Source organism: Pseudomonas sp. NBRC 100443 (assembly GCF_030268185.1).
In the GTDB taxonomy this organism is placed as follows: Bacteria; Pseudomonadota; Gammaproteobacteria; order Pseudomonadales; family Pseudomonadaceae; genus Pseudomonas; species Pseudomonas citronellolis.
This window is the reverse complement of the sequence record NZ_BSQE01000026.1, coordinates 1-107,788: the sequence shown is the minus strand read 5'-3', so window position 1 is coordinate 107,788 and position 107,788 is coordinate 1. Positions and strand designations below refer to the sequence as shown.

The following is a 107,788-nucleotide window of genomic DNA, read 5'->3' as shown; positions in this document are numbered from 1 at the left end:
CCCTCGCGAACTCCCCCGCCACGGAGGCCCGCCCCGAGGGTACGTCCCTGTAGCCCATCGGGGCTCTCGCGACATCCATGTCGCATGACCTCCTGAGCGCCGGTTTCGCTCGGCCTTCTGAAGGGGCATTCCGGTGCGCTTGGATGTTTCTCTGGAAATCCGTAGGGCGAATAACGCTCCGCGTTATCCGCCGTTTGGCCTTGGCGCCCGGCGGCTCCGGGGCTGACCTGGGCGTTGGCTGGGGGCTTGGGTGTGTCGGCGGATAACCGCGAACGGTTATACGCCCTACGGTGGGCTTGGCGTACGGCGTTATCCGCCGAATCGCGGACGGAGTCCGCTCCTACGGTTACAGGGAAGCACGGGCGTAGGAGCGGACCTTGTCCGCGATCGGGTTCACCGGCCACGCCGGACGCCCCGGCCACACCTGCGCCCCGCCCCCGCTATTTCTTCAGGCACCCACTCATGAACGTCTTGCGCTCATCGCCCTTCAGCGCCTTGGCCGCGGCGTCCTTGTTGCACTGGGCCATCTTCTCCTGCTGCGGCGTCAGCTTCTTGCCGGTATCGCCGCCGCCGGCTTTCAGGCAGCTGCTCATGAAGGTCTTGCGCTCATCACCTTTCAGCGACTTGGCGGTGGCGTCGGCGTTGCAGGTCTTCATCTTTTCCTGCTGGGCGGTGTTGGCGGCGAAACCCTGCACCGAGAACAACAGCGCGCACAGCAGCAGGGGAAGGCGGAGCTTGATCATGGAGCGGTCTCCTAGAATGTTGATCGCTTCCTGAGCGTAGCCTGCTGTTACATTTGTGCGAGCTCACCCGCGTGCCCCGGTCACGGCTGACAGCGCCCCGCCAGCGGTTATAATCGCGCCTGCTATGCTTTCCCCGCATATCCCCCCATCAGCCACACGCCATCAGGAACACAGGTGACGAAAGACGAACTGCGCGCCGAACTGGAGCGCCAGGAACAGCGTTACAAGGATGTCTATGGCGGCGAGGTCACCCTCTACGCCGCCCAGCCCGACCCCGACAAGAAGCCCTGGCGCAAGCGCCCGACCGTGCAGGACAAGGCCTTCGACCGGGAACTGGAGAAGATGCAGACCGACCTGCAGAAGGCCCAGCAACGCCAGGCCGAACAGGACGCGAACTGAGCCGCGACGGCCCCCCGAAAACGTTGCAGCGCATTGCCCGCAGCGCTGCAAGCCCCGTGCGACCGGGTGTCGCTGGATTCCGAGAATCGCTTCAGGTTTCAGACGACATCCTATCGCTTCTGGCATAATCGCCGCCCCGTCACCGACCGGTCACAGAAACTTCATGTTCGATCTCTTCAGCGGACTCGACCTCTGGGTAGGCATCAGCCTGGTGCTGGCGCTGGGCTTCGTCCTGGCCTTCGAGTTCATCAACGGCTTCCATGACACCGCCAACGCGGTGGCCACGGTGATCTACACCAAGGCCATGTCGCCCTACCGCGCGGTCATCCTCTCCGGCATCTTCAACTTCCTCGGCGTGCTGCTCGGTGGCGTCGGCGTGGCCTATGCCATCGTGCACCTGCTACCGGTGGAGCTGCTGATCAACGTCAACAGCGGCCACGGCCTGGCCATGGTGTTCTCGCTGCTGGCCGCGGCCATCGCCTGGAACCTGGGCACCTGGTACTTCGGCATCCCCGCCTCCAGTTCGCACACCCTGATCGGCTCGATCCTCGGCGTGGGCCTGGCCAACGCCGTCATCACCGGCGTGCCGCTGGCCGACGGGGTGAACTGGCAGAAGGCGATCGACATCGCCATGTCGCTGATCTTCTCGCCGCTGGCCGGCTTCATCGTCGCGGCCCTGGTGCTGATCGGCCTGAAGTGGATGTACCCGCTGTCGAAGATGCACAAGACCCCGGAAACCCGCCGCGAAGTCGACGAGAAGAAGCACCCGCCGTTCTGGAACCGCCTGGTGCTGGTGCTCTCGGCCATGACCGTGAGCTTCGTCCACGGCTCCAACGACGGCCAGAAGGGCATCGGCCTGATCATGCTGGTGCTGATCGGCATCGTCCCCGCCAAGTTCGTCCTCGACCTCAACAGCACCACCTACCAGATCGAACGCACCCGCGACGCCGCCATCCACCTCAGCCAGTTCTACCAGCGCCACACCGACGTGCTCGGCGACATGCTCGCCCTGGGCAAGGGCGCCGACGGCGAGATGCCCGAGCTGTACCGCTGCGAAGCGAAGCAGACCGAATCCACCCTCAAGGGCCTGCTGAGCGACATCAAGGGCATCTCCAGCTACAACGAGCTGTCCGCCGACAGCCGCGTGCAGGTGCGCCGCTACCTGCTGTGCCTGGACGACACCGCGAAGAAGGTCGGCAAGCTCGACAGCCTGCCGGCGCGCGAGAAGGCCGACCTGGAGAAGCTGCGCAAGGACCTGACCAGCACCACCGAATACGCGCCCTTCTGGGTGATCATCGCGGTGGCCCTGGCCCTGGGCGTGGGCACCATGGTCGGCTGGAAACGCGTGGTGCTCACCGTCGGCGAGAAGATCGGCAAGCAGGGCATGACCTACGCCCAGGGCATCAGCGCCCAGCTCACCGCCACCGCGGCGATCGGCATGGCCAACCTCTACAGCCTGCCGGTGTCCACCACCCACGTGCTGTCCTCGGGCGTGGCCGGCACCATGGTCGCCAACCGCAGCGGCCTGCAGGGCGGCACCGTGCGCAACATCCTGATGGCCTGGATCCTCACCCTGCCCACCTCCATGGCCCTGGCCGCCGGCCTGTTCTGGCTGGCCTCGCGCTTCTACTGACGGCCCCGCCGACGCCTGCCCCATTCACGACGCCTGCCCAGTGCAGGCGTCGTGCTTTTCAGACCTTACGCGCCTAAGGCAGGCGGCGATAAAGCAGGCTCAATCGGTAATGCCCTCCCCTGCGTTGCCTGGGCGCAGGCGGAACCAGAAAATGGCCGTCAAGATCGCAAGCCATACGAGCCCTGCCCATAAGGCCATTTGCGTTTTGGAAAAGGCTCCCAGCACGACGAAGATGAACAGCATGAAAGCGATTGCGGCAGCTGGGGCATACGGCCATAAAGGCACGCGGTATTTCAGTGCCTTGGCTTCTTGAGCACTCATGCTCCTGCGCATCGCCACCTGCGACAGCAGGATCATCAGCCACACCCAGACAGTGGCGAATGTGGCGGTGGAGGCGATCAGCAGGAAAACATTCTCCGGGATCAGGTAATTCAGTACCGCGCCAAGCAGCAGCGCAATCGCCATCACGACAACGGTCATCCAGGGCACACCTTTTTGGGACACCCGCGCAAATACCGCGGGCGCTTGCCCTTGCTTGGCCATCCCATAAAGCATGCGCCCCGCCCCGAAAACATCGCTATTGATCGCCGACACCGCCGCGGATATCACCACAACGTTGAGTATCGCCGCTGCAGAGTTGATGCCCAGCCCGCTGAAAATCTGTACGAAGGGGCTCCCCTGCGTGCCAATCTGCGGCCAGGGGAAAATCGACATCAGCACGAAGAGCGTCAGGACGTAGAAAAGCAGGATTCGCACCGGCACGGCGTTGATGGCTCGTGGCAAAACGCGCTGCGGGTCGCGGGCCTCTCCCGCCGTTACGCCAATGATCTCGATTCCGCCAAAGGCGAACACCACAACGGCGAAGGAAGCTATCAATCCCTCGATCCCATGGGGCATGAAGCCGCCATGGACCCAAAGATTCTGGACGCCGGTGGCCGCTGCCGACTCCGCCAGGCCGTAACCAAAGAGCATGATGCCGAGGCCGGCGAGGATCATCATTACGATGGCCCCCACCTTCACGAGCGATAGCCAGAACTCGAGTTCGCCAAATACCTTCACGGTGCAAAGGTTCAACGCCCCGATGAAGAAGATGATCGACAGCACCCAGATCCATCGAGGCACTTCTGGAAACCAGAAGCCCATGTAGATCCCAAATGCCGTCACGTCGGCCAGGCAAACGATGACCATCTCGAAAGCGTAGGTCCACCCCGTGATGAAACCCGCCAGTGGCCCCAAGTAGGTGCTGGCGTACTCGCCAAATGAGCCCGGTGCGGGATTGCGAACCGCCATCTCCCCCAGTGCGCGCATCACCATGTATACCGCGATGCCCGCTATGACATAGGCAGCCAATACGGCGGGGCCGGCCATCTGAATGGCCGAGGCGGAACCATAGAAAAGGCCAGTACCGATCGCCGACCCCAAGGCGATGAAGCGAATGTGGCGGGCGCTCAGACCACGTTGAAGTTCAGTTTTTGCTGTCATTCCCTTGCTCTCCTGATTGTTCTTATGGGACAGGGTTGCAAGGCGCCCTCGCGGGCGCCAGTCAGCCCTAGAGGCTGGGCAGAAGCTTTGCCGGCATCAGCGCGTTGAGGCAGCCGCTGGCAAGCAAGCTGCTTGCAGCCTCGATGTCAGGAGCAAAGAAGCGGTCCTCCTGGTAATACGGAACCTCGTGCCGCAGAAGCCTGCGGGCTTCCTCGAGCGGCAGGGATGACTTCAGACCCTCCCTGAAGTCCAGCCCCTGGCAGGCGCCAAGCCATTCGACGGCAATAATTCCGCGGACGTTCTCCGCCATGCTCCAGAGCCGCTTGCCGGCGTTCGGAGCCATCGACACGTGGTCCTCTTGGTTGGCGGAAGTGGGCAGGCTGTCGACACTGGCGGGGTGAGCGAGTGCTTTGTTGTCGCTGGCAAGCGCTGCCGCGGTGACCTGGGCAATCATGAACCCGGAATTGACCCCACCGTTCTCGACGAGGAACGGCGGCAACTGGGACATGTGGCGGTCCATCATCAAGGAGATACGCCGCTCGGACAGTGCGCCGATCTCGGCAAGCGCCAAGGCTATATTGTCGGCGGCCATCGCCACCGGCTCGGCGTGGAAATTACCGCCGGAAACTACCTCGGCTTGCTCGGCAAACACCAAAGGGTTGTCTGAAACCGCGTTGGCCTCGATCTGCAGGACCGTGGCGGCATTGCGCAGCTGGGTCAGGCATGCCCCCATGACTTGCGGTTGGCAACGTAGGGAGTACGGGTCTTGAACCTTTTCGCACTGCGCGTGAGAGCTGCCGATCTCGCTGCTCTCGGTCAGCAGGCTTCTATATGCCGCGGCGGCATCAATCTGGCCTGGCTGGCCTCGAGCATCGTGTATACGGGCGTCGAATGGCGCTCGCGAGCCGAGCATGGACTCCACGCTCAGCGCCCCACAGACGGTAGCGGCCGCATACAGATCTTCGGCCTCGAACAAGCCTCGAAGGGCGTATGCCGTCGAAACCTGCGTTCCGTTAAGCAGCGCGAGCCCCTCCTTGGCAGCGAGTGTCATGGGTTCCAGGCCCACAATGGCGAGTGCCTCGCACGCTGGCAACCATTGTCCCCGATAACGCGCCTTGCCTTCTCCAAGCAGCACCAGGGACATGTGTGCCAAAGGCGCGAGGTCGCCCGATGCTCCAACAGACCCTTTCAAGGGAATATGCGGGTACACCTCGGCATTGATGAGCGCGACCAAGGCATCGATCACCTTGCGACGGATGCCGGAGAGGCCCCGGGCAAGGCTATTCACCTTCAGCAACATGATCAGCCGAACCATGGCATCATCCAGTGCCTCGCCCACGCCGGCGGCGTGCGAGAGCACCAATGAGCGTTGCAGCTTTTCAAGCTCGTCGGAGGCGATACGCGTCGAGGCTAGAAGGCCAAACCCGGTGTTGATTCCATAGGCCGTCCGGCCTTGGGCGATGATGTCTTCCACACATGCAACGCTGGCATTGATGGCGTTATTGCAGGAGGCGTTCAGTACAACCCGTAGAGGCTGGCGATAGGCTTTGCGCAGATCACTTAGCTGAAGGTTGCCGGCAGTCAGGTGAAGTTCCAAATCAGGGGTCTCCTTTATAGGCCGCCAAGGGGCGGGGTCCTTGTGATGCACATCGGCAGGAGGACTCCATGCGGTAAGCGGCATGAACCTGGCTCCCAAAGGGGCCGTTCCCCCTGCATCTCAAATTTATACATGTACATACAAGTATGTGCAAATAAAGGGCCAGCCGGTATTCATACCATCAATAAATATTAAGCCATTGAAAAATATAGTATTTTTAAATGCTCGAAGAAAATCAGAGGAGCGCCTTTTCGGCACTGGGGTGTTCGGTAACGAGAAATAGCGGTGTGTGGGGTGTTCTCACACTGTCGCGTCCTTCTTCGGAACGGGTGAATCTGCTCTTCGTTCTCGCGAACGCTTTTCTCTGCACTTCAGCTCTGCCCGCTACCGTTCGTCCACCTACCCAAAGCTTCTGACAGAAAATGCCGACTTCTAATCTGGAGGCCGCGAATAGCCGGCCCCCCAGCCCTGGACAAGGGCTTCGCGGCCAGGAGCGCCAACCCGGCCGGCCGCCACCCGCGTGACCGGCCACCTCCGCCGCCCACCCCGCGCGGACCCATAACACGGAACTCGGGCTCACCGTCGAGCCCGTCAACCACTGGCCCCTCCTGGACGACTCGATGATGAAGAACCTGACGTTCAGCCACAAAATACTGCTGGCCGCTTCCCTGGTGGTTTTTGCCGCCTTTGCCCTCTTCACGCTGTACAACGACTCCCTGCAGCGCAATGCCATCCGCGCGGACCTGAAGTCCTACCTGCAGGAAATGGGCGAGGTCACCGCGAGCAACACCCAGAACTGGCTGAGCGGGCGCATACACCAGTCGACTCGCGAAATCGCCGGTACCGCGCGCCAACTGCATGACGTATCGCAACTGGTGGTCAACGCCTCCGATGCCTCGCACCACGCCAGCGACGCCTGCCCCGCGCAGGCGTCGCCTGGCCATCCGGGCCTGACCTGAGCAGGACACGAGCGAATGCTGGCGACATGGATGCTGCTCGGTTGGCTGGCCGCCTGTGCCTACCAGGACCTGCGCCGCCGCAAGGTGGACAACCTGCTGACCCTCGGCGGCCTGGCCGCGGCCGCCGCCTACCTGTACCTGCACGGCCACAGCCTGACCCAGCATTCCGTGGCGGCCGCCCTTGCCGCGGCGGCCCTGGGCCTCGCGCTGAGCCTGCCCGGCTACTGGCTCGGCAAGCTGGGCGCGGCGGACGTCAAGCTGCTGGCCGCGCTGGGCCTGGCCAGCGACCCCGACACCCTGCTCTACAGCCTGGGCCTGGCCTGCCTGGCGACGCTGCTGCTGATGCTGGGCAGCAGGCTTTCGATCGACTCGAACAGGCTTCCGCAGCCCGTCGTGGCGCGGCTGAAATCCTTCGATGTCAGCCGTTCCAAGTCATTTCCCTTCGTTTTCTCGATCTTTGCCGGCTATCTGCTGCAACTGGCATTCACCTGAACGATGCCCGCGGGATCCGTCATTCTTTTCTGACGTCATTTTCCCATCACAAAGCTAAAGTCCTACAGAAGACGGCCGATACAACCTGCCCACACCGTCGTTCCCGCAGGATGCTCTACCCATGCTTCGCTCGCTGTCCTTCGCCAAGAAGATCCTTCTGGCGGCCTCCCTCGTGGTGATCTTCGCCTTCGCCTGCTTCATCTTCTTCAACGACTTCCGCCAGAGCCGCGCCATCCAGGAGGACACCGACTCCTACCTGCGCGAGATCGGCAGCCTCACCGCCAGCAATATCCAGAGCTGGCTGGAAGGCCGCATCCACCTGGTGGAGATGGAAGCCGCGCAACTGGCCGATGGCGAGCCCACCGCCGAGCGCATCCAGCACGTGCTGGAGCAGCAGGTGCTGCAGCGGAACTTCGAATCGGTGTACCTGGGCGAGGCCGCCAGCGGCGTCTTCACCATGCGCCCCTACTCGCCCATGCCCGACGGCTACGACCCGCGCCAGCGCGGCTGGTACAAGGACGCCGCGGCCGCCGGCCGGCTGATCGTCACCGAGCCCTTCCTCGACGCCGGCACCAAGGAGCAGATCCTCGCCATGTCCATGCCGGTCATGCGCAACGGCCAACTGGTCGGCGTGGCCGCCGGCGACATGAAGCTGCAGACCATCACCGCCATCCTCAACTCGCTGAAGTTCGACGGCGACGGCTATGCCTTCCTGGTCAGCGACGCCGGCAAGATCCTCCTGCACCCGGACGACGCGAAGGTGTTCAAGAACCTCACCGAGGTCTACCCGCATGGCGCGCCGCAGGTTCGCCCCGGGGTGCAGGAAGTGCAGGTCGACGGCCATACGCAACTGGTCTCCATGACCCGCGTCGAGGGCCTGCCGGGGGTGTCCTGGTACGTCGCCCTGGTGCTGGACAAGAGCGCCGCCTACGCCATGCTCAGCGACTTCCGCACCTCGGCGGTGATCGCCACCCTGGTCGCCATCGTCGCGATCATCTTCCTGCTGGGCATGCTGATCCGCGTGCTGATGCAGCCACTCACCGACATGGGCCGCGCCATGCAGGACATCGCCCAGGGCGAGGGCGACCTGACCAAGCGCCTGAAGGTCGACAGCCGCGACGAGTTCGGCCTGCTGGCCGAGGCCTTCAACCGCTTCGTCGCGCGCATCCACGAATCCATCCGCGAAGTGGCCGGCACCGCGCGCCAGCTGCATGACGTGTCGCAGCTGGTGGTCAACGCCTCCAACTCGTCCATGGCCAACTCCGACGAGCAGGCCACCCGCACCAACAGCGTGGCCGCGGCGATCAACGAACTGGGCGCCGCCGCCCAGGAAATCGCCCGCAACGCCGCCGACGCCTCGCACCACGCCAGCGACGCCAGCCACCAGGCCGGCGACGGCCGTCAAGTAGTGGAGCAGACCATCGCCGCGATGAACCAGCTGTCGGAGAAGATCAGCTACGCCAGCACCCACATCGAGGCGCTGAACAGCCGCACGGTGAACATCGGGCAGATCCTCGAAGTGATCAAGGGCATCTCCGAGCAGACCAACCTGCTGGCGCTCAACGCCGCCATCGAAGCCGCCCGCGCCGGCGAGGCAGGCCGCGGCTTCGCCGTGGTGGCCGACGAGGTGCGCAATCTGGCGCACCGCGCCCAGGAATCGGCGCAGCAGATTCAGGGCATGATCGAGGAACTGCAGGTGGGCGCCCGCGAGGCGGTCACCACCATGGGCGAAAGCCAGCGCTACAGCCTGGAAAGCGTGGAGATCGCCAACCGCGCCGGCCAGCGCCTGGCCAGCGTGACCGGGCGGATCAGCGAAATCGACGCGATGAACCAGTCGGTGGCCACCGCCACCGAGGAGCAGACCGCGGTGGTCGATTCGCTGAACATGGACATCACCGAGATCAACACCCTCAACCAGGAAGGCGTGGAAAACCTCCAGGCCACCCTGCGCGCCTGCGCCGACCTGGAGGCCCAGGCCGGGCGGCTGCGGCACCTGGTGGACAGTTTCCGCATCTGATCCGCCATCCATGAACAAGGCGCCTGCGGGCGCCTTTTTCATGTTCGCAAGATGCCATCTGTAGGAGCGGGCCCTGCCCGCGAATCGCGCGCAGGGCGCGCTCCTACAAGGGTGCGAGGCATGGGCACCCGTAGGGCGTATAACCGTTCGCGGTTATACGCCGATACACCTCATCCACAGGCCAACCTCCTGGCCGAGCCCGGAATGCGCGGAAACAGAGGTTCGGGCTCGACCATGCAAGGGCCTGGAACCAAGGCCAAGCGGCGTATAACGCGGAGCGTTATACGCCCTACACACTTCTCTGCCTTTCACCCTCCGGCCGCTACCGTTCGTCCGCCTCGCTAAAGCTTCCTACGGAAAATGCCGACTTCTTGTCTGAAGGCCGCATCAGCCGGCGCTTCAGCCCCGGGCAAGGGCTTCCCGGCACAGGAGTGCCACCGGCCGCACGTCACCCGCGGGCGGCTCCACCGCCGACCCACCCGGCGCGCGGTCTGTAGTCCGGGGGCTCGGAACCATCGCCGAGGCCCCCAAATCACTGGCCCCATCCCTGGATGCAAAAACAAGATGATGAAGAACCTGAAGTTCAGCCACAAAATACTGCTGGCCGCTTCTCTGGTGGTTTTCGCCGCATTCGCGCTCTTCACCCTGTACAACGACTCCCTGCAGCGCAACGCCATCCGCGCGGACCTGGAGTCCTACCTGCAGGAAATGGGTGAAGTCACCGCCAGCAACATCCAGAACTGGCTCAGCGGGCGCATCCTGCTGGTGGAGCACACCGCCCAGAGCATCGGCCGCGACAGCGCGCCGGCCAGCCTCGGCGGCCTGCTGGAGCAGAAGGCGCTGACCTCGACCTTCAGCTTCACCTACCTCGGCCAGGCCGACGGCACCTTCACCATGCGCCCGGACGACAAGATGCCCGACGGCTACGACCCGCGCACCCGCCCCTGGTACAAGGACGCCCTGGCCGCCGGCGGCACCACCCTGACCGAACCCTACGTCGATGCCGCCACCGGCCAGCTGATCATCACCATCGCCACGCCGGCCCAGGCCGCCGGCAAGACGGTGGGCGTGGTCGGCGGCGACCTCAACCTGCAGGCCATCGTGCAGATCATCAACTCGCTGGACTTCAGCGGCATGGGCTACGCCTTCCTGGTCAGCGGCGACGGCAAGGTGCTGGTCGCCCCGGACAAGCAGCAGGTGATGAAGAACCTCAGCGAAATCTACCCGCAGAACACCCCGCGGATCGGCAACGGCTTCAGCGAGAGCGAACTCAACGGCGCCACCCGCATCCTCGCCTTCGCCCCGGTCAAGGGCCTGCCTTCGGTGAACTGGTACATCGGCCTGTCCATCGACAAGGACAAGGCCTACGCCATGCTCAGCACCTTCCGCACCTCAGCGGTGATAGCCGCGCTGGTCGCCATAGTCACGATCCTCCTGCTGCTGGGCATGCTGATCCGCGTGCTGATGCAGCCGCTCACCGCCATGGGCCGCGCCATGCAGGACATCGCCCAGGGCGAAGGCGACCTGACCAAGCGCCTGGCCGTACACAGCCGCGACGAGTTCGGCGCCCTGGCCGAAGCCTTCAACCGCTTCGTCGAGCGCATCCACGAGTCCATTCGTGAAGTAGCCGGCACCGCGCGCCAACTGCATGACGTGTCGCAACTGGTGGTCAACGCCTCCAACTCGTCCATGGCCAACTCCGACGAGCAGGCCAACCGCACCAACAGCGTGGCCGCGGCGATCAACGAGCTGGGCGCCGCCGCCCAGGAGATCGCCCGCAACGCCGCCGATGCCTCGCACCACGCCAGCGACGCCAGCCACCAGGCCGGCGACGGCCGTCAGGTAGTGGAGCAGACCATCAGCGCGATGAACCAGCTGTCGGAGAAGATCAGCTACGCCAGCACCCACATCGAGTCGCTGAACAGCCGCACGGTGAACATCGGGCAGATTCTCGAAGTGATCAAGGGCATCTCCGAGCAGACCAACCTGCTGGCGCTCAACGCCGCCATCGAAGCCGCCCGCGCCGGCGAGGCGGGCCGCGGCTTCGCCGTGGTGGCCGACGAGGTGCGCAACCTAGCGCACCGCGCCCAGGAGGCCGCGCAGCAGATCCAGGGCATGATCGAGGAACTGCAGGTGGGCGCCCGCGAGGCGGTCACCACCATGGGCGAGAGCCAGCGCTACAGCCTGGAGAGCGTGGAGATCGCCAACCGCGCCGGCCAGCGCCTGGCCAGCGTGACCGGGCGCATCAGCGAGATCGATGCGATGAACCAGTCGGTAGCCACCGCCACCGAGGAACAGACCGCGGTGGTCGACTCGCTGAACATGGACATCACCGAGATCAACACCCTCAACCAGGAGGGCGTGGAGAACCTCAAGGCCACCCTGCGCGCCTGCGCCGACCTGGAGACCCAGGCCGGGCGGCTGCGGCAGTTGGTGGACAGCTTCCGTATCTGAACCGCCATCCATGAACAAGGCGCCTGGGGGCGCCTTTTTCATGTTCGCAAGAGGCCACCTGCAGGAGCGGGCCTTGCCCGCGAATCGCGCGCAGGGCGCGCTCCTACAGGGGTGCGGGGCATGGGCACCCGTAGGGCGAATAACCGTTCGCGGTTATACGCCGATACACCGATCTCATGCCCGGCCCATCGCGGACGGAGTCCGCTCCTACGGTTCCAGGAAGCACGGCTTTTCGTAGGATGGCGTTGAGCGAAGCGATACCCATCAGCGCAACCGCATGGGTTTCGCAAGCTCAACCCATCCTACGAAGAGCACCTCGGCGCAAGACAGTTGCTCCTACGTTGCAGGCGAGCACGGCTGTAAGCGATATGCCCACCTACCGCCGCTTGCCCCCCAGCAGCGAGCCCATCAGCCCGCGCACCAGTTCGCGGCCGATCTGGTTAGCGGCCTGGCGCACCACGGTCTTCATGGTCTGGCTGGCCAGGTTGCCGAGGATTTCCCCGGCCATGCTGCCCAGGCTGCTGCCAACGTCGGCCTTGGTTTCGCTGGGCGCCATCTTCTCGTCGGTGCGCCCGGTCAGGCGTTCGTAGGCCGATTCGCGGTCGATCGGCTTGTCGTAGCGCCCGGCCAGCGGCGAGGTGCGGATGATCTGCGCGCGCTCGGCGTCGGTCAGCGGGCCGATGCGCGACTGCGGCGGGGCGATGGCCACGCGCTGGACCATGGCCGGGGTGCCCTTCTCTTCCAGGGTGCCCACCAGCGCTTCGCCGATGCCCAGTTCGGTGAGCACCTTCAGGGTGTCGAACGCCGGGTTCGGGCGGAAGCCGTCGGCCACCGCGCGCAGGGATTTCTGCTCCTTCGCGGTGAAGGCGCGCAGGCCGTGCTGAATGCGCAGGCCGAGCTGGGCCAGGACGTCGTCCGGCAGGTCGCTGGGCGACTGAGTGACGAAGTACACACCCACGCCCTTGGAACGGATCAGCCGCACCACCTGCTCCAGGCGGTCGTGCAGGGCTTTGGGCGTGCCGTTGAACAGCAGGTGCGCCTCGTCGAAGAACAGCGCCAGCACCGGCTTGTCGGCATCGCCGCGCTCGGGCAGTTGCTCGAACAGTTCCGACAGCAGCCAGAGCAGGAAGGTGGCGTAGACCTTGGGCGCCTCGTGCACCAGCTTGCTGGCGTCGAGCAGGTGGATGCGCCCGCGGCCGTCGGAATCCGGGCGCAGGATGTCTTCCAGTTGCAACGCCGGCTCGCCGAAGAAGGCCTCGGCGCCCTGCTGCTCGAGGGTCGCCAGGCGCCGCAGCAGCGCCTGGGACGAGGCGCCGGTGAACAGCGCGCGGTCGTCGCCGAGCACTTCCGGGTGGTCCTTGAGGTAATTGAGCAGCGCCTTGAGGTCCTTCAGGTCGAGCAGCAGCAGGCCCTGCTGGTCGGCCACCTTGAAGGCGGCGAAGAGCGCGGCCTGCTGGCTGTCGGTCAGCTCCAGCAGGTTGCCCAGCAGCAGCGGGCCCATCTCGCTGAGGGTGGTGCGCAGCGGGTGGCCGCTGTGGCCGGCGACGTCCCACAGGCTCACCGGGTAGGCCTTGGCCTGGTAGCCCAGCCAGGGCATCGAGGCGATGCGCTCGGCCACCTTGCCCTGGGGGTTGCCCGCCGCGCCCAGGCCGCAGAGGTCGCCCTTGATGTCGGCGGCGAACACCGCGATGCCGGCATCGCTGAAGCTCTCGGCCAGGTGCTGCAGGGTCACCGTCTTGCCGGTGCCGGTGGCGCCGGCGATCAGGCCGTGGCGGTTGGCCAGCTTCCACGGCTGGCTGACGGGCTGGCCATCGGGACCGGCGCCGATGATGAGTTGGTTGCTTGCTGACATCCTTGCTCCCCTGGTGAACGGAAGGTCACCCGGCAAGACTGGCGCTTCGCGCGCCCGAGCGCAACGGCGCCGCAGCGCTTTTCAGCCGCGGGCCTCGTCGACGCGGAAGACGTGCTTGAGGTAGCGGCCGAAATTCTCGTCGTTGCATTGCATCTTGCCCGGAGTATCGGAGATTTTCGCCACCGGCTGGCCGTTGCAGGCGGTCATCTTCAGCACGATGTTCATCGGCTCGACGCCGGGGATGTCGCAGGTGAAATGGGTGCCGATGCCGAAGCTGACGTCGATGCGCCCGCGCAGCGAGCGGTAGATGTGCAGCGCGCGCGGCAGGTCGAGGCCGTCGGAGAACACCAGGGTCTTGCTGCGCGGGTCGATGCCGAGGCTCTCGTAGTGGGCAATGGCCTTCTCCGCCCAAAGCAGCGGGTCGCCGGAATCGTGGCGCAGGCCGTCGAAGAGCTTGGCGAAGTACAGGTCGAAGTCGCGCAGGAAGGCGTCCATGGTGATCACGTCGGTCAGGGCGATGCCCAGTTGGCCGCGGTACTCGCGGACCCAGGCGTCCAGCGCGGCGGCCTGGCTGTCGATCAGCCGCGGGCCGAGCTGCTGATGGGCCATCAGCCATTCGTGGGCCATGGTGCCCAGCGGCTTGAGGTCGAGCTTGCGCGCCAGGTGCACGTTGCTGGTGCCGACGAAACGCCCGGGGAAACTCGCCTTCAGCTCGCGCACCACGCATTCCTGCACGGCATAGGAGAAGCGCCGGCGGGTGCCGAAGTCGGCCATCTTGAAGCCGGCCAGCTCCTCGGCGCTGGCCTCGCGGCGCAGCCAGTCGAGCTTGTCGCTCAGGCGCTCGCGCACCAGGTCGAGGGTCACCTGTGGATAACGCTGCAGGTTGCGCGCCTCGCTGATGCTGGCCAGCACCGGCACCTCGAAGAGGATCACGTGCAGCCAGGGGCCTTTCAGGCGCAGGAAGAACTCGTCGTTCTCGATGCCGGTCTGCACGTAGCGCATGTTGAAGCGGAACAGGCCGAGGAAGCGGATGAAGTCCGGCTTGAAGAAGGGAATGCGTTCGAGGAAGGCCAGTTGCTCGCTGCTGAAGCTCAGCCCGGCCAGCGCCTCGATGCGCTCGCGGATGCGCGCCAGGTAGGGGCGCAGGTCTTCGCGGTTGCGGCAACGGAACTCCCACTCCACCTCGACGTTGGGGTAGTTGTGCAGCACCGCCTGCATCATGCTCAACTTGTAGAAGTCGGTATCCAGCAGGTTCTGCACGCCGAAGGGGGTGAATGCGGACTCAGCCATGCTCGCCTCTCGCTTGTCGTCAGCTTGCAGTCTAACGGGATGTGTTCGGCAGACGCAGAAAATCCGTAGCCCTCCGGCAAACACAAGACCCGTAGGATGGCGTTGAGCGGAGCGATACCCATCCGTTGAGGCGCGCCTTGGCGAAGCCGGCAAGACAGTTGCTCCTACGAGTTCAGGGAGGCACGGGCAGACTTTGTCCGCGATTGGATTCACCGGCCACGCCGGGCCCCGGCGCATCATGAAAAATGCCGTTTCCCCCATAGGGAGAAACGGCATTCTTTTCTTCACCGCCGAGGCGGACCCTGCTCAACGTGGCGCGCTGACACCACCCTGCGACATGCCGAAGAGGAACAGCAGCAGATCGTGGTCCGGCCGCGCCGCCTGTTTGGCCTGCACGTTCGCCGGCACACGGCAGCTGGCCTGCTCGCCATGGGAGCCGATCACCTCGGGACCCGGCTCATGCCAGGCAGCCGCCGCCAGCGTTGCCACGCCCAGGGCGCCAACGAGGAGCAAACTTCGTGTGATTTCTAGTTTCATGCCTGCAACCCTTTGATGGCGCTGCCAAACGCCGCCTCGTAACCATAGACAAAGGCTTGCCATTGCGCTTCCGTCCACGACGAACGGCGCTTCACCTGGCGCAGGTCGTGGCGGGCCGCGCGGCGGGCGCTGAAGCGCTGGCGGGCTTTTTCCAGGTCGATCAGGGCGACGTCGATCTGCTCGCCCTCGACCTTGACGAAGACATGCTTGAGGTACAGGCAACCATGCTGCCAGCGGCCCAGGTTAAGCCTGGCGAGGGTCTTGCCGTACTGCTGCAGGATGCGCTGGTGCACGGCCTCGCCCCAGCGCTCGTGGTCACCGCGGGCGTAGCAGTCTTCCAGGCTCGAGTAGCCGTCCAGCGACTCGGTGACCAGCAGCGCCTGCCATTCGCCGTCCACTTTGCGGCAGCCGGCGTAGACCAGGGTCGGCACCTTGACGCCCAGGCTCGCGGCGGCCTGCAGCGCATCGCGCTCGCGGATGGCGGTCGGGTAGCCGAAGGGGTGCAGCAGGTCGCGGTAGATATGCCCGACCTGCTGCTTGCGGTAGAGCAGGCGGCCATCGTCGGTCAGCACGCGCTGGACCCCGCTTTCGCCGCCCCGCCGCCGATTCGGCTCCTCTACCCATTTGCCGGGAATCTGCAACCAGCGATCGATGGCATCTTCACCGGAAATTCGCTGCAGAGCTGCCAAATCAGCGCCCATCATTACTCCTTACGCAGAATGTAGACCCGCCACATGTGCACCAGCGGGACGAAATCGATATGGTCCTGCACCGAGAAACCGGCCTGGCGGAACTCCTCCTCGATGCTGCGGGCAGGAATCACGAAGCGGTTCTGGTACGCGTGCTTCTTGCGCCCTTCCTCGGCGCGACGGCGTTTCCAGGCCTTGAAGTTGCCGTCGACCCACAGCGAGAGGATCACGCTGTCGCGGGTCACGCGGTGGAACTCGCGCAGCATGGTCATGCGGTCGCTCGGTTCACCGATGTGGTGCATCAGGCGCATGCTGAAAATGCTGTCGACGGCGTTGTCCGGCAAATCGATGGCGAACGCCGAAGTCTGCAAAGGCCGCACGCGTTTGACAACCTCCTCCGGCTGGCCGGCGCAGGCCACGGCGATCATGTCGGCGGAATTGTCCGCGCCGATGATCACCCGGTTGTCCTTCTCGGCCAGCATCGGCCAGAAGCGACCGGCGCCGCACGGCAGGTCCAGCACCAGGTTCGGCTGGCCGGCCAGCTTGAGTGCCTGGCGGGCGATCTGGACATCGCGCCAATGGGAAAGTTTCCGGGACAGCCCACTGCGATGCTTGCGCAGGTAGCGCTCGGCATGCTGACGGTCGTACTTCTGGGAAAACTCAAGCTCGACGGGCTTGTCGCTCATGATGGGGTTCCTGCTCATTTTTTATACGAAACTAAGGGTGATTCTGTATCCATGCGGTCATGCGCATGTGAAAAATTCGTCAAGGCTCGCCCACCAGGCGAACCTCGAAACGGCATCCGTGCGGTTGCGCCGGCGTGAGGCCGACTTCCCAGCCTTCCGCCGCGCAGATCCGCTTCACCAGCGAAAGGCCCAGGCCAAGGCCCTCGCCGCGCTGTTGCGGGCCGCGGACGAAGGGCTGGAACATGCGCTCGCGCTGCTCCTCGGGGATGCCCTGGCCACTGTCCTCGACGACGAAACCGCTGTCGGTCAATTGCAAGCGGATATGTCCGGCGTCCGTATAGTGCATGGCGTTGCGCAACAGATTGCTCATCACCGAGCGCAGGAAAGCCGCGTTGTATTCCTCCGGCGGCACTCCCTGCACCTCGTAGATCAGCTGCAGCCCCTTGGCCTCGATGGGCCCGCGCCATTGCCCGGCCAGGTCGTCGGCGATGCGCTGCAGGCCGGCCCGCGGGGCGATGTCCAGTTCCTTGGTGCGCGAGCGCGCCAGCATCAGGAAGGTCTGCACCAGGTCGCGCATTTCCTCGCTGGCGCTGGCGATCCGCGCCAGTTGGGTGCGCGCCTTCGGGCTCAGGCCCGGTTCCTCGGCGAGCAGCTCGCTGCTGGTGGCGATCACCATCAGCGGCGTGCGCAGTTCGTGGCTGACGTCGCTGGTGAACAGCTTCTCGCGGGTCAGCACCTGGTGCAGTTGGCCGATCGCATAGTCGAAGGCCTCGGCCAGTTCGCCGACCTCGTCGTGGGCGTAGTCCGGCGCCAGCGGCGGCGCCAGGTCCAGCAACTGGTCGCGGTGGCGCACCTGGCGCGCCAGGCGCACCACCGGCTCCATCACCTTGCGCGAGAGCAGCCAGCCGAGCAGGCCGGCCAGCGCCAGGCTGAGCACGTAGCCGGTCACCACGGCGGCGTACAGCACCTGCTCACGCGCCTCGAAATCGCTCTGGTCCTGCAGCAGCACGTAGCGGCGGCCGTCGGTGTCGCGCACCAGCGCGTGGAACGACAGCTCACCGTCGAACACTTCGTGGAAGCCCGACTCCAGGCGCCGCAGCGCCGGCGGCATGGCATAGATGCCGACGCCATCGCTGACGAAGAAGCGCATGCCCGGGTCCAGCCGCGGGCCCCTGCCGCTGTGCAGGTCCTCGTTGATGATGCGGTCCAGTTCGCCGCCCAGGTCACGGGAGATCAGGCGTTCCTCGACCACGTGCACCACGCCGACGATGCTCAGGGAAAACAGGCCGCCGACCAGCGCGGTCATGAACACGAAGGCAAAGACGATCCGGCGGGAAAGGCTCTGCCTATACTCCATTCGTTTCCTCCGCCAGGCGGTAGCCGACACCGTGGACGGTGTGCAGCAACGGCAGGGCGAAAGGCTTGTCGATCACCTGGCGCAGTTGATGCACGTGGCTGCGCAGGCTGTCGCTGTCCGGGCAGTCGTCGCCCCAGACGGCTTCCTCGAGCACGTCGCGGCGCACCACGTGGGGGCTCTTCTGCATCAGCACGGCCAGCAGCTTGAGGCCGATGGGGTTGAGCTTGAGCGCCTTGCCGGCGCGGTTCACTTCCAGGGTGTCGAGGTTGTAGCTCAGGTCCGCCACCTGCAGCTCGCGGCGGCCGCCGCCCTGGGTCCGGCGCAGCACCGCCTCGATGCGCGCGGCCAGCTCCGACAGGGCGAAGGGCTTGAGCAGGTAGTCGTCGGCGCCGGAGCGGAAGCCTTGCAGGCGGTCATCCAGTTGGTCGCGGGCGGTCAGCATGATCACCGGGGTGTCGCGCCGCGCGTCTTCGCGCAGGCGCCGGCACAGGGTGAAACCGTCCAGGCCGGGCAGCATCACGTCCAGGACGATCAGGTCGTAGTGCGCGGTGGCCGCCAGGTGCAGGCCGGACAGGCCGTCCTGCGCGCAATCCACCGTGTAACCCTTGAGCCCCAGGTAATCCGCCATATTGGCCAGGATGTCCCGGTTGTCTTCCACCAACAGAATCCGCATGTTCCTCTCCGCTTTGCAGGGCACCCTAGACTAGCTCGCTTAATTGGAACTTAAGCGTCTTTGACGTTTTTTTCACAAAGCGCCAGGCCGCGCCAGCCGGGGCGTGAAGGGGATCGCGGGAGAGGTGTCGCGAAGAGTCGCGGGGGCGAACTCGCAGCGCCCCCGCGGCGGTTCATCTGCCCATCAGCCAGTTGCCGGTGAACAAGCCGAGCAGGGTCATCGCCAGGGAGCCGCAGACATGCACGGCGACCGCGCCCATGGCCCAGGCCAGGCGGCCTTCCTGCAGCAGGGTGACGACCTCGGCGGAGAAGGTCGAGAAGGTGGTCAGGCCGCCGCAGAAGCCGGTGATGATCAGCAGCCGCCACTCCGGCGCTATGCCCTGGGCGCTGGCGAAGTAGGCGACGGCGACGCCGATGATGTAGCCGCCGATCAGGTTGGCGGCCAGGGTGCCGGGAGGGAGGTTGGGCATCAGGCTGTTCAGCTTGAGGCCGAGGTACCAGCGCAGCAACGCGCCGATGGCGGCGCCGAGGGCGATGGCGAGAACGGGTTTCCACATGATCCTGTCCTTGAGGGGCTTTCGGACAGGCCGCAGGCGAACGCCTACGCGCCTGGTCCAGGTGAATGCGTAGGCATCATCAGCCACGGGGGCGGTTGAAGGAGGAATGCCATCTCCTGCGCGGCACATCTTGGCACAAAGGGCCGGAAACGAAAAAGCCCCGCCGAAGCGGGGCTATTTCTCGGCCTGGGGCCGGGTGACTAAGAACCTATCTACGATCTGCTGCGCGTCGGCATAACTGCGTTAAAAACAGACGAGTGATGCTCATTTAGCGGACTAAACTCGAACGCGAGCCCGGTGCTTCCCTCGCCTGTTTTGACTCGCTGCGCTCGCCCTTCGGGCCAGCCTTCGGCTGTTACTCCCGTTGGTCGTTGCGCCTTGCTCTGCTCTAGCTCGCGAGATCGTAAACAGGCTCTTACATCATGCCGCCCATGCCACCCATGCCGCCCATGTCCGGCATGGCCGGAGCGGCCTTGTCGTCCACCACTTCGGCAACCATGGCCTCGGTGGTGATCATCAGGCCGCCGATGGAGGCAGCGGCCTGCAGGGCCGAACGGGTGACCTTGGCCGGGTCCAGGATGCCCATCTCGATCATGTCGCCGTAGACACCGGTAGCGGCGTTGAAGCCGAAGTTGCCGGAACCTTGCTTGACCTTGTCGACCACCACGCTCGGCTCGTCGCCAGCGTTGGCGACGATCTGGCGCAGCGGGGATTCGACGGCGCGGCGCAGCAGGGCGATGCCGACGTTCTGGTCTTCGTTGTCGCCCTTCAGGCCTTCGATGGCCTGCAGTGCGCGCACCAGGGCCACGCCACCGCCGGGGACCACGCCCTCTTCCACCGCAGCGCGGGTAGCGTGCAGGGCGTCTTCGACGCGGGCTTTCTTCTCTTTCATCTCGACTTCGGTGGCAGCGCCGACCTTGATCACGGCAACACCGCCGGCCAGCTTGGCCAGGCGCTCTTGCAGCTTCTCGCGGTCGTAGTCCGAGGAGGTCTCTTCGACCTGCTTGCGGATCTGGGCGACGCGGGCCTCGATGTCGGCCTGGGCGCCGGCGCCGTCGATGATGGTGGTGTTTTCCTTGTTGATGGTCACGCGCTTGGCGTTACCCAGGTGCTCCAGGGTAGCGCCTTCCAGGCTCAGACCGACCTCTTCGGAGATGACGGTACCGCCGGTCAGGACGGCGATGTCCTGCAGCATGGCCTTGCGGCGATCGCCGAAGCCCGGGGCCTTGACGGCGGCGACCTTGACGATGCCGCGCATGTTGTTGACCACCAGGGTGGCCAGGGCTTCGCCCTCGACGTCCTCGGCGACGATCAGCAGCGGACGGCCGGCCTTGGCGACAGCTTCCAGCACCGGCAGCATTTCGCGGATGTTGGAGATCTTCTTGTCGACCAGCAGCAGCAGCGGGTTTTCCAGCTCGGCCACCATGGTGTCCGGCTTGTTGATGAAGTAGGGCGACAGGTAGCCGCGGTCGAACTGCATGCCTTCGACGACGGACAGTTCGTTTTCCAGGCCCGAGCCTTCTTCGACGGTGATGACGCCTTCTTTACCGACCTTGTCCATGGCTTCGGCGATGATCTGGCCGATGGATTCGTCGGAGTTGGCGGAGATGGTGCCGACCTGGGCGATGGCCTTGGAGTCGGCGCACGGCTTGGCCAGGTCCTTCAGCTGGGCGACGATGGCGATGGTGGCCTTGTCGATGCCGCGCTTCAGGTCCATCGGGTTCATGCCGGCGGCAACGGCCTTCAGGCCTTCGTTGACGATGGCCTGGGCCAGGACGGTGGCGGTGGTGGTGCCGTCACCGGCGGCGTCGTTGGCCTTGGAGGCAACGTCTTTCACCAGTTGGGCGCCCATGTTCTCGAACTTGTCCTTCAGTTCGATTTCCTTGGCGACGGACACGCCATCCTTGGTGATGGTCGGTGCGCCGAAGGACTTGTCCAGCACGACGTTGCGGCCTTTCGGGCCGAGGGTGGCCTTGACGGCATCGGCCAGGACGTTCACGCCGACCAGCATTTTCTTGCGAGCGGAATCGCCGAATTTGACTTCTTTAGCAGCCATGTTCTGTTTCCTCTAAATCGAATTCAGTGGGGTTGGGGCGGACTGATCAGTCTTCCAGGACGGCGAGGATCTCGGACTCGCCCATCACCAGCAGTTCTTCGCCGTCGACCTTGATGGCGTTGCTGCCCGAGTAGGGGCCGAACACCACCTTGTCACCCACTTTCACTGCCAGAGCGCGAACTTCGCCGTTGTCCAGCACGCGGCCGGCACCGACGGCGACGACTTCGCCACGGTTCGGCTTCTCGGCGGCGGAACCCGGCAGCACGATGCCGCCTGCGGTCTTGGTTTCTTCCTCGCTGCGACGGATGACGACGCGATCATGCAGAGGACGAAGCTTCATAGTCGTAACTCTCCCAAACAGTGGTTTACAACGGCCGGATCAGTGTCCGGCAGGTTTTGTTGAAGCCGGCTTCGCCGGTTTGCGGCCCGACGGGCGAGCCGCGTAAGACAGCCTGTCCGAATGACAGGGACCTTGCGGTGCCTGCTACATGAGGTCGTCGTGGGGCATTTCAAGGCCGTGAAGAAAAAATTTTCAGCGCAGGCGATCGTTGTCGCGGCGTTCGAACTCGCCCTCGATCACGTTCGGCCCATGCGGGCCGCGGGATTGCGCCGACGGGTCGCCGGCGAAGGCGCGGCGCCGCTCTTCCTGCTCGCGCATGCGCCGGCGCAGGCCGCCCAGCAGCAGGCTGCGGGTGAACGGCAGCAGGCAGAGCAGGCCGAAGACGTCGCTGATGAAGCCCGGCAGCATCAGCAGGGCGCCGCCGACGGCGATCAACAGACCCTCGAGCATTTCCTGCTCGGGCATCTCGCCGCGGGCCAGGCGCTCGCGGGCGCGCCACAGGGTGGCCAGGCCGGCCACGCGCAGCAGCGCCGCGCCGAGGAAGGCGCCGGCGACCAGCAGCAGGAGGGTCCAGCCCACGCCGATGACGCTGCCGACCTTGATCAGCACGGCCAGTTCGATCAGCGGGAAGAGCAGCAGGAAGAACAGGGTAACTCGCATTTCAGGGGTCCTTGGCGGGGCGTCGGCCCGGATATTCAGTAGTTGGCGCCGACACCCGCCTATTTCAAGCCTGGATCACCTCGGTACCCGGCCAGGCCTGCGCCCGCGCCAGTTGCACCAGCGCCTGGCGAACCTCGCCGGGGTTGGCGCAGGGCGCCGGGAACGGCAGCCAGTGGAGGATGGAGCCGACGCGCAGATGGAAACCTTCCGTATCGATTCCCGCCAGCTCCGGGGCCTCGCCCACCGGCAGGCCGGCCAGCTCCAGGTAATGCACGATGGCGTTGGCGTGGTCCTGGTTCATGTGCCCGACCATGCTCCGCTCCACCTCGCCGACGAAGGGGTTGGCCAGCGGCACGCTGTCGGCGCCCAGCCAGTGGATGTCGCCGAAGCCGCCGATGAAGCGCCACTGCACCGGCTGCAGCACCCAGAAGTCGAAGTCGTGGGCCGTGTGGTAGTCGCGCGAGCCGGGGAAGAAGCGGTAGTAGCGCTCCGCCGCGGCCTCGATCTCCTCGACGTCTTCCAGCGGCCGGGCCTCGGCCAGCAGGGTCAGGCGGCCGGCGGCCTGGATGTCGTCGGCGCCGCGCTCGCCGACCAGCAGCGAGCACTTGGCATCGGCCTGCAGGTTGTGGGTGTGCTGGGCGATCCGGCTGATCAGGATCAGCGGCCGGCCGGCGCCGTCCAGGCAGTATGGAACCACCGAGCCGAAGGGGTAGCCCGGCCACTTCTTCGACTGGGTGGAAAGCACTGCCCGGTATTCCTTGAGCAGCAATTCTCGGGCATTCTTGGCAGCTTTCACGCTCACCTTATGACTCCTCGCTAAGAATCCGTCGCAAACGGACGGGCACAGAAAATTCGTTCACCGTTGCCGGCGAGGCCAATCACTCGACATTGCCGTGGGGATTCCAACCATGCAATTGCAAGACAAGGTCATCATCATCACCGGCGGCGGCCAGGGCCTGGGCCGCGCCATGGGCGAGTTCCTCGCCGCCAAGGGAGCGAAACTGGCGCTGGTCGACCTGAACCAGGAGAAACTGGACGAGGCCGTCGCCGCCTGCAAGGCCGCCGGCGGCGACGCCCGCGCCTACCTGTGCAACGTGGCCAACGAGGAACAGGTTAGCCACATGGTGGCCCAGGTGGCCAGCGACTTCGGCGCCATCAACGGCCTGGTGAACAACGCCGGCATCCTGCGCGACGGCCTGACCATCAAGGTCAAGGACGGCCAGTTGAGCAAGATGAGCCTGGCCCAGTGGCAGGCGGTGATCGACGTCAACCTGACCGGCGTGTTCCTCTGCACCCGCGAAGTGGCGGCGAAGATGATCGAGCTGGACAACCAGGGCGCGATCGTCAACATCTCCAGCATCTCCCGCGCCGGCAACATGGGCCAGGCCAACTACTCCGCGGCCAAGGCCGGCGTCGCCGCCGACACCGTGGTCTGGGCCAAGGAACTGGCGCGCTACGGCATCCGCGTGGCCGGCGTGGCGCCGGGCTTCATCGAGACCGACATGGTCGCCAGCATGAAGCCCGAGGCCCTGGAGAAGATGACCAGCGGCATCCCGCTCAAGCGCCTGGGCCGCCCGGACGAGATCGCCCACTCGGTGGCCTACATCCTCGAGAACGACTACTACACCGGCCGCGTGCTGGAGCTGGATGGCGGGTTGAGATTGTAAAGCCCTAAGCCCTAAGCCCGAAGCTGGAAGCTGGAAGCTGGAAGCTGGAAGCTGGAAGCGCCCTCCCGCCTCCAGCTTCTAGCTTCTAGCCTCCAGCTAATTTACTTACCACCCCACCCCGATCCCCAGCGTATAGCGCCGCTGGTTCACCCCGCCGTCCTCGGCGCTCAGGCGGTCCCATTCGCCTTTCAGGCTCAGCGCCGCCCAGGAGGTCAGCTTGTAGCGGACGCCCGCCTCGCTCTCCACCTCGTAGTCCACCTTCGACGACAGCGGCTTGCCCACCTCGCCGTTGGTGAATATCTCGAACTGCTTGGCGAACAGGTAGCGGTTGTAGTCCCACTTCACGCTCGCCGAGTAGAAATGGTCCTTCTCGCCATCGACAAAGTCGTAGTCGTTGCGGTTGACCAGGGTGGCCAAGGAGAAGGCGCCCAGCTCGTTGTCCCAGAACTGGTAGCCGGGGCCGGTACCGACGGTGCGCTTCTTCTCCAGGTCCTCGACCCAGTCGCGCTTGTATTCCACCTTGCCCTGCCAGAACCAGTGCTCGTCCAGGAAGCGGTCCAGGGCGTATTCGGCGGAATAGTTGTTGACGCTGACCGAGTCGTCCTTCTTCTCGCGGTTGTACTCGCCCTGCAGGTTGTGCCGCCACATGCCGTGGCGGGCGTTGGTCTTGAAGTCGACGTCGTAGTCCTCGACGTCGTTCTCGGCCATGGTGTGGTCGACGGAGAAGTCCACCTGGCCCTTCCATACCCAGTCCTGCAGCAGCGGGCGCGGCGGCACTATCTGCTCGATGCTGGCCAGCGGTATCGTCTCCTCGGCGCCGTTGACCAGGGTGACCTTGCCCGGCTCGGCGGCCTTCAGGCCCTTGGAGTGCTCGCCGGTGGCGTCCTCGTCGTGCTTGACCAGCAGGTTCTGCTCGGTCTGCAGGGTGGCGATCTTGTCGCCGGTCAGGGTGACCTCGCCGGCATAGTCGGTGGCCAGCACCAGGCGACCCCCATCGTAGAGCTTGATCTTGCCGGTCAGCCGGTCACCGTTCTTCAACCAGACGGTATCGGCCAGGGAAGTCAGGGGAGCGGCGGCGACGGCAAGGCACAGCAGGGTTCTCGACAGCATGAGCGGCATTCAATTCGGATGGCTGGAAAAAAAGCCGGGCATTATCCGCATACCCGACACCAGAGCAACGACTGACCGGGCCCCATGCAGGGAGTTCAACTGGATGGATGAAGGGTACCTCCTGCATCATTGCCCCGACGCCACCCGGCGCTATGCTGTCGACCCGGCCCGCTGCCATCGGAAAGCCGCCCCATGCCTGCAAGAAAACCGCCCGCCCCCGCCCCTGAAAATGTCGCCGACCTCGGCCTGGAAAGCCTGCAGGTGCGCCGCGAGGCCATCTACCTGGCCTTGTCCCAGGTACCCGAGGGCTACGTGGTGAGCTACGGCGAACTGGCCCGCATGGCCGGCCTGGGCCGCGCCGCGCGCCTGGTGGGCCGCGTGCTCAGCCAGTTGCCGGAAGGCTCGCGCCTGCCCTGGCACCGGGTGATCGCCGCCGGCGGGCGCATCAGCCTGCCGCTCGGCAGCCCGGGCGGCGACGAACAACGGGCACGATTGCGCGCCGAGGGAGTCCGAATCCACAACGATCGGGTGGACATACGTCGGCATGGCTGGCTTCACGCCGGGCTCTGCTAGTAGAGTTCGCGATAATTTTTTGCGTGCTGGAAACCTTTCATGAAGAAGCACTCCTGGCGAGAGGCACTGGTTGCCTACAAGTCTCCCGCCAGTCTCGCGCTGTTGCTGCTCGGCTTCGCCGCCGGGCTGCCGACGATGCTGGTCTTCACCACCCTCTCGGTATGGCTGCGGGAAGCCGGCGTGGCGCGGGAAACCATCGGCTTCGCCAGTTGGCTGGGGCTGGTCTACGCGTTCAAGTGGGTGTGGTCGCCGATGCTCGACCAGTGGCGCCTGCCCGTCGTCGGCCGGCTCGGCCGGCGCCGCTCGTGGCTGGTGTTCTCCCAGGCGCTGATCGCCATCGGCCTGCTCGGCATGGCCCTGTGCAACCCGCAGAGCCACCTGCCGTGGTTGATCGGCCTGGCCCTGGTGGTAGCCTTCGCCTCGGCCACCCAGGACATCGCCATCGACGCCTACCGCCTGGAGATCGCCGAGAACACCCGCCAGGCCGCCCTGGCCGCCTGCTACATGACCGGCTACCGCGGCGCCGTGCTGCTGGCCAGCGCCGGCGCGCTGTTCCTCGCCGAATGGCTGGGCTCCAGCAGCCTGCACTACAGCCAGGCGGCCTGGGGCCTGACCTATGCGCTGTTCGCCCTGCTGATCCTCCCCGGGCTGGTCACCAGTCTGCTGATCCGCGAGCCCGAGGTGAACGTCCAGCCGCAGGCGGTGGGCAACTCCGCCTACGCCTTCAACCACCAGTTGCTCTCGGTGCTGCAGCTGCTGGTGCTGCTGATCTCGGTGCCGGCCATGCTCACCGCGCTGACCAACCAGGCCTGGCCGCGGGCGGCGCTCTACGCCCTGTTCATCGTCCTCTGCCTGAGCCCGCGCGGGCGCAAGCAGATCCGCCCGGTGCGCGAACTGCTCTCGCGGGTGCGCCGGCCGCTGCTGATCGCCGCCCACGGCAAGGGCGTGCCGCAGTTCGACTTCGTCCACCAGGCGGTGTCGGTGATAGTGCTGATCATCCTGCTGGTGACCGGCACCGCCATGACCAACTCCGCGGGCGCCGGCAAATGGTGGCTGGCCAGCCTCTACCTGCTGATCGCCCTGAGCTGCCTGTCGGCCCCCGGCCGCCTGCTGATGGCGCCGGTGCTCACGCCCATCACCGAGTTCATCCGCCGCTACCGCTGGCAGGCGCTGCTGCTGCTCGGGCTGATCTCCACCTACCGGCTCTCCGACACCGTGATGGGAGTGATGGCCGGGGTGTTCTACATCGACATGGGCTTCTCCAAGGAAGTGATCGCCACCGTCAGCAAGCTGTTCGGGGTGATCATGACCCTGGTAGGCGCGGCGGCCGGCGGCCTGCTCATCGCCCGCTTCAGCATCCTGCCGATCCTGCTCCTCGCCGGCGCCGCCTCGGCCGGCACCAACCTGCTGTTCGCCATGCTGGCGCACATGGGGCCGATCACCGACCCGAGCGTGATCAGCGAAGACGTCTTCACCCTGCTGCGCGAATTCGAGCCCCACGTCAGCATGTTCGTGCTGACCATCATGCTCGACAACTTCAGCGGCGGCCTGGCCGCCTCGGCCTTCGTCGCCTACCTGTCGAGCCTGACCAACCTGAAGTTCTCCGCCACCCAGTACGCCATGCTCAGCTCCACCATGCTGCTGCTGCCGCGCTTCATCGGCGGCTACTCGGGCAAGATGGTCGAATACATGGGCTACGAGCACTTCTTCTTCGTCACCGCCGTGCTCGGCATCCCCACCCTGCTGCTGATCGGCTGGCTGTGGATGCGCCGCGACAAGGGCATGCCCGACGGCGTGCCGAGCGAGCCGGAAGAGCCGGCAGCCCCCCCGCGCAGCGCAGGTTCGTAGGGCGCATGAGCGAGCATGGCTTTTCGTAGGATGGTGTTGAGCGAAGCGATACCCATCAGCGCCACTGAGCGGCCTTGGGCGGGCCCTGCCCGCGATTCGCGCGCAGGGCGCGCTCCTACAGGGGAATCTGCACCGAGGCGCCTTCGTAGGATGGGTTGAGCCTGCGAAACCCATGCGGTCGTGGCGATGGGTATCGCTTCGCTCCACCCATCCTACGCCAGAATTCTCCCTCGACCTGTAGGAGCGGGCCCTGCCCGCGATTGCGCCGGCAAGGCCGGCGCAGAAACGAAAAGGCCGGCATATCAGGCTGTGTGAAAACCCGAGCGGCTCTTCGAAGAGTGCGTTCCTACGTGAAATCTGAAAAGGCTTGGCTATTCAGCCAACCCAGAATCCGCGTAGAAACGCGAAATCCAGGTTGTTTTTTAACCAGCTGGACCGATCCGGAGGTTTTCACACGGCCTGATATCGCCGGCCTTATTCCATGGGCTCGCCCTCACTCGGCGAAGGCTTCTTCCTCGGAGCCCCTGACCACCCGCACCACCCGGCTCGGCAGGGCCAGGTCGATGCCGCGGTCGCGCAGGCACAGGCGCACCTGTTCGTTGAGCATGAAGGTCACCGCGCCGAAATCGGCGTTGGCGGTCCACAGGCGCAGCGACAGGGTCACCGAGTTCTCGCCCAGGGCCGAGACCACCACCACCGGCGCCGGGTTCTTGAGCACGCGCGGGTCCTGGGCCAGTTCCAGGAGGATGCCGCGGGCCGCGTCCAGGTCGGCGTCGAAGGCCAGCTTGATGTCGAAGATCACCTGGCGCGTGGCCTGGCTCGAGACGTTGGTGATGATGCCGTTGGACAGCGCGCCGTTGGGCATGATGACCGTGCGGTTATCGCCGGTGCGCAGCACGGTGTGGAAGATCTGGATGCTGTCCACGGTGCCGGAGACGCCCTGCGCCTCGATGGCATCGCCGACCTTGAACGGACGGAACAGCAGGATCAGCACGCCGCCGGCGAAGTTCGACAGGCTGCCCTGCAGGGCCAGGCCAATGGCCAGGCCGGCGGCGCCGATGGCGGCGACGAAGCTGGTGGTCTGGATGCCGATCATCGAGGCCACGCTGACCACCAGGAGGATCTTCAGCGCCACGTTCACCAGGCTGCCGATGAAGCCCTGGAGAGTCTTGTCCACCCGCTGGCTGGCCATCAGCCCGCCCACCCGGCGGGTCAGCAGGTTGATCAGCCACCAGCCGATCAGCAGGGTGATCAGCGCCAGCACGGCGTTGCCCAGGTAAGTCAGCACCACCGGCATCCAGGCCTCTGCGCTCCGTACTAGCTGGTCGTAATTCATGTCCATGGAATGGGGCCCCTTGGTTTTCGATTATTAGAAATACGAACGCCATGGCGAACCATGGCGATCGGTATTCGCCGAGCGGCGCTCTATTTGCGACGCCGCCCGGACAACGAGGTTCCGCTCAATCGCGGAAGTTGTTGAACTGCACCGGCATGCCCAGGGACTCGCCGCGCAGCATGGCGATCACTTCCTGCAGGTCGTCGCGCTTCTTGCCGGTGACGCGCACCTGCTCGCCCTGGATGGCGGCCTGGACCTTCATCTTGCGGTCCTTGATCAGGCCGACGATCTTCTTCGCCAGGTCCTTGTCGATGCCCTCGCGGAAGTTCACTTCCTGCTTGACCACCTTGCCAGAGGGGTAGGCATCCTTGAGCTCCATGCACTGGATGTCGATCTTGCGCTTGATCAGGTTGCTGCGCAGGATGTCGAGCATCTGCTCCAGCATGAAATCGGCCTCGGCGGTCAAGGTAACCGACTTGTCCTTGGGCTCGAAGCTGCACTTGCCCTTGAGGTCGAAGCGGCGCTCGAGCTCCTTGCCGGCGTTGTCCAGGGCGTTGGTCAGTTCGTGCTTGTCCAGTTCGGACACCACGTCGAACGAAGGCATGTCATCTCTCCAGATGGACGGCGCGATCCGGTTCACACTCGGGCACGCGCCTGGCTTGACGGTAAAAATGCGCGCTCATTATAACTGAGCCACAAGCACGCGCCCGGCCCAGAACCGGCGAATCCCCGCCTCCTCCGAGTCCCCTGCCCCATGCCAACCAACCATCTGAGCATCCTGGTGGTCGACGACGCGAAATTCTCCAGCGCCATGATCGGCCGGGCGCTGAGCCAGGCCGGCTACCAGAACGTGCGCTTCGCCAGCAGCGCCAGCGAGGCCCTGCAACTGCTGGAACGGGAACCGGTGAGCGTGCTCCTGGCCGACTGGCTGATGCCGGAGATGGACGGCCTGGAGCTCACCGCGCGGGTACGCCAGCTGGACGAAAGCGGCGACCACTACACCTACATCATGCTGCTCACCGGCAAGGAGGGCGACAACGCCCTGGCCGAGGCCTTCGACCGCGGCGTGGACGACTTCGTCAGCAAGACGGCGATGAGCGAGCAACTGGTGCCGCGGGTGCTGGCCGCCGACCGCCTGTGCAACACCCTGCAGCGCCTGCTGGTGGAGAACCGCCTGCTCACCGAGAACATCAACCGCCTGGAAGAGCGCAACCTGGTGGACGCCGCCACCGGCCTGGGCAACCTGCGCTACCTGCGGCAGAAGCTCGCCGACAGCATCCGCCAGGTGGAATCCCGCGGCGGCGCGGTGTGCTACCTGCTGATCGGCATTCCCGTCCTGCTGGAGCAGGACGGCCAGCACTTCCCCGGCTTCCACCAGGAGCTGCTGCACGGCATCGGCCGGCGCCTGCAGCAACTGGTGCGGCCGCTGGACGTGCTGGCGCGCATCGACGAACAGCACTTCGGCCTCATCACCCTGATCGACGACCTCCAGGAATGCTCGCCGAGCAGCTTCCGTCGCCTGCACGAAGGGCTCAACCTCAAGGCCTTCAAGACCAGCCGCGGCTTCGTCAGCCTGAAGGCCGGCATCGGCCTGGTGGGGCTGGACGCCAAGTCCCTGCCGCTGCAGGCCGAAGAGGTGATGGAACAGGCCCGCCAGTTGCTGCCCGATGCCTATGCCAGCGGGCGAATCAACGCCAGCCGGCTGCCCGGGGTGCGCTAGACTTCGCAGTACGCCCATCGACACGCGAAGCCCACCATGAACTGGACCATCCTCGGCGCCGGCAGTCTCGGCAGCCTCTGGGCCGCCCGCCTGGCCCGCGCCGGCCTGCCCGTGCAGCTGCTGCTGCGTGACCGCCAGCGCCTGGCGGCGTACCGCGCCTGCGGCGGCATCACCCTCTGCGAGGACGGCCGCGAGAGCCTCTACCCGATCCCGGCGGAAACCGCCGGGCACCTGAACGCGCCCATCCAGCGCCTGCTCCTGGCCAGCAAGGCCTACGACGCCGAGGAAGCCGCCGCCAGCGTGGCCGCGCACCTGGCGCCCGGCGCCGAGATCATCCTCCTGCAGAACGGCCTGGGCAGCCAGCAGGCGGTGGCCGCGCACCTGCCGCGGGCGCGCTGCCTGTACGCCTCCAGCACCGAAGGGGCGTTCCGCGACGGCGATTTCCGCGTGGTCTTCGCCGGCCGCGGGCAGACCTGGCTCGGCGACGAGCGCGGTGGCCCTGCGCCGGCCTGGCTGGACGAGCTGGCCCGCGCCGAAATCCCCGTGCAGTGGAGCGGCGACATCCTCGAACGGCTGTGGCGCAAGCTGGCGCTGAACTGCGCGATCAACCCGCTGAGCGTACTGCACCACTGCCGCAACGGCGAACTGGCCAGCCATGCCGAGGAAGTCGCCGGCCTGTGCGACGAACTCGGCCAACTGCTCCACGCCTGCGGCTACGACACGGCGGCGCGGGAGCTGCAGGGCGAAGTGGAACGGGTGATCGCCGCCACCGCGGCCAACTATTCCTCCATGTACCAGGACGTGGCCAACGGTCGGCGCACCGAAATCGCCTACCTGCTCGGCCATGCCTGCGCCGAGGGCCAGCGCCGCCACCTGGCGCTGCCCGGGCTGAACGCCCTGCACCGGCGCCTGCGCGACGCGCTGCGCCAACGCGGATTGCCCGAGGCCTGAGCGGCGGGCTAACCTGCCCGCCACGCTTTCGATCGCCGAGCCCCTATGCTGTCCTTCATCAACCTGCGCCAGCGCCTGGAAAACCTGCCGGTCGGCCAGAAGATTCTCGCCGCCCTGCTGGTGCTGCTGGCCACTGTTTTGCTGGCGGCCAACCTGGCGTTCATCAGCGCGGCCTACTGGATCTCCCAGGACAGCGTGGCGCCCCAGGCCCTGCAGACCATCGGCCGGCTGATCGCCAACCCGGCGCTCAGCTACCCGGCGCTGAGTTCCCCGGAGCAGGCCGACACCCTGCTGCACCAGCTCGACGACTACCAGCCGTTGCGCGCCGCCGCGCTCTACGACGCCAACGGCACGCGCATCGCCCAGTCGCCCCGGGAAGGCTCGCTGCCCAGGCACCTGGAGGACCTGGAACGCTGGCGCGCCCACGAATACCGCCTCAACGCCCTGTTCGAACTGCCGCAGCCCGGCGGGCGCAACGGCTACCTGCTGCTGGTGGCCAGCAGCGAGCTGCCCGGCGCCTTCTACACCGGCACGCTGACCGCCAGCCTGGCGATCCTGGCCGTGAGCGTGCTGCTGTGGATGCTGATCGCCCGGCAGATCCGCCGCCTGATCACCCGGCCGATCCGCAGCCTGGAAGAGCTGTCGCGCCAGGTCACCCGCGAGGAGAACTACTCGCTGCGCGCCGAACGCGGCAATGCCGACGAGATCGGCCGCCTGTCCGACGCCTTCAACACCATGCTCACCCGCATCGAGGCCCGCGAGCAGCAGCTCAAGCGCGCCCGCGACGACGCCCAGGACGCCATGGCCCAGGCCCAGGACCTGGCCGAGGAAACCCGCCGCTCCAACCGCAAGCTGGAGCTGGAAGTGCAGGTGCGCAGCAAGATCGAGAAGAAGCTCACCGGCTTCCAGCACTACCTCAACAGCATCATCGACTCCATGCCCTCGGCGCTGATCGCGGTGGACGAGCAGCTCTACGTCACCCAATGGAACCAGGAGGCCAGCCGGCTTTCCGGCACCAGCCTGGACGACGCGGTGAACCAGCCGGTGTTCCTCGCCTTCCCCTCGCTCAAGCCCTTCCTGCTGCAACTGACCCGCGCCGCCGAGCAGCACAAGGTGGAGCGCGTGGAGCGCGTCACCTGGGCATTGATCGACTCGCCACGGCACTACGCCCTGACCTTCTATCCGCTGATGGGCGGCACCGGCCGTGGCGCGGTGATCCGCATCGACGACATCACCGAGCGCCTGGGCATGGAAGAACTGATGGTGCAGTCGGAGAAGATGCTCTCGGTGGGCGGCCTGGCCGCCGGCATGGCGCATGAGATCAACAACCCGCTGGGGGCCATCCTGCACAACGTGCAGAACATCCGCCGGCGGCTGTCGCCGGAACTGCCGAAGAACCTGGAAGTGGCGGCCGAGGTGGGCGTCGCCCTGGACGACCTCAACCACTACCTGGAGGCGCGGGAGATTCCCAAGCTGATGGACGGCATCCAGTACGCCGGTTCGCGCGCCGCCAAGATCGTCACCCACATGCTCGCCTTCAGCCGCCGCAGCCACCGGCAGATGGCGCCCTGCGAACTGCCCTCGCTGATCGAGCAGGCGGTGGAGATCGCCGGCAACGACTTCGACCTGGCCGGCGGCTTCGACTTCAAGTCGCTGGAGATCGTCCACGAGTTCGACCCGCGCCTGGGCCCGGTGCCGGTCATCGCCAACGAATTCGAGCAGGTGCTGCTCAACCTGCTGAAGAACGCCGCCCAGGCCATCCACCTGCGTGACGACGAAGAGGAAGGCGAGCACGGCCGCATCGTCCTGCGCACCCGGCTCAACCCGCCGTGGGCGGAAGTGCAGGTGGAAGACAACGGCTGCGGCATGCCGGAAACGGTGCGCAAGCGCATCTTCGAGCCCTTCTTCACCACTAAGGAAGTGGGCCAGGGCACCGGCCTGGGCCTGTCGGTGTCGTATTTCATCATCACCAACAACCACAAGGGGCAGATGGAAGTGCAATCGGAACTCGGCCAGGGCACCTGCTTCACCCTGCGCCTGCCGCTGGGCGACGAGCCCGTGGCGCCGGTGGCGCTGCCGCCCCCGCAGAACAAGGAGCTCTGAGGCATGGGCTATCGCCTGTCGAAGATCTACACCCGCACGGGCGACGCCGGCGAGACCGGCCTGGCCGACGGCAGCCGGGTGCCGAAACACCACCCGCGGATCGAAGCCATCGGCTGCGTGGACGAGCTGAACAGCCAGCTGGGGCTGCTGCTGGCCGACCTGCAGGAAGCCCGCAGCGCCGCGCTGGACCAGTTGCTGACGGTGCTGGCGCCGGTGCAGCACCGCCTGTTCGACCTCGGCGGCGAACTGGCGATGCCGGAATACCGCGCCCTGGACGACCACGAGGTGGCGCGCCTGGAACAGGCCATCGACGCCTGGAACGAGGAGCTGGAACCGCTGAAGGACTTCATCCTCCCCGGCGGCTCCCGGCTGGTGGCGCAGATCCACGTATGCCGCACCCTGGCGCGCAAGGCCGAGCGCCGCTGCCAGCAGCTCAACGCCGAGGAGCCCCTGGAAGGCGCCGGGCTGCGCTATCTGAACCGGCTGTCGGACCTGCTGTTCGTGGCAGCCCGCATAGCCGCCAAGCGCCAGGGCGTCGCCGAAGTGCTGTGGAAGGCGGCGGAAAAGCCCGCGTAGATGTGTAAGCGGGCCCTGCCCGCGATTCGCGCGCAGGGCGCGCTCCTACAATGGGAATGGCATGGGTGGGGCAGCGTAGGAGCGAATCTCATCCGCGAATCGCGCCGATACGTCCGGCTATCGCGGACAAGGTCCGCTCCTACGAACGTGTCTCCCTGAAGCCCCGTAGGATGGGTTGAGCGAAGCGATACCCATCGGCCATGGTGATGGGTATCGCTTCGCTCAACCCATCCTACGAAGAGCACCCCGGTGCAGCCGGAAAGAAAGCGGCACCTACGACGGCCTATGCCCCGGCCTTCGGCCAGAGCGCGCGGATGCCGGCCACGCCCTGGGCGCCTATCTGCCAGGCGCGTTCCAGGTCCTGCGGGCCCAGGCCGCCGAGCAGGAATACCGGCTGGTTGAAGCCTTCCACCAATTTCTGCGCCACGTCCCAACCCATTGCCGGTTCGCCCGGATGGCTCTCGGTCGGCTGCACCGGCGACAGGGTGACGAAGTCCACGCCCATCGCACTGGCCAGCGCCAGCTCCTCGGCGCCGTGGCAGGACGCCGCCAGCAGGCGCTCCTGGGGGAACGGGCGACCGTTGGGGGCGTACTTGCGCAGTTGCTCGGCGGTCAGGTGCCAGCCGGCGGCGGGAAAGTCGCCCAGCCATTCCAATGGGCCCTTGAGCATCAGTTGCGCCTTGCCGGCGCACAGCCCGACGGCATCCACCGCCATGTCGCGGTACTCCGGGCTGTACATGTTCGGCGCGCGCAGCTGGATCAGGCGGATACCGCCCGCCACGGCGGCGCGGATGCCCTGCAGGACTTCCTGCGGCTCCAGCCCGTCGGGGGTGATCAGGTAGCGTTCGGGCAGCCGCGCGGCCTGCACGATGGGCCGGTTGGCGGCGGGGAACTCGTAGTCGGGCAGCTCCCGCGGGGCCACCCAGGCCAGCGGCTGGCCCTCGGCGCCATGGGGTTCGCCGGAGAACGCCGAGACCTCCCAGACGTCCAGCAGCACCTGCTTGTCCGGGTAGTCGTGGGCCACGCGGATCAGCGGCCGGGCGCGCTCGACGCGGATGCCCAGCTCCTCTTCCAGCTCGCGGGCCAGCGCGGCCTGCACCGGTTCGCCCTCCTCCACCTTGCCGCCGGGGAACTCCCACAGGCCGCCCTGGTGCTTGTCGTCCGGGCGCCGGGCGATCAGCACGCGGCCATCGACGCCACGGATCACGGCGGCGGCGACATGTACTCGTTTCACAGCATTACTCCTCGTCGGTTGCCGGCGCTCAGGGGCGCTCGGCCAGCGCGGCCTGCAGCCAGGGCTGGAAGGCCGCCCACTGGTAGATAGTGTCCACGTAGGCCTTGGCCAGCGGCGGCAGCTCCACGGCGTAGCTGCGCAGGCGCGTGGCCACCGGCGCGTAGAAGGCGTCGGCGATGCTGGCGTGGCCGAACAGGAACGGCCCGTCCTGGCCGAAGCCCTGGCGGCACAGGGTCCACAGCTCGATGACGCGGGCGATGTCGGTTTCCACTTCGGGCGGCACCTTGGCCAGCGGCTTGTGCCGCTGCAGGTCCATGGGCATGTGCGAGCGCAGGGCGAGGAAGCCGCTGTGCATCTCCGCGCAGATCGACCGCGCCAGCGCCCGGGCCGCCTCGCCGCGCGGCCACAGGTGCGCCTCGGGGAAGCGTTCGGCCAGGTACTCGGCGATCGCCAGGGAATCCCAGATCACCCCGTCCTCGCACTTGAGCACCGGCACCTTGCCGGTGGGCGAGTGCTCGCGGATGCGCCGCGCGGTGTCGACGCCGCCCAGCGGGATCAGCACTTCTTCGAATTCCGCGCCGGTCAGTTGCATGGCCAGCCAGCCGCGCAACGACCAGGACGACAGGTTCTTGCTGCCAATGACCAGTTTCATCGCTCGTTTCTCCGCTACGAAGCTAGAAGCTAGAAGCTAGAAGCTAGAAGCTAGAAGCTAGAAGCTAGAAGCTAGAAGCTAGAAGCTAGAAGCTAGAGAGCGTGGCGCCTTTCACTTCCGGCTTCAAGCTTCCAGCTTCCAGCTTCCCGCTCCCATCAAGTCCTGTATTCCGCGTTGATCTTCACGTACTCATGGGACAGGTCGGTGGTCCAGATGGTCTCGCTGCAGTCGCCGCGGCCCAGTTCGATGCGGATGGTGATCTCTTCCTGGGCCATCACCCGCGCGCCCTGGTCCTCGGTGTAGCTGGCGGCGCGGCAGCCGCGGCTGGCGATGCAGACTTCGTCGAGGAAGACGTCGATCCTGCTGACGTCCAGGTTCGGCACGCCGGCGTAGCCGACCGCGGCCAGGATGCGGCCCCAGTTAGGGTCGGAGGCGAACAGCGCGGTCTTGATCAGCGGCGAGTGGGCCACGGCGTAGCCGACGTCCAGGCACTCCTGGTGGGTGCCGCCGCCGTTGACCTGCACGGTGACGAACTTGGTGGCGCCCTCGCCGTCGCGGACGATGGCCTGGGCCAGTTCCATGGACACCTCGATCACCGCCTGCTTCAGGGCGCTGAACAGCGCGCCGCTGGCCTGGGTGATCTCCGGCAGCGCGGCCTGACCGGTGGCGACCAGGATGCAGCTGTCGTTGGTGGAGGTATCGCCGTCGATGGTGATGCGGTTGAACGACTTGTTCGCCGCGTCGCGCAGCAGGTCCTGCAGCACGCCCTGGGCGACCTTGGCGTCGGTGGCGATGTAGCCGAGCATGGTGGCCATGTTCGGCTTGATCATGCCGGCGCCCTTGCTGATGCCGGTGACGGTGACGGTGACGCCGTCATGCACGAACTGGCGGCTGGCGCCCTTGGGCAGGGTGTCGGTGGTCATGATGCCGGCGGCGGCCTCGGCCCAGTTGTCCGGGCCCAGGGCGGCCAGGGCGGCCGGCAGCGCGGCTTCGATCTTGGCCACCGGCAGCGGCTCGCCGATCACCCCGGTGGAGAACGGCAGCACCTGGCTTTCGTCCACGCCGGCCAGCTCGGCCAGCTTGGCACATACCGCCGAGGCGTTGGCCAGGCCCGGCTCGCCGGTGCCGGCGTTGGCGTTGCCGGTGTTGGTCACCAGGTAGCGCACCGGCCCGAGGAAGCGCTGCTTGCACAGCAGCACGGGCGCGGCGCAGAAGGCGTTGGTGGTGAACACACCCGCCACGCTGGAGCCTTCGGCGCATCGCATCACCACGACGTCCTTGCGACCGGGGCGCTTGATGCCGGCGGAAGCGATGCCGAGTTCGAAGCCGGGGACCGGGTGCAGGGTGGAGATGGGGCCGAGACCGACAGCCATGGATGTGCTCCTTACGAAAAAGGGTGGATCGAATGTGAAAAACGCCGCGAGCGGCAGGGCCGGTCGCGGCGTCGGGGGTTACGACGGCAGGCGGATCAGTTCACCTGGCCGTGGCAATGCTTGTACTTCTTGCCGGAGCCGCAGGGGCACAGCTCGTTGCGGCCGATCTTCGGCTCGGCGCGCACCGGCTCCAGCGGCACGACCTGGCCCGGACCCTGCTCGCCCTCTTCGCCTTCCTCGGCATCGGGGGCCTGGTCGATGGACGGCGCCTCGGCATGCTGGAACTGCATGCGCTTGGCCATTTCCTCGGCTTCGCGGCGCAGGCGCGCCTCTTCCTCGGCCGGGTCCTCGCGGCGGACCTGGACGAAGGACAGCACGCGGATGGTGTCGCGCTTGATCGAGTCCAGCAGTTCCTGGAACAGGTTGAAGGACTCGCGCTTATACTCCTGCTTCGGGTTCTTCTGCGCGTAGCCGCGCAGGTGGATGCCGTGGCGCAGGTGGTCCATGGTGGACAGGTGGTCCTTCCACAGGTCGTCCAGCACGCGCAGCAGCATCTGCTTCTCGAAGGTGCGCAGGGCCTCGGCGCCGGCCAGGTCTTCCTTCTCGTTGTAGGCGGCGACCAGCTCGGCGAGGATCTTCTCGCGCAGGGTCTCCTCGTAGAGCTTCTCGTCGTCGTCCAGCCACTGCTGGACCGGCAGCTTCAGGCCGAAGTCGCTGTACAGCGCGGCTTCCAGGCCGGCGATGTCCCACTGCTCGGGCAGCGACTGCGGCGGGATGTGCTGGCTGATGGTGTTGTTCAGCACTTCCTCGCGGAACTCGGCGATGGTGTCGCCGATGTTCTCCGCGGCCAGCAGGCTGTTGCGCATGTGGTAGATCACCTTGCGCTGCTCGTTGGCCACGTCGTCGAATTCGAGCAGTTGCTTGCGGATGTCGAAGTTGCGGCCTTCGACCTTGCGCTGCGCCTTCTCGATGGCGTTGCTGACCATGCGGTGCTCGATGGCCTCGCCCGGCTGCATGCCCAGGGCCTTCATGAAGTTCTTCACCCGGTCGGAGGCGAAGATGCGCATCAGGTTGTCTTCCAGCGACAGGTAGAAGCGGCTGGAACCCGGGTCGCCCTGGCGGCCGGAACGGCCCCGCAGCTGGTTGTCGATACGGCGGGACTCGTGGCGCTCGGAGGCGATCACATGCAGGCCGCCGGCCTCGATCACCTGCTGGTGGCGCTTCTGCCACTCGGCCTTGATCTGGGCGATCTGCTCGTCGCTGGGGTTCTCCAGGCTGGCGATCTCGGCTTCCCAGTTGCCGCCCAGGAGGATGTCGGTACCACGGCCGGCCATGTTGGTGGCGATGGTCACCGAGCCCGGCGCGCCGGCCTGCGCGATGATCTCGGCTTCCTTCTCGTGGTATTTGGCGTTGAGCACCTTGTGCTCGATGCCGGCCTGCTCCAGCAGCTTGGACACGTATTCGGAGGTTTCGATGGAAGCGGTACCGACCAGGATCGGCCGGCCCAGGGCCTGGCTCTGCTGGATGTCGGTGATGATCGCGGCGTACTTCTCTTCCTGGGTCAGGTAGACCAGGTCGTTGAAGTCCTTACGGGCGACCGGCCGGTGGGTCGGGATCACCACCACGTCCAGGCCGTAGATCTGGCGGAACTCGAAGGCCTCGGTGTCGGCGGTGCCGGTCATGCCGGACAGCTTGGTGTAGAGGCGGAAGTAGTTCTGGAAGGTGGTGGAGGCCAGGGTCTGGCTCTCGGCCTGGATCGGCAGGTTTTCCTTGGCCTCGATGGCCTGGTGCAGGCCCTCGGAGAGGCGGCGGCCGGGCATGGTGCGGCCGGTGTGCTCGTCGATCAGCAGGACCTGGTCGCCCTGGACGATGTACTCGACGTTGCGGTGGAACAGGGTGTGGGCGCGCAGCGCGGCGTAGACGTGGGTCAGCAGGCTGAGGTTGTGCGCCGAGTAGAGGCTCTCGCCCTCGCCGAGCAGGCCGGCCTGGCTCAGCAGTTCCTCGACGTAGGCGTGGCCCTGCTCGTTGAGTTCGACCTGGCGGGTCTTCTCGTCGATGCTGTAGTGGCCCTGCTGGGTCACCTGGCCCTCGACTTCCTCGATGTGGCGCTTCAGGCGCGGGATCAGCTTGTTGATCTTGATGTACAGCTCGGAGCTGTCTTCGGCCTGGCCGGAGATGATCAGCGGGGTCCGCGCCTCGTCGATGAGGATGGAGTCCACTTCGTCGACCACGGCGAAGTTCAGCTCGCGCTGGAACTTGTCCTGCAGGCTGAAGGCCATGTTGTCGCGCAGGTAGTCGAAGCCGAATTCGTTGTTGGTGCCGTAGGTGATGTCCGAGGCGTAGGCCGCGCGCTTCTCTTCCGGCGGCTGGAAGGGCGTGACGATGCCCACCGAGAGGCCGAGGAACTCGTACAGCGGACGCATCCAGTTGGCGTCGCGGCGGGCCAGGTAGTCGTTCACGGTGACCACGTGCACGCCCTTGCCGGACAGCGCGTTCAGGTACACCGCCAGGGTGCCCACCAGGGTCTTGCCCTCGCCGGTGCGCATCTCGGCGATCTTGCCCTCGTGCAAGGTCATGCCGCCGATCAACTGGACGTCGAAGTGGCGCATGCCCATCACCCGCTTGCCCGCCTCGCGGCACACGGCGAAGGCTTCCGGGAGGATCTGGTCGAGGGTCTCGCCCTTGGCCAGGCGCTGCTTGAATTCCTCGGTCTTGGCCTTCAGTTGCTCATCGGAAAGCGCCACCATCTGTGGTTCGAGCGCATTGATGGCCTGGACCTGCTTGGCCATGCGCTTCACTTCACGCTCGTTCTTGCTTCCAAAGAGTTTTTTCAACAAAGGCGCAAACATATCGACTGGGTCATCCGAACTTGGGGAATGGAGGGCTGCCCGACTGGCTGGCCGCGGCTTGCATCGACGGCAAAGGGGGCATTCTACTCGGAAACGTGAACGAAAGAAGTGCCCAGGTCATGCCGGGGACTTTCCATGCGCGCACATTGCCCGGCAGGAACTCGGGGGAGGACTGGCAGTCCGCCTGCTTTATATTGTGTCGCGCCGGCAAAGTTCAAGGCTCGGCGCCGGCGGGCGTCGGCGCGACGGCCGGCGATGACCGCATTCTGATACCATCGGCGCTCAACAACCCCGGAATTTTCACCATGGCGTTCCGCCCGCTGCCCGCACAGGCCACCACCAAGCTGCTGCGCGAAGCCAAGCCGCTGCAGTCGCTGTTCAACGAGGCCCAGCGCCTCGCCCAGTTGCAACAGCTGCTCGACAGCCAGCTGCAGCCGGCCGCGCGCCCGCACTGCCGGGTCGCCTCCTGGCGCGGCGGCAACCTGCTGCTGGTGCTCACCGACGCGCACTGGGCCACGCGCCTGCGCTACCAGCAGAAGCGCCTGCTGCGCCAGTTGCAGATGTTCGACGAGTTCGCCGGGCTGCAGCACATCCTGTTCAAGGTCCAGCCCCAGGTCGAGCGCCAGGCGCCGGTGCGCACCCACCAGCTCTCCCCCGCCGCCGCCGAGGCCCTGCAGGAGGCCGCCGAAGGCATCGCCAACCCGCGCCTGCGCGCGGCGCTGGAACGCCTGGCCAGCCGCAGCCGCCCGCGCGAAGACTGAACCCCTCGCCTACCGCCGGTCTCATAACGCCCCTCGTCGGCGCTTGCCGATGAACTCGTGAGAACTTTCCCCCTCCAAACTCCAAGCCTCTTGCCCGCGCCATTTCGCGCGCATAAAAAAAGGCCACCCGAGGGTGGCCTTCAATATGTACAGCTTGAAAGGAGGAGGTTTCCTCAAACGGCCGCAGCGGGCCGCATGTAGGAAATCGGCGCGGTGCTCGCGTCTTCGAAGGTGACCACTTCCCAGGCCTCCTTGTCCGCGATGAGTGCGCGGAGCAGGCGGTTGTTCAGGGCATGGCCGGACTTGAAGCCGCGGAACTCGCCGATAAGGCTGTTACCAAGCAGGTACAGGTCACCGATGGCGTCCAGGATCTTGTGCTTGACGAACTCGTCCTCGTAACGAAGGCCGTCTTCGTTGAGCACGCGATACTCGTCGACCACGATGGCGTTCTCCACGCTGCCACCGAGCGCCAGGTTCTGCGAACGCAGGTACTCGATGTCGCGCATGAACCCGAAGGTCCGCGCGCGGCTGACTTCCTTGACGAAGGAAGTGCTGGAGAAGTCCACCGTCGCCTTCTGGGTGCGACCACGGAAGACCGGGTGATCGAAATCGATCTCGAAGCTCACCTTGAAGCCGTCGAAGGGAACGAAAGTGGCGCGCTTGTCGCCCTCTTCCACGGTCACTTCACGCTTGATGCGGATGAACTTCTTGGCCGCCTCCTGCTCCTGCAGGCCGGCGGATTGGATCAGGAATACGAAGGGCCCCGCGCTGCCGTCCATGATCGGCACTTCCGAGGCGGACAGCTCGACATAGGCGTTGTCGATGCCCAGGCCAGCCATGGCCGAGAGCAGATGCTCCACCGTATCCACTTTGACGTCACCCTTGACCAGGGTGGTCGACATGGTGGTCTCGCCGACGTTCGAGGCCCGGGCCGGGATTTCCACCACCGGGTCGAGGTCGGTACGGACGAACACGATACCGCTGTCCACCGGAGCCGGCTTCAGGGTGAGGTAGACCTTCTCCCCCGAGTGCAGACCGACGCCGGTGGCCCGGATGATGTTCTTCAAGGTGCGTTGTCTGATCATGGCTTTGGCCGCTTTCGCGCAAGTTGCGAACTGTTGTCAACAATGGGCGGCGATGATAGCAGAACCGCCCTTTGCTGAACACCAATCACATTCATACTCCTGATAAATTGCCTCAATCGGCCTGGCGACGCAGGAATGCCGGGATGTCCAGGTAGTCCAGGTCGTCCTGCGGGTTGAGCTTGGCCGCGGTGGCCGCGCTGCCGTGCGCCTGGTTGCGCATCACGGTCGGGCGGTCCAGGTCGCGGTAGTTCACCGATTGCTGCTCGCGCTGTACCGGAGCCTGGCTGCTGACCGCCTGGGTCTGCACGGTGTTGTCGACCACCTTGACCGGTTTTTCCAGGCGTGCGCCCAGGCCGGTGGCGACCACGGTGACGTGCAGCTCGTCGCGCATGTCCGGATCGATCACGGTGCCCACCTTGACGGTGGCGTGCTCGGAGGCGAACTGCTCGATGATGTTGCCCACGTCGGAGTACTCGCCCAGGGACAGGTCGGGACCGGCGGTGATGTTCACCAGGATGCCGCGCGCGCCCTGCAGGTTGACGTCTTCCAGCAGCGGGTTGCGGATCGCCGCCTCGGTGGCCTCGCGGGCGCGGTTCGGGCCGCTGGCGGCGCCGGTGCCCATCATGGCCATGCCCATCTCGCTCATCACGGTCTTCACGTCGGCGAAGTCGACGTTGATCATGCCCGGACGCTTGATGATGTCGGAGATGCCGCGCACGGCGCCGGCCAGCACGTCGTCCGCCTTGGCGAAGGCTGCCAAGAGGCTTGCGTCCTTGCCGAGGATGGTCAGCAGCTTCTCGTTGGGGATGGTGATCAGCGAGTCGACGCTTTCCGCCAGCGAGCGGATGCCTTCATCGGCGATCTGCATGCGCTTGCGGCCTTCGAACGGGAACGGACGGGTGACCACTGCAACGGTCAGGATGCCCATTTCCTTGGCCACTTCGGCGATGATCGGCGCCGCACCGGTACCGGTGCCGCCACCCATGCCGGTGGTGATGAAGACCATGTCGGCGCCTTCCAGCACCTCGGCGATGCGCTCGCGATCCTCGATCGCGGCCTGGCGGCCGACTTCAGGGTTGGCGCCGGCGCCCAGGCCCTTGGTCACGCCCGGGCCGAGCTGCAGCACGGTGCGCGCCGCGATGTTCTTCAGCGCCTGGGCGTCGGTGTTGGCGCAGATGAATTCCACGCCGTCGACGTTGTTCTTGGCCATGTGATTCACGGCGTTGCCGCCGCCACCACCGACACCGATGACTTTGATTACTGCCGTTTGTGGGACGTTATCGACGAGTTCGAACATTTTCCCCTCTCCTTCCTTTCTAGTTGTGTCGCCTACGTTTTACCGCGCCGGTAAATCAGAAATTGCCCTGGACCCAGCGTTTGAGCCGTTCCAGAACAGGTGTCTTGGGTTCATCGCTGAAGCTGCTGCCGCCGGACATGGAGATGCCGTCGGATTGCTTCTGCAGGCCATACATGAGCAGGCCCACGCCAGTGGAATAGATAGGATTGCGCACGACGTCGGTCAGCCCCTTGACGCCATGCGGCACGCCCAGGCGCACCGGCATGTGGAAGATCTCTTCGGCCAGCTCCACGGCACCTTCCATCTTGGCGGTGCCGCCGGTCAGGACGATCCCGGCCGGGATCAGGTCCTCGTAGCCGCTGCGGCGCAGCTCGGCCTGGACCAGGGTGAAGAGCTCGTCGTAACGCGGCTCCACGACCTCGGCCAGGGCCTGGCGCGACAGCTCCCGCGGCGGCCGGTCGCCGACGCTGGGCACCTTGATGGTTTCGCCCGCGCCGGCCAGCTTGGCCAGTGCGCAGGCATAGCGGATCTTGATTTCCTCGGCGTACTGCGTGGGCGTGCGCAGGGCCATGGCGATGTCGTTGGTGACCTGGTCGCCGGCGATCGGGATCACCGCCGTATGGCGGATGGCGCCCTCGGTGAAGATGGCGATGTCGGTGGTGCCGCCGCCGATGTCCACCAGGCACACGCCCAGTTCCTTCTCGTCCTCGGTGATCACCGAGTAGGCCGAAGCCAGTTGCTCGAGGATGATGTCGTCGACTTCCAGGCCGCAGCGGCGCACGCACTTCTCGATGTTCTGCGCGGCGTTCACCGCGCAGGTCACCACGTGCACCTTGGCTTCCAGGCGCACGCCGGACATGCCCAGCGGCTCGCGCACGCCTTCCTGGTTGTCGATCACGTAGTCCTGCGCCAGGGTGTGCAGCACCCGCTGGTCGGCCGGGATCGCCACGGCCTGGGCGGCGTCGAGCACGCGGTCGATGTCGGCCGGGCTCACCTCGCGGTCGCGGATCGCCACGATGCCGTGGGAGTTCAGGCTGCGGATGTGGTTGCCGGCGATGCCGACGAAGGCCGAGTGGATCCGGCAGCCGGCCATCTGCTGCGCCTCGTCGATGGCGCGCTGGATGGACTGCACGGTGGACTCGATGTTCACCACCACGCCCTTCTTCAGGCCGCGCGACGGATGGGTGCCGATGCCGACGATCTCCAGCTTGCCATCGGCCGCTACCTCGCCCACCAGCGCCACCACCTTGGAGGTGCCGATGTCCAGGCCGACGACCATCTTGCCGCTCTGCACGCTTGCCATGTTTATTGCTGTCTCCTCAAATCACTGCGCGGGCGCGGCCTGGGCCACGTCCGTCTGCGGCAGCGGGTCGCGCCACGCCACGGCCAGGCCGTTGGGGTAGCGCATGTCGATGCGCGCAATCTTCGATATCTGTTCTTTCAGGGCCTTTTCGTAGATGGTCACGAAACGGCGGATCTGTTCGACCGTGTGGTCGCGGCCCAGGACGATCTGCACGCCCTGGGCGGTATCCAGCGTCCAGGCGCCGCGCGAGCTCATCTCCAGGCTGGCGATGGTGAAGCCCAGGGGCCGCAGCAGTTGGCTGAGGATCTGGTACTGCTGCATCACCTTCTGCTGGGCGAACTGCGGGCCGGACAGGCGCGGCAGGTGTTCGTAGTGCGACACCTCGTGGGGCGCGAAGGCCTGGCCCTGGTTGTTCAGCAGCGCCTCGTCGCCCCAGCGGGCCACCGGCAGCTGTTCCTCCAGGTGGATCACCACCTGGTCCGGCCAGACGCGGCGGACTTCGGCGTGGGCGATCCAGGGCATCTGCTCCAGCTCCTGGCGCATGCCGGCCAGGTCGATGCTGAAGAAGCTGGCCGAGACGAACGGTGCGATGCGCTGCTGCACCGCCTGCTGGCTGATGTAGCTGAGGTCGCCCTCGACGCTGATCTTGGCGATCGGGCGGTCGGCGTAGGGCAGCACGTACTGCGCGCCCTGGTAGGCGCCGAAGCCCAGCACGGCCAGCAGCACCGGCCACATCAGCATGCGCAGGAAGCCGAAGCTGGGCCTGGGCAGGCGAGCGCTGATCGGCTCCTTCGCCACCAGGCGGCTGGCGCCGCGCGGCACCGGCTTGCGTGCGGGCACGCGGCCGATACCGGGTTGCGAGTGGCGGAGCATCGCGCCGTTCATGGTCTTACCCCCTTGCCTCGACGCTGTCGGCGAGGATCGCCAGCACCAGTTGCTGGAAATCCAGGCCGGCCGCGCGCGCGGCCATGGGCACCAGGCTGTGGTCGGTCATGCCCGGTGCGGTGTTGACTTCGAGCAGCCAGAAACGCCCCTCGGCGTCCTGCATCACGTCGGTCCGTCCCCAGCCCTGGATGCCGAGGGCCTCGCAGGCGCGGGCGCACAGGTCCTGCAGCTCGCGCTCCTTCTCGGGGCTCAGGCCGCAGGGGATGCGGTACTGGGTGTCGCTGGCCAGGTACTTGGCGTCGTAGTCGTAGAAGCTGTGCGGGGTGCCCAGGCCGATGGCCGGCAGCACCTGGCCGCGCAGGGTGGCCACGGTGAACTCGGGGCCGCTGATCCACTGCTCGACCAGCACTTGCGAATCGTATTCGGCGGCGCTGCGCCAGGCGGCGATCAGCGCGTCCACGCCGTCGACCTTGGCCATGCCGATGCTGGAGCCTTCATGGGCCGGCTTGACGATCAGCGGGAAGCCCAGTTCCGCCGCGGCGCGGCGGCAGTCGTCCTCGCTGGCCAGCACGGCATAGGCCGGCGTCGGCAGGCCCAGGCTCAGCCACACGCGCTTGGTGCGCAGCTTGTCCATGGCCAGGGCCGAAGCCAGCACGCCGCTGCCGGTGTAGGGGATGCCGGCGACTTCCAGCAGGCCCTGCATGCTGCCGTCCTCGCCGCCACGGCCGTGGAGGATGATGAAGGCGCGGTCGATCTTCTCGCTCAGCAGGCGCTGCAGCAGGTCGTCGCCCACGTCGATGCCGAAGGCGTCCACCCCGGCGTCCTGCAGGGCCTTGAGGACCATGCCGCCGGACTTCAGCGACACCTCGCGCTCGGCGCTCTTACCGCCGTAGAGCACGGCGACGCGGCCGAAGGCGCGGGGTTCGAGGGTGGATTTGAGTGCGTCGTTCATCACGCCTTCCTCGGGGCGTCGCCGCCGAACATCGGGTTCTTGATCAGCGCCGGGGCCAGGCCGCCGATGTCGCCGGCGCCCTGACAGAGCAGGATGTCGCCGGCGCGCAGCAGCGGCTTGAGCAGCGCGGCGAGGTCGCCGTCGCGCTCCAGGTAGATCGGGTCGAGCTGGCCGCGCTGGCGGATGCTGTGGCACAGCTGGCGGCTGTCGGCGCCGGGGATCGGCTCCTCGCCGGCCGGGTAGACCTCCATCAGCAGCAGCACGTTGGCCTCGCCGAGCACCTGCACGAAGTCTTCGTAGAGGTCGCGGGTGCGGGTATAGCGGTGCGGCTGGTAGACCATCACCAGGCGGCGCTCCGGCCAGCCGCCGCGCACGGCCTTGATCACCGCCGCGACTTCGCGCGGGTGGTGGCCGTAGTCGTCGACCAGCATTACGCTGCCGCCGTCGACCTGCAGCTCGCCATAGACCTGGAAGCGCCGGCCCACGCCCTGGAAGCCGGACAGGCCCTGGACGATGGCTTCGTCGGAGATGCCCTCGTCGGTGGCGATGACGATGGTCGCCAGGGAGTTCAGCACGTTGTGCAGGCCGGGCATGTTCACCGAGACGTCCAGCGGCTCGCGCTCGGGGCGCAGCACGGTGAACCAGGTGCGCATGCCTTCCTGGCGAATGTTGATGGCGCGGACGTCGGCGTCCTCGCTCAGGCCGTAGGTGACGGTCGGGCGCGCCACCTGCGGGAGGATTTCGCGGACCACCGGGTCGTCCACGCACATCACCGCCAGGCCGTAGAACGGCAGGTTGTGCAGGAAGTCGACGAAGGTCTTCTTCAGCTTGTTGAAGTCGCCGCCGTAGGTGGCCATGTGGTCGGCGTCGATGTTGGTGACCACGGCGACCATCGGCTGCAGGTGCAGGAAGCTGGCGTCGCTCTCGTCGGCCTCGGCCACCAGGTAGCGGCTGGTGCCCAGCTGCGCGTTGGTGCCGGCGGCGTTCAGGCGGCCGCCGATGACGAAGGTCGGGTCCAGCCCACCGGCGGCGAACACCGAGGCGATCAGGCTGGTGGTGGTGGTCTTGCCGTGGGTGCCGGCCACGGCGATGCCGTGGCGGTAGCGCATCAGCTCGGCGAGCATTTCCGCGCGTGGCACTACCGGCACGCGGCGCTCCAGGGCGGCGGCGACTTCCGGGTTGGCCTTGTTCACCGCGCTGGAAACCACCAGCACGTCGGCGCCGTCGGCGTTTTCCGCGCGGTGGCCGATGAATACCTGGGCGCCGAACTTCTCCAGGCGCTCGGTCACAGCCGAAGCCTTGAGGTCGGAACCGGACACTTCGTAGCCGAGGTTCAGCAGCACTTCGGCGATGCCGCACATGCCCGCGCCACCGATGCCGACGAAGTGGATGCGGCGGATGCGCCGCATGGTGCGGGTGATGCCGTTGGGTTCCTTAACCACGGGCCACCTCCAGGCAGGCATCGACTACCGTGCGGGTAGCCTCGGGCATGGCCAGGCGCCGGGCGCTGGCGGCCATCTGCTTCAGGGATTCGGGATGCATCGATACCTCGGACAGCTGCGCGGCCAGGTCGGCGGCGCCGGTAGACTTTTGCGGCAGCAGGCGGGCGGCGCCCTCCCGTACCAGGAATTCGGCATTGCGCGTCTGGTGGTCGTCGATCGCGTGGGGCAGCGGCACCAGGAAAGACGGCAGGCCGGCGGCGGTCAGCTCGCTGACGGTCAGGGCGCCGGCGCGGCAGATCACCAGGTCGGCCCAGGCGTAGGCCGCGGCCATGTCGCCGATGAACGCAGCGACGTCGGCTTGGACACCGGCCTGGGCGTAACGCTCCGCGGTGACTTCGGCATGCTGACGACCGGCCTGGTGGCGAATGGCCGGGCGCTGCTCGGCAGGAATCAGCCGCAGCGCCTCGGGCAGCAGTTTGTTCAGCGGCTCGGCGCCCAGGCTGCCGCCCAGCACCAGCAGGTTGACCTTGCGGCCGGCCAGCTCGGCGCGGGCATCGGCCTCGAGGAACAGCTCGGCGCGCACCGGGTTGCCGGTGGTCAGGCGCTTGGCGCTGGCCGGGAAGGTGTCCGGGAAGGCCTCGCAGACGCGCTTGGCCAGCGGCGCCAGGCCGCGGTTGGCGGTGCCGGCGACGGCGTTCTGTTCGTGGATCACCAGCGGCGCGCCGCTCAGCTTCGCCGCCACGCCGCCGGGGCCGGTGACGTAGCCGCCCAGGCCGAGCACGCACACCGGCTTGAGCCTGCGCACCACGCCCAGGGCCTGGAACAGCGACTTGAGCAGGTCGAAGGGCGCGCGCAGCAGGGCCAGGCGGCCCTTGCCGCGCAGGCCGCTGACGTTGATCAGGTGCAGCGGCAGGCCGGCCTTGGGCACCAGGTCGTTCTCGATGCCGCGCGGGGTGCCGAGCCAGTGCACGGCGTAGCCGCGGGCCTGGAACTCGCGGGCGCAGGCCAGGGCCGGGAACACGTGGCCGCCGGTGCCGCCGGCCATGATGAGGACGTTACCTTTCATCGGCGAAGTCCTCCTCGGTGAATTCGTACTCTTCGCTGCCCACCGCGGTGCGCCGCTCCCATTCGATGCGCAGCAGCATGCCCAGGCAGCCGCAGCAGATGACCAGCGAGGAACCGCCGTAGCTGAGGAACGGCAGGGTCAGGCCCTTGGTCGGCAGCAGGCCGACGTTCACCCCGACGTTGATCAGGAACTGGCCGATCCACAGGAACGCCAGGCCGTAGGCCACGTAGGCGGAGAAGTACTGCTTGGCCTGCTCGGCCCAGATGCCGATGTAGAGCGCGCGCAGGCCGACGAAGACGAACAGGCCGACGGTGGCCAGGGCGCCGACGATGCCCAGCTCCTCGGCCAGCACGGCGAAGACGAAGTCGGTGTGCGCCTCGGGCAGGTAGAACTGCTTCTGGATGCTGTTGCCCAGGCCCATGCCCAGCCAGCCGCCGCGGCCGAAGGCGATCAGCGCCTGGCTGAGCTGGTAGCCGGCGCCGAACTGGTCGGCCCAGGGGTCGCTGAAGTTGGTCAGGCGCGCCATCCGGTAAGGCTGGGTCCAGATCAGCAGGGCCACCGCGCCCACCGCCAGGGCCACCATCAGGCCGAAGCGGAACAGGCCGACGCCGCCGAGGAACAGCATGGCCGCCGCGGCGCCCATCATCACCACGGTGGCGCCGAAGTCCGGCTCGCGCAGCAGCAGGCCGGCGAACGGCAGCAGCACGGCGAAGGGCTTGAAGAAGCCGATCCAGCTCTCGCGCACCTCGTGCTGGCGGCGCACCAGGTAGCCGGCCATGAACACCACCACGAAGACCTTGGCGATCTCCGAGGGCTGGATGTTGAACAGGCCGAAGCCGATCCAGCGCATGGAGCCGTTGACCTCGCGGCCGACGCCGGGGGTGATCACCGCCACCAGCAGCAGGAAGGCCACGCCCAGCAGCTTCCAGCTGTGGCGCTGCCAGGTCTCCATCGGCGTCAGCATGGTCACGCCGCAGGCGACGAAGCCGATGGCCAGGTAGATCAGGTGGCGCACCGAGAAGTACAGCGGGTTGCCCGACTGCGCCGCCGCCACTTCCGAGGACGCCGAGGTCACCATCACCAGACCCAGGCCGAGCAGCGCCAGGCAACCGGCGAGCAGCGGGAAGTCCAGATCGATGCCGTTGCGGCTGATCAGCGGGGACGGGTATGGGCGCAGGAAGGAGAACATCAGGCGATCTCCTCCACGGCCCTGGCGAACAGGCGGCCGCGCTCTTCGAAGTTCTTGAACATGTCCAGGCTGGCGCAGGCCGGCGACAGCAGCACGGCATCGCCCGGCCTGGCCAGCTCGGCGGCCTTGCGCACGGCTTCGTCCAGGGTCTGCACGCGCACCTTCGGCGTCTCGTCGCTCAACGCGGCGCCGACCAGCTCGGCATCACGGCCGAGCAGCACCACGGCGCGGCAGAACTTCGCCACCGGCTCGCGCAGGGCGCTGAAGTCCGCACCCTTGCCGTCGCCGCCGGCGAGCAGCACCAGCTTGCCGTCGATGTCGGCGCCCAGGCCTTCGATGGCGGCCAGCGCGGCGCCGACGTTGGTGGCCTTGGAGTCGTCATAGAAGCTCACCCCGGCGCGCTCGCCGACCCACTGGCAACGGTGGGCCAGGCCGGCGAATTCACGCAGGGTCCGCAGCATGGGCTCGAACGGCAGGCCCACGGCGTGGCCCAGGGCCAGGGCGGCCAGGGCGTTGGATTGGTTGTGAGCGCCGCGGATCTTCAGCTCGCGCACCGGCATCAGCGCCTCGAACTGGAAGGCCAGGTACTTCTCGCCACCCTCTTCCACCAGGCCGAAGGCCTTGAAGTCGGGCTTGTTGGTGCCGAAGGTCCAGCACGGCACGCTATCGGCAATCAGCGGCCGGCTCAGGGCGTCGGCGCGGTTCACCACGACCTGGCGGGCGCCGCGGAAGATGCGGTGCTTGGCCAGGTGGTAGTCGGCCATGCCGTCGTAGCGGTCCATGTGGTCTTCGCTGACGTTCAGGCAGGTGGCGACCTCGGCGCCCAGGCGCTCGCAGGTCTCCAGCTGGAAGCTGGACAGCTCCAGCACGTACAGCTCGACGTCGTCGGCCAGCAGGTCCAGGGCCGGGGTGCCCAGGTTGCCGCCCACGGCCACGCGCTTGCCGGCCGCCGCGGCCATCTCGCCGACCAGGGTGGTCACGGTGCTCTTGGCGTTGGAGCCGGTGATGGCGACGATCGGCGCCTTGGCATGGCGGGCGAACAGGTCGATGTCGCCGGACAGGCGCACGCCACGGGCGGCGGCCTCGACCAGCGCCGGCGTGCGCAGCGACAGGCCGGGGCTGACGTACAGCTCGCTGGCGCGGCAGAGGAAGCCGGCGTCCAGCTCGCCGCAGCGTACTTCCACCTGCGGGTACTGGGCGCGCAGGGTGGCCAGCTCCGGCGGATTCTCGCGGGTGTCGGCCACGGCGAAAGGCACGCCCTGGCGCGTCAGGAAGCGCACCAGCGACATGCCGCTCTTGCCGAGGCCGACAACGATGCGGAAATTGTCCGAAGCGATCAGGCTCATGCTCGCTCTGCCCTCAACGCAGTTTCAACGTGGCCAGGCCGATCAGCACGAGAATCACCGTGATGATCCAGAAGCGCACGATCACGCGCGGCTCCGGCCAGCCCTTGAGTTCGAAGTGGTGGTGGATGGGCGCCATGCGGAACACCCGTTTCCCGGTCAGCTTGAAGCTGGCGACCTGGATGACCACCGACAGGGTTTCCATGACGAACACCCCGCCCATGATGAACAGCACGATTTCCTGGCGGACGATCACCGCGATGGTGCCCAGCGCGGCGCCCAGGGCCAGCGCGCCGACGTCGCCCATGAAGACCTGCGCCGGGTAGGTGTTGAACCACAGGAAGCCCAGCCCGGCGCCGACGATGGCGGCGCAGAAGATGATCAGCTCGCCGGCCCCCGGCACGTTGGGGATCAGCAGGTATTCGGCGAATTTCACGTTGCCCGACAGGTAGCAGAAGATGCCCAGGGCGCCGCCGACCATCACCGTCGGCATGATCGCCAGGCCGTCCAGGCCGTCGGTCAGGTTCACCGCGTTGCTGGAGCCGACGATGACGAAGTAGGTCAGCACCACGAAGAAGATGCCCAGGGGAATCTCGATGTTCTTCAGCAGCGGCAGGATCAGCGTGGTCTCCACCGGCGTCTCGGCGGTCAGGTAGAGGAAGACCGCGGCGCCCAGGCCGAACACCGACTGCCAGAAATACTTCCAGCGGCTCGGCAGGCCGCGGGAGTTCTTCTCGATCACCTTGCGGTAGTCGTCGACCCAGCCGATGGCGCCGAACAGCAGGGTCACGGCCAGCACCACCCAGACGTAGCGGTTCGACCAGTCGGCCCAGAGCAGGGTGCTGATGGCGATGGCGGTGAGGATCAGGGCGCCGCCCATGGTCGGGGTGCCCTTCTTCGACAGGTGCGACTGCGGCCCGTCGTTGCGCACGGCCTGGCCGATCTGGCGGATCTGCAGGGTGCGGATCATCCACGGGCCCAGCCACAGCGACAGGGCGAGCGCGGTCAGCACGCTGAGGATGCCGCGCAGGGTCAGGTACTGGAAGACGCCGAAGCCCTTGTAGAACTGTTGCAGGTACTCGGCGAGCAGCAGCAGCATTAATGTTTCTCCTCGGGGGACGCGCACAGCGCCGCGACGACCTTGTCCATCGCCGCGCTGCGCGAGCCCTTGATCAGAATGGTGGTGGTGGAGGGTTCGCCGGCCAGGGCCTGGATCAGGCTGGCCTGGTCGGCGAAATGCCGGCCCGCCGCGCCGAACGCCTCGACGGCGTTGCGCATCAGCGGCCCCACGGCATAGAGCGCACCGACCTTGCCCGCGGCGTAGGCGCCCACCTCGCGGTGCGCGGCCTCGGCCCAGGCGCCCAGTTCGCCCATGTCCCCGAGGACCAGGACGGTCCGGCCGGAAAAGCCGGCGAGTATATCAATGGCCGCGCAGATTGACGCCGGGTTGGCGTTGTAGCTGTCGTCGATCACCCGCATGCCGTTGGTCGCCAGCTGGGCTACCGCGCGGCCCTTGACCGGCTGCAGTTGCGCAAGGCCCTGGACGATCCCGACCAGCGGCACGCCAAGGGCGTGGGCGGCGGCGGCGGCGGCCAGGGCGTTGGCGACGTTGTGCTCGCCCAGCAGGTTGAGCTGGATGCGCGCCTCGCCGGCCCGCCCCAGCAGGGTGAAGCCGACGCAGCCGCGGGCGTCGCGCTGCAGGTCGCGGGCGTGGAAGTCGGCGCTGGTCTTGTTCAGCGCGAAGCTCAGCAGGCGGCGTTCGCCATTGCGCTTCTTCCAGGTGTCGAAGGCGCGGTCGTCGAGGTTGAGCACGGCGGTGCCGGTATCGTCGAGCCCTTCGAGGATCTCGCCCTTGGCCTGGACGATCTTGTCCTGGCCGCCGAACTCGCCGACGTGGGCGGTGCCGGCGTTGGTGATGATGGCCACCTGCGGGCGCGTCAGCCCGACGGTGTAGGCGATCTCGCCGACGCGCGAGGCGCCCAGCTCGATCACCGCGCTGGCGTGTTGCGGGCCGATCTGCAGCAGGGTCAGGGGTGCGCCCAGGTCGTTGTTCAGGTTGCCGCGGGTGGCCAGGACTTCGCCCTGGGTGCGCAGGATGCTGGCGAGCATCTCCTTGACCGTGGTCTTGCCGCTGGAGCCGGTGACCGCCGCCACCTTGCCGGTGAAACCGGCGCGGTTCAGCGCGCCCAGGCGGCCAAGGGCCTCGCGGGTGTCGGCCACCAGCAGTTGCGGCAGCGGCGCATCCGCCACTTCGCGCTGCACCAGGGCGGCGACGGCGCCCTTGGCGGCGACCTCGGCAAGGTAGTCGTGGCCGTCGAAGCGCGGCCCGGCGAGGGCGACGAACAGCTGGCCGGCCTCGATGGCGCGGCTGTCGGTGCTCACTGCGTCGAAGGCGACGTCGGCGCCGAGCACGCGGCCCTCGAGGGCGGCGGCGACTTCACTGAGCAGCAGCGGCTTAAGCATCTTTCTTCACCCCCCAGGCAGCCAGCGCCTTGGCGGCTTCTTGCAGATCGGAGAACGGATGGCGGACGCCGGCGATCTCCTGGTAATCCTCATGGCCCTTGCCGGCCAGCAGCACCACGTCGTCGGCGCTCGCGTCGGCGATCAGTTGGGCAATGGCGTGGCCGCGGCCCGGCACGAAGCGCACGGCCTCGGGCCTGGCGAAACCGGCGCGGATGTCGTCGATGATTCGCGCGCTGTCTTCGCTGCGCGGGTTGTCGTCGGTCACCAGCACGCCGTCGGCATGCTGCTCGGCCACCTGGGCCATGATCGGGCGCTTGCCGCGGTCGCGGTCGCCGCCGCAGCCGAACAGGCACAGCAGCTTGCCGTGGGCGTGCGGACGCAGCGCCAGCAGGACTTTCTCCAGGGCGTCGGGGGTGTGGGCGTAGTCCACCACCACCAGCGGCTTGTCGCCGCCGCCCAGGCGCTGCACGCGGCCCACCGGGCCCTGCAGCTGCGGCAGCAGCTTGAGGATGTCGCCCAGCGGGTAGTCCAGGCCGAGCAGCGCGCCGACCACCGCCAGCAGGTTGCTCAGGTTGAAGCGGCCGAGCAGCGAACTGCGCAGCACGCCTTCGCCCTTGGGCGTGACCAGCAGGGCTTCGACGCCGGCGTCGCTGAAGCGCGCCTCGCGGCAATAGAGGAAGGCGCTGGCGTCTTCCAGGCTGTAGCCCATCAGGCGCGAGGGATGGGTCTCGCCGGCCAGTTGGCGGCCGAAGGCGTCGTCCAGGTTGATCACCCGGCACTTCAGGCCCGGCCAGGCGAACAGCCGGGCCTTGGCGGCGCCATAGGCTTCCATGGTGCCGTGGTAGTCGAGGTGGTCGCGGGACAGGTTGGTGAACACCGCGACGTCGAATTCGAGGGCGGCCACGCGGCCCTGCTCCAGGCCATGGGAGGACACTTCCATGGCCACGGCGCGCGCGCCGGCCTGCTTCAGCCGCGCCAGGGTGGCCTGCAGCGCCAGGGCGTCGGGCGTGGTGTGCTTGCCGCTTTCCAGGGCGTCGTGGAAACCGTTGCCGAGGGTGCCAACGATGCCGCAGCGCTGGCCGAGCAGGTCCAGGGCCTGGGCCAGCAACTGGCTGACGCTGGTCTTGCCGTTGGTGCCGGTCACGCCGATCAGCTCGATGCCGCGGCTGGGCTCGCCGTAGAAGCGCCCGGCGATGGCCGACAGCTGGGCGGCCAGGCCGCGGATGGCGACCAGCGGCGTATCGCCGATGGGCGCGACGGACGCGCCCTCGGCTTCGTAGGCGATGGCGGCGGCGCCACGGGCGATGGCATCGGCGATGTGCGCGCGGCCGTCATGCTGGGCGCCGGGAATGGCCAGGAACAGGTCGCCCGGCTTGACCGCGCGGCTGTCCAGGGTCAGCTCGCGGATCAGCACGCCGGCTTCGGCCTGCGGCAGCAGTTGGTTGAGGCTCATCGGCATCAGCCACGCCCTCCTTTCGTGGGCGCAGCATCGGCTTGCTGCTGCGGGGTCGTCTGCAGGTTGTCTGGCGGAATGTTCATCAAGCGCAGCGTGCCGGACATCACCTTGCTGAACACCGGGGCCGAGACCAGGCCACCGAAGTAGCCGGCCTTGCTGGGTTCATCGATCACCACGACGACCACGAAACGCGGGTTGCTCATCGGCCCGAAGCCGGCGAACAGCGAGCGGTAGGAATTCTCGGCGTAGCCCTTGGCGCCGGTCTGGGTCTTGCGCGCGGTACCGGACTTGCCGGCCACGTGATAGCCGGGGACCTGGGCGCGGTAGACGCCGTTCGGCGCCTCGACCACCTGCTGCAGCATGCCCTGCATGGTCTTGGCGACCGGCTCCGGGATCACCTGGGTGGCGGTCGGCAGGCGGTCGGCGCGGACCATGGTCAGCGGCACCGTCTGGCCGTTGTTGGCCAGGGCCGCGTAGGCATGGGCCAGTTGGATGGCGGTGACCGACAGGCCGTAGCCGTAGGACAGGGTCGCGGTCTCGGCCTTGCGCCACTCGCGGTAGTTGGGCAGGTTGCCGACGCGCTCGCCGGGGAAGCCAAGGCCGGTGTCCTGGCCGAGGCCGACCTTCTGCATCAGCTGGTAGATGGCTTCGCCGCCGATGTCGAAGGCGACCTTGCTCATGCCCACGTTACTGGAGCGGATGAGGATGCCGGTGAGGTCCAGCACCGGGCCTTCGGTGCGCGACACGTCGCGGATGGTGTAGCGGCCGATCTGCAGGGTGCCGGGGTAGACCTCGACGGTGTCGCTGGGCTTCCAGCGTCCGGTTTCCAGGGCCGCGCTCATGGAGAACGGCTTCATGGTCGAACCCGGCTCGAAGACGTCGATCATGGCGCGGTTGCGCATCATCTCCGGCTGCATGTCGCGGCGGTTGTTCGGGTTGTAGGTCGGCTGGTTGGCCATGGCCAGGACCTCGCCGGTCTTCACGTCGAGGATCACCAGGCTGCCGGCCTTGGCGCCGTTCTCGACGATGGCGTTGCGCAGCTCGCGGTTGGCCAGGTACTGCAGGCGCAGGTCGATGGACAGCGCCAGGGTCTTGCCGGCCTTGGCGTTGCGCGTGACCTGCAGGTCGCGGATCAGGTGGCCGCGGCGGTCCTTGAGCACCTGGCGCTTGCCCGGCACGCCGGCCAGCCAGCTGTCGTAGGACAGCTCGACGCCCTCGCGGCCGCGGTCATCCACGTCGGTGAAGCCGACCACCTGGGCGGTGACGTCGCCGGCCGGGTAGAAACGACGAAACTCCTCGATGGAGTAGACGCCGGGAATCCTGTTGGCCTTGACCTCGGCCATCACCGCCTCGCCCTGCTCGGGCGTCAGCCCGCGGACCAGGTAGATGAATTCCTTGTCGGCCATCTGCTCCAGCCGCGCGCTCAACGCGTCGCGGTTGATCCCCAGGGCATGGGCCAGGATCGGCCACTTGTCGCGTTCGAGGACCAGCTCCTTGGGGTTGGCCCAGAGGGTGGCGACCGGCGTGCTCACCGCCAGCGGCTCGCCGTTGCGGTCGGTGATCTGCCCGCGGTGGGCCGGAATGGAGATGTGCCGCACGCTGCGCGCGTCACCCTGCTCCTGGAGGAAGTCATGGTCGATCACGTGCAGGTCGACGATGCGCCAGACGATGGCCGACACCATCGCCAGCAACAGGCCGACGGCGACGCGGAAACGCCAGGGGTAGAGCGCGCCGTTGAGGTTCTTCATGGCGCCACCATGATGATTTCCGCCGGGTCCGGCACGCGCATCTTCAACTGGCCGGTGGCCAGGGTCTCGATGCGGTTGTAGGCGGTCCAGGTGCTCTGCTCCAGGACCAGCCGGCCGTACTCGGCCTGCGCCTTGTCGCGCACGCTCAGCTCGGTGTACAGGGTGTTCAGCAACTGGCGGTTCCAGTAGGCGCTGTAGGCCACGGAAATCGCCGACAGCAGCACGCCGATGAACAGCAGCAGCATGATGAAGCTGCCGGTGGGCAGGCGCTTGGCGAACAGGCGGCTCATCGCAGCTTCTCCGCCACGCGCATCACCGCGCTGCGCGAGCGCGGGTTGGCCTTGAGCTCGGCCTCGGAAGCGTACTGCGGCTTGCCCAGCAGCTTCAGGCGCGGCTCGAAGGCCTTGGCGCGGATCGGCAGGTCGCGCGGCAGATTGTCCGCCTCGCCCTTGGCGTGCTTGCGCATGAACTGCTTGACGATGCGGTCTTCCAGGGAGTGGAAGCTGATCACCACCAGGCGGCCGCCTATGGCCAGGGCCTCCAGGGCGGCGTCCAGGCCGCGCTCGAGGTCGCCCAGTTCGTTGTTGACGTGGATACGCAGGCCCTGGAAGGCCCGGGTGGCCGGGTTCTTGCCCTTTTCCCAGGCCGGGTTGGCCTCGGTGATCACGGCGGCCAGGTCGGCGGTGCGCTCGAAGGGCTTCTCCGCCCGGCGCTGCACGATGGCACGGGCCATGCGCTTGGCGAAGCGTTCCTCGCCGTACTCCTTGAACACCCGGGCGATCTCGTCCTCGGCGGCGCTGGCGATCCACTGGGCGGCGCTGACACCGCGGCTGGGGTCCATGCGCATGTCCAGCGGGCCGTCGTTGAGGAAGCTGAAGCCGCGCTCGGGGTCGTCTAGCTGCGGCGAGGACACGCCCAGGTCCAGCAGAACGCCGTCGACCTGGCCGGTCAGGCCGCGCGCGGCCAGCTCTTCGCCCATCTCGGCGAACGACCTTTGTACAACGACGAAGCGGCCATCTTCGGCCGCCAGTGCTTGACCCGTGGCTATCGCCTGGGGGTCCTTGTCGAACCCGAGCAACCGCCCGCCCGGGTCCAGCCTGCCAAGCAAGGCCCGGCTGTGCCCTCCCCTGCCGAAGGTACCGTCCACATAGCAGCCGCCCGCCCTTGGGGCCAGCGCTTCGACGGCCTCCTCGAGCAGTACGGTGATGTGTTGGTAGGTGGCGTTCACAGGCAGGCTCACAAAATAAGGTCGCGTAGTTCGTCCGGCAGTCCGCCGGGCTCCTTGATGGCGGCGAGGTCGGCCTCGGCCACCGCATTCCACTTGTCTTCGTCCCACAACTGGAACTTGTTCAACTGGCCGACGAGCATCGCCCGCTTGTCCAGCTTGGCGTACTCGCGCAGCCGCGGCGGCACCAGGAAACGCCCGTTGCCATCCAGTTCCAGGTCCACCGCGTTGCCGATCAGCAAACGCTGCAGGCGCCGCGTCTCTTCACGCAGCGAGGGCAGCTCGCGGAGCTTGGCTTCGATGATTTCCCATTCGGGCAAGGGGTAGACGGTCAGGCAGGGGTCGACGGCATCGATGGTGACGATGAGCTGGCCATTGCAACGCGAAACGAGCTCGTCACGATACCGACTCGGCATCGCGAGGCGCCCTTTGGCGTCGAGACTGATGGCGTTAGCTCCGCGAAACACGTCAGCGTTTCCCCCGGTGGTTGGCTTTCCTTGCCAGTTGATCCCACTTTTACCCACTTCATACCACTTGCGCACACTATAGAAATGCGCACTCCCCACCGTCAAGGCGAGGCTGGAGGGAAAAATCCTTATAGGACGGAGATTTAGCGTGCTTTTAAGAGGTTTCGCAGCGTTTTTGACGCCACCTTGAAAGGCAAAAAGCCCAGTGTTTTCAAAACACTGGGCTTTTCTACTTAAAGCAACTTCTTAAGATTTATGCTTCTTCCATCGCGCGACAAATGGTCGTTGTGGGAAGAAGTGGGAAAAGAGGAGAGAGTCGATCTGTAAGCCGGGTTCTGTCGAGGACAGCCATTCCTCTGGGACATCCATCACTGAACGCCTCAAGCGACCTACCCGAATCCAGCGCGGGCCACGCAACGGATTCCTATTTGGTCTTGCTCCGAGTGGGGTTTACCTAGCCACGCACTGTTGCCAGCCGTGCGGTGCGCTCTTACCGCACCTTTTCACCCTTACCGGCGCTGTAGCGCTTAGGCGGTTATTTTCTGTGGCACTTTCCGTAGGCTCGCGCCTCCCAGGCGTTACCTGGCACTCTGCCCTATGGAGCCCGGACTTTCCTCCCCCCCGTGGCGAACCACGAAGCAGCGACTGTCCAATCGACTCTCCGCCGCCAAGGTTAGCGACAGCGGCGGCCAGCCGCAAGGGCAATCCGCCAGCCTGGTACGAAGGTCTTAAAATCGCGAACCGACGCTTCAGTCCGCCTTGCGCTCCAGCGCCGCCTGGTACAGCAGGTTCTTGCGCACCCCGGTGATCTCCGCCGCCAGCACCGCCGCGCGCTTGACCGGCAGCTCCGCCAGCAGCAGGTCGAGCACCCGCAGCGATTCGGCGTCGATGCCCTCATCCTCAGGCGCCTCCCAGCCGGCCAGCAGCAGCACGCACTCGCCGCGCTGCTGGTTGGCGTCCGCCGCCACCCAGTCGCGCAGCTCGCCCAGGGGCAGGCCCTTGAGGGTCTCGAAGGTCTTGGTCAGCTCGCGGGCCAGCACCGCCTGGCGCGCCTCGCCGAACACCTCGGCCATGTCCTGGATGCACTCCAGGATGCGGTGCGGCGCCTCGTAGAAGATCAGCGTGCGCGGCTCCTCGCGCAGCGCTTCCAGGCGCGCCTTGCGCCCGGCGGTCTTGGCCGGCAGGAACCCTTCGAAGACGAAGCGGTCCGACGGCAGGCCCGCCGCCGACAACCCGGCGATCAGCGCGCAGGCCCCCGGCACCGGGACCACCCGGATACCCGCGGCGCGCGCCTGGCGCACCAGGTGGTAGCCGGGGTCGGAAATCAGCGGCGTGCCGGCGTCGGAGACCAGCGCCACATCGTCCCCCGCCAGCAGGCGGGTGATGAAGCGCCCGCCCTGCTCGCGCTCGTTGTGCTCGTGGCAGGCGGCCAGCGGCGTCTCGATGCCGAAGTGCTGCAGCAGGCGGATCGAATGGCGGGTGTCCTCGGCGGCGATGAGGGCCACCTCGCGCAGGGTGCGCTGGGCGCGGGCGCTGATGTCGTCGAGGTTGCCGATGGGCGTAGCCACCACATACAAGGTACCGAGGGACACGCAGCACTCCTTAAAGCCGAACCGGAAAATTCCCCATTGTATCCCGTTTCCGGCACCCGCCATCGCCTCGGCCAGCCGCCTTGGGTACAATTGCCGACTCTTTTTGAATGCGCCACGAGAAGCCCGATGATGATCGCTCGACTGCGTCCGCTTTCCGCCCTGTGCCTGGCCACCCTGCTGGCCGCCTGCGCCAGCTCGCCCTCTTCCAACCTCGGCGAACTGCCGCGCACCCCGAACGCCAGCATCGAGCAACTGCTGCAGCAGGCCGCCACCGCCAAGCCCGAGGAAGCCGTGCTGCTCAAGCTGTCGGCCGCCGACCTGGCCTACCAGCAGAAGGACGTCGGCCGCGCCGCGCAGATCCTCGAACAGATCCCGATGGATAGCCTGAAGCCGGCGCAGCAGATCTTCGCCAGCACCCTGGACGCGCAGATCGCCCTGGCCCGCAACAAGCCCAAGGCCGCCCTCAAGGCCTTCGACCACCCCAGCTTCACCCACCTGGGCGAACTGCCGGTGGAACAGCAGGCGCGCAGCGGCCTGGTCAAGGCCCAGGCCCTGGCTGCCGACGGCCAGGCCCTGGCCGCCGCCCGCGAACGCGTGTTCGTCGACCCGCTACTCAACGCCGAGGCCAGCAAGGCCAACCACGAGGCCATCTGGGGCCTGGTCTCCAGCCTGCCGGTGGAGCAGCTGCAACCCGTGGCCAACGAAGGCGACCTGAACGGCTGGATGGAGCTGGCCCGCGTGGTGAAGAGTGCCTCGACCCTGCAGGAGCAGCAGGCCAACATCGACACCTGGCGCCAGCAGAACCCGCAGCACCCGGCGGCCAAGCAACTGCCGGACGCCCTGGAGAAGCTCAAGTCGCTGGCCGCCCAGCCGCTGAACAAGATTGGCCTGCTGCTGCCCCAGCAGGGCCAGTTGGCCGGCGTCGCCCGAGCCCTGCAGGACGGCTTCATGGCCGCCTACTACCAGGCCCAGCAGAGCGGCAGCCAGCAACCGTCCATCCAGCTCTACGACAGCAGCCAGGTGCGCTCGCTGGACGACTTCTACCGCCAGGCCCAGGCCGACGGCGTGCAACTGGTGGTCGGCCCGCTGGAGAAGCCGCTGGTCAAGCAACTCGGCGATCGCCCGCAGTTGCCCATCACCACCCTGGCCCTGAACTACACCGACAGCGCCCAGACCGGCCCGGCCCAGCTGTTCCAGTTCGGCCTGTCGGCCGAGGACGAGGCCCGCGAAGTGGCCCGCAAGGCCTGGGACGACGGCATGCGCCGCGCCGTGGCGCTGGTGCCGCGCGGCGACTGGGGCGACCGCGTGCTGGCGGCCTTCAGCCGTGACTGGCAGGCCCGCGGCGGCACCCTGATCGCCGCCGAGCACGTCGACCAGCCGGTGGAGCTGGCCCAGCAGATCGCCGACCTGCTCCAGCTGCGCCAGAGCGAAGGCCGCGCCAAGCGCCTGCAGGGCGTGCTCGACAGCAACGTCGACACCCAGCCCTCGCGGCGCCAGGACATCGACTTCATCTTCCTCGCCTCGACCCCGCAGCAGGCGCGCCAGATCAAGCCGACCCTGGCCTTCCAGTACGCCGGCGACCTGCCGGTCTACGCCACCTCCAACCTCTACACCGGGCAGAACAACCCGGCGCAGGACCAGGACCTCAACGGCATCCGTTTCTGCGAGACGCCCTGGCTGCTGCAGACCGGCAACCCGCTGCGCCAGCAGGTCGTGGCCCAGTGGCCGCAGGCCGCCAGCAGCCTCGGCCGGCTCTACGCCATGGGCGCCGACGCCTACCGCCTGGCGCCGCGCCTGCCGGAACTCAAGGCCCTGCCGAGCATGCAGCTCGACGGCTTCACCGGCAACCTGAGCCTGGCGCCCAACCAGCGCATCCAGCGCCAGCTGCCCTGGGCGGAATTCCGCAATGGCCAGGCGCAGCCGCTGGAGAACGGCGGCCTTTGAGCGGACGGCGCGGCGACTCGCAGGAACTCGGGCGCCGCGCCGAGCAGCTCGCCCGCGAGCATCTGCAGCGCCATGGCCTGCGCCTGCTGGCGCAGAACTGGCGGTGCCGCCGCGGCGAGCTCGATCTGGTCATGCTGGACGGCGATACAGTAGTATTCGTCGAAGTTCGCTGCCGCCGGCACCAGGCCTGGGGCGGCGCCCTGGAAAGCGTGGACGCGCACAAGCGCCAACGGCTGATCGCCGCCGCCGAACATTTTCTGCAACAGGAAGCCCGCTGGTCCCGGCACCCTTGCCGGTTCGACGTAATAGCGGTGCAGCCCTCCGCGGGAACCCCACCCGCTCAACTGAACTGGATCACCAACGCCTTTGACACCTGATCAGACGCTCGACGAAAGGTCACACCTGATGGACATGCAATCCCGTATCCGCCAGCTCTTCCATGCCAGCATCGAGACCAAGCAGCAGGCCACGGAAGTGCTGATTCCGCATATCGAACAGGCCAGCATGGTGATGGTCAATGCCCTGCTCAACGAAGGCAAGATCCTCAGTTGCGGCAACGGCGGCTCGGCGGGCGACGCCCAGCATTTCTCCTCGGAACTGCTCAACCGCTTCGAGCGCGAGCGCCCGAGCCTGCCCGCAGTGGCCCTGACCACCGACAGCTCGACCATCACCTCGATCGCCAACGACTACAGCTACAACGAGGTGTTCTCCAAGCAGATCCGCGCCCTCGGTCAGCCCGGCGACGTGCTGCTGGCGATTTCCACCAGCGGCAACTCGGCCAACGTCATCCAGGCCATCCAGGCCGCCCACGACCGCGAGATGGTGGTGGTGGCCCTGACCGGCCGCGACGGCGGCGGCATGGCCTCGCTGCTGCTGCCGGAGGACGTCGAAATCCGCGTGCCGGCCAAGGTGACCGCACGCATCCAGGAAGTGCACCTGCTGGTGATCCACTGCCTGTGCGACCTCATCGATCGTCAACTGTTCGGGAGTGAAGAATGAGTCGTAGTCCGCTGACCCTCGCCGGCCTCCTTGCCCTGACTCTGGTCATGGGCGGCTGCAGCAGCTTCCTCAGCGCCACCCGCGAGGAGCCCATCGACGACAACCGCGGCACCCGCACCATCGGCAGCACCATCGACGACTCGCTGATCGAGACCAAGGTCGCGGTCAACGTCGCCAAGGCCGATCCGGACCTGGACCGCAACTCGCACATCGTGGTCATCAGCTACAACGGCGTGGTCCTGCTGGCCGGCCAGACGCCGCGCGCCGACCTGAAGAACAAGGCCGAGCAGGCCGCGCGCAACGTGCAGAAGGTCAAGACCGTGCACAACGAGCTGCAGGTCCTGCAGCCCTCCTCGCTGCTGGCGCGCAACAACGACACCTGGCTGACCACCAAGATCAAGACGCAGATGCTCACCGACGCCAACGTACCGTCCTCGCGCATCAAGGTCGTCACCGAGAACGGCATCGTCTACATGCTGGGTCTGGTGACCCGCCGCGAAGGCGACCTGGCCACCCAGGTGGTGCAGAACGTCAATGGCGTGCAGAAGATCGTGCGGCTGTTCGAGTACATCGACTGAGCGACTTCAGCCAGTTGAAGAAGCCCCGCCACGCGGGGCTTTTTTCTTGCTACCGCGACCGCTGTAGGGCGCATAACCGTTCGCGGTTATCCGCCGTCGGCCGTGCCACCGGGGCGTATACAGTCCAGCGGAAGGCATGGCGTCTCCCCTGTAGGAGCGAGCTTGCTCGCGAACGGGGTTTGTCGGTGGCGTAGGTGCTGGACTCAAGAGCACCCTCTCCCCAGCCCTCTCCCTGAAGGGAGAGGGGGCTGTCCTGAGTGGCTGGAGAGTTCGGAGTCTTCCTGAAACGCCTAACCCCACCCCGTCATTCCCGCGAACGCGAACCCTGGGTTCGCGAGCAAGCTCGCTCCTACGAAAAGCAAAAGCAAAAGCGCGTTTGCTCTTGGGATTTCCAGAGAAATATCCGAGCGCACCGGAACGCCCCTTCAGAAGGCCGAGCGAAACCGGCGCTCAGGAGGTCATGCGACATGGATGTCGCGAGAGCCCCGATGGGCTACAGGGACGTACCCTCGGGGCGGGCCTCCGTGGCGGGGGAATTCGCGAGGGTAGCCCGACTGTGTCGGGCCCGTATGTCGGGGCAAGCCTTTTTGGTTCCTTTTGTGGCGACTGACAAAAGGGACTCGCCCGAGGGGGCGAAACAAGACGGTCGGGCAGACTCGGTGCGGCGCAGAAACACCCAAGCCAAGGCAACTGGGTTATTCCCCTTCAGTATTGTTCGCGGCAATGACGAGGTTAAGGCCGGAGTGGGGCAAGCTTCGCGAGCCAAGCCATAACCCCAAATGAAAAATACCGTTTCCCCCAGGCAGAGAAACGGCATCCCTTCTTAAGTGAACAGCATTACCGCCATGCGGGGCTTTTTCCTTGGCAGGAACGTAGGGCGAATAACCGTTCGCGGTTATCCGCCGTTGGCCGTGCCGCCGAGGTGTCCGGCGTGGCCGGCGAAACCAATCGCGGACGGAGTCCGCTCCTACACCCGTGCTTCCCTGGAACCGTAGGAGCAACTGTCCTGCAGGCCGCGCCGAGGTGCGCCTCAACGGGTGGGTTGAGCCTGGGCGAAACCCATGCGGTCGTGGCGATGGGTATCGCTTCGCTCAACACCATCCTACGGGGCGCTGTGTTTGCCCGGACTCTGTCCGCGATTCGGCGGATAACCCGTAGACGTTGACACACCGGAGAAATGCCACCTGGCGGCGAACCATCGCGACCGTGAGGGCATGAAAAAGGCGATCCTCGGATCGCCTTTTTTCCTACTTGACCACTTTCAGGCTGGGCCGCCCGCTGGGCCGTGGCGGCTCGTCGCTGGGACCGTCGTCGTCCTGCAGTTCCTCGTCGTCCGCCGGCACTGGCGGCTCCAGGTCGAAGACCATACCCTGGCCGTTTTCCCGCGCGTAGACCGCCATCACAGCCTGGGACGGGATGTACAGGCTCTGCGCCACGCCACCGAAACGCCCTTCGAAACTCACCGCCTCGTTGTCCATCTGCAGGTGGCGCACCGCCGTGGGCGATACGTTGAGGACAATCTGGCCATCGCTGGCATATCCCGGCGGCACCCTGACCCCTGGATATTCGGCGTTCACCAGGATATGCGGCGTACAGCCGTTGTCGACGATCCACTCATAGAGGGCTCGTACGAGGTAGGGTCGACTGGAATTCATCATCGGTTTCCTTAGCGCATATCACGTTCGATGGAGGACAGACTAGCCTGGAAGCTGTCGCGGGCGAACTGCCGCTCCATGTAGTCGAGCAACGGCTTGGCCTGGCGCGGCAGCTCGATGCCGAGCAGCGGCAGGCGCCAGAGGATCGGCAGCAGGCAGCAGTCGACCAGGCTCAACTCCTCGCTGAGGAAGAAAGGCTTCTCGGCGAACAGCGGCGACACACCCGTTAGACTCTCACGCAACTCCTTGCGCGCCAAGGCGCGATCGCCATCCTTCTGACGATCGTCGAGGATGCGGTCGACCAGGGCGCACCAGTCGCGCTGGATGCGATGCACCAGCAGGCGGGTGTTGGCCCGCGCCACCGGGTACACCGGCATCAGCGGCGGGTGCGGATAGCGTTCCTCGAGGTACTCCATGATCACCGTCGACTCGTAGAGTACGAGATCGCGGTCGACCAGGGTCGGCACGCTGGCGTAGGGGTTCACCTCGGCCAGCTTCGGCGGGCAGCGCCCGGCCTGGACCTCGACGATGTCGGCCTGGACGTTCTTTTCCGCCAGGACCAGACGCACACGATGGCAGTAGTGATCGGCAGGGTCGGAGTAACAGGTGAGCTTATTGACTGCGGCCATGCCGGGCCTCCTCGCAACAGCATTTCAGGGAGGTAAAAAGACGCGCGCGCCCCGTAGGGCGCGCGCGCTTCAACGCTTGGAGCTGGCTTGTGCTAGTGCACGTCCTTCCAGTATTCGCGCTTGAGCAGGTAGGCGAACACGAAGAAGAAGGCCAGGTACAGCAGGACGTAGGTGCCGATGCGGTGGGAATCCAGCTTGTTCGGGTCAGCCGAGTAAGCCAGGAAGGTCACCAGGTTCTTCACCTTCTCGTCGAACTGCGCTTCGGTCAGCTGGCCGGTCTTCGGCACCACGGTGAGCTGGTCGCAGGCCTCGTGGGTCAGCGGCGTACCGGTCAGCGGATCGAACTGCTTCTTGCCATTTTCCACGACCTGGATCTGCTTGCAACCGATAACCTGGCGGCCTTGCACGCTACCCAGCACGTTGGGCATGCCGACGTTGGGGAACACCTTGTTGTTCACCCCCCACGGACGCTTGGGATCCTCGTAGAAGGAGCGCAGGTAGGTGTACAGCCAGTCGGTGCCACGCACGCGGGCCACCAGGGTCAGGTCCGGCGGCGCGGCGCCGAACCAGACCTTGGCGTCGGCCGGCTTCATGCCGATGTCCATGTGGTCGCCGATCTTCGCCCCGGTGAACACCAGGTGGCTGAGCATCAGCTCCTCGGGAATCCCGAGGTCACGGCCAACGCGCTCGTAGCGCTGGAACTTGGCGCTGTGGCAACCCATGCAGTAGTTGGCGAAGGTACGCGCGCCGTCCTGCATGGCTGCTTTGTCGGTCAGGTCGATGTCGACGTGATCGAGGGCCGGTCCGTGGCCTTCGGCGGCGAAGCCGAAGAGGGGCACCAAGGCCAGAATCAATGCTGCGAATTGCTTTTTCATCAGCCAGTCACCCTTTCCGGAACCGGTTTGGTTTTCTCCATCCGGGTGTAGAACGGCATCAGGATGAAGAACGCGAAATACAGGATGGTGCACAGACGCGACAGCGTGGTGCCCAGCGGCGACGGCGCTTGCGAGCCGTAGTAGCCGAGGATCACGAAGGACACCGCGAAGATCACCAGCCAGATCTTGCTCAGCCAGCCCTTGTAGCGGATCGAGCGCACCGGGCTACGGTCGAGCCACGGCAGGACGAACAGCACGGCGATGGCGGCGCCCATGGCGATGACGCCCATCAGCTTGTCCGGAACCGCGCGCAGGATCGCGTAGAACGGGGTGAAGTACCACACCGGGGCGATGTGCTCGGGGGTCTTGAACTGGTTCGCCATCTCGAAGTTGGGCTTCTCGAGGAAGAACCCGCCCATTTCCGGGAAGAAGAAGATCACGGTGCAGAACACGAACAGGAAGACCACCACGCCGAGGATGTCCTTGACGGTGTAGTACGGGTGGAACGGGATGCCGTCCAGCGGGATGCCGTTCTCGTCCTTCTTCTTCTTGATGTCCACGCCGTCGGGGTTGTTCGAGCCGACTTCGTGCAGCGCCAGGATGTGCAGCACGACCAGGCCGAGCAGGACGATCGGCAGGGCGATCACGTGCAGGGCGAAGAAGCGGTTCAGGGTGATGCCGGAGATCAGGAAGTCACCGCGGATCCACTGCGCCAGCGCCTCGCCCACCACCGGGATGGCGCCGAACAGCGAGATGATCACCTGGGCGCCCCAGTAGGACATCTGGCCCCAGGGCAGCAGATAGCCCATGAAGGCCTCGGCCATCAGGGCGAGGTAGATCAGCATGCCGAACAGCCAGACCAGTTCGCGCGGCTTCTGGTAGGAGCCGTAGAGCAGGCCGCGGAACATGTGCAGGTAGACCACGATGAAGAACGCCGATGCACCGGTGGAGTGCATGTAGCGGATGATCCAGCCGTAGTCCACATCGCGCATGATGTATTCCACGGAGGCGAAGGCTTCTTCCGAGGACGGCGTGAAGCTCATGGTCAGCCAGATACCGGTGAGGATCTGGTTGACCAGCACCAGCAGTGCCAGGGAGCCGAAGAAGTACCAGAAGTTGAAGTTCTTCGGGGCGTAATACTTGCTCAGATGGTCTTCCCACATCTTGGTCGCGGGGAAGCGGGCATCGACCCAAGCCATGAACTTGTTCATCAGGCTTTCTCCTGGTCCACACCGATGGTCAGCACGTCACCATCGAGGCTATAGGGCGGAATCGGCAGGTTCAGGGGCGCGGGCTGGCCCTTGTAGACGCGACCGGCCAGATCGTAGTGGGAGCCGTGGCAGGGGCAGAAGTAGCCACCCTTCCAGTCCGGGCCGAGGTCGGCGGGAGCGACTTCCGGGCGGAAGGTCGGCGAGCAGCCCAGGTGGGTGCAGATACCAACGATGACGGCGAGTTCCGGCTTGATGGAGCGCAGCTTGGGATCGACGTAGGTCGGCTGCTCGGAAGCCTTGGACTCCGGGTCGGCCAGCTGACTTTCGAGGGTCGGCAGGGCATCGAGCATTTCCTTGGTTCGGTGAACCAGGAACACCGGCTTGCCGCGCCATTCAGCGATGACCTGCTGTCCTGGCTCGATCTTGCCGACGTTCACCTTCACCGGCGCGCCGGCCGCCTTGGCCTTGGCACTGGGGAACCATGACCCCACGAACGGGACCGCAGCTCCGACAGCTCCCGCGGCGCCGACCACCGAAGTGGCCGCGACGAGGAAGCGACGCCGGCCTGCATTCACGCCGTCATTACTCATTCAGTCGTCTCCCATCAGCTTTAGCCCGTTATCTTCTCGGGCCTTAGAGTAAAAGTTGTGCCGCAGAAAAATTCGCCAAATGGTAAAGAAAAGCCCTGTAGCTGACAAGGTAATTACCCCCGAGCAGGAAGCTGGAACCCTTGCGCCATGCGGCTCCCAGACCGTGCGACACCTTGCCGCATAAATTACCGGCCCCCTTAATCCTAGGCATAAAAAAACGCCCAGTCCTCTCGGCGCTGGGCGTTTTTTTCGAAGCGTCGTATTAACGCTTGGAGTACTGCGGACGCTTACGCGCTTTACGCAGACCGACTTTCTTACGCTCGACCTCACGGGCATCGCGGGTGACGTAGCCGGCTTTGCGCAGGGCGCTGCGCAGGGTCTCGTCGTATTCGATCAGGGCGCGGGTGATACCGTGACGGATCGCACCGGCCTGGCCGCTGACACCACCACCGACGACGGTGACGTAGATGTCGAACTTCTCGGTGTTCTCGGTCAGCTCGAGGGGCTGACGCACGACCATGCGAGCGGTTTCGCGGCCGAAGAACACGTCCAGGCTGCGGTTGTTGATGGAGATATTGCCGGTACCCGGACGCAGGAAGACGCGTGCGGTAGCGGTCTTACGACGGCCAGTGCCGTAATTTTGAGTCGCCGACATGATGAGCTATCCCGTTAAATCTTCAGTTCTTGAGGCTGCTGAGCGGTGTGCGGGTGGTTGGCACCCTTGTACACTTTCAGCTTGCGGTACATGTCGCGACCCAGCGGGTTCTTCGGCAGCATGCCTTTGACCGCGATCTCGATGACGCGCTCGGGAGCCTTGGCAATCAGCTTCTCGAAGTTGATCGACTTGATACCGCCCGGGAAGCCCGAGTGATGGTAGTACATCTTGTCGGTGGCTTTGGCGCCGGTGACACGAACCTGCTCGGCGTTGATCACGACGATGTAGTCGCCGGTGTCAACGTGCGGGGTGTATTCCGGCTTGTGCTTGCCGCGCAGGCGGGTAGCGATTTCGGTAGCCAGACGACCCAGGGTCAGGCCAGCAGCGTCGACGACGAACCAGTCGCGCTTAACAGTTTCTGGTTTCGCGGTGAAAGTTTTCATTCGTTATAGCCTCAGGGGCCGCCTGAAAATAAGACGGCGAATCTTACTGGACAGTGGTTGCCTTGACAAGTCAAGGACAGCCAGAAACAGACACGATTTGGGGCTCGGGTCAGTGTGCGTCCGTAACGACTAGATGTATCAATCGGCAGGCTAGGCATCCCCTACCGATGAAAGGCTGCCGAATTATGCAGATTCCGGCAGAATTTACAACCTTGTTAACCACTTGATTTCACGAGGAGACGCCATGGAGTACCACCCGCTCGGCCGCACCGAACTGAAAGTCAGCGCCCTGTGCCTGGGAACCATGACCTGGGGCGAGCAGAACACCGAGGCCCAGGCCTTCGCCCAGATCGACCTGGCCAAGGCCGCCGGCGTCAACTTCATCGACACCGCCGAGATGTACCCGGTGCCGCCGCGCGCGGAGACCTACTCGCGCACCGAGCAGATCATCGGCAACTGGTTCCGCCAGCGCGGTGATCGCGCCGACTGGATCCTGGCCAGCAAGGTGGCCGGCCCCGGCAACGGCATCAGCCATATCCGCGACGGCCAGCTCAAGCACGACCGCAAGAACCTGGTCGCGGCCCTGGACGCCAGCCTGAAGCGCCTGCAGACCGACTGGATCGACCTCTACCAGTTGCACTGGCCCGAACGCAGCACCAACTTCTTCGGCCAGCTCGGCTACCAGCACAAGACGCAGGACTTCACTCCGCTGGAGGAAACCCTGGAGGTGCTCGACGAGCAGGTGCGCGCCGGCAAGATCCGCCACGTCGGCCTGTCCAACGAGACGCCCTGGGGCACCATGCGCTTCCTGCAGCTGGCCGAGGAGCGCGGCTGGCCGCGCGCGGTCTCCATCCAGAACCCCTACAACCTGCTCAACCGCAGCTTCGAGGTGGGCCTGGCGGAAATCGCCATCCGCGAGCGCTGCGGCCTGCTGGCCTACTCGCCGCTGGCCTTCGGCATGCTCTCGGGCAAGTACGACAACGGCGCGCGCCCGGCCAACGCCCGCATCACCCTGTTCAGCCGCTTCACCCGCTACACCAACCCGCAGAGCGAGCGCGCCTGCGCCCGCTACGTGGCCCTGGCCCGCGAACACGGCCTGGACCCGGCGCAGATGGCCCTGGCCTTCGTCACCCGCCAGCCGTTCGTGACCAGCAACATCATCGGCGCGACCTCGCTGGAGCAGTTGGAAAGCAACCTCGCCAGCTTCCAGCTGCAACTCTCCGAGGAAGTGCTGGCCGGCATCGAGGCGATCCACAAGGACCAGCCGAACCCGGCGCCCTGAAAAAGCGGCGACAGGCTACAAGCCATAGGCTGCAGGCAAGAGCCTGCCGCCTGTAGGAGCTACTGTCTTGCCGACTGCGCTCTTCGCAGGATGGGTTGAGCCTGCGAAACCCATGCGGTGGTGGCGATGGGTATCGCTTCGCTCAACCCATCCTACGGTGGCGTTTCTCCTGCACCTCGCAGGAGGGCCTTGCCGCTTACAGCGCCCGGGCGATGATTTCCTTCATGATCTCGTTGGTCCCCGCATAGATGCGCTGCACCCGCGCATCGGCCCAGGCGCGGGCCACCGGGTACTCCCACATGAAGCCGTAGCCGCCGTGCAGCTGCACGCACTCGTCGAGCACCTTGCACTGCAGGTCGGTGGTCCAGTACTTGGCCATGGCCGCGGTGGGCACGTCGAGCTTGCCTTCCAGGTGCAACTCCAGGCAGCGGTCGACGAAGGTGCGCCCGATCTGGATCTCGGTGGCCATCTCGGCCAGCTTGAAGCGGGTGTTCTGGAAGTCCGCCACGGCCTTGCCGAAGGCCTTGCGGTCGCGGGTGTAGTCGAGCGTCCACTTCAGCGCCGCCTCGGCCGAGGCCAGGGCGCCCAGGGCCACGGTCAGGCGCTCCTGGGGCAGTTCCTGCATCAGGTAGATGAAGCCCTGCCCCGGCTGGCCGAGCAGCGCCTCCTTGGGCACGCGGACGTCCTGGAAGAACAGCTCCGAGGTGTCCTGGGCCTTCATGCCGACCTTCTCCAGGCGCTTGCCCTTCTCGAACCCCGGGGTGCCGGCCTCCACCAGGAACAGGCTGGTGCCCTTGGCGCCGGCCTTGGGATCGGTCTTGGCGACCACTATCACCAGGTCGGCGAGGAAGCCGTTGGTGATGAAGGTCTTGGAGCCGTTGATCACGTACTCGTCGCCATCCAGCACCGCGGTGGTCTTCACCCCCTGCAGGTCGGAGCCGGCGCCCGGCTCGGTCATGGCGATGGCGCCGACCATCTCGCCGGAAACCAGCTTGGGCAGGTAGTGCTGCTTCTGCGCCTCGCTGCCGTAATGCAGGATGTAGGGCGCGACTATGTCCGAGTGCAGGGAGAAGCCGATGCCGGTCAGGCCGAAGCGGCCGATCTCCTCGATCACCACGGCGCTGTAGAGGAAGTCCGCGGCCATGCCGCCGTAGGCCTCGGGGATGTGCGAGCAGAGCATGCCCGCCTCCCCCGCCTTGTTCCACAGGGCGCGGTCGATGTGGCCGTCCTTTTCCCACTGATGATGGAAGGGCACGGCTTCCTGCTCGAGGAACTTGCGCACGCTGTCGCGGAAAAGCTCGTGGTCGGAACTGAACAGGGTTCTGGGGATCATGCTCGCCTCCTGGCGCCTCGCTGGAGGGCCGAATGTAGGTCAGCCCGCCGAGCGGCGCCTACTGGACACTTGCGCCAAAAAATAAGACGATCCAGCCGCCATTTGACCGGTTAGGCGTCGAATGCAGCCCTCCACAACAATGATAAGAACGATGTCCGAACAATCCGAATCTTCCCTGAAAAGGGTCTGCATCCTGGCGACCGACGGTGTCTTCGCCTCCACCCTCATGCAGGCGCGGGACTTCCTGCACATGGCCAGCCTGCGCTTCGGCAGGCAGGAAGGCCTGGGCCTCACGCCGCTGCTGCAAAGCCGCATCGTCAGCCCCGACGGCCAGCCGGTGCGCGCCTTCAGCGGCGACCTGCTGGCGGTGGACGGCGCCCTCGAGGAATCCGACCTGGTGATACTGCCGGCCTTCTGGGGCGACTTCGACCAGCTCCTGGCGCGCTACCCGCAGGTGGTGCCCTGGCTGCGCGAACGCCATGCCGCCGGCAGCGCCATCGGCAGCGAGGCCACCGGGGTGTTCTGGCTGGCCGAGGCCGGCCTGCTGGACGGCAAGGAGGCGACCACCTACTGGCGCTTCTTCGACGACTTCGCCGCGCGCTACCCCAAGGTGCTGCTCAACCGCGAGAAGCACATCACCGACGCCGACAACCTCTACGCCGCCAGCGGCGTGACCTCGGCCCGCGACCTCTACCTGTACCTGATCGAGCGCTTCTGCGGCGCCAGCGTGGCCCAGGGCGTGTCCCGCGACATCCTCTTCGAGGTGCAGCGCAGCTACACCCCCGGGCGCCTGGGCTTCGGCGGCCAGAAGCTGCACCACGACCCGGCCATCCTGCAGGTCCAGCAATGGCTGGAGGAGCACTACGCGGACAAGTTCCGCTTCGAGGACGTGGCCCGCGAGCACGGCATGAGCATCCGTAACTTCATGCGCCGCTTCCAGGCCGCCACCGGCGACAAGCCGCTGCACTACCTGCAGCGCCTGCGCATCGAGACGGCGCGCAGCCTGCTGTCGACCTCGCGCAAGAGCATCAAGACCATCAGCTACGAGGTGGGCTACGACGACGCCAGCTTCTTTGCCCGGCTGTTCCGCCAGCACACCAAGCTGTCGCCCAACCACTACCGCAACCAGTACCGACGGAAAGAGGCCTGAAACACGCTATCCATAGGATAGGTCCCGTGCCTGCGGGCAGCTCCCTATGATCGGGGCTGCCCTTCCAGAACAAGAACACGGGATTCCCTCATGCGCCGCCTACTATTCGTCCTGCTCGCCTGCTTCTGCCTGCCCGCCTTCGCCGCGGGCGACTGGAAACCCTTCCCCTACGACCAGAGCGCCTTCGACTATTCCGGCGACAAACTGCGCAGCGCCTGGCCGCGACTGACCCGCGGCTTCGGCGGCTACCCCTTCCCCGACGCCGCCTGGGTGACGAAGATGGCCGCCGCACACCCGGACGCGGTGGCGAAGACCGTCGCCGCCGGCAGCGGCTTCAGCGGCAAGCCCGAGGAAGCCCAGGCCTATGCCGAGAAGCTGCAGGACGTATGGCGCAAGCTGTTCCGCGGCGACTTCGCCCAGGCCAAGCAGGACGGCCTGGCCCTGGGCGTCGGCGGCCAGGTGCCGGCGATGTTCGCCCAGGTGCTCTACGCCATGTTCCTGGCCCCGGCGGCGGACAAGCAGCAACTGCTGGAAGAGGTGATCAGCTACACCGACCAGGCCGGCCCGCTGCTCAACGCCGACCCCATCGCCCAGTTCGGCCGCGCCTACGCCAAGGCGCGGCTGGCCGAGGAACTGCCGGTGCCGGTGGTGCTCAAGCGCGGCTACACCAGCGACATTCCCAAGGAACTGGACGCCATCCTCGCCAGGCAGCCCAGCCAGCCCTTCGCCCTGGCGCTGTACGGCGGCTACGAGGCCGGGGTGATCCGCAAGGTCGGCAAGCTGGTCGGGCGCATGACCTACGGCGTCAGCGCGGACAAGATGGAAACCTACTTCGCCCGCTCATTCCGCGCCAGCGACGACCTGCCCATCGGGCACTACGAATATGCCAATGCGCTGGGCTATGTGTATGGCGACGACGAACAGGACAAGGCGCTGGAGCAGTTGAGGAAAGCGGTGGCGATCAAGCCGATCAATGCCATGGAGGCATTGGAAGTGGCGCATGCGAAGCAGTTGTTGCAGAAGGCGGAGGCGCAGACGGCGCAGCGCTGAACGCTTTTCGTAGGAGCGAGCTCGCGAAGGGGGTTTGCCGGCAGCCACTTGGTGTTCGTCCCGAAGATCCCCTCTCCCTAACCCTCGGCTGCGCGCCCCGCCCTGAAGGGAGAGGGGACTGTCCGTGCCAACGGACATATCGGCGTTCGCCGGCAACATCACGGTAGCAATGGGCACTGAGATTACGCTTCACGCCATACGGCCCCCTCTCCCTTCAGGGAGAGGGTTGGGGAGAGGGAAAGGAACCAAACGGATGCATTGGCGCCACCTGTAAATGCCATTCGCGGGCAAGCTCGCTCCTACGAAGAGCCAGAAACGAAAAAGGGCTGCCATCCGGCAGCCCTTTTCGCATCACCACGCCCCCATCACGGCCGATGCGGCCGGCTGAGGAACTCGTGGGACTGCATCTCCAGCAGGCGGCTCAGGGTGCGCTGGAACTCGAACTCCAGGCGCCCGCCGGTATACAGGTCCTTCAGCTCCACCTCGGCGGAGATGATCAGCTTGACGTTGCGGTCGTAGAACTCGTCCACCAGGTTGATGAAGCGGCGGGCCATGTCGTCCTTGGCCACGTTCATCTGCTCGACGTTGGAGATCAGCACCGCGTGGAAGATCTTCGCCAGCTCGATGTAGTCGTTCTGGCTGCGCGGGCCGTCGCACAGCTCGCGGTACTCGAACCAGGCCACGTCGTCGCAGGTCAGGCGCGCGCGGATCTCGCGGTTCTCGATCATCAGCACGTCGTCGCGGGTGGCCGCGGCGCATTCCGGGGTGAGCTTGCGGAAGTCGCGGGCCATGGCCTGCTCGGCCTGCTCGGTGAGCGGCCAGTGGTACAGCTCGGCCTGCTCCAGGGCGCGCAGGCGGTAGTCCACGCCGCTGTCGACGTTGACCACCTCGGTGTGCTCCTTGAGCAGGGCGATGGCCGGCAGGAAGCGGGCGCGCTGCAGGCCGTCGCGGTACAGGCCGTCGGGCACGATGTTGGAGGTCGCCACCAGGCTGACGCCGTTCTTGAACAGCTCCTCCAGCAGGGTCGCGAGGATCATCGCGTCGGTGATGTCGGAGACGAAGAATTCGTCGAAGCAGATCACCCGGGCCTCGTCGGCGAAGCGCTTGCCGATGATGGTCAGCGGGTTCTTCTCGCCCTTGAGGGTCTTCATTTCTTCGTGCACGCGCTTCATGAAGCGGTGGAAGTGCGTGCGCATCTTCTGCTTGAACGGCAGCGCGTCGAAGAAGGTGTCCACCAGGTAGGTCTTGCCGCGCCCCACGCCGCCCCAGAAGTACAGGCCCTTGACCGGCCCGTTGGACTTCTTGCCGAGCAACTTGCCGAACAGCCCGGGCTTGGCCTGGTCGGCCGCCAGCAGGTCGTCATATAGACGCTGCAGGTGCTTCACGGCATTGGCCTGGGCCGCATCGTGGAAGAAATCGGGACGTTTGAGGTCTTCCTGGTAGCGCTGAAGGGGCGTCATGATCGGTAGCAAGGCAACGAAAACGGGGCCGACACTTTAGCGACGGCCCCGCTTCTTGGCAATCGGCCATCCGTCGAGGATGGCCGTGTGCGGGCTTACTCCTGGGGCGCCAGGGCCTCGCGCACGCGCTCGATGGCGGCGTCGCGGCTGGCGGCATCGGCGAACTCGGGGCTCTGCGCCACGGCCGCTCCATCCAGCCACAGGGCGAAGGCATTGCCTTCGACGCGCAGGTCCAACGCCTCGCCGCCCTGCAGGCGCTTGCTCACCGCACCGGCGGACTTGCCGTCGGCGAAGGCGTTGGACAGCAGCAGCTGCTCGCCGGCGGCGTCCAGCAGGCGGAAGCGGAAGCTGCCGTCGTCCTCGCGGAAGCTGACGATGCGCGCGCTCTTGGCGGCCTTCTTCTTGCCCTCGCCGGCCACCTGCACCTGCTCGCGGAAGGAGCGCAGGCCAACTGCTTCGCGCAGCTCGCCGAGGAACGGGGTGGCGATGCGGCGGGCCTTGGCGGCGCCGGCCAGGAGGATGTCCTCCAGGTCGCCCGGGCGGGCGATCAGCGTGTGGTAGCGCTCGCGGGCCTCGCCCAACTCGGCTTCCAGCAGCTCGTAGAGGCGCTGCTTGGCCTCGCCCCAGGCCAGGCCTTCGAGCAGCGCGGCGCGGAATTCGGCCAGCTGCGCCGGCGTGGCGAAGGCCTGGTAGAGGGTGAACAGGTGCGAGTTGTCCGGGTCCTTCGGCTCGCCGGGGGCGCGGGAGTCGGTGACGATGCGGGCGATGGCATCCTTGAGCTGCTTGCTGCTGCCGAACAGCGGAATGGTGTTGTCGTAGCTCTTGGACATCTTGCGGCCGTCCAGGCCCGGCAGGGTCGCCACCTCTTCCTCGATCACCACTTCCGGCAGGGTGAACAGCTCCTTGCCGTTGCCGAACAGGTGGTTGAAGCGCTGGCCGATGTCGCGGGCCATTTCCACGTGCTGGATCTGGTCGCGGCCGACCGGCACCTTGTGCGCGTTGAACATCAGGATGTCCGCGGCCATCAGGATCGGGTAGCTGTACAGGCCCATGCTGACGCCGGCGTCCGGGTCTTCCCTGGCCTCGACGTTCTTGTCCACCGAGGCCTTGTAGGCGTGGGCGCGGTTGAGCAGGCCCTTGGCCGTGACGCAGGTCAGCAGCCAGGTCAGCTCTGGGATTTCGGGAATGTCGGACTGGCGGTAGAAGGTCGCCTTGTCGGTATCCAGGCCCAGGGCCAGCCAGGTGGCGGCGATCTCCAGGCGCGAGCGCTGGATGCGCAGCGGGTCGTCGCACTTGATCAGCGCGTGGTAGTCGGCCAGGAAGTAGAACGAGTCGGCCTGCGGGTCGCGGCTGGCGACGATCGCCGGGCGGATGGCGCCAGCGTAGTTGCCCAGGTGCGGGGTGCCGGTGGTGGTGATGCCGGTGAGGATGCGGGTCGTCATGGGATACCAGAAATCAGCGCGGGAAAAATGAGCGGCCTGGATGTTAACCCGCGGCGCCGGCCGGCGCGAGCCGGGGCTGCAGCAGGTCCTTGAGCTCGATCAGCTTGCCGTGGAAGAAGTGGCTGCACCCGGGCACGCGCAGCAGTTCGTGGGGCAGCGTCAGCGACTCGCTCCAGGCGTAGACGCGGGCCGGGGTCACCACTTCGTCATCTTCGGGCTGTACCACGGTGATGAGACACTGCCGCGGCAGCTCGACCGCGAAGCGCTCCACCGGCGGCGCCAGCATGAACAGGTGACGCAGGGCCACGCCCTGCCCTTCCAGGCGCGCGGCGGCATTGCCGGCCACGCAGGAGCCGAAGGAGAAGCCCATCAGGGTCAGCGGCAGGCTGGGATGTCGCTCGCCGAGCCAGCGGGCCGCGGCCAGGGCGTCGTCGATTTCGCCACGGCCGTCAGCGTAGCTGCCGGCGCTCTGGCCGACGCCACGGAAGTTGAAGCGCAGGGTGGCATAGCCGGCGTCGCGGGCGATGCGCTGCAGGGTGGCGACCACCTTGTTCTGCATGGTGCCGGCGAACAGCGGGTGCGGATGGCAGATCAGCGCCACGCCGATGGCGTCGGGGGTGTCCAGGTGCAGGGCTTCCAGGGGGCCGTCCGGGCCATCGATGAACAGGGGGATTTCGCGGGTGGACAAACAACAACTCCGTGACCCCGAAGCGGGTCGTCTCGTCTAGCTCGATACCGCGCCGACACCGGGGCCTCGCCCCGTGGTATACAGCGCAGGTGCAAGCCGCTAACGTAAAGCAAAGCCGTCTATAGAGGAAGGATTCGCGTGGAACAGTCCCTCACCACCTGGTTGGTCCCGGTCATCGCTCTGCTCGTCGGGGCCGCTGTCGGCTTCCTGATCGCTCGCCTGCTGCCCAGCGCCGCACCCAACCGCATGCAACGCCAGGTCGATGACCTGCAGGAACGCTTCGACAGTTACCAGCGCGAGGTGGTGACGCACTTCAACACCACCGCCAGCCTGGTGAAGAAGCTCACCCAGAGCTACCAGGACGTCCAGGAACACCTGTCCGAGAGCGCCGAGCGCCTGGCCCTGGACGAGCAGACCAAGCAGCGCCTGCTGGCCGCCCTGCACGCAGAGGACGGCTACCCCGAACGCCGCGAGCGCCTGACCCCGCCGGCCAGCCAGGAAGCGCCGAAGGACTACGCGCCGAAGAGCGGCGAAGGCCCCGGCACCCTGGACGAGACCTACGGCCTCAAGCGCAAGCTCTGAGCCCGCAGCGCCCGCAGAAAAGCCCCGCCATGGCGGGGCTTTTTCATTTCAGAAGCGACCTACAGGCACTGGCGACGAGCATCCCCTGTAGGAGCGGACTCCGTCCGCGATAGTCAGCCCTCCACTCGGAGGCTGATTCATGGACAGAGCACAGCGAGCGGACTTTGTCCGCGATGATCGAAGATGTCGGCGCGGATCACGGATGAAGTCCTACGCCGCCCCCACCACGCACCCCATCTACGCATTTATCCTGTAAGGCTTTGATTTTTAACCACTAAAAATGGCGCTCGCTGCAATCGATGCCCAACAATGTCAGACGATTTCCGACGGTTCCCCGCAAAAGTCCCTGAGCGAGCCACGAGCCAGGGGAGGCGCAATGTGTGGTCAATGGACAGTCAAGAGAAGTGCAATTGCGCATCTGAAGAACCGTTTCAGCCAATCATCCCCAGAACAGAGAAAGCGGAACGGCCGTCAGTTGCTGGTCGAAACGCACCACCTGCTCCCCCGTGTAGAAAACGATTCCTCGCTTGAACTGCCGAGGGGTCGTATCACGCAGGTGACGCAGGCCTTTGAAGTCCTTCGCACTGATCGTGGTAGCCGCCTTGACCTCCACCCCGACCAGCTCACCCCGCCGGTTCTCCAGGACAAAGTCGACCTCCATCCCCGTGGAAGTTCGATAGTGCATCAATGTCGTGCGTATCTCCGCCCACGTCTGATGCTTGGCCAGCTCCGCATATACAAAGGCCTCCACTAGGTCACCCGGCAAACCGAGCGAAGCTGATACGCCGGATTTGCTCATCCCCAGCAGGTGAGCCATCAGCCCATAGTCCGTCACGAATAGCTTGGGGGACTTCTGCAGGCGTTTGCCCAGATTGGAGGACCAGGCCGGAACCTGGCGAATCAGGAAAAGTGTTTCCAGCAGCGTCAGGTAGCGCTTCAAAGTCGTCTGCGGAATACCTGTGGCGCGGGACAGCTCAGCAGCGTTGAGCAGGCCACCACTACGCGCGGCCAGCAACTGCATCAACCGGGGCAGCTCCGTCAGCCCCTCGATCTGGGCCAGATCACGAACGTCACGCAACAGGATGGTGCTCAGGTAGTTGTCGAACCAGGCTTCGCGCCGGCGCTCGCTCGTACGCGATAATGCCTCCGGATAGCCCCCAGCCATCAGCCGCCCGATGAAGTCATCGCGTTGATAGGCACAGCGATCCGGGAACTCCCCGTCGAACAGCCTATCGATCATGCTGATTGGCCGGCCGGCAATTTCACTCTGCGCTAGCGGCCAGAGCGTCAGCACCTCCATACGCCCGGCCAGAGAATCGGCAATCTGGGGCAGTAGCAGGACGTTGGCCGATCCGGTCAGTAGGAAACGGCCGGGCGTACGATCCTTGTCCACCTCGGCCTTTATGGCCAGAAAAATCCCGGGAGCTCGCTGCACTTCATCCAGGCAGACCGCCCCTTCGAGCGCCCCGATGAAGCCGAACGGGTCGGCTTGAGCAGCCGCCAGCACAGCCGGATCGTCAAAGGTGAAATAGCGGACATCCTGCTCCAGAGTTCGAACCAGGGTGCTCTTGCCTGTCTGGCGGGCGCCATTGACCAGAACGACCGGAGAGTCATCCAAAGCTTCAAGCGTGTACTGGCGGATTTTGCGTGGGTACATTATGTAAATTCATCCATCAAGCGGGTGAAATTACACCATTAACCTGGATGCTTTTCCAGCCCTCCACCCCGCCTACCCTCGGCAAATGGCCATCGGCTTACTACTCACGCACTCGTAGCCAAACCAGTACACGACCTTCGGATACCAAATATCGTCTTAGCAGCGCGTCCTACAGAGAGGCCAGGCAAACCAGGGAGCGCAACATCCTACCTTTCGCACCCCATGCAGGAGCGCGCCCTGCGCGCGAATCGCGGACAGAGTCCGCTCCTACAGCTCACCGTGAGGCGTGGCGTTCCGGCCCCCGCCGAGCACGAAAGAAAAAGCCCCGCCTAGGCGGGGCTTTTCACAACGCTGTCGCGATCAGATCGCGCCGCGCTGGCGCAGCAGGTCGAGGACCGCTTTCACGCCCTCTTCCACCGACTGATGGTGGGTGTCGATCACCAGGTCGGCATCCAGCGGCACGTCGTAGGGGAAGGACTCGCCGGGGATGTTGTCCTGGCCGGCCGCGTACAGGCCCTGCGGGTCGCGCTCGCGGCAGACCTGCGGCGATGCCTGGACGTAGACGGTGATCAGGCGCTCGTCGCCGATCAGCGCCTTGGCCCGCTCGCGGCCTTCGGCGCTGGGGGCGACGAAGGCGCACAGGCTGATCAGCCCCGCTTCGTTGAACTGCCTGGCGACGTGGGCGGTGCGCAGCCAGTTCTCGGTGCGCCCAGCGCGATCCTGCGGCAGGCCCTTGTTCAGGTCGTGGCGCAGGTTCTGGCCGTCCAGTACGTAGACCGCGCGGCCCATGTCGAACAGCTTGCGCTCCAGGGCGTAGGCCAGGGTGCTCTTGCCAGCGCCGGAGAGGCCGCTGAACAGCACCGTGGCCGGCTGCTGGCCGAAGCGCGCAGAGCGCTCCTCGCGGCTCACATGGGCGCCCTGGCCGTGGTGGCTGGCATGGCTCTGGCCGGCCTGCGGCGCGGCGATGATCATGCCGGCGCCGACGGTGCCGTTGGTCAGCCGGTCGATGACGATGAAGGCGCCGGTGGTGCGGTTCTGCGCATAGCCGTCGAGGGCGATGGGCGCATCCAGGCTGACCTTCACGCGGGCGATCTCGTTGAGCTTGAGTTCGCTGGCGGCGGTCTCTTCCAGGGTGTTCACGTCCACCTTGTGGGCGATGCTCGGGATCGAGCCCGGCACGTAGCTGGTGGCGCGCTTGATGTCGTATTTCTTGCCCGGGAGCATGGGCTCCTCGGCCATCCACACGAGCATGGCGTCGAAACCGTCGGTGACCAGCGGGCGGTTGTCGGCATGCACCAGCATGTCGCCGCGGGAGACGTCGATCTCGTCTTCCAGGGTCAGGGTGATGGCCTGGCCGGGGCCGGCGTGTTCCAGCTCGCCCTCGAAGGTGACGATGGACTTGACCTTGCTGCCCTTGCCCGACGGCAGCGCCACGACCTCGTCGCCCTTGCGCACGATGCCGCTGGCCAGGGTGCCGGCGAAGCCGCGGAAGTTCAGGTTCGGGCGGTTGACGTACTGCACCGGGAAACGCATGTCGTCCAGGTTGCGATCGCCGGCGATCTCGACGCTCTCGAGGATTTCCATCAGCGACTGGCCGGTGTACCAGGGCGAACGCTCGGACTTGTTGACCACGTTGTCGCCCTTGAGCGCCGACATGGGCACGAAGTGCAACGAGCTGGTCTTGAGGTCGATCTTCTCGGCGAACTGCAGGTAGTCGGCCTTGATCTGCTCGAAGACGCCCTGGTCGAAGTCCTTCAGGTCCATCTTGTTGATGGCGACGACGATGTGCTTGATGCCCAGCAAGGATGCGATGAAGCTGTGCCGGCGGGTCTGCGTCTGCACGCCGTAGCGGGCGTCGATCAGGATGATGGCCAGGTCGCAGGTGGAGGCGCCGGTGGCCATGTTGCGGGTGTACTGCTCATGGCCGGGAGTGTCGGCGATGATGAACTTGCGCTTGGCGGTGCTGAAGTAGCGGTACGCCACGTCGATGGTGATGCCCTGCTCGCGCTCGGCCTGCAGGCCGTCGACCAGCAGCGCCAGGTCGACTTCGTCGCCGGTGGTGCCGACCTTCTTGGAATCCTTGGTGATAGCTTCCAGATGGTCTTCGTAGATCATCTTGGAGTCGTGCAGCAGGCGCCCGATCAGGGTGCTCTTGCCATCGTCGACGTTGCCGCAGGTGAGGAAGCGCAGCAGTTCCTTGCGCTCGTGCTGGGCCAGGTAGGCGAGGATGTCCTCGCTGATCAGATCGGATTGGTGACTCATTGCATTCTCCGAGCTGGAAGCTTGAAGCTGGAAGCTTGAAGCCAACAGCGCATCGCAGTATCAGTCTTGGCGTATCACGCGAATCAGACTGGACAGCATGGCGGCGATTTCCCGGGTTTCCTGAATACTGGTCTGCGCAAAATCCCTCGGCACAAAACCAACATCCAGTCCGATGTACAGTTGGGTTCGTAGCTCCGCACAGGAGCCTTTCGCGATCAGCAGGAACCTGACCTTCTCCCGAGCCCCGTCCCGGCTCATGCCCTCGGCAATATTGCTCGGAATCGAAAGCCCAGCTCGAGTGAGCTGGTCCCTGAACCCCAGGTCTCTCAGGCTACCCAGTTCTCGATAAAGATTTGCCGAGAGCCGGGCCGCCCGCTTCCACACATCCAGTTTTTCGAAATCCATGCAGCCATCCCTGCCGCTCTTGCTTCAAGCTTCCCGCTTTCAGCTTCAAGCTTAGAAATACCCCTGCCGCTTCTTCTCTTCCATGGAACCTGCCTGGTCGTGGTCGATGACCCGGCCCTGGCGTTCGGAAGTGCGCGTCAGCAGCATTTCCTGGATGATTTCCGGCAGCGTGGTGGCGGTGGATTCCACCGCGCCGGTCAGCGGGTAGCAGCCCAGGGTACGGAAGCGCACCATCTTCTTCTGGATGCTGGCCTTCTGCTCGTCGCTGAGGTGCTCGAGGATGCGCTCGTCGTCGATCATGATCAGCGCGCCGTTCATCTCGATGACTTCGCGCTCGGCGGCGAAGTACAGCGGGACGATCGGGATCTGTTCCAGGTAGATGTATTGCCAGATGTCCAGCTCGGTCCAGTTGGACAGCGGGAAGACGCGGATCGACTCGCCCTTCTTCACCTTGCCGTTGTAGACGTTCCACAGCTCCGGGCGCTGGTTCTTCGGGTCCCAGCGGTGCTTGCTGTCGCGGAAGGAGTAGACGCGCTCCTTGGCGCGGGACTTCTCCTCGTCGCGGCGGGCGCCACCGAAGGCGGCGTCGAAGCCGTACTTGTCGAGCGCCTGCTTGAGGCCCTCGGTCTTCATGATGTCGGTGTGCTTGGCGCTGCCGTGGGTGAAGGGGTTGATGTCCTGGGCCACGCCATCGGGGTTGATGTGGGTGATCAGGTCCAGGCCCATCTCCTCGACCATCTTGTCGCGGAAGCGGTACATCTCCTGGAATTTCCAGCGGGTGTCGACGTGCATCACCGGGAACGGCAGCTTGCCGGGGAAGAAGGCCTTGCGCGCGAGATGCAGCATCACCGCGCTGTCCTTGCCGATCGAGTACAGCATCACCGGGTTGTCGAACTCGGCGGCCACCTCGCGGATGATGTGGATGCTTTCCGCCTCCAGCTGTTTCAGATGCGTCAGTTTGTCGACCATGGCTACTCACAGAATTGCTTATGGACGGCCTTCGGGCCGTAGACGAGGGCGCACTCTACCACAACGTCAGACTCTAACCGGGCGGCCACTTATACCGAAAGAATATACCCATATAGCCACTTGTCAGACCGCGCCAGCGCCCAGGAGACTAAGGCCCCGGGCTTGGCCGGGCGGATGGGGCGCGCCGCTGGAAACGAGATATCCACAGACGCCCGCCTCTCCGACGAACTGCCCTTCACCCGCAAAGCCGCCACCCGCTCCGAGCCCGGAAACAGATTCAGGAGGAAGCGCATCCCGCCCTCCGCTAGAGTAGGCCCCGGTAAGCGCCCCCATCTGCGCTACCCTATTCCTCATTCCCCACGCCCCAGCAGATTTCCCATGCGCCGCATCGCTCCGCTCCTGCCCCTGTTCCTCCTCATCGCCGCCTGCAGCAGCAAGCCCACCGCGCCGACGCCGGCAGCCGCCCCGCAGAAAAGCGCCGCCACCGGCACGACGCGCCTGTACACCCCGGCGAACCCGGTGCAGCCGATCCGCCCGCTGACCGGCGACTTCGCCAACAACCCCAACGCCCAGCGCTTCGTCGACCGGATGGTCAGCCTGCACGGCTTCGATCGCCAGCAGTTGCAGGACGTGCTGGGCCGCACCCAGCGCCTGGACTGGGTGATCCGCCTGATGGACCGCCAGGCGCCGACCTACCAGGCGCCGAGCGGGCCGAACGGCGCCTGGCTGCGCTACCGCAAGAAGTTCATCACCCCGGACAACATCCAGAACGGCGTGGCTTTCTGGAACCAGTACGAAGACGCCCTCGAACGCGCCTCGAAGACCTACGGCGTGCCGCCGGAGATCATCGTCGGCATCATCGGCGTGGAAACCCGCTGGGGCCGGGTGATGGGCAAGACGCGGATCATGGATGCCCTGGCCACCCTGGCCTTCGACTACCCGCGGCGCGCCGACTTCTTCGCCGGCGAGCTGGAGCAGTTCCTCCTGCTGGCGCGCAAGGAGCGCGACGACCCGCTGGCCCTGCGCGGCTCCTACGCCGGCGCCATGGGCTACGGCCAGTTCATGCCGACCTCGTTCGCCCGCTACGCGGTGGACTTCGATGGCGACGGCCACGTCGACCTGTGGGACCCGCAGGACGCCATCGGCAGCGTCGCCAACTATTTCCAGCAGCACGGCTGGGTCACCCACGACAGCATCGCCGTGCCGGCCAGCGGCCAGGCGCGCGGGCTCGAGGATGGCTTCAAGACGCAGTATCCGCTCCAGACGCTGAGCGCCGCCGGGCTGCGCCCGCAGGCGCCGCTGGGCAAGCACCAGAGCGCCAGCCTGCTGCGCCTGGACATGGGCCGCAACTACCAGTACTGGTACGGCCTGCCGAACTTCTACGTGATCACCCGCTACAACCACAGCACCCACTATGCGATGGCGGTCTGGCAGCTCGGCGCGGCCGTGGACCAGGCCCGGCGCCGCTACGCCTCGACGCCGTGAGCGCCCGCGGCGCTCAGGCGGGGTTCGGGCAGTCGATGAAGCGGTGCTCGATGCCGAAGCGCTCGGCCAGGTAGCGGCCCAGCGCCTGCACGCCGTAGCGCTCGGTGGCGTGGTGGCCGGCGGCGATGAAGGTGATGCCGTTCTCGCGGGCGCTGTGCACCGTCTGCTCGGAGACCTCGCCGGTGAGGTAGGCGTCCACGCCCGCCGCGATGGCCTGGTCGATGTAGCCCTGGGCGCCGCCGGTGCACCAGGCGATGCGCCGGAGCGGCCGCTCGCCTTCCACCAGCAGCGGCTCGCGGCCTAGCACGCGGGCCACGTGGGCGGCGAAATCGGCCGGCGCCACGGGTGCCGCGGGTGCGCCCAGCAGCACGATGGAACGCGGGTTGCCCGGCTCCAGCGGGCCCTCGATGTCCAGGCCGAGCTGCTGGCCCAGCTGCACGTTGTTGCCCACCTGCGGGTGCAGGTCCAGCGGCAGGTGGTAGGCGATCAGGCTGATGTCGTGGGCCAGCAGGGTCTTCAGGCGGCGCTGCTTCATGCCCACCACGCAAGGGTTCTCGCCCTTCCAGAAGTAGCCATGGTGGACCAGCACCGCATCGGCCTGCGCGGCCACCGCCGCGTCCAGCAGCGCCTGGCTGGCGGTCACGCCGCTGACGATGCGCCGCACCTGCGGCCGGCCCTGCACCTGCAGGCCATTGGGGCAGTAGTCCTGAATGCGCGCGGCGTCCAGGTAGCGGTCGGCCTCTTCGACCAGCTCGCTCAGATCGATCGCCATCGAATTTCCTCCAGGCATTAGGGGAGACGGCTATTTTCTTGCCACGCCGCCCGTATAATGGCGGCCACCCTAGCGGCCTTCCCCAGGCCGAGCAACCCCCCAAGGATCGTCCTCCGATGCTGAAGGCCCTGCGTTTTCTCGGCTGGCCCGCGCTTGTCGGCGTCTTGCTGGCGCTGCTGATCATCCAGCGTAACCCCGAATGGGTCGGCCTGCCCGAACAGGAAGTCCACCTGCAGCAGGCCCCCCTGCTCAGCCGCCTGCAGCAGGGCCCCGGAACCTATGCCGACGCCGTGACCCGCGCCGCGCCGGCGGTGGCCAACCTGTACACCACCAAGATGGTCAGCCGGCCGGGCAACTCGATGCTCGACGACCCGCTGTTCCGCCGCTTCTTCGGCGACAACCTGCCGCAGCAGAAGCGCATGGAGTCGAGCCTGGGCTCGGCGGTGATCATGAGCCCCGAGGGCTACCTGCTGACCAACAACCACGTCACCGCCGGCGCCGACCAGATAGTCGTGGCCCTGCGCGACGGCCGCGAAACCACGGCGCGCCTGGTCGGCAGCGACCCGGAAACCGACCTTGCGGTGCTCAAGATCGACCTCAAGGACCTGCCGGTGATGACCCTCGGCCGCTCCGACGGCATCCGCACCGGCGACGTCTGCCTGGCCATCGGCAACCCCTTCGGCGTGGGCCAGACGGTGACCATGGGCATCATCAGCGCCACCGGCCGCAACCAGCTGGGGCTGAACACCTACGAAGACTTCATCCAGACCGACGCGGCGATCAACCCGGGCAACTCCGGCGGCGCCCTGGTCGACGCCAGCGGCAACCTGGTGGGCATCAACACCGCCATCTTCTCCAAGTCCGGCGGCTCCCAGGGTATCGGCTTCGCCATCCCGATCAAGCTGGCGCTGGAGGTGATGAAGTCGATCGTCGAGCACGGCTCGGTGATCCGCGGCTGGCTGGGCGTCGAGGTGCAGCCGCTGACGCCGGAGCTGGCCGAGTCCTTCGGCCTGCAGGACCAGGGCGGGGTGGTGGTCGCCGGTGTCTACCGCGACGGCCCGGCCGCCCAGTCCGGCATGCAGCCGGGCGACATCATCCTCGACATCGACGGCAAGAAGGCCGCCGACGGCCGCACCGCGATGAACCAGGTGGCGCGCACCAAGCCGGGCGAGAAGATCAGCATCCAGGTGCTGCGCAACGGCAAGCACGTCACCCTGGAGGCGGAAGTGGGCCTGCGCCCGCCGCCCACTCCGCCGGTGCAGCAACCGCAGCAGCAGTAACGAAGAACGGCGCCCGAGGGCGCCGTTGCTTTTTCCGCCGGGCGTGGCTCAGAGCCGCGTGCGCAGGGCGTCCAGCAGCGCCTGGTTCTGCTCCTCGGTGCCGATGCTGATGCGCAGGAACTGGGCGATGCGCGCCTGCTTGAAGTGGCGGACGATCACACCCTGCTCGCGCAGGCCGGCGGCCAGTTCGGCGGCGTCGTGCTGCGGGTGGCGGGCGAAGATGAAGTTGGCCGCCGACGGCAGCACCTCGAAGCCCATGCCACTCAGTTCGCCGACCAGCTTCTCGCGGCTGTCGATCACCGCCTGGCAGGTGCGCTGGAAGTACTCGCGGTCCTCGAAGGCGGCGATGGCGCCGGCCTGGGCCACGCGGTCCAGCGGGTAGGAGTTGAAGCTGTTCTTGACCCGCTCCAGGGCCTCGATCAGGTCCTCGTGGCCGACCGCCAGGCCGACGCGCAGCCCGGCCAGGGAACGCGACTTGGACAGCGTCTGCGCCACCAGCAGGTTCGGGTAGCGCTCCACCAGGCCGATGGCCGTCTCGCCGCCGAAGTCGACGTAGGCCTCGTCCACCAGCACCACGCTGTCCGGGTTGGCCAGCAGCAGGCGCTCGATGGCGTCCAGCGGCAGCAGGCAGCCGGTCGGCGCATTGGGGTTGGGGAAGATGATCCCGGCGTTGGGGCGGGCGTAGTCCTCTACGCGGATCTGGAACTGCTCGTCCAGCGCCAGCGCCTCGAAGGGAATGCCGTAGAGGCCGCAGTACACCGGGTAGAAGCTGTAGGTCACGTCGGGGAACAGCAGCGGCCGGCCGTCGTGCTGGAACAGCGCGTGGAAGGCGTGGGCCAGCACCTCGTCGGAGCCGTTGCCGACGAACACCTGGCCCGGGCGCACGCCGTAGTAGTCGGCGATGGTCTGCTTCAGGCGCTCGGCGTTGGGGTCCGGGTACAGCCGCAGGGCGTCGCCCAGCTCGGCCTGCATGGCGGCCAGCGCCTTGGGCGACGGGCCGTAGGGGTTCTCGTTGGTGTTGAGCTTGACCAGCCTGGCCAGCTTGGGTTGCTCACCCGGCACGTAGGGCACCAGGTCCTTGACGAAGGGGCTCCAGAACTTGCTCATCGCCCTCGCTCCTTTAAAAGATTCGCTGAAGGCTGGAGGCTGGAGGCTGAACGAAAAGGCGAAACCCACTTCGTCCTGCCTCAAGCCTCCAGCGGCTTTTATCGGTTTTTATCGGCTTTTCAGCCCTTGATCCGGTATTCGGCGCTGCGCGCGTGGGCGGTCAGCGACTCGCCGCGGGCCAGGACCGAGGCGGTCTTGCCGAGCACCGAGGCGCCGTCGGCCGAGCAGAAGATGATCGACGAACGCTTCTGGAAGTCGTACACGCCCAGCGGCGAGGAGAAGCGCGCGGTGCCGGAGGTCGGCAGCACGTGGTTCGGGCCCGCGCAGTAATCGCCCAGGGCCTCGGCGGTGTAGCGGCCCATGAAGATGGCGCCGGCGTGGCGGATGTTCGGCAGCCAGCTTTCCGGGTCGGCCACCGACAGTTCCAGGTGCTCCGGGGCGATGCGGTTGGCCACCTGGCAGGCCTGGGCCTGGTCGGCGACCTGGATCAGCGCGCCGCGGTTGCCCAGCGAGGTGCGGATGATCTCGGCGCGCTCCATGGTCGGCAGCAGCTTTTCGATGCTGGCGGCGACCTTGTCGAGGAAGGCGGCGTCCGGGCTGACCAGGATCGACTGGGCGTCCTCGTCGTGCTCGGCCTGGGAGAACAGGTCCATGGCGATCCAGTCCGGGTCGGTGCCGCCGTCGCAGACCACGAGGATCTCCGAGGGGCCGGCGATCATGTCGATGCCCACCTGGCCGAACACGTGGCGCTTGGCGGTGGCCACGTAGATGTTGCCCGGGCCGACGATCTTGTCCACCTGGGGCACGCTCTCGGTGCCGTAGGCCAGCGCGGCCACGGCCTGGGCGCCGCCGATGGTGAAGACGCGGTCGACGCCGGCGATGCAGGCGGCGGCGAGGACGATCTCGTTGATCTCGCCACGCGGCGTCGGCACTACCATCACCACTTCGGCGACGCCGGCGACCTTCGCTGGAATCGCGTTCATCAGCACCGAGGACGGGTAGGAAGCCTTGCCGCCGGGCACGTACAGGCCGGCGCGGTCCAGCGGGGTGACCTGCTGGCCGAGCACGGTGCCGTCGGCCTCGGTGTAGCGCCAGGAGTCCTGCTTCTGCTTCTCGTGGTAGCTGCGCACGCGCTCGGCGGCGGTTTCCAGCGCCTCGCGCTGGGCCGGGGTGATGCGCGTCAGGGCCAGTTCCAGGCGCTCGCGCGGCAGGATCAGGTCGGCCATGCTGGCGACCGCGAGGCCGTCGAAGCGCTGGGTGAGCTCGACCAGGGCGGCGTCGCCACGGCTGCGCACGTCGGCGATGATATCCAGCACGCGCTGGTTCACGGCGTCGTCGGACACGCTTTCCCAGGACAGCAGATGGTCCAGATGACGCGCGAAGTCCGGATCGGCGGCGTTGAGTCGACGGATGGCGAAGGGTGCGGTCATAGCTGGCCTCTTTAATTGGCGTGATCTCGGGCGCCGCTAGACTAGCAAGCCCACCGTGCGGGCACCCGAGAAAATTTGGCTATGACACGGATAGGCGGGCGCGGCGGGAAGGCCGCGCAGGGAATTACGCCCGGTGTCGAGACTCCACCGCTTCACGCAGAGTGTCGATCAGGGCCTGGATGCGCGCGTGCTGCATCTTCATCGAGGCCTTGTTGACGATCAGCCGCGAGCTGATGTGGGCGATCAGCTCCTGGGGTTCCAGGCCGTTGGCGCGCAGGGTGTTGCCGGTGTCGACCACGTCGATGATCTTGTCGGCCAGGCCGACCAGCGGCGCCAGCTCCATGGAGCCGTACAGCTTGATCACCTCGACCTGGCGGCCCTGCTCGGCGTAGTAGCGCTTGGCCACGTTGACGAACTTGGTGGCCACCCGCAGGCGCCCCTTGGGCTCGGCCGCGCCGACCGCGCCGGCGGTCATCAGCTTGCAGTTGGCGATCTTCAGGTCCAGCGGCTCGTACAGCCCCTGGCCGCCGTATTCGAGCAGCACGTCCTTGCCGGCCACGCCGAGGTCGGCGGCGCCGTGCTCGACGTAGGTCGGCACGTCAGTGGCGCGGACGATCAGCAGGCGCACGTCGTCGAGGCTGGTGGGGATGATCAGCTTGCGGCTCTTGTCCGGGTTCTCGGTCGGCACAATGCCTGCCGCTGCGAGCAGCGGCAGGGTGTCATCGAGAATCCGGCCCTTGGACAGGGCGATGGTCAGCATGTCTGGTCAGCCCTAGCCCGGTACGCGGCGGATCTTGGCGCCGAGCAGTTGCAGCTTCTCTTCGATGCACTCGTAGCCACGGTCGATGTGGTAGATGCGGTCGATCAGGGTGTCGCCCTCGGCCACCAGGCCAGCGATCACCAGGCTGGCGGAAGCGCGCAGGTCGGTGGCCATGACCGGGGCGCCCTTGAGCTGCGGCACGCCGGTGACGATGGCGGTGTTGCCCTCGACGAGGATCTGCGCGCCCATGCGGTTCATCTCGTAGACATGCATGAAGCGGTTCTCGAACACGGTCTCGATCACCGCGCCGGTGCCTTCGGCCACGGCGTTCAGCGAGATGAACTGGGCCTGCATGTCGGTGGGGAAAGCCGGGTACGGCGCGGTGCGGATGTTCACCGCCTTCGGCCGGTTGCCCTTCATGTCCAGCTCGATCCAGTCGTTGCCGGTGTTGATGTGCGCACCGGCCTCTTCCAGCTTCAGCAGCACCGCCTCGAGGATGGTCGGGTCGGTGTCCTTGAGCTTGACGCGGCCACCGGTGGCGGCGGCGGCGACCAGGTAGGTGCCGGTCTCGATGCGGTCGGGCAGCACGTTGTACTTGGCGCCGCCCAGGCGCTTCACGCCATCGATGATGATGGTGTCGGTGCCGGCGCCCTGGATCTGCGCGCCCATGGCGATCAGGCAGTTGGCCAGGTCGACCACTTCCGGCTCGCGGGCGGCGTTTTCCAGCACGGTGCGGCCGTTGGCCAGGGCCGCGGCCATCATGATGTTCTCGGTACCGGTCACGGACACGGTGTCGAAGAAGAAGTGCGCGCCACGCAGGCCGCCGGCCGGGGCCTTGGCCTTGATGTAGCCGCCTTCGACGGTGATCTGCGCGCCCATGGCCTCGAGGCCGCGGATGTGCAGGTCGACCGGACGCGAGCCGATGGCGCAGCCGCCGGGCAGGGCCACCTCGGCCTCGCCGAAGCGCGCGACCATGGGGCCGAGCACCAGGATCGAGGCGCGCATGGTTTTCACCAATTCATAAGGCGCGACCAGGGTCCTGATGCTGTTGGCGTCGACTTCGACGTTGAGCTTCTCGTTGATCACCGGCTGCACGCCCATGCGACCGAACAGCTCGATCATGGTGGTGATGTCGTGCAGGTGCGGCAGGTTGCACACGGTGACCGGAGTATCCGCCAGCAGGGTGGCGGCAAGGATCGGCAGCGCGGAGTTCTTGGCGCCGGAGATGCGGATTTCGCCGTCGAGACGGGAACCGCCGGTAATGATCAGTTTGTCCATAGCAGGTATATCCCCGGCGGCTCAGGAACGCTCGGCCCAGGCGGCGCGGCTGAAGAATTTCATGGTCACGGCATGGATGGCGCCACTGGCGATCCATTCGTTAAGGTGCGCGTAGATCTGCTGCTGACGTTTCACCGGGCTCAGACCGGCCAGTTCGTCACTGATCAGGTTCAGCTGGAAGTTGCAGCCTTCGCCTTCCACTTCGACCTGGGTACCCGGGAGCTTGGCTTCCAGGATGTTCTTGACTTCAATCGCCTGCATGCTCGACCTCGATCGGCGCTCAACGCGCGCGGGCCGGCAATGATACAAAAAAGCCCCCCGCCTGCGAACCCCGCCAGGGGAAGTCGCGGACGGAGGGCCTTTCGAGCGCCCCGATCAGCCCTGCAGCGGCAGGATGCCGTCGAGGTCGCTGACCTTGGCGATGTCTTGCATGTCTTTCGGCAAGCCGCGGACCTGCAGGCTCTTGCCCGCCTGCTGCGCATCGCGCAGGAAGGCCAGCAGCAGCGACAGGCCGACGCTGCTGGACTTCTCCACCGCCGAACAATCCACCACCAGCTGCTGGGCGCCGCTCGCGGCGATCAGGGCCTTGCCCTGCTCGCGCAGCTGCGTGCCGCTGCGGTAGTCGAGCACCCCGGCCAGGCGCAGCTCGCCGGCCGCGACCTCGCTGATGCTGGCGGCGCTGGTCATTGCGCGCCACCCTCGTCCGGGTTGCCCTTGGCGGCATCCTTGGCATGGGCGACCACCTGGTCCCAACCGGCGATGGTCTTCTCCAGGTCGTTGCCGTTCTTCTGCATGGAGTCGGCGAACTGGTCGCGGAACAGCTTGCCGATGTTGATGCCGTTGATGATCACGTTGCGCAGGCGCCAGGTCCCCGACTGGTTGACCATGGTGTACTGCACCGGATAGACGGTGCCCTTGCTGTCACGGATCTCCATGTTCACGCTGGAGCGCTCCGGGTCCTGCTTGCCGGTGGACGGCAGCACGCGGATGTCCTGGTTGTCGTACTCGAGCAGGGCGTTGCCGTAGAACTGCATCAGGCTGTTCTTGAACACCGTCTCGAAGCGCTTGATCTGCTCCGGGGAGGCCTGGCGCGAATACTTGACGGTCATCACGCCCCTGGCGATGCCCTCGGAGTCCACCACCGGGCCGAGGATGCGGTCCAGGGCGGCGTAGAGCTGCTTGGGATCGGCGCGGTAGGCCGGCTTGTTGGCCTTGAGGTCGGACAGCAGGTTGTCGACGGTCTGCTGCACCACCTGCTGCGCATTGGGCGCGGCGCTGGCGATCAGCGGCAGTGCTGCGAGCAGGACCAGCAGGCCGCGGCGCAGGAGAGTCAGCATGGCGTTCATCCTCATCATCGTCATTGCTTCTTGGGCTCTTCTTTGTTGACCGAGTTCAACAGGAACTTGCCGATCAGGTCCTCCAGCACCAGCGCGGACTGGGTGTCGTGGATGACGCCGCCGTCCGTGAGCATCTTGTCGTCGCCGCCGACGCTGATGCCGATGTATTTCTCGCCCAGCAGGCCTGCGGTGAGGATAGACGCGGTGGAGTCGTCCGGCAGGTTGTTGACGCTCTTGTTGATTTCCATGGTCACCCGGCCACGGTAGCTGTCGTGGTCCAGGTCCACGGCGACCACCTTGCCGATGGTCACGCCGGCCATGGTCACCTTGCCGCGCACGGTCACGCCGGCGACGTTGTCGAAGTAGGCATACAGCTGGTAGGTGTCATTGGAATGCCCGATGGTCAGGCCGCTGACACGCAGCGCCAGCAGCAGCAGGGCCAGCAGGCCGCCGAGAAGAAACAGGCCTACACCGATTTCCAGGGTGCGGGTTTGCATCAGAAGTCTCCAAACATCAAAGCGGTCAGTATGAAGTCCAGCCCCAGTACCGCCAGGGAGGCATAGACCACGGTTCGAGTCGTTGCGCGGCTGATCCCTTCGGAGGTCGGCTCGCAGTCATAGCCCTGGAACACGGCGATCCAGGTCACCACGAAGGCGAACACCACGCTCTTGATCACGCCATTGAGCACATCCTCGCCGAATTGCACGCTGTTCTGCATGTTCGACCAGAAGGAACCCTCGTATACGCCCAGCCAGTCGACGGCGACGGCGGCGCCGCCCCAGATGCCGACCACGCTGAAGATCGCCGCCAGCAGCGGCATCGAAATGAAGCCGGCCCACAGGCGCGGCGCGATCACGTAGCGCAGCGGGTCGACGCCGATCATCTCCAGGCTGGAGAGCTGCTCGGTGGATTTCATGTTGCCGATCTCGGCGGTCAGCGCAGAGCCCGCGCGGCCGGCGAACAGCAGGCCGGTCACCACCGGGCCCAGTTCGCGCAGCAGGGTCAGGGCCACCATCTGTCCCACCGCCTGCTCCGAACCATAGTCCTTGAGGATGTTGTAGCCCTGCAGGGCCAGCACCATGCCGATGAAGACGCCCGAAACCACGATGATCGCCAGCGACAGCACGCCCACCGAGTACAGCTGCTTGACCAGCAGCTGGCCCATGCCGCCGGGCACCCGGCGGCCGAGCATGGCGTGGCCGAGGAACAGCGTGGAACGGCCGAGCGCCTCGAGCACGTCGAGGCCCGACCGCCCGAGCAGGCGAATCCGCTCGAGCAGTGAAGTCTTGCGCATCAGCGTTCCCCCAGCAGGTCGGCGCGATAGTCGCGCGCGGGATAGTGGAAGGGCACCGGACCATCCGGAATCCCCTTCATGAACTGGCGCACGCGCGGATCGTCGAGCTCCTTGAGCTCCGCCGGCGTGCCCTGCCCCAGCACCTTGCCGTCGCCGACGATATAGATGTAGTCGGCGATGCTGGCGGTTTCCGCCAGGTCGTGGGAGACCACGATGCTGGTGATGCCCAGGGCATCGTTGAGCAGGCGGATCAGCCGAACCAGCACGCCCATGGCGATCGGGTCCTGGCCGACGAAGGGTTCGTCGTACATGAGGATCTGCGGGTCCAGGGCGATCGCCCGGGCCAGCGCCACGCGGCGCTTCATGCCCCCGGACAGCTCGTCCGGCATCAGCTCCAGCGCCCCGCGCAGGCCCACGGCCTGCAGCTTCATCAGGACGATGTCGCGGATCATCTCCTCGGGCAGGTCGGTGTGCACCCGCAGCGGGAAGGCGACGTTCTCGAACACGTCCAGGTCGGTGAACAGCGCGCCGCTCTGGAACAGCACGCCGAACTGCTTGCGCAGGTCGAACAGGTCGGCGCGGGCCAGCTTCGGCAGGTTCTGCCCGTTGACCATGACGTCGCCCTTGACCGGGCGCAGCTGTGCGGCGATCAGGCGCAGCAAGGTGGTCTTGCCGCAACCCGACGGCCCCATGATGCCGGTGACCTTGCCGCGCGGAATACGGATATCCACGTTGTCGAAGATGGCGCGGGTACCGCGCTTGAAGGTGACCCCCTTCAGCTCGACAGCGTATTTTTCATCGGTGCTCATAGAACTCCTTGCATGACGGCCCTGTCCCTGCAATGCCCCGTCGAACCGTCGGAACACGGTAACGCAAGACAGGCCGAACGGCGGCGAACTATAGCATTGGCGCGCGCGGCGGCCCAAGGCCCGCCGCCGGCGATTCAGCTCGGATTCAGCTTTCCCTGTGCAAGATCCGGTATCGGCAGGGTGAAGCCCGGACCGCTTTACCGTTATAATCTCGCCCTTCACTTCGCCCCACGCGATCGGAACATGAGCCAGAATCACGATTTCATCCAGTCGGCACAACGCACCATCGGCCTCGAGCGCGATGCGGTGGATGCCCTGCTGCCACGCATCGGGGCCGATTTCTCCAGGGCCTGCGAACTGCTGCTCGGCTGCAGCGGCCGCGTGGTGGTGGTCGGCATGGGCAAGTCCGGGCACATCGCCCGCAAGATCGCCGCCACCCTGGCCAGCACCGGCACCCCGGCGTTCTTCGTGCACCCGGCCGAGGCCAGCCACGGCGACATGGGCATGATCACCAGGGACGACGTGGTCCTGGCGCTGTCCAACTCCGGCTCCACCGCCGAGATCATCACCCTGCTGCCGCTGATCGCCCGCCTGGGCATCACCCTGGTGAGCATGACCGGCAACCCCGAGTCGCCGCTGGCCAAGGCCGCCGCGGTGAACCTGGACGCCAGCGTCGAACACGAGGCCTGCTCGCTGAACCTGGCGCCGACCTCCTCCACCACCGTCTCCCTGGTGCTCGGCGACGCCCTCGCCGTGGCCCTGCTGGAAGCCCGCGGCTTCACCGCCGAGGACTTCGCCTTCTCCCATCCGGGCGGCGCCCTGGGCCGGAGATTGTTGCTGAAAGTGGAAAACATCATGCACGTGGGTGAAGAACTGCCGCAGGTCGCCCCCGGCACTTCGCTCAGCGGCGCCCTGCTGGAAATGACCCGCAAGGGCCTGGGCATGACCATCGTCCTCGGCGCGGACGGCCGCCTGGCCGGCGTGTTCACCGACGGCGACCTGCGCCGCACCCTGGACAAGGGCGTGGACGTGCGCACGGCCACCATCGACCAGGTGATGACCGTGCACGGCAAGACCGTGCGCCCGGACATGCTCGCCGCCGAAGCCCTGAAGATCATGGACGACCACAAGATCAACGTCCTGGTGGTGGTCGACGGCGACGACCACCCGGTCGGCGTCCTGCACGTCCACGACCTGACCCGCGCCGGAGTCATCTGAATGACCGCAGACCTGCTGCAACGCGCCAGTGGCGTGCGCCTGGCGGTGTTCGACGTGGATGGCGTGCTGACCGACGGCAAGCTCTACTTCCTGCCCGACGGCGGCGAGTTCAAGACCTTCAACACCCTCGACGGCCACGGCATCAAGATGCTCATCGCCTCGGGCGTGCGCACCGCCATCATCAGCGGCCGCAAGAGCGCCGTGGTCGAGCGCCGCGCGCAGAACCTGGGCATCGAGCACCTGTTCCAGGGCCGCGAGGACAAGCTGGCGGTCCTCGACCAACTGCTCGCCGAACTCGGGCTAGGCTATGAACAGGTCGCCTACCTGGGCGACGACCTGCCCGACCTTCCGGTCATCCGCCGGGTCGGCCTGGGCATGGCGGTGGCCAGCGCCGACGCCTTCGTTCGCCAGCACGCCCACGGCGTGACCCAGGCGCGCGGCGGCGAAGGCGCGGCCCGTGAATTCTGCGAACTCATCCTGCGCGCCCAGGGCAACCTCGAGGCGGCGCAAAGCGCCTACCTGTAGAGCCAGACATGCCGAAGACCCTTCGCCAGAAGCTCCTCCTCGCCCTGATCGCGGTCCTGCTGGTCGCACTGGGCTACTACTGGAACGTGCGCCTGGACTTCAACGAGCGCCAGGTCGCGCCGAGCAACGACGCCATCGACTTCTACGCGGCCAATGCCCACAGCCTGCAGTACCGCGAGGACGGCAGCCTGGCCTACGAGATGACCGCCGATCGCCTGGAGCACATGAAAGCCACCGACGTCACCAACGTCACCACGCCGGACCTGTTCTTCTTCCGCGAGGGCGAGCCGCAGCCGTGGCACGTGCAGAGCGTGCGCGCCGAGGTCGGCCCGGAAGGCAAGCAGGTCGAACTGATCGACAACGTCCGGGTCCAGCGCACCGACGCGCAGAACCGCACCCTGCTGCTCACCACCACGCGCATGACGGTGTTCCCGGACAAGGATTATGCCGAGACCAGTCAACCCGTTAAGATCACCGAGCCCCAAGGGGTGACCACGGCGGTAGGCATGAAAGCGTATCTGAAAGACAGCCGGATGACCCTGCTGTCCAACGTAAGAGGTCAGCATGAGGTTCGTTAAAACCTTCCCCCTTTTCCTCGGCCTCGTCGCCGCCCTGGGCAGCAGCGCTGGCTGGGCGCTGCCGACGGATCGCGAGCAGCCGATCCGCGTGCAGGCCGACAGCGCCGAACTGGACGACAAGCAGGGCGTCGCCGTGTACCGCGGCGACGTGGTGGTGACCCAGGGCAGCATGAAGCTGACCGGCAACACCGTCACCCTCAAGCAGAACAAGGACGGCGAGATCGAGGTGGTCACCTCGGTCGGCAAGCCCGCCTATTTCGAGCAGAAGCCGGCGCCGGACAAGGAAATCACCAAGGCCTACGGCCTGACCATCCAGTACTTCGTCACCCAGAACCGGGTGATCCTGATCGACCAGGCCAAGGTGATCCAGGAAGGCAACACCTTCGAAGGCGAGAAGGTCGTCTATGACACCGAACGGCAGATCGTCAACGCCGGCCGCGCCACCGGCACCCAGGTGACCACCCCGCGCCCGCGCATCGACATGGTCATCCAGCCCAAGAAGAAGCAGGATCAAGCCCAGTAATGGCCACGCTCACCGCACAGCACCTCGCCAAGAGCTACAAGGGCCGCCAGGTCGTCCGCGACGTCAGCATGAGCATCGACAGCGGGCAGATCGTCGGCCTGCTCGGCCCCAACGGCGCCGGCAAGACCACCTGCTTCTACATGATCGTCGGCCTGGTCCGCGCCGACCAGGGCGTGGTCCGCATCGACGAGCAGGACGTCACCAACCTGCCCATGCACGGCCGCGCCCGCGCCGGCATCGGCTACCTGCCGCAGGAAGCCTCGATCTTCCGCAAGCTGTCGGTGGCGGACAACATCGGCGCCATCCTCGAAACCCGCGCCGACCTCGATCGCAACGGCCGCAAGGAGGCCCTGGAAGGCCTGCTGGAGGAGTTCCACATCCACCACATCCGCGACAACCTCGGCATGAGCCTGTCCGGCGGCGAGCGCCGCCGCGTGGAGATCGCCCGCGCCCTGGCCAGCTCGCCGAAGTTCATCCTCCTCGACGAACCCTTCGCCGGCGTCGACCCGATCTCGGTGGGCGACATCAAGCAGATCATCCACCACCTCAAGGCCAAGGGCATCGGCGTGCTCATCACCGACCACAACGTGCGCGAGACCCTGGACATCTGCGAGACGGCCTACATCGTCAACGACGGCCAGTTGATCGCCGAAGGCGATTCCGCGGCCATCCTGGCCAACGAACTGGTCAAGGAAGTCTACCTGGGCCACGAGTTCCGCCTCTGAAGTCCTGCCCCGGCCGTCGCGCCGGGGCGCAACCTCATGTCGCGCCGACGGACAGGCAGCGAATTATGCGCAAACGCCCCTAGGCAAAGTCTGAGAATTCAGGCATATAATTTGCTTCCTAGCGGCGTCCGGGAATTTGGGTCCAGGCGCCCGTAGTCGTGGATTGGGTGCGCTACACGCCCGCGGACAAGGTGCCAAGTTCCAGCCATGAAACCATCGCTCGTCCTCAAGATGGGCCAGCAGCTGACGATGACTCCGCAGCTGCAACAGGCCATCCGACTGCTCCAACTCTCCACCCTGGATCTGCAACAGGAGATCCAGGAGGCGCTGGAATCCAACCCGATGCTCGAGCGCCAGGAAGAAGGCGAAGACTTCGACGGTAGCGACCCCTACGCCGAGGGCGCGGAAACCCCCACCAATACCAACGTCAACTCGCAGAGCGAAAGCTTCCAGGAAACCACTACGCCCAGCGCCGACAGCCTGGACGAAGACCAGTGGGCCGAGCGCATCCCCAACGAACTCCCGGTCGACACCGCCTGGGAAGACGTCTACCAGACCAGCGCCAGCAGCCTGCCCAGCAACGATGACGACGAATGGGACTTCACCGCCCGCACCTCCGCCGGCGAGAGCCTGCAGAGCCACCTGCTGTGGCAGCTGAACCTCTGCCCCATGTCCGACACCGACCGCCTGGTAGCCCTGAGCATCATCGACGGCATCAACAACGACGGCTACCTGGAAGAGTCCCTGGAAGACATCCTCACCTCCCTCGACCCCGAGCTGGGCATCGAGATGGACGAGGTGGAAGTGGTGCTGCGGCGCATCCAGCAGATGGAGCCGGCCGGCGTCGGCGCGCGCAACCTGCGCGAATGCCTGCTGCTGCAGCTGCGCCAGATGCCCGCCAACACCCACCTGCTGAGCGAGGCCCTGCGCCTGGTCGCCGACCACCTCGACCTGCTCGGCAGCCGCGACTACACCCAGCTGATGCGGCGCATGAAGCTCAAGGAAGACGAGCTGCGCGAGACCATCGAGCTGATCCAGTCGCTGCACCCGCGCCCGGGCTCGCAGATCGAGTCCGGCGAGGCCGAGTACGTGGTGCCGGACGTGATAGTGCGCAAGCACAACGAGCGCTGGCTGGTGGAGCTGAACCAGGAAGCGGTGCCGCGCCTGCGCGTCAACTCGCAGTATGCCGGCCTGGTGCGCCGCGCCGACTCCAGCGCCGACAACACCTTCATGCGCAACCAGTTGCAGGAAGCCCGCTGGTTCATCAAGAGCCTGCAGAGCCGCAACGAGACGCTGATGAAGGTGGCGACGCAGATCGTCGAGCACCAGCGCGGTTTCCTCGAGTACGGCGAGGAGGCCATGAAGCCGCTGGTCCTGCACGACATCGCCGAGGCGGTGGGCATGCACGAATCGACCATTTCGCGGGTCACCACGCAGAAATTCATGCACACCCCACGCGGCATCTTCGAGCTGAAGTACTTCTTCTCCAGCCACGTGAGCACTTCCGAGGGCGGCGAATGCTCGTCCACGGCGATCCGCGCGATCATCAAGAAACTGGTCGCGGCAGAAAGTCCGAAAAAGCCGTTGAGCGACAGCAAGATCGCTGGTTTACTGGAGGCACAGGGCATTCAAGTGGCACGTCGGACAGTCGCCAAGTACCGGGAATCTCTCGGAATAGCTCCATCGAGCGAGCGCAAGCGACTGGTCTGATTGACCCAAGCCAAGGTGTTCCGGCGGCAGGCCCCATAACCTGCCACTTATACACGGGCAATAAGGAGAAAGCGGTATGCAAGTCAACATCAGTGGCCATCAACTGGATGTGACCGACGCCCTGCGCGACTACGTGGTCGAGAAACTCGGCCGACTGGAGCGCCACTTCGACAAGATCACCAATGTTCAGGTCATCATGGAGGTCGAAAAGCTGAAACAGCGTATCGAAGCCACGCTGCACATTTCCGGTGGCGAAGTCGTGGCCTGCGCAGAACACGAAGACATGTACGCCGCCATCGACCTGCTGACCGACAAACTCGATCGACAACTGATCAAACACAAGGAAAAGTACCTCGAACGCCAACAGGGCGTTGGAGTCCGCTAACCCCCCTCCCCTATGATCCGACTTGAGCAGATCCTGTCCCCCGGCCGTTCCCTGGTGAACGTGCCGGGCGGCAGCAAGAAGCGCGTACTCGAACAGATCGCCAACCTGGTCGTGAAAGACCTTCCCGGCCTCGACGCGCAAGACATCTTCGAAAGCCTGGTGGCCCGCGAACGCCTGGGCTCCACCGGCTTCGGCAATGGCATCGCCATTCCCCACTGCCGCCTGACCGGCTGCAAGGCGCCGATCAGCGCCATCCTTCACCTCGATGCGCCGGTGGACTTCGACGCCCTCGACGGCGCCCCGGTCGACCTGGTGTTCGTCCTGCTGGTACCCGAAGCGGCCACCGAGGAGCACCTGGAGCTGCTGCGCCAGATCGCCTCGATGCTCGACCGTTCCGAGGTGCGCGAACGCCTGCGCCGCGCGAGCGATGGCGAGGCGCTGTACCAGACAGTCGTGGAAGTGCAGAACGGCCACTAGCATGCGCCTGATCATCGTCAGCGGCCGTTCCGGCTCCGGCAAGAGCACTGCCCTCAACGTCCTCGAGGACAACGGCTTCTACTGCATCGACAACCTGCCGGCCAGCCTGCTGCCGGACCTGGCCCAGCGCGCGCTGCTGCACACCGAGCTGATGCACCCGCAGGTGGCCGTGTCGATCGACGCGCGCAACCTGCCCAGCCAGCTCAAGCGCTTCCCCGAACTGCTGCAGGAAGCCCGCGACAAGCACATCCAGTGCGACGTGCTGTACCTGGACGCCGACGACGAGACGCTGCTCAAGCGCTTCTCCGAGACGCGCCGGCGCCACCCGCTGACCACCGACACCCGCTCCCTCGCCGAGGCCATCGCCGACGAGGAGCAACTGCTCAGCCCGATCGCCGACCTCGCCGACCTCAAGCTGAACACCACCAGCCTCAACCTCTACCAGTTGCGCGACGTCATCAAGCTGCGCCTGCTGAACAAACCCGAGCCGGGCACCGCCTTCCTCGTCGAGTCGTTCGGCTTCAAGCGCGGCATGCCGGTGGACGCCGACCTGGTGTTCGACGTGCGCTGCCTGCCCAACCCCTACTGGAAACCCGAGCTGCGCGAGCAGTCGGGCCTGGACAAGGGCGTGCAGGAATATCTCGCCGAGCAGCCCGACGTGGAAGAGATGTACCAGGACACCCTGGGCTACCTGAACAAATGGCTACCGCGCTTCGCCGCCAGCAACCGCGCCTACGTCACCATTGCCATCGGCTGCACGGGCGGCCATCATCGTTCGGTCTACCTGGCCGAGCGCATCGGCAATGCCCTGAAAGCCACCCTGAAGAACGTGCAGATTCGCCACCGCGACCTGAGCTAGCAGCAGATAACGAAAGGACAGCCCCCTCGCGATGCCCGCCCTCGAGATCACCATCATCAACAAGCTCGGCCTGCACGCCCGCGCGGCGGCCAAATTCGTCGGCGTGGCCGGCCGCTTCCCGTGCCAGGTCCGCGTCGGTCGCAGCCCGGAGAGCACGGTGGACGGCAAGAGCATCATGGCGGTGATGATGCTGGCCGCGGGCAAGGGCACCAATCTGCACCTGAACGCCGAGGGCGAGCAGGCCGACGAGGCCCTACAGGCTCTCGTCGATCTGATCAACAACTACTTCGACGAAGGCGAGTGACCGCCCGTCCGCACCGCGCCGGGCGCTAGCCCAGCGACGTATCCAGCACCATCATCAGGCAGAAGCCGACGATCAGCCCCAGGGTCGCCTCCCCGGCATAGCCGCGCCGCTGCGATTCGGGAATGATCTCCCGCACCACCACGTAGAGCATCGCCCCCGCCGCCAGGGCCAGGCCCCAGGGCAGCAGCATCCGCGACACCCCCACCAGCCAGGCGCAGAGCACCGCGAACAGCGGCTCGACCAGCCCGGAAGCCGCGCCGGCCAGCATCGCCCGCACCCGCGACATCCCCGCGCCGGCCAGCACCAGAGCGATGGCCAGGCCTTCGGGCACGTCCTGCAGGGCGATGCCCAGCGCCAGGCCGCCGGCGCCCTGGACCTCGCCGCCGGCGGCAACGCCCACGGCCATCCCCTCGGGAATGTTGTGCAGGACGATGGCCGCGACGAACAGCAGGATGCGGGCGGGAATGGCAGGGGTCGGCGCGTCGTCCAGGTCATGCTGGGCATCGTCCAGCATCCGCCCGGCCAGCATCAGCCCCAGCACGCCCAATGCCATGCCGAAGCTGACCAGCAGCGCGGCGTACAGCGGCGAGCGACCGCCCGCCTCGACCGCCTCCAGGGCTGGCAGCAGCAGGGAAAAGGCTGTCGCCGCCAGCATCACCCCGGCGCCGAAGCCCAGCAGGGTATCGGCGACCCGCGCCGGCATGCTGCGGATCAGCAGCACAGGAACCGCGCCCAGGGCCGTGCCCAGGGCGCAGATCAGGCCGCCGCTCAGCGCCTGGTACAGCGGCGCCGGCAATTGCAGGCGCGCCAGCAGCAACAGGTGGTTGAACATCAGGCCGCTGCCCAGCAGCACTATCCCCAGGCCGAGCAGCCAGCGCAGGCTGCGCGCGCCGCCCTGCCGCGCGCTTGCCTCTAGCGGGCGCATGGCGTCACTTCCGCGGCGGGCATCAGGCGAGCCCCCGCTGCTCCAGGGCCAGGCGGTAGCGGCGCGCCACTTCCGGCCAGTCGACGACCTCGTAGAAGGCCGCGATGTATTCCGGCCGGCGGTTCTGGTACTGCAGGTAGTAGGCGTGCTCCCAGACATCCAGGCCGAGGATGGGGATCAGGTCCTGCATCAGCGGGCTGTCCTGGTTGGCGCTGCTTTCCACCTTCAGGCGGCCCTGGCTGTCGACGCAGAGCCAGGCCCAGCCGCTGCCGAAGCGGGTCAGCGCGGCCTTGGTGAAGGCGTCGCGGAAGGCCGCGTAGCCACCCAGTTCGGTCTCGATGGCGCGGGCCAGGGCGCCGTCGGGCTCGCCGCCGCCGGTCGGCGACATCACCTGCCAGAACAGCGAATGGTTGGCATGGCCGCCGCCGTTATTGATCACCGCGCCGAGCAACTTCTCCGGCAGGCGGTTGAGCTGCTGCAGCAGTTCCTCCACCGGCAGTTCGGCGAAAGCCGTGCCCTCCAGCGCGGCGTTCAGGTTGTTGACGTAGGTCTGGTGGTGCTTGCTGTGGTGGATCTCCATGGTCCGCGCATCGATGTGCGGCTCCAGGGCGTCGTAGGCGTAGGGCAAGGCGGGAAGACTGTGGGGCATGGTCGCTCCTAGTGGTAGCGCATGGATTGCGGGGTGGCGAAGAGGCCGGGACGCAGCTCCACTTCGCCCTGCTGGTGCAGCAGCTCGCGGGTGCGCGGGTAGTTGCCGTGCTCGCCGATGAAGTTGAGCAGTTCGAGGTAGCTGCGCCGGCTGTGGCGCAGCGCGGCCTCGCGCATGTCGCGGCTCTGCCGCGGGTCGATGCTCAGCTCCAGCAGCCGCTCGTGGCAGTTGCACAGGTATTCGGCGGCCTCTTCCGGCTGGCCCAGCTGCACGTGCAGGTCGCCCAGGTTGTGGTGGGAGATGACGAAGGCCATCACCGCCTCGTCCGGGTCGTGCCAGCGGCCCAGCAGCAACTGGGCGTGGGCCAGGGCGTGGAGGTAGTGCTCGCGGGCATCGATCAACTCGTTGCGGATGAAGCAGCGGTTGCCCAGTTCGATGGTCTGTTGCCAATGGCGCATGTCACATACCTCCATGGTGAATCGGCCTCAGAGGCCGCCGGCGGTGAGTTTCTCGGGGTCCAGCAGGGCCTCCAGGCGCTCGCGGCCGAGATCGGTGTTCTCCAGGGCGACCTCGATGATCGGGCGGCCCTCGCGGTAGGCCTGCTTGGCGATCTCGGCGGCCTTCTGGTAGCCGATGATCGGATTCAGCGCGGTGACCAGGATCGGGTTGCGCGACAGCGCTTCGCGCAGGCGCGCCTCGTTGACCTTGAAGCTGGCGATGGCCTTGTCGGCCAGCAGGCGGCTGACGTTGCCCAGCAGCTGGATGCTCTGCAGCAGGTTGTCGGCGATCACCGGCAGCATCACGTTCAGCTCGAAGTTGCCGGACTGCCCGGCCACGGCGATGGTGGCGTCGTTGCCGATCACCTGGGCGGCGACCATGGCGGTGGCCTCGGGGATCACCGGGTTGACCTTGCCGGGCATGATCGAGGAGCCCGGCTGCAGGGCTTCCAGCTCGATCTCGGCGAGGCCGGCGAGCGGGCCGGAGTTCATCCAGCGCAGGTCGTTGGCGACCTTCATCAGCGCCACGGCGAGGGTCTTGAGCTGGCCGGAGACGGCCACGGCGGTGTCCTGGGCGCCGATCAGCGCGAAGAAGTCGTCGCCCGGGCGGAAGGCCAGGCCGGTCAGGCCGTTGAGTTCCTGGCAGAAGCGCGCGGAGAACTGCGGGTGGGCATTCACCCCGGTGCCGACGGCGGTGCCGCCCTGGGCCAGTTGCTGCAGCGCCGGCCGCAGGGCTTCGAGGTTGGCAGTGGCCTGGCGTACCTGCTGGGCCCAGCCGCCGAGCACCTGACTCAGGCGCACCGGCATGGCGTCCATCAGGTGGGTACGCCCGGTCTTGACGTACTGCTGCACCTCGCCGGCCTTGCGCTCGAGGGTGGCCTGCAGGTGGCGCAGCGCCGGCAGCAGGCGCTCGTGGATTTCCAGGGCGGCGCTGATGTGGATGGTCGAGGGGATGATGTCGTTGCTGCTCTGCCCGCAGTTGACCTGGTCGTTGGGGTTGACCGCGCGGCCCAGGCGACGGCCGGCGAGGGTCGCCACCACCTCGTTGGCGTTCATGTTGGAGCTGGTGCCGGAGCCGGTCTGGAACACGTCCACCGGGAAGTGCTGGAGAAAGTCGCCGCCCAGCAGTTCCTCGCAGGCGGCGACGATGGCCGCGCCGGTCTCGGCGTCCAGTTGCTCCAGGGCGACGTTGGCTCGCGCCGCGGCGGCCTTGGCCAGCAGCAGCGCGCGGATGAAGGCGGCGGGCATGCGCTGGCCGCTGACCGGGAAGTTATTCACCGCACGCTGGGTCTGGGCCCCATACAGCGCCGCGGCCGGCACCGCCAGTTCACCCATGCTGTCGCGTTCGATACGGCTGTCAGTCATTCTGCTTTCTCGCTTACAGGTCGTGGTACGTCAGGGAAGGCGCCATCGGCTGCGTGGCCAGCCGGCGCGAAAGCTGTTGCAGGCGCTGCCTGCGTTCGGCATCGCCGGCGAGGCGGCGCAGGTCGCAGAGCGGGCGATAGGCGTGGTCGAGGCAGAGCCCGCGCCAATGCCACGGCAGGGCGACGTCGGCGGCGGTGTCGAGCAGCAGCTGGAAGCTCTTCTCGAACAGCTGCCAGGCCGGCAGCGGCTCCCAGGCCACCAGGTAGCGCGTCTCGAACAGGTAGAGCTCCAGCAGGCGCGGCTCGTCGGGCTCCAGCGCGCAGCGGATGCGGGTGCCCAGGCGATACCAGCGGTCGAGCAGGGAGGTGTGGGTTTCGACGAACATGGCTGGCCCTCGAACGATAATGAGATTGATTATCGTTACGAGAGAAAGAAAATACAAGTCAGAGCAAGGGAGTAGGGCAAATCGGAGGGTAGTTGCGCCGGATGCTCTTCGTAGGAGCGAGCTTGCTCGCGAATTGCATTCTGCCGGCTAGGCTCGGCGTTTGCTCCAAGAGCGCCCTCTCCCTAACCCTCTCCCTGAAGGGAGAGGGGACCGTTGGGCAGATGCTGGTGCTCTGGAGTTAGCCGGCAATGCCGAAAGCTGCCGGATGAAACCTAGCCGTCTCTCGGCACGGACTGCCCCCTCTCCCTTCAGGGAGAGGGCTGGGGAGAGGGGCAGCGTCAACCCGAAACACCGAAGCCACCGGGAAACTCCCTTCGCGAGCAAGCTCGCTCCTATGTATGGACTCACCCCCACCGTCAACCCGCTTTTGAACATGAAAACCCGACTGCATCTATGTATTAGGCCTGTTCGAGGAAGCCACGTCGGGCTTCTGGCCAACATTGGGTAAGCCCGC

Annotated in this window: 103 protein-coding genes, 1 other RNA gene, 2 pseudogenes and 1 riboswitch; of the genes and pseudogenes, 35 read left to right on the top strand and 71 right to left on the bottom strand. The window is 66.3% G+C overall.

What is annotated here, in order from left to right; translation table 11 throughout:
• Positions 1-440 precede the first annotated feature (440 nt).
• Entirely contained in the window at positions 441-743 is a 303-nt protein-coding gene (locus QSJ95_RS27375; RefSeq protein ID WP_009618000.1) for a PsiF family protein, read from the bottom strand.
• Positions 744-917: 174 nt separating this feature from the next.
• On the opposite strand from QSJ95_RS27375, the gene QSJ95_RS27370 reads away from it, so the two are divergent.
• Entirely contained in the window at positions 918-1,142 is a 225-nt protein-coding gene (locus tag QSJ95_RS27370) for a hypothetical protein (protein WP_009617998.1), read from the top strand.
• A 163-nt stretch (positions 1,143-1,305) separates the two neighbouring features.
• Complete coding sequence (locus tag QSJ95_RS27365) at positions 1,306-2,775, top strand: inorganic phosphate transporter (RefSeq protein WP_009617996.1); 1,470 nt, start codon at positions 1,306-1,308, stop codon at positions 2,773-2,775.
• A gap of 99 nt (positions 2,776-2,874) precedes the next feature.
• Here QSJ95_RS27365 and QSJ95_RS27360 read toward each other — a convergent pair whose 3' ends face one another.
• Positions 2,875-4,257: an L-histidine transporter HutT gene (locus QSJ95_RS27360; protein WP_069861793.1), complete on the bottom strand. Its 1,383-nt coding sequence runs from the start codon at positions 4,255-4,257 to the stop codon at positions 2,875-2,877.
• Between the two features lie 67 nt (positions 4,258-4,324).
• On the bottom strand, positions 4,325-5,854 hold the full coding sequence (gene hutH / locus QSJ95_RS27355) for a histidine ammonia-lyase (RefSeq protein ID WP_069861800.1): 1,530 nt from the start codon (positions 5,852-5,854) through the stop codon (positions 4,325-4,327).
• 620 nt (positions 5,855-6,474) lie between these two features.
• Here hutH and QSJ95_RS27350 point away from each other — a divergent pair.
• The 5 genes and pseudogenes from QSJ95_RS27350 to QSJ95_RS27335 all read left to right on the top strand — a co-directional run.
• Positions 6,475-6,669 (top strand): annotated as a pseudogene (locus QSJ95_RS27350) (chemotaxis protein); the annotation flags it as partial.
• Between the two features lie 159 nt (positions 6,670-6,828).
• Positions 6,829-7,305: a prepilin peptidase gene (locus tag QSJ95_RS27345; protein WP_285646671.1), complete on the top strand. Its 477-nt coding sequence runs from the start codon at positions 6,829-6,831 to the stop codon at positions 7,303-7,305.
• A 121-nt stretch (positions 7,306-7,426) separates the two neighbouring features.
• Positions 7,427-8,467 (top strand): annotated as a pseudogene (locus tag QSJ95_RS33100) (HAMP domain-containing protein); the annotation flags it as partial.
• 90 nt (positions 8,468-8,557) lie between these two features.
• A complete protein-coding gene (locus QSJ95_RS33095; RefSeq protein WP_374046714.1) occupies positions 8,558-9,322 on the top strand; it encodes a methyl-accepting chemotaxis protein in 765 nt (254 codons plus the stop codon).
• A 564-nt stretch (positions 9,323-9,886) separates the two neighbouring features.
• Positions 9,887-11,776, top strand: a complete 1,890-nt coding sequence (locus QSJ95_RS27335; protein ID WP_285646669.1) for a methyl-accepting chemotaxis protein — start codon at positions 9,887-9,889, stop codon at positions 11,774-11,776.
• Positions 11,777-12,152: 376 nt separating this feature from the next.
• Here the strand turns inward: QSJ95_RS27335 and QSJ95_RS27330 are convergent, their stop codons facing one another.
• The 12 genes from QSJ95_RS27330 to QSJ95_RS27275 form a co-directional block, all read right to left on the bottom strand.
• Entirely contained in the window at positions 12,153-13,628 is a 1,476-nt protein-coding gene (locus tag QSJ95_RS27330) for a helicase HerA-like domain-containing protein (RefSeq protein WP_285646668.1), read from the bottom strand.
• An 81-nt stretch (positions 13,629-13,709) separates the two neighbouring features.
• On the bottom strand, positions 13,710-14,918 hold the full coding sequence (pncB, locus tag QSJ95_RS27325) for a nicotinate phosphoribosyltransferase (RefSeq protein ID WP_285646666.1): 1,209 nt from the start codon (positions 14,916-14,918) through the stop codon (positions 13,710-13,712).
• 306 nt (positions 14,919-15,224) lie between these two features.
• On the bottom strand, positions 15,225-15,455 hold the full coding sequence (locus QSJ95_RS27320) for a hypothetical protein (RefSeq protein WP_009617982.1): 231 nt from the start codon (positions 15,453-15,455) through the stop codon (positions 15,225-15,227).
• On the bottom strand, positions 15,452-16,156 hold the full coding sequence (locus tag QSJ95_RS27315) for a lipopolysaccharide kinase InaA family protein (RefSeq protein ID WP_009617981.1): 705 nt from the start codon (positions 16,154-16,156) through the stop codon (positions 15,452-15,454). The genes QSJ95_RS27320 and QSJ95_RS27315 overlap by 4 nt, the downstream gene beginning before the upstream one ends.
• 2 nt (positions 16,157-16,158) lie before the next feature.
• Positions 16,159-16,830 (bottom strand): class I SAM-dependent methyltransferase, encoded by a 672-nt coding sequence (locus QSJ95_RS27310; RefSeq protein WP_009617980.1) that lies wholly within the window; start codon positions 16,828-16,830, stop codon positions 16,159-16,161.
• Positions 16,831-16,909: 79 nt separating this feature from the next.
• Complete coding sequence (locus QSJ95_RS27305) at positions 16,910-18,187, bottom strand: sensor histidine kinase (protein ID WP_009617978.1); 1,278 nt, start codon at positions 18,185-18,187, stop codon at positions 16,910-16,912.
• Positions 18,177-18,860 (bottom strand): response regulator transcription factor, encoded by a 684-nt coding sequence (locus QSJ95_RS27300; protein WP_009617976.1) that lies wholly within the window; start codon positions 18,858-18,860, stop codon positions 18,177-18,179. The genes QSJ95_RS27305 and QSJ95_RS27300 overlap by 11 nt, the downstream gene beginning before the upstream one ends.
• A gap of 172 nt (positions 18,861-19,032) precedes the next feature.
• Complete coding sequence (crcB, locus tag QSJ95_RS27295; RefSeq protein WP_285646663.1) at positions 19,033-19,416, bottom strand: fluoride efflux transporter CrcB; 384 nt, start codon at positions 19,414-19,416, stop codon at positions 19,033-19,035.
• Positions 19,417-19,479: 63 nt separating this feature from the next.
• Positions 19,480-19,542: riboswitch (Fluoride riboswitch) on the bottom strand.
• Positions 19,543-19,831: 289 nt separating this feature from the next.
• Entirely contained in the window at positions 19,832-21,472 is a 1,641-nt protein-coding gene (gene groL, locus QSJ95_RS27290; RefSeq protein WP_009617969.1) for a chaperonin GroEL, read from the bottom strand.
• Between the two features lie 46 nt (positions 21,473-21,518).
• Positions 21,519-21,812, bottom strand: coding sequence for a co-chaperone GroES (locus tag QSJ95_RS27285; RefSeq protein ID WP_009617968.1), 294 nt, complete (start codon positions 21,810-21,812; stop codon positions 21,519-21,521).
• A gap of 192 nt (positions 21,813-22,004) precedes the next feature.
• A complete protein-coding gene (locus tag QSJ95_RS27280) occupies positions 22,005-22,472 on the bottom strand; it encodes an FxsA family protein (RefSeq protein WP_069861814.1) in 468 nt (155 codons plus the stop codon).
• Positions 22,473-22,536: 64 nt separating this feature from the next.
• Positions 22,537-23,274 carry a HugZ family pyridoxamine 5'-phosphate oxidase gene (locus QSJ95_RS27275; RefSeq protein WP_276215278.1) on the bottom strand — a complete coding sequence of 246 codons (738 nt, stop codon included), beginning with the start codon at positions 23,272-23,274 and terminating at the stop codon, positions 22,537-22,539.
• A gap of 106 nt (positions 23,275-23,380) precedes the next feature.
• Here QSJ95_RS27275 and QSJ95_RS27270 point away from each other — a divergent pair, with 106 nt between their 5' ends.
• Positions 23,381-24,139, top strand: a complete 759-nt coding sequence (locus QSJ95_RS27270; protein ID WP_009617962.1) for an SDR family oxidoreductase — start codon at positions 23,381-23,383, stop codon at positions 24,137-24,139.
• A gap of 105 nt (positions 24,140-24,244) precedes the next feature.
• Here the strand turns inward: QSJ95_RS27270 and QSJ95_RS27265 are convergent, their stop codons facing one another.
• On the bottom strand, positions 24,245-25,249 hold the full coding sequence (locus tag QSJ95_RS27265; protein WP_009617960.1) for a DUF481 domain-containing protein: 1,005 nt from the start codon (positions 25,247-25,249) through the stop codon (positions 24,245-24,247).
• 192 nt (positions 25,250-25,441) lie between these two features.
• Here QSJ95_RS27265 and QSJ95_RS27260 point away from each other — a divergent pair, with 192 nt between their 5' ends.
• On the top strand, positions 25,442-25,822 hold the full coding sequence (locus QSJ95_RS27260) for an MGMT family protein (protein WP_285646652.1): 381 nt from the start codon (positions 25,442-25,444) through the stop codon (positions 25,820-25,822).
• Positions 25,823-25,861: 39 nt separating this feature from the next.
• Entirely contained in the window at positions 25,862-27,670 is a 1,809-nt protein-coding gene (gene ampG / locus QSJ95_RS27255) for an MFS transporter AmpG (RefSeq protein ID WP_285646650.1), read from the top strand.
• A gap of 493 nt (positions 27,671-28,163) precedes the next feature.
• On the opposite strand, the gene QSJ95_RS27250 is transcribed toward ampG, so the two are convergent.
• Positions 28,164-29,012 carry a mechanosensitive ion channel family protein gene (locus tag QSJ95_RS27250; RefSeq protein ID WP_009617952.1) on the bottom strand — a complete coding sequence of 283 codons (849 nt, stop codon included), beginning with the start codon at positions 29,010-29,012 and terminating at the stop codon, positions 28,164-28,166.
• Positions 29,013-29,130: 118 nt separating this feature from the next.
• Complete coding sequence (locus QSJ95_RS27245) at positions 29,131-29,610, bottom strand: YajQ family cyclic di-GMP-binding protein (RefSeq protein ID WP_009617950.1); 480 nt, start codon at positions 29,608-29,610, stop codon at positions 29,131-29,133.
• Between the two features lie 150 nt (positions 29,611-29,760).
• Here QSJ95_RS27245 and QSJ95_RS27240 point away from each other — a divergent pair, with 150 nt between their 5' ends.
• The 4 genes from QSJ95_RS27240 to QSJ95_RS27225 are packed head-to-tail and all read left to right on the top strand — an operon-like array spanning position 29,761 to position 34,356.
• A complete protein-coding gene (locus QSJ95_RS27240; RefSeq protein ID WP_058488621.1) occupies positions 29,761-30,726 on the top strand; it encodes a response regulator in 966 nt (321 codons plus the stop codon).
• Between the two features lie 36 nt (positions 30,727-30,762).
• On the top strand, positions 30,763-31,677 hold the full coding sequence (locus QSJ95_RS27235; RefSeq protein WP_058488620.1) for a putative 2-dehydropantoate 2-reductase: 915 nt from the start codon (positions 30,763-30,765) through the stop codon (positions 31,675-31,677).
• Positions 31,678-31,734: 57 nt separating this feature from the next.
• Entirely contained in the window at positions 31,735-33,780 is a 2,046-nt protein-coding gene (locus tag QSJ95_RS27230) for a sensor histidine kinase (protein WP_024128173.1), read from the top strand.
• Between the two features lie 3 nt (positions 33,781-33,783).
• Positions 33,784-34,356 (top strand): cob(I)yrinic acid a,c-diamide adenosyltransferase, encoded by a 573-nt coding sequence (locus tag QSJ95_RS27225; protein WP_069861820.1) that lies wholly within the window; start codon positions 33,784-33,786, stop codon positions 34,354-34,356.
• Positions 34,357-34,639: 283 nt separating this feature from the next.
• Here QSJ95_RS27225 and QSJ95_RS27220 read toward each other — a convergent pair whose 3' ends face one another.
• The 4 genes from QSJ95_RS27220 to secA all read right to left on the bottom strand — a co-directional run bounded on the left by QSJ95_RS27220 (position 34,640) and on the right by secA (position 40,464).
• A complete protein-coding gene (locus tag QSJ95_RS27220; RefSeq protein ID WP_285646647.1) occupies positions 34,640-35,590 on the bottom strand; it encodes a Nudix family hydrolase in 951 nt (316 codons plus the stop codon).
• Positions 35,591-35,618: 28 nt separating this feature from the next.
• The gene (locus QSJ95_RS27215) at positions 35,619-36,242 is read right to left on the bottom strand and encodes a glutathione S-transferase family protein (protein ID WP_009617934.1); all 624 of its coding nucleotides are present in this window, start codon (positions 36,240-36,242) and stop codon (positions 35,619-35,621) included.
• Between the two features lie 155 nt (positions 36,243-36,397).
• Positions 36,398-37,615, bottom strand: coding sequence for a bifunctional glutamate N-acetyltransferase/amino-acid acetyltransferase ArgJ (gene argJ / locus QSJ95_RS27210; protein WP_043272380.1), 1,218 nt, complete (start codon positions 37,613-37,615; stop codon positions 36,398-36,400).
• Between the two features lie 95 nt (positions 37,616-37,710).
• Entirely contained in the window at positions 37,711-40,464 is a 2,754-nt protein-coding gene (gene secA, locus QSJ95_RS27205) for a preprotein translocase subunit SecA (protein ID WP_009617931.1), read from the bottom strand.
• Positions 40,465-40,769: 305 nt separating this feature from the next.
• On the opposite strand from secA, the gene QSJ95_RS27200 reads away from it, so the two are divergent.
• Complete coding sequence (locus tag QSJ95_RS27200; RefSeq protein WP_009617929.1) at positions 40,770-41,225, top strand: DciA family protein; 456 nt, start codon at positions 40,770-40,772, stop codon at positions 41,223-41,225.
• A gap of 173 nt (positions 41,226-41,398) precedes the next feature.
• Here the strand turns inward: QSJ95_RS27200 and lpxC are convergent, their stop codons facing one another.
• The 18 genes from lpxC to rsmI form a co-directional block, all read right to left on the bottom strand.
• Positions 41,399-42,310 (bottom strand): UDP-3-O-acyl-N-acetylglucosamine deacetylase, encoded by a 912-nt coding sequence (lpxC, locus tag QSJ95_RS27195; protein ID WP_009617927.1) that lies wholly within the window; start codon positions 42,308-42,310, stop codon positions 41,399-41,401.
• Between the two features lie 112 nt (positions 42,311-42,422).
• Positions 42,423-43,607, bottom strand: coding sequence for a cell division protein FtsZ (gene ftsZ, locus QSJ95_RS27190; RefSeq protein WP_009617925.1), 1,185 nt, complete (start codon positions 43,605-43,607; stop codon positions 42,423-42,425).
• A gap of 55 nt (positions 43,608-43,662) precedes the next feature.
• Positions 43,663-44,910 (bottom strand): cell division protein FtsA, encoded by a 1,248-nt coding sequence (ftsA, locus tag QSJ95_RS27185; protein ID WP_285646644.1) that lies wholly within the window; start codon positions 44,908-44,910, stop codon positions 43,663-43,665.
• A gap of 21 nt (positions 44,911-44,931) precedes the next feature.
• Positions 44,932-45,795 carry a cell division protein FtsQ/DivIB gene (locus QSJ95_RS27180; RefSeq protein WP_043272377.1) on the bottom strand — a complete coding sequence of 288 codons (864 nt, stop codon included), beginning with the start codon at positions 45,793-45,795 and terminating at the stop codon, positions 44,932-44,934.
• Positions 45,796-45,799: 4 nt separating this feature from the next.
• Positions 45,800-46,747, bottom strand: a complete 948-nt coding sequence (locus tag QSJ95_RS27175) for a D-alanine--D-alanine ligase (RefSeq protein ID WP_009617919.1) — start codon at positions 46,745-46,747, stop codon at positions 45,800-45,802.
• Entirely contained in the window at positions 46,747-48,189 is a 1,443-nt protein-coding gene (gene murC, locus QSJ95_RS27170; RefSeq protein ID WP_009617917.1) for a UDP-N-acetylmuramate--L-alanine ligase, read from the bottom strand. Before murC ends, QSJ95_RS27175 begins: the two co-directional genes overlap by 1 nt.
• Complete coding sequence (gene murG, locus QSJ95_RS27165; RefSeq protein WP_069861826.1) at positions 48,182-49,255, bottom strand: undecaprenyldiphospho-muramoylpentapeptide beta-N-acetylglucosaminyltransferase; 1,074 nt, start codon at positions 49,253-49,255, stop codon at positions 48,182-48,184. Before murG ends, murC begins: the two co-directional genes overlap by 8 nt.
• On the bottom strand, positions 49,245-50,444 hold the full coding sequence (gene ftsW, locus QSJ95_RS27160) for a putative lipid II flippase FtsW (protein ID WP_043272374.1): 1,200 nt from the start codon (positions 50,442-50,444) through the stop codon (positions 49,245-49,247). The genes murG and ftsW overlap by 11 nt, the downstream gene beginning before the upstream one ends.
• Complete coding sequence (murD, locus tag QSJ95_RS27155; RefSeq protein WP_285646640.1) at positions 50,444-51,790, bottom strand: UDP-N-acetylmuramoyl-L-alanine--D-glutamate ligase; 1,347 nt, start codon at positions 51,788-51,790, stop codon at positions 50,444-50,446. The genes ftsW and murD overlap by 1 nt, the downstream gene beginning before the upstream one ends.
• A 13-nt stretch (positions 51,791-51,803) precedes the next feature.
• Positions 51,804-52,886 (bottom strand): phospho-N-acetylmuramoyl-pentapeptide-transferase, encoded by a 1,083-nt coding sequence (mraY, locus tag QSJ95_RS27150; RefSeq protein ID WP_009617910.1) that lies wholly within the window; start codon positions 52,884-52,886, stop codon positions 51,804-51,806.
• Positions 52,886-54,250 (bottom strand): UDP-N-acetylmuramoyl-tripeptide--D-alanyl-D-alanine ligase, encoded by a 1,365-nt coding sequence (locus QSJ95_RS27145; protein WP_285646639.1) that lies wholly within the window; start codon positions 54,248-54,250, stop codon positions 52,886-52,888. Before QSJ95_RS27145 ends, mraY begins: the two co-directional genes overlap by 1 nt.
• Positions 54,243-55,709 (bottom strand): UDP-N-acetylmuramoyl-L-alanyl-D-glutamate--2,6-diaminopimelate ligase, encoded by a 1,467-nt coding sequence (locus tag QSJ95_RS27140; protein ID WP_285646638.1) that lies wholly within the window; start codon positions 55,707-55,709, stop codon positions 54,243-54,245. The genes QSJ95_RS27145 and QSJ95_RS27140 overlap by 8 nt, the downstream gene beginning before the upstream one ends.
• Positions 55,709-57,454: a peptidoglycan D,D-transpeptidase FtsI family protein gene (locus QSJ95_RS27135; protein WP_043272370.1), complete on the bottom strand. Its 1,746-nt coding sequence runs from the start codon at positions 57,452-57,454 to the stop codon at positions 55,709-55,711. Before QSJ95_RS27135 ends, QSJ95_RS27140 begins: the two co-directional genes overlap by 1 nt.
• Positions 57,451-57,744 carry a cell division protein FtsL gene (ftsL, locus tag QSJ95_RS27130; protein ID WP_009617905.1) on the bottom strand — a complete coding sequence of 98 codons (294 nt, stop codon included), beginning with the start codon at positions 57,742-57,744 and terminating at the stop codon, positions 57,451-57,453. The genes QSJ95_RS27135 and ftsL overlap by 4 nt, the downstream gene beginning before the upstream one ends.
• Positions 57,741-58,682 carry a 16S rRNA (cytosine(1402)-N(4))-methyltransferase RsmH gene (rsmH, locus tag QSJ95_RS27125; RefSeq protein ID WP_267853863.1) on the bottom strand — a complete coding sequence of 314 codons (942 nt, stop codon included), beginning with the start codon at positions 58,680-58,682 and terminating at the stop codon, positions 57,741-57,743. The genes ftsL and rsmH overlap by 4 nt, the downstream gene beginning before the upstream one ends.
• A gap of 8 nt (positions 58,683-58,690) precedes the next feature.
• Complete coding sequence (gene mraZ / locus QSJ95_RS27120; protein ID WP_043272369.1) at positions 58,691-59,146, bottom strand: division/cell wall cluster transcriptional repressor MraZ; 456 nt, start codon at positions 59,144-59,146, stop codon at positions 58,691-58,693.
• Positions 59,147-59,454: 308 nt separating this feature from the next.
• Positions 59,455-59,807, bottom strand: an RNA gene (rnpB, locus tag QSJ95_RS27115) — RNase P RNA component class A.
• Between the two features lie 88 nt (positions 59,808-59,895).
• Entirely contained in the window at positions 59,896-60,738 is an 843-nt protein-coding gene (rsmI, locus tag QSJ95_RS27110; protein ID WP_285646635.1) for a 16S rRNA (cytidine(1402)-2'-O)-methyltransferase, read from the bottom strand.
• 129 nt (positions 60,739-60,867) lie between these two features.
• Between rsmI and QSJ95_RS27105 the strand changes: the two genes are divergently transcribed.
• Genes QSJ95_RS27105 through QSJ95_RS27090 form a run of 4 tightly spaced genes read left to right on the top strand, consistent with a single transcriptional unit; the run spans position 60,868 to position 64,259 of the window.
• Positions 60,868-62,682, top strand: coding sequence for a penicillin-binding protein activator (locus tag QSJ95_RS27105; protein WP_281686526.1), 1,815 nt, complete (start codon positions 60,868-60,870; stop codon positions 62,680-62,682).
• Positions 62,679-63,059 carry a YraN family protein gene (locus tag QSJ95_RS27100; protein WP_043315204.1) on the top strand — a complete coding sequence of 127 codons (381 nt, stop codon included), beginning with the start codon at positions 62,679-62,681 and terminating at the stop codon, positions 63,057-63,059. The genes QSJ95_RS27105 and QSJ95_RS27100 overlap by 4 nt, the downstream gene beginning before the upstream one ends.
• A gap of 28 nt (positions 63,060-63,087) precedes the next feature.
• The gene (locus QSJ95_RS27095) at positions 63,088-63,681 is read left to right on the top strand and encodes a phosphoheptose isomerase (protein ID WP_009617899.1); all 594 of its coding nucleotides are present in this window, start codon (positions 63,088-63,090) and stop codon (positions 63,679-63,681) included.
• Positions 63,678-64,259, top strand: coding sequence for a BON domain-containing protein (locus QSJ95_RS27090; RefSeq protein WP_009617898.1), 582 nt, complete (start codon positions 63,678-63,680; stop codon positions 64,257-64,259). Before QSJ95_RS27095 ends, QSJ95_RS27090 begins: the two co-directional genes overlap by 4 nt.
• Before the next feature lie 1,247 nt (positions 64,260-65,506).
• Here QSJ95_RS27090 and QSJ95_RS27085 read toward each other — a convergent pair.
• The 7 genes from QSJ95_RS27085 to rplM all read right to left on the bottom strand — a co-directional run bounded on the left by QSJ95_RS27085 (position 65,507) and on the right by rplM (position 70,317).
• On the bottom strand, positions 65,507-65,914 hold the full coding sequence (locus tag QSJ95_RS27085; protein ID WP_043315205.1) for a ClpXP protease specificity-enhancing factor: 408 nt from the start codon (positions 65,912-65,914) through the stop codon (positions 65,507-65,509).
• An 11-nt stretch (positions 65,915-65,925) separates the two neighbouring features.
• Positions 65,926-66,543 (bottom strand): glutathione S-transferase N-terminal domain-containing protein, encoded by a 618-nt coding sequence (locus QSJ95_RS27080; protein WP_009617896.1) that lies wholly within the window; start codon positions 66,541-66,543, stop codon positions 65,926-65,928.
• Positions 66,544-66,635: 92 nt separating this feature from the next.
• Positions 66,636-67,418: a cytochrome c1 gene (locus QSJ95_RS27075; protein ID WP_009617891.1), complete on the bottom strand. Its 783-nt coding sequence runs from the start codon at positions 67,416-67,418 to the stop codon at positions 66,636-66,638.
• The gene (locus QSJ95_RS27070) at positions 67,418-68,629 is read right to left on the bottom strand and encodes a cytochrome b (RefSeq protein WP_009617889.1); all 1,212 of its coding nucleotides are present in this window, start codon (positions 68,627-68,629) and stop codon (positions 67,418-67,420) included. The genes QSJ95_RS27075 and QSJ95_RS27070 overlap by 1 nt, the downstream gene beginning before the upstream one ends.
• Complete coding sequence (gene petA, locus QSJ95_RS27065) at positions 68,629-69,219, bottom strand: ubiquinol-cytochrome c reductase iron-sulfur subunit (RefSeq protein WP_009617887.1); 591 nt, start codon at positions 69,217-69,219, stop codon at positions 68,629-68,631. Before petA ends, QSJ95_RS27070 begins: the two co-directional genes overlap by 1 nt.
• Positions 69,220-69,481: 262 nt before the next feature.
• Positions 69,482-69,874 (bottom strand): 30S ribosomal protein S9, encoded by a 393-nt coding sequence (gene rpsI / locus QSJ95_RS27060; RefSeq protein WP_009617885.1) that lies wholly within the window; start codon positions 69,872-69,874, stop codon positions 69,482-69,484.
• A 14-nt stretch (positions 69,875-69,888) separates the two neighbouring features.
• Positions 69,889-70,317, bottom strand: a complete 429-nt coding sequence (rplM, locus tag QSJ95_RS27055; RefSeq protein ID WP_009617884.1) for a 50S ribosomal protein L13 — start codon at positions 70,315-70,317, stop codon at positions 69,889-69,891.
• Between the two features lie 244 nt (positions 70,318-70,561).
• Between rplM and QSJ95_RS27050 the strand changes: the two genes are divergently transcribed.
• Complete coding sequence (locus tag QSJ95_RS27050; RefSeq protein ID WP_285646623.1) at positions 70,562-71,599, top strand: NADP(H)-dependent aldo-keto reductase; 1,038 nt, start codon at positions 70,562-70,564, stop codon at positions 71,597-71,599.
• Between the two features lie 196 nt (positions 71,600-71,795).
• Here the strand turns inward: QSJ95_RS27050 and QSJ95_RS27045 are convergent, their stop codons facing one another.
• A complete protein-coding gene (locus QSJ95_RS27045; RefSeq protein WP_009617873.1) occupies positions 71,796-72,932 on the bottom strand; it encodes an acyl-CoA dehydrogenase family protein in 1,137 nt (378 codons plus the stop codon).
• A 250-nt stretch (positions 72,933-73,182) separates the two neighbouring features.
• Here QSJ95_RS27045 and QSJ95_RS27040 point away from each other — a divergent pair, with 250 nt between their 5' ends.
• Both QSJ95_RS27040 and QSJ95_RS27035 read left to right on the top strand, forming a co-directional pair.
• Entirely contained in the window at positions 73,183-74,082 is a 900-nt protein-coding gene (locus QSJ95_RS27040; protein ID WP_161788523.1) for a GlxA family transcriptional regulator, read from the top strand.
• A gap of 90 nt (positions 74,083-74,172) precedes the next feature.
• On the top strand, positions 74,173-75,132 hold the full coding sequence (locus tag QSJ95_RS27035; protein ID WP_285646621.1) for a hypothetical protein: 960 nt from the start codon (positions 74,173-74,175) through the stop codon (positions 75,130-75,132).
• Positions 75,133-75,497: 365 nt separating this feature from the next.
• Here the strand turns inward: QSJ95_RS27035 and zapE are convergent, their stop codons facing one another.
• The 3 genes from zapE to QSJ95_RS27020 all read right to left on the bottom strand — a co-directional run bounded on the left by zapE (position 75,498) and on the right by QSJ95_RS27020 (position 78,722).
• Entirely contained in the window at positions 75,498-76,592 is a 1,095-nt protein-coding gene (zapE, locus tag QSJ95_RS27030; RefSeq protein ID WP_043272363.1) for a cell division protein ZapE, read from the bottom strand.
• 95 nt (positions 76,593-76,687) lie between these two features.
• Positions 76,688-78,034 (bottom strand): tryptophan--tRNA ligase, encoded by a 1,347-nt coding sequence (locus tag QSJ95_RS27025; RefSeq protein ID WP_285646617.1) that lies wholly within the window; start codon positions 78,032-78,034, stop codon positions 76,688-76,690.
• 43 nt (positions 78,035-78,077) lie between these two features.
• Entirely contained in the window at positions 78,078-78,722 is a 645-nt protein-coding gene (locus tag QSJ95_RS27020; RefSeq protein WP_285646615.1) for an alpha/beta hydrolase, read from the bottom strand.
• A 138-nt stretch (positions 78,723-78,860) separates the two neighbouring features.
• Between QSJ95_RS27020 and QSJ95_RS27015 the strand changes: the two genes are divergently transcribed.
• Positions 78,861-79,304, top strand: coding sequence for a Z-ring associated ZapG family protein (locus QSJ95_RS27015; RefSeq protein WP_009617861.1), 444 nt, complete (start codon positions 78,861-78,863; stop codon positions 79,302-79,304).
• A gap of 439 nt (positions 79,305-79,743) precedes the next feature.
• Here QSJ95_RS27015 and QSJ95_RS27010 read toward each other — a convergent pair whose 3' ends face one another.
• From QSJ95_RS27010 to cysD, 4 genes are all read right to left on the bottom strand, one after another.
• Positions 79,744-80,961 carry an ATP-binding protein gene (locus tag QSJ95_RS27010; RefSeq protein ID WP_285646612.1) on the bottom strand — a complete coding sequence of 406 codons (1,218 nt, stop codon included), beginning with the start codon at positions 80,959-80,961 and terminating at the stop codon, positions 79,744-79,746.
• Between the two features lie 360 nt (positions 80,962-81,321).
• Complete coding sequence (cysN, locus tag QSJ95_RS27005; RefSeq protein ID WP_285646611.1) at positions 81,322-83,223, bottom strand: sulfate adenylyltransferase subunit CysN; 1,902 nt, start codon at positions 83,221-83,223, stop codon at positions 81,322-81,324.
• Positions 83,224-83,283: 60 nt separating this feature from the next.
• Positions 83,284-83,628: a four helix bundle protein gene (locus QSJ95_RS27000; RefSeq protein WP_285646610.1), complete on the bottom strand. Its 345-nt coding sequence runs from the start codon at positions 83,626-83,628 to the stop codon at positions 83,284-83,286.
• A 51-nt stretch (positions 83,629-83,679) separates the two neighbouring features.
• The gene (gene cysD / locus QSJ95_RS26995) at positions 83,680-84,597 is read right to left on the bottom strand and encodes a sulfate adenylyltransferase subunit CysD (RefSeq protein WP_043272357.1); all 918 of its coding nucleotides are present in this window, start codon (positions 84,595-84,597) and stop codon (positions 83,680-83,682) included.
• Positions 84,598-84,975: 378 nt separating this feature from the next.
• Here cysD and mltB point away from each other — a divergent pair, with 378 nt between their 5' ends.
• Positions 84,976-86,082 carry a lytic murein transglycosylase B gene (mltB, locus tag QSJ95_RS26990; RefSeq protein WP_285646609.1) on the top strand — a complete coding sequence of 369 codons (1,107 nt, stop codon included), beginning with the start codon at positions 84,976-84,978 and terminating at the stop codon, positions 86,080-86,082.
• Between the two features lie 13 nt (positions 86,083-86,095).
• On the opposite strand, the gene QSJ95_RS26985 is transcribed toward mltB, so the two are convergent.
• Complete coding sequence (locus tag QSJ95_RS26985; protein ID WP_285646608.1) at positions 86,096-86,854, bottom strand: Nif3-like dinuclear metal center hexameric protein; 759 nt, start codon at positions 86,852-86,854, stop codon at positions 86,096-86,098.
• A 116-nt stretch (positions 86,855-86,970) separates the two neighbouring features.
• Between QSJ95_RS26985 and algW the strand changes: the two genes are divergently transcribed.
• Positions 86,971-88,134, top strand: coding sequence for a Do family serine endopeptidase AlgW (gene algW, locus QSJ95_RS26980; RefSeq protein WP_009617842.1), 1,164 nt, complete (start codon positions 86,971-86,973; stop codon positions 88,132-88,134).
• A gap of 48 nt (positions 88,135-88,182) precedes the next feature.
• Here algW and hisC read toward each other — a convergent pair whose 3' ends face one another.
• The 10 genes from hisC to QSJ95_RS26930 all read right to left on the bottom strand — a co-directional run bounded on the left by hisC (position 88,183) and on the right by QSJ95_RS26930 (position 96,149).
• The gene (hisC, locus tag QSJ95_RS26975; RefSeq protein ID WP_009617840.1) at positions 88,183-89,241 is read right to left on the bottom strand and encodes a histidinol-phosphate transaminase; all 1,059 of its coding nucleotides are present in this window, start codon (positions 89,239-89,241) and stop codon (positions 88,183-88,185) included.
• Positions 89,242-89,360: 119 nt separating this feature from the next.
• Complete coding sequence (hisD, locus tag QSJ95_RS26970; RefSeq protein ID WP_009617836.1) at positions 89,361-90,671, bottom strand: histidinol dehydrogenase; 1,311 nt, start codon at positions 90,669-90,671, stop codon at positions 89,361-89,363.
• Positions 90,672-90,795: 124 nt separating this feature from the next.
• Positions 90,796-91,431 (bottom strand): ATP phosphoribosyltransferase, encoded by a 636-nt coding sequence (gene hisG, locus QSJ95_RS26965; RefSeq protein WP_009617828.1) that lies wholly within the window; start codon positions 91,429-91,431, stop codon positions 90,796-90,798.
• A 12-nt stretch (positions 91,432-91,443) separates the two neighbouring features.
• Positions 91,444-92,709 (bottom strand): UDP-N-acetylglucosamine 1-carboxyvinyltransferase, encoded by a 1,266-nt coding sequence (gene murA, locus QSJ95_RS26960; RefSeq protein ID WP_058071415.1) that lies wholly within the window; start codon positions 92,707-92,709, stop codon positions 91,444-91,446.
• Between the two features lie 21 nt (positions 92,710-92,730).
• Positions 92,731-92,970, bottom strand: coding sequence for a BolA family protein (locus QSJ95_RS26955; protein ID WP_009617824.1), 240 nt, complete (start codon positions 92,968-92,970; stop codon positions 92,731-92,733).
• A gap of 114 nt (positions 92,971-93,084) precedes the next feature.
• Entirely contained in the window at positions 93,085-93,396 is a 312-nt protein-coding gene (locus QSJ95_RS26950; RefSeq protein ID WP_285646607.1) for an STAS domain-containing protein, read from the bottom strand.
• Positions 93,393-94,046, bottom strand: coding sequence for an MlaC/ttg2D family ABC transporter substrate-binding protein (locus QSJ95_RS26945; protein ID WP_043272555.1), 654 nt, complete (start codon positions 94,044-94,046; stop codon positions 93,393-93,395). The genes QSJ95_RS26950 and QSJ95_RS26945 overlap by 4 nt, the downstream gene beginning before the upstream one ends.
• Before the next feature lie 20 nt (positions 94,047-94,066).
• Complete coding sequence (mlaD, locus tag QSJ95_RS26940) at positions 94,067-94,543, bottom strand: outer membrane lipid asymmetry maintenance protein MlaD (RefSeq protein ID WP_009617817.1); 477 nt, start codon at positions 94,541-94,543, stop codon at positions 94,067-94,069.
• Positions 94,543-95,340 (bottom strand): lipid asymmetry maintenance ABC transporter permease subunit MlaE, encoded by a 798-nt coding sequence (gene mlaE, locus QSJ95_RS26935; protein ID WP_009617815.1) that lies wholly within the window; start codon positions 95,338-95,340, stop codon positions 94,543-94,545. Before mlaE ends, mlaD begins: the two co-directional genes overlap by 1 nt.
• Positions 95,340-96,149, bottom strand: coding sequence for an ATP-binding cassette domain-containing protein (locus QSJ95_RS26930; RefSeq protein WP_009617813.1), 810 nt, complete (start codon positions 96,147-96,149; stop codon positions 95,340-95,342). The genes mlaE and QSJ95_RS26930 overlap by 1 nt, the downstream gene beginning before the upstream one ends.
• A gap of 243 nt (positions 96,150-96,392) precedes the next feature.
• Between QSJ95_RS26930 and QSJ95_RS26925 the strand changes: the two genes are divergently transcribed.
• From QSJ95_RS26925 to QSJ95_RS26880, 10 genes are all read left to right on the top strand, one after another.
• Complete coding sequence (locus QSJ95_RS26925; protein WP_285646603.1) at positions 96,393-97,367, top strand: KpsF/GutQ family sugar-phosphate isomerase; 975 nt, start codon at positions 96,393-96,395, stop codon at positions 97,365-97,367.
• On the top strand, positions 97,368-97,892 hold the full coding sequence (locus QSJ95_RS26920) for a KdsC family phosphatase (RefSeq protein WP_009617809.1): 525 nt from the start codon (positions 97,368-97,370) through the stop codon (positions 97,890-97,892).
• A gap of 8 nt (positions 97,893-97,900) precedes the next feature.
• Positions 97,901-98,470 carry an LPS export ABC transporter periplasmic protein LptC gene (gene lptC, locus QSJ95_RS26915; protein ID WP_009617808.1) on the top strand — a complete coding sequence of 190 codons (570 nt, stop codon included), beginning with the start codon at positions 97,901-97,903 and terminating at the stop codon, positions 98,468-98,470.
• Complete coding sequence (gene lptA / locus QSJ95_RS26910; protein ID WP_009617806.1) at positions 98,457-98,993, top strand: lipopolysaccharide transport periplasmic protein LptA; 537 nt, start codon at positions 98,457-98,459, stop codon at positions 98,991-98,993. The genes lptC and lptA overlap by 14 nt, the downstream gene beginning before the upstream one ends.
• Positions 98,993-99,718: an LPS export ABC transporter ATP-binding protein gene (lptB, locus tag QSJ95_RS26905; RefSeq protein WP_009617805.1), complete on the top strand. Its 726-nt coding sequence runs from the start codon at positions 98,993-98,995 to the stop codon at positions 99,716-99,718. Before lptA ends, lptB begins: the two co-directional genes overlap by 1 nt.
• 207 nt (positions 99,719-99,925) lie before the next feature.
• A complete protein-coding gene (locus tag QSJ95_RS26900; protein WP_267853761.1) occupies positions 99,926-101,428 on the top strand; it encodes an RNA polymerase factor sigma-54 in 1,503 nt (500 codons plus the stop codon).
• Positions 101,429-101,504: 76 nt separating this feature from the next.
• Positions 101,505-101,813: a ribosome hibernation-promoting factor, HPF/YfiA family gene (hpf, locus tag QSJ95_RS26895; protein ID WP_009617801.1), complete on the top strand. Its 309-nt coding sequence runs from the start codon at positions 101,505-101,507 to the stop codon at positions 101,811-101,813.
• Between the two features lie 12 nt (positions 101,814-101,825).
• Positions 101,826-102,290 (top strand): PTS IIA-like nitrogen regulatory protein PtsN, encoded by a 465-nt coding sequence (gene ptsN, locus QSJ95_RS26890; protein ID WP_285646594.1) that lies wholly within the window; start codon positions 101,826-101,828, stop codon positions 102,288-102,290.
• 1 nt (position 102,291) lies between these two features.
• The gene (gene rapZ, locus QSJ95_RS26885; protein ID WP_058071418.1) at positions 102,292-103,149 is read left to right on the top strand and encodes an RNase adapter RapZ; all 858 of its coding nucleotides are present in this window, start codon (positions 102,292-102,294) and stop codon (positions 103,147-103,149) included.
• Between the two features lie 31 nt (positions 103,150-103,180).
• A complete protein-coding gene (locus tag QSJ95_RS26880) occupies positions 103,181-103,453 on the top strand; it encodes an HPr family phosphocarrier protein (RefSeq protein WP_009617794.1) in 273 nt (90 codons plus the stop codon).
• Between the two features lie 25 nt (positions 103,454-103,478).
• Here the strand turns inward: QSJ95_RS26880 and QSJ95_RS26875 are convergent, their stop codons facing one another.
• From QSJ95_RS26875 to QSJ95_RS26855, 5 genes are read right to left on the bottom strand one after another with little or no spacing between them, the layout of a single operon-like run.
• The gene (locus tag QSJ95_RS26875; protein ID WP_009617793.1) at positions 103,479-104,378 is read right to left on the bottom strand and encodes a ZIP family metal transporter; all 900 of its coding nucleotides are present in this window, start codon (positions 104,376-104,378) and stop codon (positions 103,479-103,481) included.
• Between the two features lie 22 nt (positions 104,379-104,400).
• A complete protein-coding gene (locus QSJ95_RS26870) occupies positions 104,401-105,027 on the bottom strand; it encodes a superoxide dismutase (protein ID WP_281686811.1) in 627 nt (208 codons plus the stop codon).
• An 8-nt stretch (positions 105,028-105,035) separates the two neighbouring features.
• Complete coding sequence (locus QSJ95_RS26865) at positions 105,036-105,485, bottom strand: DUF2753 family protein (protein WP_009617791.1); 450 nt, start codon at positions 105,483-105,485, stop codon at positions 105,036-105,038.
• Between the two features lie 27 nt (positions 105,486-105,512).
• A complete protein-coding gene (gene fumC / locus QSJ95_RS26860; protein WP_285646592.1) occupies positions 105,513-106,889 on the bottom strand; it encodes a class II fumarate hydratase FumC in 1,377 nt (458 codons plus the stop codon).
• A 13-nt stretch (positions 106,890-106,902) separates the two neighbouring features.
• Positions 106,903-107,274: a hypothetical protein gene (locus QSJ95_RS26855; RefSeq protein WP_009617785.1), complete on the bottom strand. Its 372-nt coding sequence runs from the start codon at positions 107,272-107,274 to the stop codon at positions 106,903-106,905.
• Positions 107,275-107,788 lie beyond the last annotated feature (514 nt).

Bases quoted from the DNA above. Each gene is read 5' to 3' on its own strand.
- QSJ95_RS27225 (WP_069861820.1), top strand. From the start codon at position 33,784: ATGGGCTATCGCCTGTCGAAGATCTACACCCGCACGGGCGACGCCGGC.
- QSJ95_RS27095 (WP_009617899.1), top strand. From the start codon at position 63,088: ATGGACATGCAATCCCGTATCCGCCAGCTCTTCCATGCCAGCATCGAG.
- QSJ95_RS27090 (WP_009617898.1), top strand. From the start codon at position 63,678: ATGAGTCGTAGTCCGCTGACCCTCGCCGGCCTCCTTGCCCTGACTCTG.
- lptB (WP_009617805.1), top strand. From the start codon at position 98,993: ATGGCCACGCTCACCGCACAGCACCTCGCCAAGAGCTACAAGGGCCGC.
- murA (WP_058071415.1), bottom strand. From the start codon at position 92,709: ATGGACAAACTGATCATTACCGGCGGTTCCCGTCTCGACGGCGAAATC.
- QSJ95_RS27085 (WP_043315205.1), bottom strand. From the start codon at position 65,914: ATGAATTCCAGTCGACCCTACCTCGTACGAGCCCTCTATGAGTGGATC.
- QSJ95_RS27140 (WP_285646638.1), bottom strand. From the start codon at position 55,709: ATGCCGATGAGCCTCAACCAACTGCTGCCGCAGGCCGAAGCCGGCGTG.
- ftsL (WP_009617905.1), bottom strand. From the start codon at position 57,744: ATGAGCCGCCTGTTCGCCAAGCGCCTGCCCACCGGCAGCTTCATCATG.
- murD (WP_285646640.1), bottom strand. From the start codon at position 51,790: ATGAGCCTGATCGCTTCGGACAATTTCCGCATCGTTGTCGGCCTCGGC.
- QSJ95_RS27265 (WP_009617960.1), bottom strand. From the start codon at position 25,249: ATGCTGTCGAGAACCCTGCTGTGCCTTGCCGTCGCCGCCGCTCCCCTG.
- lpxC (WP_009617927.1), bottom strand. From the start codon at position 42,310: ATGATCAGACAACGCACCTTGAAGAACATCATCCGGGCCACCGGCGTC.
- QSJ95_RS27135 (WP_043272370.1), bottom strand. From the start codon at position 57,454: ATGAAGAACCTCAACGGCGCGCTCTACCCCTGGCGTTTCCGCGTCGCC.
- QSJ95_RS27365 (WP_009617996.1), top strand. From the start codon at position 1,306: ATGTTCGATCTCTTCAGCGGACTCGACCTCTGGGTAGGCATCAGCCTG.
- QSJ95_RS26950 (WP_285646607.1), bottom strand. From the start codon at position 93,396: ATGACCAGCGCCGCCAGCATCAGCGAGGTCGCGGCCGGCGAGCTGCGC.
- QSJ95_RS26875 (WP_009617793.1), bottom strand. From the start codon at position 104,378: ATGCGCCCGCTAGAGGCAAGCGCGCGGCAGGGCGGCGCGCGCAGCCTG.
- rapZ (WP_058071418.1), top strand. From the start codon at position 102,292: ATGCGCCTGATCATCGTCAGCGGCCGTTCCGGCTCCGGCAAGAGCACT.
- QSJ95_RS27040 (WP_161788523.1), top strand. From the start codon at position 73,183: ATGGCCAGCCTGCGCTTCGGCAGGCAGGAAGGCCTGGGCCTCACGCCG.
- hisC (WP_009617840.1), bottom strand. From the start codon at position 89,241: ATGAGCAAGTTCTGGAGCCCCTTCGTCAAGGACCTGGTGCCCTACGTG.
- QSJ95_RS27105 (WP_281686526.1), top strand. From the start codon at position 60,868: ATGATCGCTCGACTGCGTCCGCTTTCCGCCCTGTGCCTGGCCACCCTG.
- ftsA (WP_285646644.1), bottom strand. From the start codon at position 44,910: ATGGCAAGCGTGCAGAGCGGCAAGATGGTCGTCGGCCTGGACATCGGC.
- groL (WP_009617969.1), bottom strand. From the start codon at position 21,472: ATGGCTGCTAAAGAAGTCAAATTCGGCGATTCCGCTCGCAAGAAAATG.
- ftsW (WP_043272374.1), bottom strand. From the start codon at position 50,444: ATGTTCTCCTTCCTGCGCCCATACCCGTCCCCGCTGATCAGCCGCAAC.
- QSJ95_RS27050 (WP_285646623.1), top strand. From the start codon at position 70,562: ATGGAGTACCACCCGCTCGGCCGCACCGAACTGAAAGTCAGCGCCCTG.
- hisG (WP_009617828.1), bottom strand. From the start codon at position 91,431: ATGCTGACCATCGCCCTGTCCAAGGGCCGGATTCTCGATGACACCCTG.
- QSJ95_RS33095 (WP_374046714.1), top strand. From the start codon at position 8,558: ATGGCCAACTCCGACGAGCAGGCCACCCGCACCAACAGCGTGGCCGCG.
- QSJ95_RS26955 (WP_009617824.1), bottom strand. From the start codon at position 92,970: ATGCAGGCGATTGAAGTCAAGAACATCCTGGAAGCCAAGCTCCCGGGT.
- QSJ95_RS27305 (WP_009617978.1), bottom strand. From the start codon at position 18,187: ATGGAGTATAGGCAGAGCCTTTCCCGCCGGATCGTCTTTGCCTTCGTG.
- mltB (WP_285646609.1), top strand. From the start codon at position 84,976: ATGCGCCGCATCGCTCCGCTCCTGCCCCTGTTCCTCCTCATCGCCGCC.
- lptA (WP_009617806.1), top strand. From the start codon at position 98,457: ATGAGGTTCGTTAAAACCTTCCCCCTTTTCCTCGGCCTCGTCGCCGCC.
- QSJ95_RS27045 (WP_009617873.1), bottom strand. From the start codon at position 72,932: ATGATCCCCAGAACCCTGTTCAGTTCCGACCACGAGCTTTTCCGCGAC.
- QSJ95_RS27175 (WP_009617919.1), bottom strand. From the start codon at position 46,747: ATGAACGACGCACTCAAATCCACCCTCGAACCCCGCGCCTTCGGCCGC.
- QSJ95_RS27315 (WP_009617981.1), bottom strand. From the start codon at position 16,156: ATGGGCGCTGATTTGGCAGCTCTGCAGCGAATTTCCGGTGAAGATGCC.
- cysN (WP_285646611.1), bottom strand. From the start codon at position 83,223: ATGAGTCACCAATCCGATCTGATCAGCGAGGACATCCTCGCCTACCTG.
- fumC (WP_285646592.1), bottom strand. From the start codon at position 106,889: ATGACTGACAGCCGTATCGAACGCGACAGCATGGGTGAACTGGCGGTG.
- QSJ95_RS27240 (WP_058488621.1), top strand. From the start codon at position 29,761: ATGCCAACCAACCATCTGAGCATCCTGGTGGTCGACGACGCGAAATTC.
- QSJ95_RS27280 (WP_069861814.1), bottom strand. From the start codon at position 22,472: ATGCGAGTTACCCTGTTCTTCCTGCTGCTCTTCCCGCTGATCGAACTG.
- QSJ95_RS26865 (WP_009617791.1), bottom strand. From the start codon at position 105,485: ATGCGCCATTGGCAACAGACCATCGAACTGGGCAACCGCTGCTTCATC.
- QSJ95_RS27025 (WP_285646617.1), bottom strand. From the start codon at position 78,034: ATGACGACCCGCATCCTCACCGGCATCACCACCACCGGCACCCCGCAC.
- QSJ95_RS27270 (WP_009617962.1), top strand. From the start codon at position 23,381: ATGCAATTGCAAGACAAGGTCATCATCATCACCGGCGGCGGCCAGGGC.
- mlaE (WP_009617815.1), bottom strand. From the start codon at position 95,340: ATGCGCAAGACTTCACTGCTCGAGCGGATTCGCCTGCTCGGGCGGTCG.
- ptsN (WP_285646594.1), top strand. From the start codon at position 101,826: ATGATCCGACTTGAGCAGATCCTGTCCCCCGGCCGTTCCCTGGTGAAC.
- QSJ95_RS26925 (WP_285646603.1), top strand. From the start codon at position 96,393: ATGAGCCAGAATCACGATTTCATCCAGTCGGCACAACGCACCATCGGC.
- QSJ95_RS27375 (WP_009618000.1), bottom strand. From the start codon at position 743: ATGATCAAGCTCCGCCTTCCCCTGCTGCTGTGCGCGCTGTTGTTCTCG.
- secA (WP_009617931.1), bottom strand. From the start codon at position 40,464: ATGTTTGCGCCTTTGTTGAAAAAACTCTTTGGAAGCAAGAACGAGCGT.
- QSJ95_RS26870 (WP_281686811.1), bottom strand. From the start codon at position 105,027: ATGCCCCACAGTCTTCCCGCCTTGCCCTACGCCTACGACGCCCTGGAG.
- pncB (WP_285646666.1), bottom strand. From the start codon at position 14,918: ATGGCTGAGTCCGCATTCACCCCCTTCGGCGTGCAGAACCTGCTGGAT.
- QSJ95_RS27235 (WP_058488620.1), top strand. From the start codon at position 30,763: ATGAACTGGACCATCCTCGGCGCCGGCAGTCTCGGCAGCCTCTGGGCC.
- crcB (WP_285646663.1), bottom strand. From the start codon at position 19,416: ATGTGGAAACCCGTTCTCGCCATCGCCCTCGGCGCCGCCATCGGCGCG.
- QSJ95_RS26920 (WP_009617809.1), top strand. From the start codon at position 97,368: ATGACCGCAGACCTGCTGCAACGCGCCAGTGGCGTGCGCCTGGCGGTG.
- QSJ95_RS27300 (WP_009617976.1), bottom strand. From the start codon at position 18,860: ATGCGGATTCTGTTGGTGGAAGACAACCGGGACATCCTGGCCAATATG.
- QSJ95_RS26855 (WP_009617785.1), bottom strand. From the start codon at position 107,274: ATGTTCGTCGAAACCCACACCTCCCTGCTCGACCGCTGGTATCGCCTG.
- QSJ95_RS27335 (WP_285646669.1), top strand. From the start codon at position 9,887: ATGATGAAGAACCTGAAGTTCAGCCACAAAATACTGCTGGCCGCTTCT.
- ampG (WP_285646650.1), top strand. From the start codon at position 25,862: ATGAAGAAGCACTCCTGGCGAGAGGCACTGGTTGCCTACAAGTCTCCC.
- QSJ95_RS27000 (WP_285646610.1), bottom strand. From the start codon at position 83,628: ATGGATTTCGAAAAACTGGATGTGTGGAAGCGGGCGGCCCGGCTCTCG.
- rpsI (WP_009617885.1), bottom strand. From the start codon at position 69,874: ATGTCGGCGACTCAAAATTACGGCACTGGCCGTCGTAAGACCGCTACC.
- QSJ95_RS27070 (WP_009617889.1), bottom strand. From the start codon at position 68,629: ATGAACAAGTTCATGGCTTGGGTCGATGCCCGCTTCCCCGCGACCAAG.
- QSJ95_RS26985 (WP_285646608.1), bottom strand. From the start codon at position 86,854: ATGGCGATCGATCTGAGCGAGCTGGTCGAAGAGGCCGACCGCTACCTG.
- QSJ95_RS26945 (WP_043272555.1), bottom strand. From the start codon at position 94,046: ATGCTGACTCTCCTGCGCCGCGGCCTGCTGGTCCTGCTCGCAGCACTG.
- QSJ95_RS27035 (WP_285646621.1), top strand. From the start codon at position 74,173: ATGCGCCGCCTACTATTCGTCCTGCTCGCCTGCTTCTGCCTGCCCGCC.
- QSJ95_RS27345 (WP_285646671.1), top strand. From the start codon at position 6,829: ATGCTGGCGACATGGATGCTGCTCGGTTGGCTGGCCGCCTGTGCCTAC.
- QSJ95_RS27320 (WP_009617982.1), bottom strand. From the start codon at position 15,455: ATGAAACTAGAAATCACACGAAGTTTGCTCCTCGTTGGCGCCCTGGGC.
- QSJ95_RS27080 (WP_009617896.1), bottom strand. From the start codon at position 66,543: ATGGCCGCAGTCAATAAGCTCACCTGTTACTCCGACCCTGCCGATCAC.
- QSJ95_RS27200 (WP_009617929.1), top strand. From the start codon at position 40,770: ATGGCGTTCCGCCCGCTGCCCGCACAGGCCACCACCAAGCTGCTGCGC.
- cysD (WP_043272357.1), bottom strand. From the start codon at position 84,597: ATGGTCGACAAACTGACGCATCTGAAACAGCTGGAGGCGGAAAGCATC.
- QSJ95_RS27285 (WP_009617968.1), bottom strand. From the start codon at position 21,812: ATGAAGCTTCGTCCTCTGCATGATCGCGTCGTCATCCGTCGCAGCGAG.
- QSJ95_RS27010 (WP_285646612.1), bottom strand. From the start codon at position 80,961: ATGTACCCACGCAAAATCCGCCAGTACACGCTTGAAGCTTTGGATGAC.
- QSJ95_RS27075 (WP_009617891.1), bottom strand. From the start codon at position 67,418: ATGAAAAAGCAATTCGCAGCATTGATTCTGGCCTTGGTGCCCCTCTTC.
- ftsZ (WP_009617925.1), bottom strand. From the start codon at position 43,607: ATGTTCGAACTCGTCGATAACGTCCCACAAACGGCAGTAATCAAAGTC.
- QSJ95_RS27330 (WP_285646668.1), bottom strand. From the start codon at position 13,628: ATGTCAGCAAGCAACCAACTCATCATCGGCGCCGGTCCCGATGGCCAG.
- mraY (WP_009617910.1), bottom strand. From the start codon at position 52,886: ATGCTGCTGCTGCTCGCCGAGTACCTGCAACAGTTCTACAAGGGCTTC.
- murG (WP_069861826.1), bottom strand. From the start codon at position 49,255: ATGAAAGGTAACGTCCTCATCATGGCCGGCGGCACCGGCGGCCACGTG.
- QSJ95_RS27360 (WP_069861793.1), bottom strand. From the start codon at position 4,257: ATGACAGCAAAAACTGAACTTCAACGTGGTCTGAGCGCCCGCCACATT.
- QSJ95_RS27215 (WP_009617934.1), bottom strand. From the start codon at position 36,242: ATGAAACTGGTCATTGGCAGCAAGAACCTGTCGTCCTGGTCGTTGCGC.
- QSJ95_RS27180 (WP_043272377.1), bottom strand. From the start codon at position 45,795: ATGAACGGCGCGATGCTCCGCCACTCGCAACCCGGTATCGGCCGCGTG.
- algW (WP_009617842.1), top strand. From the start codon at position 86,971: ATGCTGAAGGCCCTGCGTTTTCTCGGCTGGCCCGCGCTTGTCGGCGTC.
- zapE (WP_043272363.1), bottom strand. From the start codon at position 76,592: ATGACGCCCCTTCAGCGCTACCAGGAAGACCTCAAACGTCCCGATTTC.
- petA (WP_009617887.1), bottom strand. From the start codon at position 69,219: ATGAGTAATGACGGCGTGAATGCAGGCCGGCGTCGCTTCCTCGTCGCG.
- mlaD (WP_009617817.1), bottom strand. From the start codon at position 94,543: ATGCAAACCCGCACCCTGGAAATCGGTGTAGGCCTGTTTCTTCTCGGC.
- QSJ95_RS27245 (WP_009617950.1), bottom strand. From the start codon at position 29,610: ATGCCTTCGTTCGACGTGGTGTCCGAACTGGACAAGCACGAACTGACC.
- rplM (WP_009617884.1), bottom strand. From the start codon at position 70,317: ATGAAAACTTTCACCGCGAAACCAGAAACTGTTAAGCGCGACTGGTTC.
- hisD (WP_009617836.1), bottom strand. From the start codon at position 90,671: ATGACCGCACCCTTCGCCATCCGTCGACTCAACGCCGCCGATCCGGAC.
- hpf (WP_009617801.1), top strand. From the start codon at position 101,505: ATGCAAGTCAACATCAGTGGCCATCAACTGGATGTGACCGACGCCCTG.
- lptC (WP_009617808.1), top strand. From the start codon at position 97,901: ATGCCGAAGACCCTTCGCCAGAAGCTCCTCCTCGCCCTGATCGCGGTC.
- QSJ95_RS27310 (WP_009617980.1), bottom strand. From the start codon at position 16,830: ATGAGCGACAAGCCCGTCGAGCTTGAGTTTTCCCAGAAGTACGACCGT.
- QSJ95_RS26900 (WP_267853761.1), top strand. From the start codon at position 99,926: ATGAAACCATCGCTCGTCCTCAAGATGGGCCAGCAGCTGACGATGACT.
- QSJ95_RS27145 (WP_285646639.1), bottom strand. From the start codon at position 54,250: ATGCTTAAGCCGCTGCTGCTCAGTGAAGTCGCCGCCGCCCTCGAGGGC.
- argJ (WP_043272380.1), bottom strand. From the start codon at position 37,615: ATGGCTGTCGGTCTCGGCCCCATCTCCACCCTGCACCCGGTCCCCGGC.
- QSJ95_RS27250 (WP_009617952.1), bottom strand. From the start codon at position 29,012: ATGGACATGAATTACGACCAGCTAGTACGGAGCGCAGAGGCCTGGATG.
- QSJ95_RS26930 (WP_009617813.1), bottom strand. From the start codon at position 96,149: ATGAGCACCGATGAAAAATACGCTGTCGAGCTGAAGGGGGTCACCTTC.
- QSJ95_RS26880 (WP_009617794.1), top strand. From the start codon at position 103,181: ATGCCCGCCCTCGAGATCACCATCATCAACAAGCTCGGCCTGCACGCC.
- QSJ95_RS27260 (WP_285646652.1), top strand. From the start codon at position 25,442: ATGCCTGCAAGAAAACCGCCCGCCCCCGCCCCTGAAAATGTCGCCGAC.